We start from the raw sequence: 115,343 nt of genomic DNA on the forward strand, positions 1-115,343 counted from the left end.
GCTAAACCAAACCAAAGCTATGCCTTACCGCATAACTACAGAAATGCGGATGCTTTACAACCCCGGCCTAAAAGGCGCGCCCAATTTTGTACCGGGTGTAATGGCGCTGGTGCTGATGCTGGTTTGTGTAATGATGACCGCTATTTCTATTGTAAAGGAAAAAGAAACCGGTACTATGGAGATCCTGCTGGTATCGCCTTTCCGGCCTATCATGGTTATTTTGGCAAAAGCGTTGCCTTACCTGATGTTATCGCTGGTTAATTTATGCATCATCTTACTTGTAAGCGTATTTGTATTACAGCTGCCGGTTAACGGAAGTTTGCTGCTGCTATTTGCAGAGAGTACACTTTTCATCATTACCTGTTTATCACTGGGATTGCTTATTTCCGTAAAAACAGAATCTCAGCAGGTAGCTATGCTAATTTCGTTAATGGGGATGTTGCTGCCTACCGTAATGTTCAGCGGTTTTATGTTTCCTATTGAAAATATGCCTATGGGGCTGCAGGTACTATCAAATGTTATCCCTGCCAAATGGTATTATATCATCGTAAAATCCATTATGATAAAAGGTGTGGGCTTTTCAGCCATCTGGAAAGAAACATTCATCCTGGTGGGCATTACTGTAGTCCTTTTAATTATCAGCATCAAAAACTTTAAAATACGTCTGGCATGAGAACCATCAGATTTTTACTCGCAAAAGAGTTTCGTCAAATATTCCGCAACAAAGCCATACTGGCCATGATATTGGTAGTACCGGTAATGCAACTGGTGGTACTGCCGCTGGCCGCCAACTACGAAGTAAAAAATATTAATATCAGCGTGGTGGATAACGATCACTCTACCTACTCGGCAAAGTTGATCTTCAAAGTCACCTCGTCTGGTTATTTCAGAATGACCGAAGCCAAAAACACGTTTAACGACGCGTTTAAATTGATAGAAACAGATAAAGCCGATCTGGTACTGGAAATTCCGCATGGTTTTGAGCAACGGCTGATCAGGGAAGACGAACAAAAACTGTTCATCGCCGTAAACGCTATCAACGGCACCAAGGCCAACCTGGGCGGCGCTTATCTGAATAACATCATCCGCAATTTTAATGCTGACCTGCGTTTGCAAATGATAGTGCCCGGCAAGCTAAACCCCATGCCGGTTGTTGAGATTGCCCCGACCAACTGGTATAATCCATTGCTGGATTATCATGTATTTATGGTGCCGGGCATATTGGCCGTGCTGTTAACAATGATTGGCAGCTACCTTACCGCGTTGAATATTGTTAAGGAAAAAGAAGTAGGTACCATAGAACAGATCAACGTTACACCGATCAAAAAGCACCACTTTATATTGGGTAAACTTATTCCGTTTTTGGTGCTGAGTCTGGTTGTTTTTACGCTTGGATTGATAGTAGCCTGGGCTGTTTATGGCATTGTGCCGGCGGGCAGCATAGGGCTGATGTATGGGTTTATCCTCATCTATCTTTTAGCGGTTTTGGGTTTAGGTTTGCTCATATCCACCTATTGCGACACCCAGCAGCAAGCCATGTTCATCGCATTCTTTTTCCTGATGATATTTATTATGATGGGTGGACTGTTTACGCCGATTGAGAGCATGCCGGGCTGGGCCAAATCGCTGACAGCGTTAAACCCGGTAAGTTATATGATAGATGTGATGCGGATGATTGTCTTAAAAGGCAGCGGGTTTAATAATATTAAACACCAACTGATGAAAGTTTTTTTATTTGCAGTAGTTTTTAATAGTTGGGCAATATGGAACTACAAAAAAACGACTTAAGGCCAATTAAACCGCTGTTTGACATTAGTTATAAAAAGCATCTTAGTAGTAATTTACAGGGCTTTTTGTTGTTTAACCGGGAGGTAGGCGTTACAATAGAAAATCTGATAGCATTTTCGACATTTTCAAACTCGTTAATATAGATTAATAAATGCTTATTTTAACCCGTCACGCAATCATTGATGAGGAGCATTTATTGATTATGCGGTGTGCACAGGGGGGAATGCACGAGGTTATTTTAACAACCGCAAATAAGATCGGTAGGGCTTTTTTAAATAGTTTAGCTTGAATGGCCGTTCATGACGTTAAACAAATGCCATGAAAAAAAGGAAAGCAGAAAGAATCCTCCGTCCGGTAGACATATGCATTAAACTCGAAACTCAAAAGGAATTAGACGATAATGTGGAGATTAAGAAAAAGGCGCTTTTAGATTTTATCGTAAAGCTTTTAGTTGAAACTACTCTAAAAGAATACGACAAGACTGATGATTAGACTCTAAATTTAACTTTCTGATAATTAGTGTATTGTGATAAGTTTAAAATAGCATGTTATTAAGGGTTTGGACACTAAATACTTGATAATCAGATATTTTTAAATCTCTGAAGCGAAAAAGCCTTTTAAAGCATTGATTTTAATCGTTTGAAAATCAATGCTTTAAAAGGCTTTTAATTTGTATTTGCAAAGTTTCAAGGATTACATTCGAACACTTAACATCATTTTTGGTGTTTTTTGGATAATTTAAAATTATAATAAAATAAGGTGGGTAGCATTTCCGAACGCAGGGTATAATCTAAGCATTACTCGCCTTTAGATAATTTAGTTTGTTATTGCGAAAGCCAAAATAGGCGATAGTGAAATTTTTTGTAACCTGACTGTTCATGACCCTGGCTATCGTTAATAATGAAGCCCGACGGGGATTCGCCAGTCTTGATCTGGAAAAGCCGGCTGAAGTAGGCAGGATCGTCATAACCGAGATCATAGGCGATCTCTTTGGCCTTTAAAGCGGTAGTAAGACCATGGTTGGTGACCAGGAAGGTCTATCCGGCCATGCCGCCAAAGATGGTATATAAACTCACTGATTTTGGCAGATCGCTGATCCCTGTCATATGTGTAATCGGGCTTTGGGGCGATGAGCACAAAAGCCACCTTAAAACAGTTTTTGGATGATGTTCTAACAGCTTTGGTGAGGTATGTTACCATAAGTTGTTTTTGCCCGTTCACCGGAAACTCTTCTGAATGGCGTTCAAAAGGTAACCTTGATCTTTTTCAGTCCTGTGACAATAGCTTCGCCTCATCATACGTGGTCTTCATACTTAATTAGTAATCTCGATAGCTTTTTCCGCAGGTATTTGGGTGGTTTTTTAAAGGATGGCTGGTGGTCGCAGTTATATCAAGGCATAACTCTTCCTTTTCGGTTTAACAAGTTGATGAGGAATTAGTTGTCCGGTAAAAGATCAATTGTCCATGCCGCCTGTAAGCGGCTCCGTCGCCGGTGAATTATTGATCTGTATAAGTAACTGGAACATCTCATCGACATTGGCATACTGGTCTTTCTCCATCAAAAAGCTTTTTTGTCCCTTAAAAGGGCTATTCTTACCGGTAAGTTTAAATATTACGGCTTTTCCGCTGGAGTTGTACGCATCAAGCAGTCTGCCATCCCTGAAGCTGCCGGTAAAGTAATCGTAATGGTTGATTACGCGCTTATACTTGTTACCGGTCCTGGATGTATCGCTCTTGCCTTTTGGCATCATCATAAAACCACCACTATATACCATTAAGGCCGAGCATATTCCTTTGGCAGCATTCGCGCGCTTAATTAAAGCAGCGAACCGGATGTCGTTCGGCTGATCGGATTGTTTAACGTGGAAGCCACCGAACAGACCGATCAGTTTCTCATTCTGTAACTGATAATGATCTTTATAAGTGTTGAAATTTTCAAGCATTACGCTATCGCGCCGTGTGCCTTTTGTGTTCTTCAGGGCGATATTCAGCATTTCATACGTATTGCGCAACAGGAAACTGGCATCAAAATATTGCTGGCCAAGGGTTCTTTTATAGGTCGCGGCATTGTTTTTAAAAACGGGATAAAGCTTCACGAACTCGGCAGCAATGTCCGTTCCGACGCCGTTCTTGCTATCAATTTTCTTTAATGCCGAGCCAACAGGAGAGTTTGCCTTATTGCCACTAAATACTTCAGTCTGCAGGTATTCGATCGCCTTGCGATAACCATGCTCAATGTCGACCGGCAGTATGACGATCCTTTTACTTTCAGGCAAGGTTTTATTTAATTGATACAGGTTTTTGAGCAATTGATGCTCGCTTTTATTATAGTAAAAAGTGCCGTTATATTTTTGAAAATCGGCGACATAGGCTGAGTCGTTTCCGGTTCTCAGGTAATTGTTGAGCAGCAAGCCATCCAGGTAGCCCATTTCAACAAATAGATATCGGGCTCCCATTTTTTTATTGAGGTATTCTACTAATTTATATTGTACATCGTAGGAATAAGCAATCCCATGGCCTTCACCAATCATAAATAATTGATCCTTCAATACAGCAGGGGTAAAAACCCTTTCGATGTTTTTAAAGCCACCATCGTTCCAGGTGGCCGAGTTGCCGGCAAGGTGGGCGATCTTTGCTTTATCGGTTTGAGCAAAACTCAGGGTGATATTTAATAAAAGTATGGCTGTGAACAGAACTTTGATCTTCATTTCATATTTGAGGCAAGACGGTGAACGTTATCAAAACGTTGCATGAACATTAAATTTTCATTTGTCAATCTGAAACGACGACCGTAGATGATTGGAACGATCTGTCCAGGTTGGCGATCAGCCAGCGGGCTAGGCTTCTGCGGCTAATGGTCAGTTTGGGTGCGGGATAATTTTGATAGCTTTCCTGTATTCCCATTTTAGCCCTGCCGCTGGTCAAACCAACCGGGCGTATGATCAGGTGGTCGATCTCCGAATTTATCAGTAGTGATTCCTGCCGTGCGTGATCATCGTAAGCATACTTAATATTGCTATGATCGATCAGCCAGCTGAACCACCAGGGGATTTCCGTACGGCTGTCGCCCACGCCCCAGGCAGACAGAATAATGATCTTCTGTATGCCTGCGGTCCTTCCGGCCTCAATGAGCACTTTCATGGTTTCTGATAACAGCAATTTAGGGCTGCGCAATGAAGACCAGGGAAAGTCGTTATGCCGGGAAATATTCAACGCGCTGATCACCTGGCTGCAGCCTGCAATAGCCTGTTCCATTATTTCCTTGTTGGTGGTTAAGCCGGTAAATACCCGCAGGTTTTTATTGGTGATATCCAGCTTTTCAGGGTGACGAACCAGTACGCTGACCAGGTAACCCCGCTCCAGCGCTTCCTTAACCAGCCATTTACCGGTACGGCCGGTGGCACCTAAGATTAGTAGTTTATCCATTTGGTAACAGGTTATGCGGTAGTCCCCAAAGATTATAAGCAATGTTTGGATAAGAACCTGCCTTTTTGCCAAGATAAGAAGATAATAAGGTCATTCTTTCAATAGTACGGTTGTTGGCGATCGGCCCGGCATCAAGAAAACGGAACGGCAATATGCTGAAAGCACTGATCAGCATTTGTCGAACGTTCGGGTCATCAGCAGTTAAAAATACATCACTTTTTATTCCCTGCAAAACCGGTGCGTCAAACACGGTCCAGAATGTATTTTTAAATGCGCCGGCAACCGTTGTTTCCGGCAGCAGTTTTTGAATTTCTTCGGCCGCTGAAAAACCGTAAGGCAATACCAAATCGTCAAATGTATCATTAAAAGGATTGGCAATATCTATCAGTATCTTACCTTTTAAAGCTTCCCTGTTTCTGATCACCCAGGGGATAACATCCCTGTACCACAATGTATGAATAATCACGTTGGCTTCAAATGCTTCCCATTCGTTAATAGCATATAAGGGTATCGCTAAATGATCAATGACCATTTGGGTGTTGACGGGGTCGCGACCGGCAAAAAGTAATTCGTTTTTAAAAACGGGATACAGCGTTTTTAAAAGGCCGGCCCCCATGCGACCGGTACCTATAATGGCGATCTTCATTTCTTGTCAGTATAAACGTAATGTGTTTTTTCAGTGTAATTGTCGGCTGCGTCACCGGGGTAGCTATAGGACGTTAGCGCGGTCAGCGGGTAACCATCCTTTTGATAGGCGTAGCTGCGCGTTACGACTTGTGTTACTTTCCTGTTTTGCCCTTCAGTCCATATCTCCTTCACAATATTATGCGCGGCTGAATGTAAATACGGGCTATATACCGTTAAATACCGCGCGTGCAGTTGCATGGGGTTGTTCTGATCATCATACTCATAGCTGACTTCCGAGGTCAGCTTAAAGCCGTTATTATCGAAGCACTCCTCAACAGCCGAACGCTTGAGGTCACCGTTCGGATAATAAGTGTAAACCATCCTGCTATGACTGCCGGCCGCCGTTTCATCGGGTCCGTAGGCGGTCACCATCGTCAATGACCCGTTAGTATAACTACATTTCCAGATCACCATAGGGGTTTTATTACCGGGATCGGCACCTGTATAGATCATATTGATCTTGTCAAGCTTGTCTCCGGCATATAGCAGCTGATAACTATACATGACCCGGCCATCTGTAGTAGAGATCATATCAGCCCGTACGGGTTTGTTGTTGAGATGGGTGAAAGCCGCGGGCATCGTATTATTCAGATATGCAGACCGGCTGATCAATTGTCTCGCTGCATCATATCCAAACAATTCGGCTGGCTGCGCCATCTCTTCCAGTTCGATCCTGATAAGGTTAACACCCGGAGCGACTGGCGGCACCGGCGCCGGTGGATACCCGGACCGGTCCTTTTTACAGCTGTAGATAGCCATCAGGCTTATTAAAGCAAATATTTTAAATGTTCTCATGTTCTATTTTTTTGTAAATGTTAATTCCGGGCCGGGCTGGAAATAGATCTTACCCTGCGCATTTGTACCATAAGGCACGTTCTCCCATACGTAATCGCCGTTGGGGTATATCTTAGCAGCATCAAGATCATGCAGGAAAACACCATCTTCATAGTTTTTTCCGCGGATAAAGTGGATAATGATGGTCATCCGTTCGCTGTTCAGTTTTTGAATCTCATAAGCTACGTCCGAATCTATATGCACGCTTTTTGAACCGCCATTGCTGTACCTGATATCATAGCGGTAAATAAAAATGCCGGTCCCCTTTTTATCAAGCCGCATGTGTGCGCCCACCACAAGGTTCGAATAATAGCCGCCGTATTGGTCGCTATACCCACCGCTGGAGACCTGCGACCAAGCGAACTCACCAACGAAAGGTTCAGGCACCTCGGTATGTGGAACGTTGCCGGCGTCTACCGGTCCATTATTTGTTTTGTTGTCCTTTTTACAGCCTGCAGCATGCATGAGCATCAGGCATAGGCTTAATATTAAGCCTGTTTTTCTAAGTGCTTTCATTTATAGAAATTAATTTTAGGTGATCAATGCCTGGCTGGAACTCGTATGGCAGGCTAGGTGCACGCAACTTTAGGTTGGATGGGTTTACTTACTTAACGTGCTGTCAACTGACCATTTGCCGCCACCTGAAATCAGCAGTGATAAGGTACCTGCGACGTACAAGATAAAATACTCATAACCTTCCCCCTTTTGCCTGCCGAACCAGTTCATCCAAAAGCCGTTTTGAAGATGTGAACTGAAAACGATTCCCAGCATCAAAATGGTCAGCGCGATACTTACCGGACGCGTAACGTAACCGACCAGCAGCGCGATCGCTCCAAAAAACTCCAGCATGATGACCAGAAACCCAATGATCCAGGGAAGGCCCATGGTGTGGGTAAAAAAGCCCATTGTTCCGGTGAATCCAAAGCCGCCAAAGAGACCAAAGAGTTTCTGAGCACCATGCGGTAGCAGAACGATGGCGAATAATACACGTAGTATGAATGGTGCGTAACTGTTATTTGTGTTGTAGATCAAGTTTTTCATGGTGATTATTAGTTTGCGTAAATAAATTGTTCGTTGATGATCTGTCCGTCTTGCCATTGTTGCACGGATATCTGGGTATAATTGCGTACACCCCATTCTTTATGGGTATAATCGTATTTCCACATTACGAATGAAACGCCATCGCCTACACCAAGTGCTTTAACTTTAGCACCCCGGAACTCGGTCACGTTACTCAAAAATTCTACTTCACGCGCACGGTTCGCTGCTTTTGATACTGTCGGCGCAAGGTTGTTTTCCTGCATGGAAACATTTTCGTGATAATACGTCTCAAAAGCTTCCATTAGTTTTCCCTGAAGCACCAGTTCATTTAAACTGTTCAAGGCTTCTTCAATTGATCGTCTGTTCATTTTCTGATTGTTTTATGATGTTCTTAAAATTGACTTGTAAAATGCGGTCGGCAAAGAGTTCCAGGGTCAGCAGATCGCCCGGGTGGAATTCCCTAACCTCGGTTTGAGTATTGTCTGATTGGATCATCAACCCCTGGTAGCTGGCCAAACGGTTTTGACCATCGGTCTGCTCATCAGCACAAAAACGTGGCAGTACACCAAGGTTGATCCAGTGCATGCTGTGCTGCGCAGCAAAAACGGCTATGGTTTGGAGGGTGTTCTGTTTATCGCCACCGAGGGTTGAAGAAACTGTAAAGGCGGCGGCAAATTTGTCTTTCCAAAGCTGCCTGTACCAAAATCCGCCTGTTCTTTCCATGAATGTTTTGAAACCGGCCGATACGGTACCGAAATAGGTAGGACAGCCAAATATGATGGTATCACAAGTATGCAGGGTGCCCCACGCTTTGTCAGCCGCATCACTGTCGACCAGATGCACTTCGGCATCTGCTGCGCGAAATCGTTCTGCTATCAGTTCTGCCGCCTTTCGGGTGTGGCCGTAACCACTATGGAACACGATAGCTATTTTTATCTTTTGCATTGTTGTATTTTTATAATACAAAATTGCTCAGGATCAGAAGACTGACCGAATACATAGGTTATGAAATTTCGTTAACCTATGTTAATTTTGAAGCGTTCAAACAGCGTAAGATCAATGCAGGAAAAATATATAAAACCTCTTTTAAACCATTTTGAAAGCCGGGGGGCGGTGCTCTCGGATACACATAATGAAATCATTGGTGCGGCTTTCCAGTACCGAAAGCTCAGGAAGAACCAATATATTCTTCAGGCGGGTGACGTTGCGCGCTATGAGACTTATGTTTTGAAAGGGTTATTGCGCACTTATCTTGTAGACGAAAAGGGACAGGAACATATTATGAAATTCAGCATTGAAGATTGGTGGGCCGGGGATCTTTACAGCTATTATACCAACAAGCCGACCAGCTATAATATCGATTGCCTGGAAGAGACCGAGGTGTTGCAGATTGCCCGTGAAGATCTGGAAAAGCTGCAAACCGAGATCCCGGGATTGAATCATTATTACCAGTTGCTCTATCGCAACTCCGTAATAGCTTTTAATAAGCGGGTCGCGGCATCATTGTGCAATACGGCCACTGAGCGGTATATCGAATTCATTGAGCGATATCCGGAAATTGATCAACGCGTTCCAAATCACCAGATCGCGTCATATTTAGGCATCGCACCGGCAAGTCTCAGCCGGATCAGGGGGCAGTACTTCAGGTCAGGAAGATAATGAACCTTAGTTATAGGATTTATCGATTGTACTGAAATATTTGACATCTGGGGATCTGCCTCAATCAGGCAATCAATCTTGCCACAGTAAAGGTTAACGTTTTGTACCCATATCCAATGGCTTGGATGATGCAATTATGGCAGATCTGCCAAATGCGGTCATTGATGCAGCAATGGGACTTGAATTTTAGGCGGTAATCCGGCAGGGTGACACGGTGTCGATCCCGGCGCGACATGTTTCTAAAGTAGGGTCGCTGCGCAAATCGCAAAGCACTACTGCTCAGAAAAGGTGATTGTTACTGGCGGATACCCGTTGCAAAAATCATTTTCTTAGCAAGAAATATCTCTCCGGAAGAAACACCTATTTCGAATCCGATGTTGACCTTTGTCGCTTTAATTGAGACGCCGTTCAAAAAATTTACGGATTACAATCGAACACTTAACCTTATTTTTGACGTTTTTGGATAATTTAAAATTGAAATAAAAATGAGTATTATGTTGTTTCTGACTTTAAACTCAAGCATGAAATTTTATAAATGGAGGAAGGTGCGGTTAAGCTGAAGGGGTGTTTGCTAATCTCAGCAGGTTTTTTGTAGCTTTATCCTACCCAAAATTTTGAAGCCATAACCCCGATCATTGCAATGCAGAAAATTCCAATCAGACAACTTTCTCAATCACAAAAGGTTCATCCCATTGCAGAACAGTTTAAGATTCGTCGTATAGAAGACATCATCGGAGAAAAAGATCTTGTTCATAACCTGCATCGTCACGACTTCTTTTTTATACTTTCCTTAAAGAATGGCCAGGGCAAACACGAAGTTGATTTTGTATCTCATACGGTTCTGGATCACTCTATATTCTTTTTGCGCCCGGGACAAGTACATCAATTGTTACTTAAAGCTGGCAGCACCGGATACTTGCTTGAATTTAATCACAAATTTTATAACCCCAGAGAAACTACTGCAAATCAAAGACTAAGGAAAGCGAGTAACAAAAATTTCTGCGAATTTGAAACTGGAAGGTTTAATAAGCTACAAGCCGCATTGGAATCTATGTTACAGGAATATACTGCAAGAGAAGAAGGTTATCAGGACATGATCCGATCCAACCTTGATATTTTTTGTATTGAGTATTCCAGGCAAAGTCCCGGTCCCAACAGTGCCTCATCGGTTGCTTCCAGTTATACTCAGGAACGTCTTGAGAAGTTTCTGGAACTGCTGAACAAACACATGGCGAAATTTAAGCAAGTATCGGACTATGTAGATCTGATGAACCTTTCGCCTTATCAGTTAAATGAAATCACCAAGTCCTCCATTGGCAAAACACCTTCAGAGCTCATCAATGAAAACATTATTCTTGAAGCTAAACGATATCTTCTTGCTACTCCTAATCAGATAAAGGAGATTGCTGAGTCGCTGGGTTATGAAGATGTTTCTTACTTCATTCGCTTCTTTAAAAAGCACACCGGTTATTCACCTGATCTTTTTCGGCATAGCTTCAGACCATGATTTATTAATGACAGGGCGTATAGCCATCACACCCTTAATTCTTCTTATTTCCATTAGGAATAAACCTCCTCCGATCTGTTGCTGAACCCTTTAACGGTCAGATAAATTCCTAACGTTAATTCAAATAAGGCCACCAATACAGCAGAAAGCCCTGCCCAGGCAGAATCGCGGCTAATATGGCCAAACATGATCGCTAAATATCCTGCTAACAGGGGAAGTACGCCCATTATTCCAATTACTGGTATTGCGCGCGGTACTAAGCGGGACTGATATAAAAGATAGCCCAGGAGTGCGTCATTTACAGCAGGCATAAAACTTTGACCGAGTAAAAACACACGATCATAAAGTGTGACTAACATGCGGATAATAACCTGTGCGGCCGGTTCTGCACCTTGCTGATGCAGGCCTACGGCAGCCAAAATAAATGCCACTCCAATAAAGATGGTACCGGCTTCCAGTACACGGGATGCCACCAATGCTAAGGCGAGGCTTTCATTTTGCTTTTTAAGCAGGGGATAAAGCGTAATAGCAGAACCAATGCAACCAAGTGCTACGATAATTTCCAGCAGACCTCCTATAATAGCTGGCGTATCACTACTGGAATTCAAACCGTAATCGGGCTGATGTAAAGCCTTGTAAAGTGAAATTGTGGGGACGGATACAAAAGTAAGCAGGTAAAGCACCCCCGCCGTTGCTGCGGTTTTGCGCGGGATTCTTGAATAGTTTAAAGTTTTCATAGCGCTCATTTATTTTTTTGCCAATGGATTTTTCTTCCAGGCTTTTGAAAAATGAACGCTGATCATAATGGCCCTGTTGTAAAGTTGGTTAGTTGCAGCAATATCGGTTAGACCATACCCGTATCTGATGTCCAATTCGATCCTTCTTTGCTTTACCGGAAATTCCACTCCTCCGCCAAATTGTACACCAGCATCAAAGCGATTAAATCCGTTTGCGGAACTATTAAACACCAGGCCGGATGACTGGCCGTTCATTTCTGTTGTTCCGCTGAAATTATAGGCTATGGATGGACCGGCATTAATGTGGAATTTCCCCAAATTATAACGGGCAAGCAACGGTAACTCCAGCGCGTTCAAGCGAATGGCTGATTCGGCACCGGTCAATGGATTACCGTTTTTCAGGTTGCCGCCTTTACGGATATAGTAAAATTCAGAAACAAGCGAGAATGATGGAGTAATACCTGCCTGGAAGGAAATGCCGGCCTGAAGTCCATTGGCCGATTTCTTATAGTTTGAAACAGCGTCGTTCTGGTTACCGTAATTGAGGTTATTACTGACAATATTGATCACAATGTCGAAATAGGTTTTTACTGGTTTAACCTCTTTAATTTTTTGGACGATAGTGGTGTCGGTTGATTGGGCAAAAGCCTGGGCGTTTAGGAAAAGTAGTCCTGAAACAAGTGTTACAAATAATTTTTTCATGATTGTTTTTGATTGATTTAATTGTACCACAAAAGTATTTTCAGCCGCAAGGCCCGGATAGGACAATTGCAAAGTTGAATTGGATGTTGCTTAAATTGTAAGTTGCTTTATAATAGTCAATTAAGTGTTTTAATTTTTAAGTATTGTCCTGTAATACTATGGTGCTATCCTACCGTCAGGATGGCAGTCCAGATAGCTTTGTTGTTATTAACAAAGCATTAAAAAAATGAAAGCAAAAATGAAATTGATCGCGGCCCTAAAGATCTGGGTCGTGATCTACCCGTCGATAACACTATTCAATTTCCTTTTTGGGGAACGCCTGGCCGATTTTCAGTTATATCAGCGTACCCTGATACTAACCATGTCGTTAGTACCCTGGATGATATTTGTGGCAATCCCGTTCCTCGACCTACTGATCAAAAAATTAACTAAAAAATCTGCCGGAGGTGGTTGAGTTTTATATAAGAAAAGGGCTATTCAATTTATGAATAGCCCTTTTCTTATCAAGTGGTATATCCTTACCAGGTTTTGATGATCTGCCCGGTATGCGCACCGAATATGCTTTTACGGAATGCATACTCCAGTTCTTTCATGGTCGTGGGTATTTCGCCCGGGAAATAAGGAAAGTACTGCGGCGAGTTTTCGATAACGGTTGGGCTTACCGCATTGATGCGAATCCCGTTTTCCAACTCAATTGCGGCCCCGCGTACAAAACCCTCCACGGCACCATTCGCCGCAGAGGCATTGGCAAAGTTTCTCTGTGGTTCTTCAGTTAAAGCACCAGTGATCAATGTAAAAGATCCTTTAGAATTAATATAATGCTGGCCGATCAGCACCAGGTTGATCTGGCCCATCATTTTACCTTCTACACCGTTCCGGAAATTTTTGTCGTCCAGCTTTTTCCATGTGCCGACAAAAGTCGGTCCGGCCGTCGAGATCAAGGCATCGAATTCGCCTACCTGCTTAAACATATTTTCGATAGAAGCAGTTGAGGTAATATCGGCCTGAATATCGCCGCCACTGCTGGCGACGCGGATAATTTCATGTTCTTTTTCTAACGCACTTACCAAGTGCTGTCCCATGGTGCCTGTCGCACCTACGATGATGATTTTCATTTTGACTTATATGTATATTAATTTATTGCTGTTTTTTCCGTCCTACGTACCGCAGTACGGCTCCCGATCCCTGGTGATATTTTCCTTCATCAAGAACAATATCTTTTTCTTCCAGCAACAGGATGTCATGATCCGGAAATCCAACCGTTAGTTCCTCGGTTGAGTAGAGCATACCTAATTCCTTCGGTCCGCCCACATTTGGATTAACCTCATTGTAGCTGATATGCTCTTTTCGGAATGCTTCCAGGATCAAAATACCACCCGGTTTGAGATACCAGTTCAGTTTCTGATGTATTGCCGCTTTATTGCTGGCAGCAAAATGTGCGTAGATCAAAGCAATAGCATCAAAAGACGCCGGCTTAAATGGGATATTTTCAATATCTCCGACCAGATAGGCAAGCTTTACGTTTGCGTTTTCTGCAAGTTTTAACGCTTTTATTCTTCCTTCAGCACTCAAGTCAACTGAAGTCACCTGCCAGCCCAAGTGGGCAGCAAACACTCCGTTACGACCTTCGCCATCAGCAGGTAGTAAGATGGAGCCAGACTTAAATTGAGGAAGCTGCTCTTCCAGAAATCGATTTGGCGCTATCCCATAGGCATAGCCCGTATGACGATATCGGTCATCCCAAAATTCTTTCATGATCTGCTATTAAAATTGTTCTGTAATTAACTGACGGCTTACCGTCATTCCTGCTGTGGTTCCGGTACTAACTGCGTTTGCTACCGTGCGGGTTCTGGTTACATTGTCGCCACTTGCGAAAACGCCCGGTATATTTGTTGCCTGTGAAGCATCCACCTTGATGTAACCTTCTTCAGTTAGTGCACATCCTAAAAATTCGGGAAGCGAACTTACTTGTCTGAATGGTGCCCGTATATAGGCAGCGGTTAAGGGCGCTTTACTATTGTCTGAAAAAACGATATTTTGGATATAGCCATTGGTATGCTCCAGTTTTAAAATCGGTTTTTCAAAGATTTTGATATTGCGGGCGGTTAATTTCTCAGATTGTTCCTTCGTAAATATTGCAGGACCGTTAGTAAATATATAGAGAGCATTTGTCCAGTTTGAGATGAGGGAAACCAGTTCATACGCTTGTTCGCCATTACCAATTATTCCGGTTTTTTCATTTCTAACTTCATAACCATGACAGAACGGACAATGCAGTACCGATATGCCCCAGCATTCTGAAAGGCCCTCAATGTCGGGTAACATGTCGCGGATACCCGTTGCAAAAATCAATTTTTTAGCAAGAAATACCTCTCCGGTAGAAACATCTATTTCGAACCCGATGTCGACCTTTGTCGCTTTAATTGCGGCGCCGTTCCAGAAGTTTACGCTGCTGTATTTTTCGACCTGCTCCCTGCCCAATTTTGCAATATCTGCCGGAGTCTCACCATCGCGGGTAAGGAAGTTATGTGAGTGCGGTGTCTGGGCGTTACACGGTTTGCCGCTATCAATGATAAGCACTTTACATAAAGCTCTCCCCAGGGCCATTCCTGCTGCCAGCCCTGAATAACTACCTCCGATAATTATTGCGTCAAATTGTTTTTGAGTTTTCATCCTTTTTGTTTTGTTGTAACAAAATTAGTCTCGCCGGGAAGGGCCGAATAGGACGGAAAAAAGGTTGAATAGGACTTCTGCTGAATCTTTATGATGACTTGCCGGATTCGCGGCGTCGCCAATTGGCTTTAAACCCCCTAAGTAATTCAACGATATGCTTGTGAAGTTGCTGATATAAATATCACAGGAACAATAAAACGTTCGGTTGCGTACAGTTAATCCGCTGGTATCTCTATAGTTCTGCTTTCGACTTGTTTTTTAATACCAAACTAAGCACAGCGAACCTTATTAAGGGTATTGCTATCTTGAAAATGGAATGATATAAAGGATTCGAACACTAATAAAATGATTATCAGTGCTTTATGATAGGTGTGGAATTAAAAAGCCTCATAAGAGAATGATTTTAACTATTTGAAAATCAATCTTATATGAGGCTTTTAATTTTAATCTGCGGAGAGCTAGGGATTCGAACCCCAGGACCTGTTACAGTCAACAGTTTTCAAGACTGCCGCAATCGACCACTCTGCCAGCTCTCCGGGGACAAAAGTACAAATCCGGGCTGAATTGCCAAACTCGATATTCACTTTTTTTAAACTAATTATAATGGGTTGATTGTCATTGCCTTAATGGGCAGTATCGTCTGTTTTTTTGGTCCTGAAGGTGTTGAAGCGGGGTTTTGCTATGCGTATGGTGCGCTTGGAAAGGTCTACACTGGCGTTTAATTCAAACCCAATGAGCAGTATCATCGAGTTTAGATACATATACACCATTACTACGATGAGTGTACCAATGGTGCCGTAAACCGTGTTATATGATGAAAAATTGTTGGTATAGTAGGTGAACCCTACAGATGTTAATATGGCTAATGATGTAGCCAGGATAGAACCGGGGTTAATAAACTTCCATTTGCGCTTGTTTGAGGGCCCGTAGCGGTACAGTATGCATATGCTGGAAAAGAATATCACCAATATTACCAGCCAGCGTGAGAAGGCTATTAACCATGCCCAGAATTGTGCGTTGCTGTCGAATTTTGTTTGGATAAAATTTATCACATACTGCCCGGCTATCATAATGGTTATGGCCACCAGTAAGGCCACACTTATCACCACTGTAAGAATAAGGGCTATCAGCCGCCTTTTTAGCCAGGTGCGCGTTTCCAGTATCAGCGACGATTTATTGAAGGCCTGCATTAAATTACTTACGCCGTTTGTAGCAAAATATAGCGCTGTTAAAAACCCTATCGACAGCAATTGCCCGTTTTGCCTGGAAATAATATCTTCTATGGTGCTTTTAAAAACATTATAGGCATTAGTTGGCATTATCATAGCAAAAAGGTCCAGCAGGTCTTTCTGAAAACCATTGATAGGGATGTAAGCAATCAGCGTAAATAAAAATATAATAGCCGGGAAAAGCGCCAGCATAAAGTTATATGCCAAAGCAGCAGCCCGGTTAGCCAGCGAAGTTTTATAGATCTCCTCGATAAAAAATACAACAACCGTATACAGGGGCAGGGGCCTAAACCCGGGGATGTAAACAGTTTTAGCCCAGTCGGTAAGGTATTGGTAAAATTTAAAGTGCAGTAAAAATCTGTGCGCCCATCTCATTACGGCTAAAATTACTCAAAAAAAGGCTTTAATTTTTCTATAAAATCAGATGGCGGCAAACAAGGGCGGTTAGTTTTCATGTTAATGAAAGCCAGCAGGGTTTCGCCAATGTGTATCAGTTCGCCCTTTTCGTTGAACAGGTCGTACCTGAAATGGATCTTTACACCGGGCATTTTATCCATTATTACATTAATGGTTATTTCCTCGTCGTAGCGGGCGGGTTTAAGGTACTTGCATTTTAGTTCCAGCACGGGCATCATAATACCCGATGCTTCCATTCCGCTGTAAGTTAAGCCCAGGCTGCGCAGCATTTCTACACGGCCCACCTCAAAAAACCCGGCGTAGTTGCCGTAATACATATAACCCATCTGGTCGGTTTCGCCGTAGCGCACCCTCAGTTTTGTAGCGTGCTGAAACATTAGCGTTTGATATTCCTGTCGTTAAGCGCTTGTTGAAACGCTTTGGCGTTAATTCTATGCTCAGCCTCGTTAGTAGCAAAGGCGTGGTTGCCGCTAAAATCTGCCTTGGCACACATGTACAGGTAATCGGTTTTTTTATAATCCAGTACCGCTTTAATGGCGTTTACCGATGGCATCATGATTGGGCCGGGGGGCAAACCTTTATACATGTAAGTATTATACGGCGAAGTACTAAGTAAATCGCGATTTAGCACACGCTTAATGGTAAAATCATTCACCGCGAAAATGACAGTAGGGTCGGACTGCAGCTTCATACCTTTATTAATGCGGTTAAGGTAAAGGCCGGCAATGGTTGGCATTTCATCATCGTGCAAAGCCTCGGCGTCAACAATCGATGCCAAAACAGATACTTCCTGCTGTGTCAACTTCAAGTCGGCTGCCTTTTGCCTGCGCTCCGGTGTCCAAAATTTTTCGTAATTGGCATACATCTTTTTAAAGAAGTTTTCGGCCGATGTATTCCAGTACACCTGGTAGGAGTTAGGGATAAAAACCGTGTAAATATTATCGGTAGTAAAGCCATGCTGCTCTGCAAACTTCGCCGAATCCAACAGCCTTAAAATAGTAACAGAATCAGGTTCGATCTTTTTAGATACAAAGCCCGCGAATTGATCTTTTAGCCTGATGTTATGAAAAGCAAGGGTCACGGGCTCCTGGTTGCCGGCCTTAAGCATATTTATAAAACTGCGATTGCTCATGCCCGGCTTTAAACGGTATTTGCCTGGCTTAACCTTCAAAAATTTCATGCTGTGTGCCGATTGCAAAAAGGACGTAGTATCCTTTACAATACCTTGTTCGCGTATGGTTTTAAAAACGTCGTCGAGGTTCGATCCGGTTTTAATATACAGGTATTCCTGCTTATCGGTAACGTTAGGGCCAAAAAAGCGGAGATAGTAAAATACGCCGGTACCGGCCAGTGATAATACGATGATGACCACCAGCGCTATCCAAAATTTTTTCATGCTATGTTTAGGTAGATGTGTTGTTAATATTTAGTTTTTGCAGTGCTTTAAGTCCTCCTTTTAAATTCAGCACGTTTTCAAAGCCGCTTTCAATTAAAATAGCGTGTGCTGTTTCGCTCCTGATACCTGCACTGCAAATAACGATTATCTCGTTGGTTTTGTTGTAAATGACGTTGTTAATGTTTTGTTTTAGTTTACCTACCGGGATGTTTTGCCCGCCCATATTAAAGGTACGGTATTCAATAACTTCCCTAACATCAAGCAGGTTTAGCGTTTCGCCGTTTTGTATGCGCTGCAGTAATTTAGCCGCATCAATTTGTTGGGACATCATTTGCTTTACCTTGCCCTACGGTTAAATTTATACGCGTGCCTATACTGGTTTTACTTGCCGAATCGGCCCGCATAGGCGACTGCGATACCACCACCACGTTGGCAGAGTCGCTTATCGAACCTTGGTAGGTAATTGTACCAATGGTTAGGCCTGCGCCCTTTATGGCAAATTTAGCGGCATCAAGGTCAAGGTTCACCAATTCGGGGATATCTACCTCGCTTGCGCCGGCGCCGTTACCCAGCACAAGGTCAAGCTTTGATCCTTTTGGTATTTTGGTGCCAGGTTTTATAACCAGTCCGCCAAAACGCACTTCCAGAACGCGGTCGCGCGCAATGTCCGACCGGTAGCTGGTGTCACCAACCTTAAGGCCGTAGTTTGATAGTGTAGCCACGGCCTCGCGGTAAATACTTTGCTCGGTTATCAGGTCGGGCAGCGATACGTTGGGCGCCAGTTGGGTAACCATGGTAAGGTAAATGGTACGGTTCTCTTTTACGTTGGTGCCGGCATCGGGGTCTTGCTCTACAATGGTGCCGGGGGCCTGGTCTGGCACGTAAACCGAATCTATCTTATAGTTAAAGCCCTGCTCTTTAAGCCGTTCCATAGCTTTATCAACATTAAGGCCTTTAAGCGCCGGTACCGGGATGCCCTGCCCGTGGCGGGTGTACGAGCTAAGGCTGAAAAAGGCTATCAAAACTATGGTGATAACCGTGGCTATAACCAATAAAACAGTGTTACGGAATTGCCTGGTTTTTAAATAAGCCCAAAAATTACTCATGCGTTTCTGTAGGGAATTTAACTTCAAACATAGGGATTTGATTTCGGATTTCGAATTTTCAATTTCTGATTTGGGGGATATTAGTGCGGCTACAATCAATTCATCGACCTGTACTCCATCGGCGAATGCCCCACTTTTTGTTTAAATAACCGCGCAAAGTGCTGCGGGTATTTAAAGCCCAGTTCGTAGGCTATCTGGCTTACATTTTTATCCATGTCAAAGATCCGTTCCTTGGCAACATCTATCAATTTAAATTGGATGTATTCGGATGCTGTTTTGCCGGTTTCTTTTTTTACCAGGTCGCCAAAATAGTTAGCCGATAGGTTTAGTTCATTGGCACAGTAAGCTACCGAAGGCAGGCCGAGTGTTTGGGGCCTGTCTGATACCAGGTAGTCATTTAATAGTTTCTCAAACCGCTCGATAACACCCTGGTAAACGTGGTCGCGGGTGATGAACTGCCTGTCGTAAAAACGTACGCAGTAATCAAGGAACAGCCCTATGTTTGATACGATTAGCCTTTTGCTATGTTTATCAACAGATTGTTCCAGTTCATAATTTATTTTAGCGAAGCAATCTAAAATGATGCTTTTCTCTTTTTCCGACAAATGCAGCGCTTCGTTAGATTGATAGCCAAAAAAGTTATAGTCGTTCATGTGCTTACCCAGCGGGGTGCCGTGTATCAGGTCCGGGTGAAATGCAAGCGCATAGCCTTTAGGCTGGTAATATTCGCCATTGCTGTTAACTCCGGCTACCTGGCCCGGTGCCATAAATACCAATGTGCCTTCCTGGTAATCGTAAGTATTACGGCCGTAAACAAGGTCGCCGCATACCACGTCCTTCAAAAAAACGACATAAAAACCAAAATACATTTGCGAGCCCTGCCTCGGGTCGGCCTTTGATAGGTCGACCACCGTTACCAATGGGTGCTTGGTTGGGTTGTTGTTAAACGCATTGTATTCGCTGATGGTAGTAAAACGGCGCATGGTATCCATAACAGTTCTTTTTTATTCGAATTTACGCTAATAATCTATGGATAGGTGCCAATCAACCTCAAATCAGTAATAATGGTATAAACATCAGTAATTGGTATCCTGTTTAACCCAATAAAAGGACTGACTTTTGTACTGTTGATATAAGTTTTAATTAACGGGGTAAAAATAAACAAATGGAAAAGAGACAATTAGGAAAAAGCGGGTTAGAAGTATCGGCACTTGGCCTGGGTTGCATGGGCCTTAGTTATGGCTATGGGCCGGCAACCGATAAAGCCAACGCGATAAAATTACTGCATGCTGCGGTAGATAACGGCGTTACCTTTTTTGATAGTGCCGAAGCATACGGCCCGTTTGATAACGAAGAATTATTAGGCGAAGCCTTAGCCCCATACCGCAATAAAATAGTTATTGCTACCAAATTCGGTTTTAAGGAAGGGAAGCCTGCATTAGGTGTTGATAGCTGCCCGGAAACGATCAGGGCGGTAACCGAGGCATCGTTAAAGCGTTTAAAAACAGATGTGATAGACTTGCTTTACCAGCACCGTGTTGACCCTAAAGTGCCGATGGAGGATGTTGCCGGTACAGTTAAGGATTTGATACAGGAAGGAAAAGTTAAATATTTCGGCCTTTCGGAAGCCGGCGCAGCATCTATTCGCAAAGCGCATGCGGTGCAGCCCGTGGCGGCACTGCAAAGCGAATACTCGTTATGGTGGCGCGAACCTGAGCAGGATATATTACCAACACTGGAAGAATTGGGTATTGGCTTTGTGCCGTTCAGCCCGCTTGGTAAAGGCTTTTTAACAGGGGCTATCAACGAGAACACCACATTTGATAAAACCGATTTCCGTAATACCGTTCCTCGTTTTTCGGAAGAGAACCGTAAGGCCAACCAGGCGTTGGTTGACTTATTGGGAAATATCGCTAAAGATAAAAACGCGAGCCCCGCGCAAATTGCATTGGCATGGCTGCTTGCACAAAAACCATGGATAGTGCCTATCCCGGGCACAACAAAACTGTACCGCCTGGAAGAGAATTTGGGCGCTGCGCACATTACCCTGTCGGCTGATGATTTGCAAGAGATCAGCGATGCGCTATCTAATATACAAGTGCAGGGTAACAGGTATTCTGAACAAGCACAAAAAATGGTAAACCGTTAATTAATATATCATGAAAAAATTACTGTATGTATTCATCTTAGCAGGAGCCTTAGCATCAACTCGGGCTGCAGCCCAAACCACATCAATTTCCCTAAAGGCGAGTTGTCAAAAACCGATAACCATACCGGCGATGTTTGGCTTACCGAATTGAACAAAGCTGATACCGTTATCGACGTTGCATTAGCTACTGCCACCTTTGCGCCCGGCGCAAAGCTCGACTGGCACATCCATCCGGCAGGGCAGATACTAATTATAACTGATGGTACCGGCTATTCCCAGGAGAAGGGTAAAGCCATCCGGGTAGTACATAAAGGTGATGTAATAAAATGTGTGCCGGGGGTAGCGCACTGGCATGGCGCATCTCCAAAATCTGCTTTACCTACATTGCCGCAAGCACAAAGGGCGCGGTAAACAAAACCCAATGGCTGCAGCGCGTAACCGATGCCGAATATAACAGCGCGAATAAATAAACTAACTAAAATAAATTATGAAAAAAGCACTTATCGCATTGTTGCTATGCATAGGCATAGTACAACTATCAAACGCCCAGGCTAAATTACCGGGCACGGCCACCGCAGGCACAACGAAAGAAGAACAGGAGATCCTTGATCTTTCTAAAACTAAATGGCAATGGATGGCCGATAAAAATGTGGATGCCTTAAAAGGACTGTTTGATGATAAGTGTGTATTTGTACACATGGGCGGCAGTTGGGGCAAAACCCAGGAACTGAATACCATTAAAGGAGGCTTTATCTGGTATAAAAAAGCAGAGGTGTACGGCGCTTCGGTAAATATTTTTGGCAATACCGCTATCCTGTTGAATGATATCGACCTGCTGGCTGTTGTTGGCGGCAACGAAGTTGTGCATGCTTTTATGGTGACAGAAGTTTACCTTAAAGAAAACGGCAAATGGAAAATGGGCTCGCTCACTTTTTCTACCTTGCTAAGGCCGGTTAAAATGAATGGTGGCAGCCAGCCACAAGCACCTCAACACTAACATCAAAAGCAGCAGATATGAATCGTCGTGATCTACTAAAAACAGGACTGGCATTAGCCGGTGGCTCGTTACTTGCATCGAATGCCAGTGCCGAAAACCTGACTTCAGCAACGCCTGTGCCATTATCGGGGCGTCGCAAGCTTGGGGGTAAACTGGAGGTTTCCAATATCGGCCTTGGTGTGCAGAATATGTGGCGTACCTATCAAACAACAATCCCATACCGGCCCGAGATGATCAATATCATCCGCAAAGCTTATGATAACGGTATAACACTGTTTGACACCGCAGAGGCATACGGCCCTTTTGAAAGCGAGCGCATTTTGGGCGAAGCTGTCGCATCGTTCCGTAATAAAATTGTTATTGAAACTAAGTACGGCTGGGCGATAGACCAAAAAACCGGCAAGCGCCTGCCGGGCCTTAACAGCCGCCCCGAGCACATTAAAGAGGTAGTTGAAGGTATGCTGAAGCGTTTACATACCGACCGTATAGACCTGCTATATCAGCATCGCGTAGACCCCGCAGTGCCCATTGAAGATGTTGTAGGCGCAATTAAAGATCTGATAGGGCAGGGTAAAGTATTACATTACGGCCTATCTGAGCCGGGGCCACAAACTGTAAGGCGGGCACACGCAATACACCCGGTTACGGCTATCCAAAACGAATATTCGTTGCTATGGCGCGGGCCCGAGGAAAAGATCCTGCCACTTTGCGAGGAACTTGGGATAGGTTTTGTTTGCTGGAGCCCGCTCGGTGTAGGCTTTTTAACAGGGGCCATAGACGAAAATACCCGTTTTGCGCCCGGCGACATTCGCGGTATTGAAGAGCGCTTTACTCCTGAAAATCTCCCTCATAACATGGCGTTGGTAAAATTAATAACAAAATGGGCGGCACAAAAAAATGCAACGCCCGCACAAATTTCGCTGGCTTGGCTTACCGCGCAAAAACCGTGGATAGTACCTATCCCCGGAACAACGCAGATGGCACACATGCTGGAAAACGCAGCGGCAGATAATATAAAATTTACGGGTGATGAATTGAAACAATTTAACCAGCAATTAGCGGGCATAACCATCAATGGGTTGCGGCTGCCGCAAATGGTTTTAAATTATTCTAATGTAGAAGCTCCAACTAAATAATAAAATTAACCTAAATTAATATGAAAAAGGTATTGTTATTAGCCATCGCTGCGTTTATGTATGCGCCTTTATTTGCACAGCATAGCCTGGAAAAATTATGGGAATCAGATTCGGTCACCATCAAAGGGCCGGAGTCTGCACTTTTTGAAGCGATATCAAAATCGCTCTATGTATCCAGTATGGGTTCAGGTTCGGTAGTCCGGTTAGATTTACAGGGCAAAGTTATCAAAGCCGATTATGTAACCGGCCTTAATTCTAACAAAGGCTCGGCCATTTATAAGGGTATGTTTTACACTGCCGAAACTGCCGCGGTAGCTGTGATAGACATTGCTACAGGAAAGGTTGTTAAACGCATCCCAATTGAAGGTGCCGGAATGCTGAACGACCTGGCTGTAAATGCAAAAGGTGTAATTTACGTAAGCGATACACGTACCGGGAAGTTTTACAGCATTGAGAACGATAAACCAACCTTGTACCTTGAGGGTGTGCCGGGGGCTAACGGCATATTATGCGTTGGTACCGATGTGTATGTGGTAGGATCGGCTGTGTTCCAAAAAGTAGATGTAAATAAACACGTAACAACAATTGCAGATGGGTTTGAGAATGGCCTTGATGGTATAGTAATGATATCTAAAGACGAGTTCATCCTAAGTAATTACACCGGCATACTGTATTACGTAAAAGCCGATGGGACAAAACAGGTACTATTAGATACCCGTGCCGGCAAAATCATGGCAAACGATATCAGTTACGATAGCAAAACCAAAACGCTGTACGTGCCATCGTTTCGTACTAATCGCATTATCGCGTATAAAGTTAAATAGGGCACTTGTTATTTAGCAACGGAGTGAAAAATACGTTTTTATTATTTTTAATAATTGCTTTTTGCGGCATAACAGCCTGCTCAATCGCGCAAACGCCACCTGAAGGTAAAGTGTTGATCGTGTACCTGTCGCGCACTAATAATACCAAAGCGATAGCCCAAATCATACACAATGAGGTAGGAGGCAGGCTTGTTTCGTTAGAACTGTTTAAACCATACCCCGAAAATTACAGGGCTATTGTTGACCAGGTGGTGCATGAAAACGAAACTGGTTTTTTACCGCCGCTGAAAACCAAAATAGACAGCATAGATAAGTACGACATGGTGTTTGTCGGTTTCCCTACCTGGGGTATGAAACTGCCACCACCCATAAAAAGCTTCTTAAAACAATATAACCTTAGCGGCAAAACCATTATACCCTTCAACACCAATGCAGGTTATGGCATAGGCAGCACTTTTAATACTGTAAAAGAATTGTGTCCTAAAAGCAATGTATTAGAGGGCTTTACCACCAAAGGCGGCGTTGAACGGGATGGTGTACTATTTGTAATGAAAGACGAAAAGGAAACGCAGGCACGGGCAGAGGTGAAGGAGTGGTTGCAAAGGATAAAGGTGGTGAAATAGCGGATATAATGTAGGGACGAGATACTTCGCGTCTCTGAAAAATATTCCTTTATATCCCCTAAATTCTCCATCCAACATCCCCATATTCAAAATCAAAAACTATCTTTGGCTATCATGAAAACCATAAACGTAGCCCTTTTGGCCGGTGGCTTTACCGGCGAGTACGAAGTATCTATCAACAGCGCTAAAAATATTGCCGCCAGTTTGGATGCAAGCAAATACAAGGTTTATACCATACTGATAAACCGACACAACTGGGTTTACGAAACCGATGGCCGGGCTATCGATATTGATAAAAACGACTTTAGCCTTACCCTAAATGGTGAAAAGATAAAATTCGGTTTCGCGTTCATCACCGTTCATGGCACCCCCGGCGAGGATGGTAAGCTGCAAAGCTATTTCGACCTGGTAGGTATCCCTTACAATACCTGCGATGCTACCACATCGGCCATAACCATGAACAAGGCCTACACCAAGGCTATTGTAAATGGCATCCATGGGCTGCATGCCGCAAAATCTATCCAACTGCACCAGCGCGATGGGCACGATACCGCCAACATCGCCTCAGCATTAAAGTTCCCGCTGTTCATCAAGCCAAATAACGGCGGCAGCAGCGTGGGCATGAGCAAGGTTTACAACGTTGCTGGCCTGCACGATGCCATTGAGAAAGCTTTTAAGGAAGATAACCAGATCCTGATTGAAGAGTTTATAAAGGGCCGCGAGTTTAGTATCGGCATTGCCAGGCTGCATGGCAAAATTGTAGTGCTGCCCGCAACAGAGATCATCAGCTCTAAAGACTTTTTTGATTATGAAGCTAAGTACACCCCCGGCGTTTCGGAAGAAATTACCCCCGCCGACCTGCCCGAAGCCAAAAACCACGAGATAGCCGATATTGTAACCCAAATTTACCTGCGCTTAAATTGCCGCGGTATGGTGCGGATAGATTTTATCCTGTTGGAGGGTACGCAGGAGTTCTACTTCATTGAGGTGAATACCACGCCGGGCCAAAGCGCCAACAGCCTGATACCGCAACAGGTGAGGGCAATGGGTATGAACGTGACCGACTTTTACGGGCAACTTATCGATGGAACGATCCACGCTTAGCGAGGTGTCCCACTAAATATTTATAGCAATATTAAATTTACATAAAACATTGTAAATAAGGTAATTGTAATTTTAAAAAATCCTTTTTTAATTAATGTCCAACTTTAAATAAACGCCGTAATTTTTTGTTTATAAATAACTTGTGCTTTTTTGCGTGGGTGTCCCACTCGTTTCTGAATGGGACAGAATGGGACACCCCGATAAAACTTTGCATTTAGTTTGAATTTTGTAACTTTGCCTTATGGCAACTACAGAAACGATAGAAGATTTTTACAGGCAGAAATTTAATTACCTGCCGGATAACCTTGGGCAGGAGATAGGGCACTTTAACGTTTTCTGTTTGGAGGATTGTTACGCGCCCGGAGCCAAACCAATTGTTTATACCCGCAGGGATTTCTATAAGATCAGCCTTATTCGTGGTAAGCATGTGGTACATTACGCCGATAAAAGTATTGAGGTTGACGGCGCAACGCTTATCTTTTTTAACCCTAACGTTCCCTACACCTTCGAGCATAAAAGTGAAAACCCAACGGGTTCGTTCTGTATCTTTAAAGAGGCTTTTTTTACCGATGCCATACGGTCTAATGTGCATGAACTGCCCATGTTCGCCTTATCCGGCAGGCCAACCTATACCCTTAACCAGCAACAGGACGAGTATGCCAGCCAGATCTTCAAAAAGATGCTGGACGAGATCAATTCCGATTATCGCTTTAAATACGACCTGCTGCGCAACTACGTTACCGAGTTAATGCACTATGCGTTAAAGCTGCAGCCACAGGAAACCATCTACCAGCACCCCGACGCAAATTCGCGCATCACATCGGTATTTACCGAACTGCTGGAACGCCAGTTCCCGATAGAGACGCCGTCGCAACGCTTTAACCTGCGATCGGCCAAGGACTTCGCCGATAGGCTGTCGGTTCATGTGAATCACCTGAACAGGGCCATACGCCAAACCACCGGCAAAACCACTACCGACCATATTTTTGAGCGCCTGACCAGTGAAGCCAAGGCTTTACTAAGGCACACTAACTGGAACGTATCGGAAATTAGCTATAGCCTGGGCTTTGAGGAGCCCTCTCATTTCAATAATTTTTTCAAAAAACAAACCAGTTCAACGCCGTCATCTTTCAGATCTGTTTGAATTATGTAATTATTTGTTTGAATGGCGCAAACGCTTAGGGTGCGTGTGTTTTAATTTTGTAATATGCAAAACATCAATATTACGAACAATACAAAAACATGGTTTATTACAGGCGCATCTAAAGGGTTGGGGCTAAGCCTGGTAAAGCAATTGCTTGCTGCCGGGCAAAATGTTGCAGCCACATCGCGCCACCTTGCCAATCTGGTTATTGCCGTGGGCTCAACCGCCGATAATTTCTTACCTATTGAGGTAGACCTTACTAACGAAGATAGCGTGGGCTGCGCACTTCATCAAACAAAAAAAACCTTCGGCCGCATAGATGTAGTGATAAACAATGCCGGTTATGGCATTGGCGGCAGTATCGAGGAACTTACCGATAAAGAAACCCGCGATAGTTTCGATGTAAATGTGTTTGGTACCATAAATGTTATCCGGATGGTAATGCCATATATGCGCTACCAGCAAAGCGGCCATATCATTAATATAGCATCTATTGCAGGTATTGCAGGCAACACCGGTTGGGCGGTTTACTCGGCTACCAAATTTTCGGTAGTTGGCCTGTCAGAGGTATTGGCGCAGGATGTTAAATCATTCGGCATAAAGGTTACAATTGTTGCACCCGGTGCATTCCGCACCAGTTTTTTAACGCCCGAATCGCTGACTTTAGCAAAACACCCTATTGATGATTACCGGGAGGTAAGGGAAATGCACACCCGCTATCAACAGATGGACGGCAGCCAGGCCGGCGACCCTGAAAAAGCCGTTGAAGCAATTATAAACGTAGCAAACCAGGATAACCCGCCATTGTACCTGTTGCTGGGCGACGATGCTTACGACCGCGCCATGACCAAACTAATCAGTTTGGAAAAGGAAATTCGCCTTAACGAGGAGTTGAGCAGATCGATGGCCTACAGCGCATAAATTTACTTAACAGATAGAATGAACATCACTTCTATCTGAACAACGCGGCACATTCTCTGTTGCAGCTATATGGATTTCACAATTGAACTGGAAGATATCATTAGTATGGTGATGTCTGTAATATGCGGGGGCATTATAGGCTTCGAACGGGAGTACAAAAACAAGTCGACAGGGTTTAGGACAATTGTGCTGATAACACTTGGCTCAACCATATTTACCATTGTATCAAGGCATGGAGTAGGTACCGACGACAGGATCTCGGCAAATATTATTACCGGGATAGGCTTTATAGGCGCCGGTGTTATTTTTAAGGACAGGATGTCGGTAATGGGATTAACCACCGCTGCGGTGATATGGACGGCAGCAGCCATAGGCATGACAACCGGTATCGGCTATCACTCGCTGGCATTTGTGTTTACAATTATCACACTGGCCATATTGGTATTAGTAGATAAGGTGGAGTTCCTGATAGGGAACATGAACAAAAGTAAGATGCTTAACATTAGCTTTAGCAGCGCCGATATAACCCAGTTGCAAACACTTGAAGAAATGATGAAAAAGCACCGGCTTAAAAGTAAGCGTATCGAAGTATTTAAAAACGAGGAAGTACTTTGCGTTGTGTTGCAGATAACGGGTATAAAAAAGAACGTTGACCTGTTAAGCGAAGAAATGGTGAACATGCCCGAAATAAAAAACTTCCATTAAGCATGAGATGATTATTACAACAATATTACACGATTAGATATATAATCTGCTGATATTAGTATAACGAAAAACTAAACAACAAAAACCAAAAACATGATACCAGTAAAAGGATATGCGGCGCAAGACCCGCAAACCGACCTTGCCCCGTGGAGCTTTGAGCGCCGCGAAGTTGGCCCGCACGATGTGCAGTTTGATATATTATTTTGCGGTGTATGCCACTCGGACCTGCACCAGATCAAGAACGACTGGTTTCCGGGGATCTTCCCGATGGTACCGGGGCACGAAATTGTTGGCCGCATTGTAAAGGTGGGCGACCATGTAAAAAACTTTAAGGTAGGCGACCTTGCGGGTACCGGCTGTATGGTAGACTCGTGCCAGGTGTGCGAAAACTGCAAGCAGGACCTGGAGCAGTATTGCCTGGAGGGAAGCACCCAAACCTACAACAGCTACGAGCGCGACGGCAAAACACCAACCTATGGCGGCTACAGCAACAGCATTGTAGTGCGCGAGGAGTTTGTATTACATATTTCAGAAAAACTTGACCTTGCCGCTACAGCGCCGCTTTTATGCGCCGGTATTACCACCTATTCGCCGCTTAGGCACTGGAAAGTTGGTAAAGGCCATAAACTGGCAGTGCTTGGTTTAGGCGGCCTGGGCCACATGGCTGTTAAATTTGGCGTTGCCTTTGGCGCCGAGGTTACTGTATTAAGCACCTCGCCTAAAAAGGAAGAAGATGCTAAAAAACTGGGTGCACATCACTTTGTGGTTACCACCGACCCTGAACAAATAAAAGCCGCGACCGGCACTTTCGATTTTATACTGGATACCGTATCTGCCGAGCACGATTTTAATATGTACCTGAGCCTGTTACGCACAGATGGTACCATGATCTGCGTAGGCGTACCCTCCGAGCCGGCAAAAATAGCTGCGTTTAGCCTGCTTGGCGGGCGTAAAAGCCTTGCAGGTTCGGGTATTGGCGGCATTGCCGAAACCCAGGAAATGCTTGATTTCTGTGCCGAGCACGGTATTGTTTCAGACATCGAGATGATCGATATTAAAGACATCACAAAATCATACGAACGCATGGAAAAGGGCGATGTACGTTACAGGTTTGTAATAGATATGGCAACGCTGTAAAAGGCATTACATAAAACGGAAGGCGGGTGATCTGAAAGGGTTACCCGCCTTTATCGTTTGCAAAATATTTATATTTTTGTGCGAAGCACCTAAATTGCAATGACAATTAAAACCATTATCACCTTTAAAGAATACCTGAAACTAATGTATTATCTTACTTATAGAAAAGGTTGGACCATCTATGTAAGTATAATAGGTTTAGTGATGTTTATAACAGGGATCTTAAGTTTGCTAAACATATCCGATTTACAAGCAGACCCAACTTTCGCGCTGTTTTTCGGAGCGTTTGCAGTTATTTTTCTGCCCATTTCCATATATTTTTCGGCCAAAAAGAATTTTTCTTCCAATAAAAGGCTACAGGAGGAGATAGAATTCGAATTTGCGGGCGATAAAATGACTGTGAAAGGAAGTAGTTTTAGTTCTGAATTAGGGTTAAACGAAGTTTTTAAAATTGAAGAGATAAAACAATGGTTCCTGATCTACCAAAGTAAGCAAACCGCTAATTTTATATCCAAGGCCAATTTAAGCGAGCAGCAAATAAACGAACTGCGGGGGATATTTAAAGGGCTGACAGGCGTAAAAATTAAATTGAAACGCTCATAACCTATTGCAATGCAAACTGAAACCTCCAAAAGCCTTGTCCCAACCATAGTCATTACCACCCTTATAGCCGGTACATTAGATGGCCTGGCGGCAGTATTTATACTTGCGCACGGGCAGGCTGCTATGGTATTCAGGTACATTGCCAGCGCTGTGTATGGAAAAGAAGCTTTTGCAGGTGGCACAAGTATGATCTGGATAGGTGTGGCTTTCCACTATTTGATAGCGGCCGCGTTTGCTGTATTTTTTTCGATGATATATAGCGTTGTACCTGCTGTAAGGAAAAGCATGCTGTTGGTTACGGTACTCTACGGCACCTTTATTTGGGCGGTAATGAACCTGCTGGTGTTGCCGCTTACACAGGTTGCCAATACCATCACCCTAACAGGTGCCATCAAAAACATCCTGATCCTGATAATTTGCGTAGCATTGCCGATTGTTTATATGCGATACAGGCATGAGCACGCGAAGTAAGTAAGGTTATAAAACAAAAGCGGATACCCCCTAAAGGTTATACATTTTTTTATATTTTAAACTCCTCGTTACCCAACGGAGGACGGGGGGCTTCGCCTTTACGGCAGTGTTGTAAAATCGTAAAAAGGCAGTGCTTCGTAATCGTCTATAAAGGCCATGTGGTCTTTCAGTTCTTCAAAAGCATTCGGGAATTTTTTGTCGTCGATGGTTACAATTACCAAACCATCCAGCGTGGCTTTACCATATTTGGCTTTTGCTACATCAAGGTCCGGGAATTCAACCGCGGCCATCCATTGCGGGTCGAGGTACTTGATAGCGCTCAGCGTATCAATCTGGAACTCCTTATCTTTTGATACGATGATCCAGTAGGGCGATTTACCTTCGGTTGCGGGCTTGGGCAACTCAAATGTTTCTCCCTTTTCGGCGCTTACCATCGCCCAGGCAGTTTTTTGCTGCGCGAAAGTGCTGGCAGGGATGCTTAGTAAAGCAAGTATTGCGAGTATTAATATGTTCTTTTTCATGGTATTGTGATGTAATTGTATTAACTAATACAAATAACACGCCAAATGTTACCCTTGTAACAGCGGCATATTGCAAATAGTGCCTGTTAATAACGTTGCAGCCTATATATTACAATTAAATGTTGTTTGCTTTAAGATTGACGCGCATTGTATGCCAAATGATACAACACTTTGAAATGCCTTACATTTTAATGATATTGCTGTATATAGATATCACATGAAAACAGAAAAAGAAAAAATGCTTTCGGGCGAGTATTACCTGGCCAATGATGAAACCATTGCCGCCGAGCGCAAGCACTGTAAAGAGTTGCTTAAAAGGCTTAATATCGACGAATATGTAGTAGGCAGCGGTACAGCAGCTGTTTTAAAGGAACTGATACCCAATGCCCCTGCAAGCCTGTATATCGAGCCGCCCTTCCATTGCGATTATGGCTACAACATCACCTGTGGCGAAAACGTATATTTTAACGTAAACTGCGTGGTGCTTGATGTAATGGAGGTGAAACTGGGCAGCAATGTTTTTTGCGCGCCGGGCGTACAGATATATACCGCCACCCATCCTTTAGATGCCGTATTACGCCGCAGTAAAGAGAACGCCAAACCCGTTGTAATTGGCGATGATTGCTGGATAGGGGGCGGGGCGGTAATTTGCCCGGGTGTTACTATTGGTAACCGCTGCGTTATTGGCGCGGGCGCGGTGGTAACCAAAAATATCCCCGACGATTCATTAGCTGTGGGCAACCCCGCGGTGGTTATCCGTAAATTAGAGCATAGCAACGGTTAGGTAACGCATGGTCACAAATCTGTTACACTCGTTTAAAATGTTTAGCTAATAATATTAACTCATAGCTTAATTCCTTAATATTATGTTTTTCTGCAGCGGTTGAAAAATATTGCAGAAATAGTGTTTACTGACTAACTATTAACCATATGAACAAAACTTTAAAATGTGCATTGCTGGCACCGGCATTTGCGGTTGTGGCATTAACGGCCAATGCCCAAACAGCCACTCAGCCTAAACTGATCGAGAAGGTTACCCGCAAGGGTGCCGAACTTGTTATCCCTTACGAGAAATATGTGCTCCCGAACGGATTGACCGTAATTTTAGCCGAAGACCACTCTGACCCACTGGTACATGTAGACATCACGTATCATGTAGGCTCGGCCCGCGAGGAGATCGGTAAATCGGGTTTCGCCCACTTTTTCGAACACATGATGTTCCAGGGGAGCGACCATGTGGCCAACGGCGACCACTTTAAAATAATTACCGAAGCAGGTGGAACCCTAAACGGCTCGACCAATCGCGACCGTACCAATTACTACGAAACCGTCCCTGCAAACCAATTAGAAAAAATGCTTTGGCTGGAGAGCGACCGCATGGGCTTTTTGCTTGATGCCGTAACCCAGCAAAAATTTGAGGTGCAGCGCGCAACGGTAAAGAACGAGCGCGGCCAAAACTATGATAACCGCCCTTACGGTTTAGCCAGCGAGTACACTTCAAAAAACCTTTATCCATACGGCCACCCATACTCGTGGTTAACCATCGGCTACATCGAAGAATTGAACAAAGTGGGTGTAAACGACCTGAAGAACTTCTTTTTACGGTGGTATGGGCCAAATAACGCCACCATTACCATTGGCGGCGACCTAAACGCAAAACAAACCCTGGCATGGGTAAGCAAGTATTTTGGCAGCATCCCGCGCGGGCCGGTTGTTAAAAATGCATCGTTCCCCATGCCGATGCTATCGGCTGACCGGTACGTATCGTACACAGATAATTACGCCAAGCTGCCTTTAATGTCTATCACCTATCCGGGTGTTAAGATCTACGATAAGGACATGTCGGCATTAGATGCCTTGTCAGAGATCATTGGCCAGGGCCGTAACTCTATCTTTTATAAAAACTTTGTAAAAACCCGTAAGGCCGCGCAAGCTTCCATGAATTCGTCAAATACCGAACTGGCGGGCGAGATCAGCATGCGTGTGGTGCCGTTCCCGGGGCAAACCCTGGCCGATGCTAAAAAGCTGGTGGACGAGTCGTTGGCCGAGTTTGAGAAAACCGGTGTAACCGATGATGCCCTTATCCGCTTTAAAGCAAGCGCCGAAGCAAATGCTATCAACGGCTTATCAAGCGTTGCGGGTAAGGTTTCAGAACTGGCACAGGCGCAGTACTTAACCGGCAACCCCAACCAGATAGGCCGCGAACTGGCGGATATCCAGGCGCTTACTAAAGAAGATGTAATGCGTGTTTACAACCAATATATTAAAGGTAAACATGCTGTTATTTTAAGCGTATTGCCAAAAGGTGGTACCATAGCCCCGGTTGCAGCCGATAACTACACCGTTAATACTGCAAATTATAAAGCGCCCGATTATGGCTACAATGGCTTAACCTACAAAAAGGCCACGGATAATTTCGACCGTGCTGCTAAACCTGGGGTCGGCGCAAATCCGGCTATTAAAGTTCCGGTTATCTGGTCGGCAGTTGCACCTAATGGCATCAAGCTTATCGGCACAAAAAACAGCGAGATCCCAACCGTGTCTGTCTACATGTCGATAAAAGGCGGTGGCTTATACGCTGTAAACAACCCTGCAAAGGCTGGTTTGGCCGGTATTGTTGGCCGTATGATGAACGAGGAAACTCAAAAATACACCGCGGAAGAATTTAACTCCGAACTGGATAAGCTGGGCAGCAACATCAACATTAGTGCAAGTGCAGAGGAAATTACTGTAAGCTTATCTTCGTTAACTAAAAACCTGCCTCAAACCATGGTGATGCTGCAGGAGAAATTACTGCACCCCAAATTTACACAGGATCCTTTAGACCGTATTAAAAAACAAACCATCGAAGGCCTTAAACAGGCTAAAACGCAGCCAGCCGGTGTGGCATCAAGCGTTTATAATAAAATACTTTACGGTACCGATAACGTACGCACCTATTCGGTAAGTGGTAACGAAGAAACAGTTGCAGGCATAACCTTAGAGGATGTGCAGGATTACTACGATAAATACTTTACGCCATCGCAAACAGAGATTGTTGTTGTTGGAGATGTAAACGAAGGTACCGCAAGGGGAAACCTGGCCTTCCTGAATGCATGGGCAGATAAAAAGGTTACCATCCCAACCCCGGCAGACGGTAAAACCTTTGATAAAACAACCTTATACCTGGTTGATATCCCGGGTGCTGCACAGTCAGAGATCCGCATTGGCTACCTGGATAAACTGAACTACGATGCAACCGGTGATTATTATAGATTAGGTATTGCCAACTACATTTTGGGCGGCGCTTTCAATAGCCACATCAACCTTAACCTGCGCGAGAAAAAGGGCTGGACCTATGGCGCACGTTCGGGCTTTAACTCAGGTAAATACGGTGGCGATTTCACGGCTTCGGCAGGTGTGCTGGCAACGGCTACAGATAGCTCGGTATACGAATTTATCAAGGAGATAAAGGATTACCAAAAAGCAGGTATTACCCCTGACGAACTGAAATTCACCCAAACATCAATAGGCCAGAGCGATGCCCGAAAGTACGAAACCAATGGGCAAAAAGCGTCGTTCCTGTCGCGCATCCAGGAGTATGATCTGAAGCCAACCTATGTTGACGAGCAAAATAAGATCCTGTCGACCATTACCCCGGCTGAGCTTAATGCGCTATCGGCCAAATACCTGAACACCGATAACATGGTGATACTGGTTGTGGGCGATAAAGCCAGGATACTGCCCGGCCTGCAAAAATTGGGTTACCCCATTGTTGAATTAGACAGCGACGGTAAACCGAAGATGTAATCAGAAACGATTAAATAAAAAGCCCTCTTAACAATGTTGAGAGGGCTTTTTCGTGATTTGATATCTTAACGATATCGCCTAATAATTCTTAATAAATGGTAAATGCGCGTTCTTGTACTGAGCCTTTTTAAGCTGAAGCTTTAGCGCTTTAAAACTTTGCGTGGGCCCTTCAGATGCGAACATGTTCACCAGCCACGCGGGTATATTGCCTCCGGGTTCGGCTGCTATGGTGTATTCTACTTTCACTTCGTTTTTATTCAGGGGGACGATAACCCACTGGCTTAACGAACTTTTTACCCTCACTATACCATCCTTCTCGGGTACCAGGCCAGATGCTACCGGGCCATCCATGGTCACTACCTTGGTTTCTTCGTTTTGCTTGGTTACCAGGTGCGCCACAAAATCGCGGTTCTGGGCGGGCCAGGGCAGGCTTATTTCCGAATAGTAATACAGGTCTGTTGGTGATACCTCCTTAACCAGGTGAATGGATTTGGTATGATAGATCCACTCGGTACGGGTTTTTAAGTCCAGCAAAGCGGCTACCATCTGCGTTAATGTAGATTGGAAATTGCATTCTATCCTTAACGCCTTAAATTTTGAGTTTTCAACCGGGCTGGTGTAAATCTTGATGCCGTCCTTGTCGCTTTTAAGCGTCCATTTGTTTTGGGCGGATGCCGTTGCAAACGTTATGCAAAGCAGCAGTACAGCAAAAAATAACTTTTTAAGCATAGATCTTAAGGGCATTTACCATCAAATTTAATTATCGGGTATTTACCGCGTGTCATACATTCAACACAATTAAAAAATAATTACGCGGTAGCTACCAGTTTGCTGATGCTGCGATAAACATATTCGTTATAAATATGCCTGCGGGCAAACCTGCCCGGCGAATCAGCATTTACCAGCTTAACGTAAACGGCTTTTGGCACGTCAAAGTATTCGTATGTGTTGCCATCGGCAAATTCTACCTTCAACACCTGCGATTTGTACTCAAAATCGGTGATGGCCGATGTAGTGGTTGTCAGCGTATATTCCGCGAACGATTGATTACGCGTTTCGGGGGCAATGCTTACCAAAAAGTGATAAGCTTCGATAATGGTCTTGCTTTTTTCTTCAGCTTCTAGCTTGCTTTCTTCGCTCTCCTGGAATTTATCAGGGTGCCACGCTTTCATTAAACCGCGGTAAGTGCTTTTTAATTCCTGTAGTTCGGCAGCTTCGGTTACGCCTAAAAGTTTCCTGTAATCGACAATTTTTTTCATTGTATTTATGCTAATGTTATTGTCCGAGAAAGCCTTATTCTAAGAAAATAATTTTGCAAAGGTACGCTTTATGCGCCACGTGGCATATACCCGGCTTAATAATTAAAAATAAATGACTTGCAGATGTGCTAAAAACCGTTTAATTTGTATGAGATTTTTATCGTAATAATAAACTTGGCAAATATAGAGGCAGACATTGAGGCGGTTGGGCGAATAGACGCCGTAACTTCGATCCTGGAAGTGGTTTGCCGCACCACCGGGATGGGTTTTGCCGCCGTAGCCCGTGTTACCGATGAAAAATGGATAGCTTGCGCTGTGCGCGACGAGATCAAATTTGGCCTGAAACCCGGCAGCGAGCTGGTTTTAGAAACCACCATTTGTAACGAGATAAGGCAGCATCATAAACCTGTTGTGATAGACCATGTTGCACAGGACGAGAACTTTGCCAACCACCATACCCCGGCCATGTATGGCTTTCAAAGCTATATTTCTATCCCCATTACCTTAAAAAACGGTGAGTTTTTTGGTACGCTTTGCGCCATTGACCCCAGCCCGGCATTACTGAACAACACCAAAACCATCGGCATGTTCAACCTTTTTGCCGATCTGATCTCCTTTCACCTGGATGCGCTTGATAAGTTGGCCCTTACTGAATCGCAGTTATTGGAAGAGCAGGAAACAGCCCAGCTGCGCGACCAGTTCATTGCCATTTTAGGGCACGACCTGCGCAACCCCGTTGGGGCGGTACTTAACGTGGCGCAAATGATGTTACGAATGCCGTTGGACGACAGGATGAAGCGCCTGGCCAATATCCTGCAGGATTCATCGTACCGGATGAAGGCGTTGATCGAAAATATCCTTGATTTTGCCCGTGGCAGGCTTGGCGGCGGTATAGTACTGGAAACTAACGCCGATGAGCCGGTTGACGAAATACTGAACCAGGTTATAACCGAATTGGGGTTGATATGGCCTGATAAAGTGCTTGAAACCCGGTTTGAGCTGAATTGTGCTGTAAACTGCGATGGAAAGCGTATTGCCCAATTGCTGTCGAACCTGCTGGGCAACGCCCTAACACACGGCAAAAAAGATGAGCCCGTTTTAGTAACAGTACGAAGCAACGATGATGAATTTAGCATAGCCGTTACCAACGCCGGCAAGCAAATACCGGATGCCATTCTAAATAAATTATTTCAGCCGTTCTCTCGCGGCGAGGTAACACCAAACCAGCAGGGCCTTGGGCTTGGCCTGTACATAGCGTCAGAAATAGCCCGTGCGCACGGTGGTGCGCTTGGTGTAGAATCGGGTAAACAGGAAACTACGTTTACATTTACCATGCCTGTTAAAGCCTAATCACTTTGCGCTCGTCTGCAACCTGCCTTTCCGACTGAGGTATCTCCCATGACCCGTAGGGGCTACCGCTTTGTAGCCAAAGAAAAAGAAATAATTTTGCTCCGTAGGAGTTACCCTTTATCGATTTTGGTGTAAAGCAATCCACTGTAGCCAACTGTCTGGTAAATGGGTAGCCGCTATGCGGCACAAACCACATTTATCATTATTCTCTACAAAGCGGTAGACCCTATGGGTAATTACTTTATGAATGTGGGTACACGGTAGTCTGCTACGAGTGCTTAATATTGGGCAGGCGCATGCAACGCCACTTATAACTCTCCCCGTAGAAACTGCATCCAGGCATCGGCAAATTGCGTATCGGGCAGCCAGGAAGCGCTTGCATCCGTGCCGGCTTGTGTGGCGGGGTAATAGCTTTCTGTTTTGCTGCTGCCCAGATAGCCGCCCGTTGGCGGTATGGTTTGCATTTTTATTTTGCCGTTTTTTGCGCTGTCGCCAGCAAGGCGTATGGCAATCATCTTGTTAAAAAACATGGCAGCAAGTTGCTGTGTTTTGCCCAACTCGTGTTTCATGCCGGGCTCGCTGGCGTAGCACCATACCGCGCCAAAACGTCGGTTCATTTCATAAATACCTTTTATGGCGTTTGTACGGCTCTCCATATCCTTTTCGCCGGTTAGCAGCAAGCCGGGCACTTCGCGAGCGGCGGCAGGGGCAAGGGCTGAGTAATATATACCGCCCTTGTTCACCACAAAGGCCAGCACCCGCTCGGGTTTCCAGCAAACAAACTCGTAATTAAATTCACCGCCGGCGCTAAAGCCCCATAATAGCAGGGGTGCGTTCTCTAACTCCGGGTGTTTGCTTTGGGTAGCCAAAAAGTTAATGGCATTTATCAGCGCCTGGCCGCTGCCAGCCTTTACATCAATATATTTTTCAATGTCCATATGCTCGTGCTGTTTATCCGTAAAGCGACAGCCTAACAAGGCAAGGTTATTTTTTCGGGCAAGGTTCTGCCAAAAGGCATCCTGAACCATATCGCGGCCATCGCCGTTTGAGCCGGGCATCAGCACCAAAATACCTTTAAGGGTAATGCTATCGGCATACCATAAGCGAAACTCGGCCTTGTCAAAATTCTTACCGGGAGGTATGGATGTTTCCAGCACTTTTTTCTGTGCAAAAAGTGCTGTTACAATAACGTTGAGCAGTATCAGCAGGATGTATTTTTTCATCAGCATAAACTTATCGTGTTTAAATCAAATGTATAAAACATTTTTTACTACTATAAGTTGTACAATGGCGGTAGCCTTTACTATAAATGTATGCCATATTTCGTAAAATGAAATATTCTTAAAAGTGATATTAATAAGGTAGTTTAGTACGTAAATACTGTGGCTGGCCAAAACCAAATGGAAGAAACTTTAGATCCTTATATTAAAATTGCCCAATACGAACAGCGAGAAAAGGAGATGCAAAGCCGGTTGGACGAACTTGCCGATTTTGTAGAGAACGCCTCGATGCCATTGCACCGTGTAAATGGCAAGGGTATTATCATATGGGCCAACCAGGCCGAGCTTGATTACCTGGGTTATGATAAAGAAGAATACGTAGGGTATCCTATAAGTAATTTTCACGCCGACGAGCATGTTATAAACGATATTTTAAACCGCTTAACCCTAAACGAAACCTTACAGGATTACCCGGCACGGCTAAAATGTAAAGATGGCAGCTTTAAGCACGCTGTTATCAGTTCCAGCGTTTTGCGCAAGGATGGCGAGTTTATACACACACGTTGCTTCACCAGGGATATTACCGAAATTAGAAAAGAGCAGGAAGATAAAGAAGCCCTGATATTTGAACTGGAACAAAACGAGGCCAGGCTGCGCATGGTTGTTGCATCTACAAAATTGGGTACCTGGGATTATCACCCAAAAACCGGCAAGCTATTCTGGAGCGATGAATGTAAAAATATATATGGCCGGCCCCTGAACCGGGAGGTTGATTTTGAGATCTACGAAAAACAGCTGCACCCGGAGGATAAGGACTGGGTACTGGAAAAGATCCAGCAAGCCATGGACCCCGCCGGCGATGGCCAATACGATATTACGCTGCGTATCATCCGATTTGATGACAGCAGGATACGTTGGATAAGGGCGCAGGGAAAAGTGTATTTTTCCGCCGATTTGCAGGCCGAGCGATTTATTGGGACCGTAGTTGATATTACGGATAACAGGCTGGCAGCAGAGCGGGCCGCTAAACTGGCCGCAATTATCGATTCGTCTGACGATGCTATAATCAGTAAAACCCTCGACGGTATAATTACCAGTTGGAACAATTCGGCAGAACGTACCTTTGGTTACACAGCCGATGAAATTATCGGGCGATCTGTTTTAACGCTGATACCGGATGATCGTTTGGAGGAAGAACCGATGATACTTTCACGATTAAGAAGAGGAGAGCGGGTAGAACATTTTGAGACTGTACGCATCACCAAGGATAGAAGGTTACTAAATGTTTCTTTAACCATTTCGCCGCTTAAAGATCCGCAAGGGAATATTATCGGCCTGTCAAAAATTGCCCGAGATATTACCGATAAAAAGCAGGAAGATCTGCGGAAAAATGATTTTATAGCGATGGTGAGCCACGAGTTGAAAACACCGCTTACAGCTATACAATCGTACATACAGATATTGCTGGCTAAGGAGAAGAAGGAAAGCGACAGCTTTAAAATAAACGCTTTGACCAGGGCCGAGGTGCAAGCCAAAAAAATGACTTCGATGATCCAGGATTTCCTGAGCCTGGCCAGGCTGGAGGACGGGAAAATCCAGCTGAATAAAGAGCGCTTTGAACTACATCCACTAATGGAGGAAATTGCCGGCGACGCCTTGTTTTTAACCACTAACCATACCGTTAAGCTGCATGACTGCGAAGATATTTTAATTGATGCCGACAGGGATAAAATAGGGCAGGTGCTGTTAAACCTGCTGAGTAATGCCATAAAATACTCGCCAAAGGGCGGAACCATTATTATGGGATGCGAAAAAGCCGATAGCAAAGTAACAATTTTTGTAAAGGATGAAGGTGTAGGTATAGGATTGGACGACCAGAAAAAACTGTTCGATAAATTTTATCGTGTACGGAACGAAACGGTAAAAACCATTTCGGGCTTTGGGATAGGGCTTTACCTGGTTTCAGAAATTTTGCGCTACCATAAAAGTAAAATAGAGGTAGAAAGCAAGGAAGGTGTGGGCGCTAAATTTTTCTTCGGACTTGATATGCAAAACCCGCGCTAATCCTGCACAGGGATAGTGAACCAAAAGGTGCTGCCTTTGCCAGCCTCGCTGTTAACACCTATTTTACCGCCATGGCGTTCAACTATTTCGGCCGATATATACAGGCCCAAACCAAGCCCTGAATACTGCAGGCCGGTAGAATCTACCCGGTAATAGCGCTCGAACAGGTGCGGTATTTTATCGTACGATATTCCCTCTCCAAAATCCTGAACGGATATTTTAACAGATCTGCTTCGCTTGATAATATCTATCATAATGGTTTTAGATAACGGGGCATACTTCACCGCGTTATTTACCAGGTTAACCACCACCTGCTCTATTTTACCGCGGTCGGCATGTATTTTAACATCAACATCGCCGGTTAATACCAGGTGATGATCGCCCGCCAGCCGGATATGGTCGCAGCTCTCGTTGATCATTTCACTAACCTTAAACTCGCTTTTATTAAGCGCCAACTGGCCCGCGGTTATTTTAGATACGTTTAGCAAGCTTTCTATCAGGTGCTGCATTTTAATTAAGCTGGTATTAGCCTTCTCAATAAATACGGTTACCTTTTCGGGGTTACTATTGGTTTTTATCAATTTATCCAATATCTGAATAGATGCCTTTAAGGATGTCATGGGTGTTTTAAGCTCGTGGCTGGCTACACTTATAAAATCATCTTTTTGTTGCTGCAGGCGCTTAAATTCGGTAATATCCAGTACAGTGCCCAGCATACGTATAGGTTTGCCCGCGTTATCATGGTAAATTTTTGCCTGCGTGCGTATCCAGTGTACAGATTCATCGGGATGTATGATGCGGGCCTCATAAAACAACTTACCGGTTTTAAGGGCTTCTTCATGCGCCTGCATACGTTGCGGGCGGTCGTCGGTATAAAACATATTTGCCAGTTTTTTCCGGGATACTGCGGTATTAAATCCAAATATAGCATTGAACCTTTCAGAGGTTACCATTTTTTCGTTGGTCATATCCAGGTCAAAGGTGCCTATTTCGGCAGCCTCAATAGCCAGCCTGCCACGTTCCTCAATATCTTCAATGCTGCGGCGGGCCATTACCTTATCGGTAACTTCAATAGCAATAACCATAATGGTATTTATGGTGCCGTCGAAATGTAAAACAGGTTCATAAACAAAATCAACAAACACCATTTCGGGCTTGCCGTTGCGTACCAGCATAAGTTCGTGCTCCCTTGCAGAAAACGCCACACCCGAAGTGATAACGTTATTCATAATAGGCGCGTACAGGTCAGCAGCTTCGGGTACAGCCTCCCAAATGGTACGGCTTTCCATATGTTTACGCTTCTTGCCAACCAGTTCCAGGTACGAGTCGTTCACTACCTCTATCGTCAGGTCTCCGGCACGAATGATACAGATCCCTACAGGCGCCTGCCTCACCAGGTTATACAACGTCATCTCACTTTCTTCAACCGATTGCCGGGCACGTTCCAGCTCGGTAACATCGGTATTAAAAGCGGCCACGCCATATACCTTGCCATTGGCATCGCGCATTGGCTGGTAGGTAAATTTGTAGTAAAAGGTTTGCAGCTTACCGGCTATCAGCAGGTCTACCCGTTCGGCATCACTGTGAAAAGGCTTCCCGGTGCGGTACACGCCTTGCAGGTAACCCAGAAAAGGCTGGTCTTCCAACTCGGGCAGGGCCTCAAAAAAAGGTTTGCCTATTACCGATGTATCCCTGTCCCAGGCCTTTAGGGTAGCGTTATTGGCTACCGAGATGATCATGTCATCGCCGGTGCATACATAAACAGGAAAAGGTGATATTTCAACAATATCGCGGAATGTGCTTTCTGTAGGCTCCAAAAGAATAACGTGTTGTACTAATTAAATAAATTACCCTGTTCAAAAATAAAAAACTTTCCCATTCGTGGAAGATGCACCGCTGTAAATTATTTTATAAATGATAATAAGCCGGTATTGTTTTAAGCGCCCAAAAAATACATTTATTTATCGCGTTTAAAAACTATTTGATGCCAGAATGTATTATACGTTAATTACGTATATACAGGTAACACCCTGTAATTAATAGCTTAACCTTAATAGCCGATATATTGAAATTTTTACCTTACCAGTTGCTTATAGTGGTTTTTGCAATAGCGTTGTGTTTCCCTACCGCTACCATTGCACAAACCGCCCAGGATGCCGATAAGTTAATTATCGACACCGTACCCAAACCCAAGCCGCGCCGCGCACGGACGCCATTTTTTGGCACCGTACCACCCGAAACCAAACGCTTTGGCCGCGCAGCAGCCGAGTGGGGCCTTGCACAGGCCATACCCTTTAGTTACGGCAAATTTATAGCCCATGCACCTTACTCTAATGTAACCGGAGCTACCATTTGGCGTAACCTGAACCCCGGCAGTTGGCAATGGGATAAAGATATTTTCCGTACCAACCAGTTTGGGCACCCATACCAGGGCAGTTTATATTTTAGCTCGTTCCGTAGTAATGGTTATAGTTTCTGGCAATCTGCGCCGGCGGCTGTTGCCGGCAGCTACTTTTGGGAAACCTTCGGCGAGAACGAACACCCATCGCCCAATGATTTTATAAACACCAGCTTTGGTGGGATAGTATTGGGCGAGATGAGTTATCGCCTGTCAAACAAAATAGTAAATAACCGGCACCGTGGGTTTGGCCGGCAAATGGAAGAAATAGCCGCCTTTTTAGCAAACCCCATGAATGGCCTTAACCGCCTGCTTGACGGCAAATGGGGCAGGGTTTACGGCAACCCAAAAGACAGGGACTCCACCCAAGTATCGGCAGAGTTTGACCTGGGGGCGCGCACATTTAACAGCATTACCGGTACTATTGGCGGCAATGGCAAAACCGTACCCTTTGTCCGCGCCAAACTGATATATGGTAACCGCTATAAGGATTACCGTACACCTTTCAGTAATATTTATATCAACATTGAGGCAGGCAAGGATGACAGCTCTATTGTTAACCTTGTAAGCGTGTATGGTTCATTGGCCGGGTGGGAGCTGCGTTCTAATAAAGACCTAAAACATCTGGCCATACTAAGCGCCAATTACGACTACATAAGCAACGAAGCCTTTTTTTATGGTGCGCAAAGCGTAAAGCTAAACCTGTTTTCGCAGTACGATGTAAGCAAAAAAGTAAAGTTTAACACCAATATAGGTACAGGCCCGGTGCTGTTGGCCGCTGTGCCGAACACCTACAACTCCAACGGGCGCAATTATGATTATACGTCGGGATTTAGCATTAATGGCGGTGCCGGAATAAATGTAAAAGACAAATTTTTTGCCGGGTTTGATTACCGGGGCGGGGCGCTTTACACCATTAACGGTAATAAATCGCATTACTTTTTACATACCGCCACTACCGAGGTACGCTACGCCTGGTCAAAAAAACTGTCTGTAGCGGCCGAGTCGGGTTATTTCTTTTTGCGCGGTAAATATGACGAGCACCCCGATGTAAACAAGCGGTACCCGTATGTGAGGCTATCCACCCGCTATAGTGTTGATTTTTAATAGTATTACAGTATAGTGCAGTACACAGCGTAGCTCATTATCAGTTAGTTTTAGTCTGTTAAAATTACAATAGTGAGAAAAATTTACCTGTTGTGCACTTTACTTCTGCTTGTATCGGGCTGGGCATGCAAAAAAGAAACCGCCCCCAAAACTCCGTATGAAATAAGCCTGCAGGTGTGGACTGATTTTAAAAGCAGCGCCCACAATAATTACACTTACAATACCTATAAACTGATAACCAGGGATAACCATTTTGGCAGCGAGAAAACAAAAATAACGGTTGAAAACGGAATCGTAACCAAACGCGATTTCGGTTTTTATAAGGCAGATGCAACAACCAGTTCGGGTATCAGTGATGTGGTAACGCGCGAATGGCATGAAGATGCCACCACCCTTGGCTCGCATACCATTGAAGGCGCCGAACTGATCACCATGGATGACATTTACGCAAAAGCCAAAATATGGCTGGCCATGGATGCAAATCAAAACATCATTTACTTTGAAACGAAGAACGGCGGCATTATTTCTAATGCGGGCTACCAGCCTAAAGATTGCACCGGCGATTGTATGGTAGCCATCAGCATAAGCTCGGTTGCAAAGTTGTAAGTTTATATCCCGTAATGCTCAATTACATCATCGGGTACTTTTACACCACGGCCGCTGGCCATATCAATCATCACGTAATCAAAATAACCATCGCAGCAAACTTTGTTGGTGGCTTTGTTGGTTAGAGTGAAGGCCACGCGGCAACCTTTATCGTTAATGGTTTCGATGCCTGTTTTTACAATGAAGTAGTCGCCCATGGTAAGGGCGCGTTTGTAGTCGACATGCGCGGTGCGTACCACCCAGCCAAAACCACGTTCCATAAACTTTTCCATTGCCATGCCATAGCAGCGCTCCATCTGGTCGTAGCGGGCAGCCAGCACATAGTCAAAATACTTGCTGTTATGCACATGCTGAAACATGTCTATATCATCGGGGCGTACCCGCAGTTCGGTTTCAAAGGTGGAGTAGGTGCTCATTGGTTGTAATAAGTTGTAAAGGTTGGAAAAGTTTTAATGGATTAAAAGTATTCAAAACGTAAGTATCGAGTCTTTACGTTTCCACCATTGTTCACCATGTCATTGCGCGGAGCTTAGCGACAAATCAATCGTTTAAGCTGATTATTTATACAAATTATACAATTGCCTTAAAACATTGCTTCGTCCCTGCAATTACGAGCGCAACTATTACACCAACGTCTTCTTCCACTTACCTTTCTTAAACAAAATGTAGGCGGCTATGGTTAAGCCAATTTCGGCAACGGGGATGGCAATGAACACGCCGGTTGGCCCCATTTCAAAATATTTAGCCAATAAATAAGCAAAGGGGATCTGGAAGAGCCAGAAAGTGAACAGGTTTATTTTGGTTGGCGTCCAGGTATCGCCCGCGCCGTTAAAGGCACTGGTGAAAACCATCCCCATTCCAAAAATGATAAAGCCCCCGCTTAAAATTTGCAACGACCGGGTGGCTACTTTTTTTACGCCATCATCCTCGGTGAAAAACGCCGCGAACCAGTGCCCGCAGGTTAAAAACAATACACTCACTACACCCAAAAACACAACGGTATATTTGATGGTCTGGAAAACCGATTGCTCCGCCCTGTCTACCCGGCCCGCACCAAGGTTTTGCCCAACCAGTGTGGCAGCGGCGTTACTAAGGCCCCATGCAGGCAGCAAAAAGAACATCATTAACCGCAGCGAGGTTTGGTAACCTGCCGAGCCTTCATCGCCGCCTGTAGTGGCTACCAGCTGCGCCAAAAAGATCCAGCTGCAGCTGGCAATTACAAACTGCAGGATGCCCGGTGCCGCTACTTTAATGATGGCTTTTATCTGCGTCCACTCGGGGATAAAGTAGCTTAAACGTACTTTTAATGCGTTTTTATTGTTGAACAGGTTATAAACCTGGTACGATACCCCTAAACCACGGCCGATGGTGGTAGCAATAGCCGCACCCGTTAACCCGAACGCTGGGATAGGCCCAAGTCCCCTGATGAAGATGGGGCATAAAATAATGTTGGCGATATTGGCTATCCACAGGCTGCGCATAGCAATGGCTGCATTACCCGCCCCTCTGAAGATACCGTTTATTAAAAACAGCAGCACGATAATAAGGCTGCCACCCATCATGATGCGCACGAACGGTGTACCATGGTCTGCCGTTTCTGTTGATGCACCCATGATCAAAAGCAGGTCGCGGGCATGCAGCAATCCAAAAACGCTGATAATCACATTTATAATTACGGCTATTACAATAGTTTGCATCCCGGCTTTTGAAGCTGCTTCGGGATTTTTTTCGCCAATGCGGCGGGCAACAACTGCTGTTGCGGCCATGCTTAAGCCAATGGCTAACGAATATATTACGGTTAGTACAGACTCGGTTAAACCTACGGTTTGGATAGCGTGGCTACTGTTCTCTAAATGGCCTACAAAATACAGGTCGACCAATGCGAAAACAGATTCCATGGCCATCTCCAGCATCATGGGGATAGCTAATAAAACAATAGCCCTTTTTATGCTGATGGCGGTCAGGTCAACCTGCTCACCTTTTAACGATTGCTTTAAAACGCTGAAGAATGAATATGCTTTGCCCCTGGGCTTGATAACTTGCGACATATGGGTTTATTATGGTGTTGCTAATATACATTGCCTTACGGCGTATTTTATTAAAATGTTACTGATACAAAGTTATGTTATAGGTTTATGCCCGACGCAGTGTAATAATGACTAATGCAGGGGCTAATTGCGACATGATTGAATATAATCGGCTAAAACGCAAGACTAACACACCCCTAAGCCCTCTCGAGAGGGGAACCGAAAACCACTCGCCATTTACCTCAATCAACCGCTTGCCAATCACTTAAAAATCATTTTTACTTTTCAATTAAAACCGTATCTTTGCGCCACAATTAATTAAATATTCACGCTTTAATATTATTCACGTAATGTATTTAGGTAAAGAAGCAAAGGCAGAGATCTTTGCAAAACATGGTAAAGCAGTTACTGATACAGGTTCAACCGAAGGTCAGGTAGCGTTATTCACTTACCGCATCGCGCATTTAACCGGTCACCTGAAAAAGAACAAACATGATTTTTCAACCCAGTTATCGCTACAAAAATTAGTAGGTAAACGCCGCGGTTTGTTGGCATACCTGTTCAAAAAAGACATTGAAAGATATCGTGCTATCATCAAAGCTTTACAGCTTAGGGATATTATCAAATAACTTTTCTTATTTTTTAAAAAAAAGCCGTCCGCATATGCAGGATGGCTTTTTTACTTTTGCAACAAATATACACACACATAAAAAAACCGGTGCGCTCCGAAAGATGAAAAGCGTACCACAAAACAAACAAGATGAGTTTAAACGTAATTAAAAAGGTTATTGATTTAGGTGACGGCCGCACCATTGAGATCGAAACCGGTAAACTGGCCAAACAAGCCGATGGCTCAGTAGTAATTAAGATGGGCGACACCATGTTACTGGCTACTGTAGTATCGTCACTGGAAGCGAAAGAGGGAGTTGATTTTTTACCCCTTTCTGTTGATTATCAGGAAAAATACGCATCCACCGGTCGTATACCGGGTGGTTTTTTACGTCGCGAGGCACGTTTATCAGACTACGAGGTTTTGATCTCGCGTTTGGTTGACCGCGCATTGCGCCCAATGTTCCCCGAAGATTATCACGCTGATACCCAGGTAATGATATCGTTGATATCTGCCGATAAAGATATTATGCCTGATTGCCTTGCAGGTTTAGCTGCATCTGCAGCGTTAGCTTGTTCTGATATCCCTTTTAACGGGCCGATATCTGAAGTACGTGTAGCTAAAGTTGATGGCCAGCTGATCATTAACCCAACTTTAAGCCAGCTTAAAACAGCAACTTTAGAGTTTATAGTTGCAGGTAGCGAGCATGATATTAACATGGTTGAAGGTGAAAGCGCCGAAATACAGGAAGCTGAGCTTGTTGAAGCCATTAAATTTGCACACACTGCTATTAAAGTACAATGTTTAGCTCAGAAGGAATTAACTGCCGAGCTTAACAAAACCGTTAAGCGCGTTTACAGCCACGAGCACAGCAACGAGGAGCTTAAGAAAGCTATCTACGCTGCTACTTACGACCAGGTTTACGCTATTGCCGGCGCTGCTTCTGCTAAAGACGAGCGTTCTGCAAGCTTTAAAGCGGTACGTGACGCCTACATCGCTACTTTAGGCGAGATAGACGACATCACAAAATCGTTAGCTAAAAAATACTACCACGATGTAGAGTACGATGCTATCCGTAACCTTGTGTTAGACGAGGGCAAACGTTTAGATGGCCGTAGCACTACCCAGATCCGCCCGATATGGAGCGAAGTTGGTTACCTGCCATCTGCTCACGGTTCTGCCGTGTTTACCCGTGGCGAAACACAATCATTAACCACCGTTACCTTAGGCGCTAAGGATGATGAGCAAATGATTGATGGCGCGTTCATCAATGGTTACCAAAAATTCCTGTTACACTACAATTTCCCTGGTTTCTCAACCGGTGAGGTTCGCCCTAACAGGGGTGCAGGCCGTCGCGAGATAGGTCACGGTAACCTGGCTATGCGTTCGTTGAAACGTGTTTTACCCGCCGAAGACCAAAATCCTTACACTATCCGTATCGTTTCTGACATCCTTGAATCAAACGGTTCATCATCAATGGCTACGGTTTGTGCCGGTACATTGGCTTTGATGGATGCCGGTATCAAGATCAGTAACCCGGTATCTGGTATCGCGATGGGGTTGATCACCAACGAAATGGGTACTAAATATGCTATTCTTTCGGATATCCTTGGTGATGAAGATCACTTAGGTGATATGGACTTTAAGGTGACAGGTACTAAAAACGGTATTGTTGCTGTACAAATGGACTTAAAGATAAACGGTTTATCGTACGAAGTTTTAACAAACGCGTTAAACCAGGCGAAAGAAGGCCGTTTACACATCCTGGGCGAAATGGCCAAAACTATGACCGAACCACGTGAGGACTACAAACCACACGCTCCGCGTATTGTAATGATCAAGATAGATAAAGAATTTATTGGCGCGGTTATAGGGCCCGGGGGTAAAATTATCCAGGAAATGCAGCGCGAAACAGGTGCTACCATCTCTATCGAGGAAAAAGACAACCAGGGCTTTGTACAGGTATTTGCCGATAACAAAGCGGCCATTGATGCAGCCTTGGGCCGTATCCGCGCTATTGCTTCTAAACCGGAAGTTGGCGAGATCTACGAAGGTAAAGTAAAATCAATTATGCCGTTTGGTGCATTTGTTGAAATTATGCCGGGTAAAGATGGCTTGTTACACATATCTGAAATTGATCACCGCAGAATTGAGACCATGGATGGTATCTTTAATGTAGGCGACGAAGTACGTGTAAAACTGCTTGATGTTGATAAACAAGGTAAATTAAAACTTTCGCGCAAGGCTTTATTGCCACGCCCGGAAAGTAACAGGCCTGCTGATAATAATTAACCAGGCCGAATTTATAGCGCAAAACCCTCTTTTGGAGGGTTTTGCTTTTTTAATAAAAAAAGTTTTTAAAATAAAAACAAAACTTAAACCTTAGTTGTTAGTTTTAGTTAAGTATAGTTATATCAAAAAACATAAAGCCGATCCCTTTATTGCAAAATGACATCTACTACTAATGATCCTTTAGATTTTCTCAATAATTCAGCTGGGGTGCAGGGTGGTGCACAAACCGACCTGATCCAGAAATTATTGTACGAAATTATTAGGGTAAAAGAACTTATTACTTACTACGAATCTATCCCGAATGGGGCAGGGCAGCTTGGCTCATCTATTTTAACAGAGCTTGTTACCGAGGCTTACAATTCCCTGGTAAATTACGATACGGTATTAATGAAAAAGTACTACGACCTGTTGCTAAACTGCGACTAAGCAATTAGTGTCCTGATAGCTATCGGGATATTGAATAAGTTATCTTGTGATTTTCACCTTTCACCTAAAACTTTCTCGCGCAACTCCCTCGAAATTTCTTCTGTCACTTTTATAATATCATCAGCAACCTGGGTGTTGTTCTGGATTATTTTATCGGCTTGATCGCGGTAGGGTAGTAAATGCTCTTTATAAGCCGGCACAACGTGGTTTACCCATTTGTAGTATGCATCTTCGTTAGAGTAGCCGCGTTCTTCCAGGTCGCGCTTTAGGCGGCGCTGCAGGGCTATGTGCTCGTCGGCTTCAATAAATATGGTCATATCAAGTACGTCCTTAATTTTGCCAAAGTGCATAATAAAAAGGCCTTCAACAATAATAATGGGGGCGGGCTTTATCTCCAGCATTTTGGGGATAGCGTCCGGGTTGTTAAAAGTGTACTCCTGCTTCATGAACGATTCGTTGTTCAGCAGCTTAAAAATATCGCTCTCAAAATGGTCGTGGTCTATTGTCGATGGCAGGTCGAAGTTATACTCCTTGTTTTCCTCTTTTGTCATGGTATGGCCTACGGGGAAGTAGTAATCATCCTGCGATACCAAACATACCTCGTCGGCGCTAAAGTGCTCCAGGAAGCATTTTAAGAAGAAAGTTTTGCCAGATCCGCTTCCGCCGGCAACACCAATTACATAAGGTTTATTCATTAGGTGTACCGTAGCTGATATTTACCTGAAAACGTTTATCTAATGCGCCTAATGCTTCAGCAACATTTTTGGTCATTACAATTATAGCATCGCGGGTAGACTGACTATCTGTAAAGCGGCCAACCACTTTGGCAAATGTAGTACGGTTGTTCATAGGGTTTGTGATACGCATAACCGTACCTATAGGGGCTGTGCGGTGTAATATTAATTTTTTGTTCGGGTCAAGGCTGGTATCGTCTATCCAGGTAGCCACGCCTTTCTCGTTCTTTTCGAACAGGCCGTAACGGTTTGCAGGTAAATGGCGGTCAAGGCTGTCAGGCGCAACATAGGTCGAATCCCGTTTAACGGTATCAGGCGTCGAATTTATAGTTGGCGGCGGTGGGGTTACAGGCTCGCCGTTTGGTACCAACAGAACCTGCCCGGCAGATAGATTGCTTGATTTGAGGTTGTTTAACAACGTTAAAGCCTCAACAGTAGTGTTAAACCGTTTAGCAATGGCATAAAGCGTTTCGTGTGCCGATACTTTGTACTGCTGCGAGGTTGATGTGGCGGCGGGTGTAGTTGGCGCAGGTTTTTGTTCGGTGGTTTGCACCGGCTGCTTTTGTGTTACTACTGCGGGGGGCTGGGTTTTAACGGGCGCCCCGGCTGCAGGTTTTGTTTGTGGCTGTGTTACCGGCGGCTCAACAGCAGGAGTAGATTTTACCGTTTCAACGATCGACCGTTCGGTAGGTACTTTAATAATATGGCCAATTTGCAAAGCGGCATTGTTATTAAACTGCTGGATAACCTTAGGGCTTACACCGTACTTACGGCCCAACGAGTAGTAATTATCTTTAGGGTCGAGTTTATGTAGGATCACTTTTTTGCCATTAAGGTTTTCAACACCAACAGAATCGGGCGGTGCCGATGCAAATAGGGTGGTAGTTAAGCCAAGCAAAATAGCGGATAGTAATAGTATTTTAAATTTCATAATAAATTCTTATTCAGTAATTTATAGTTTTAAAACCTTTATTTCGGTCCTGTTTTTTATATAAATCAAAGCGTTTTTATGTAATACAAACGCCTCGGGTTGTAATTTTTGTATATCCTGGTTCAATAAATCGTGGTAAACCACATTACTGCCATCCATTATATACAGGTGCTGTTGTAAAGCCCCGTTTTTAAAAGTGTGCAAAGATACAATTCTGTAACTATTATGGTTTAGGTAATGCACCATATTTCCGTACGGCTCTTCAGGCAAAGTGCCGGGGATAAGCTGTGCGGCGGGTATCATCTCAGGTATGACTATGTAATTATCTAAAGGTTTATCCAACGTGGTGTTATAAGGCCTTATGGTTTGGCCGCTAAGCACATCAATCAACAATAATTTTTTTGGCTGGATGCCGGGATTGTACGCCACCGGGCCATTGGTTGACAGATGGTTGAACGCCAAACTATAATTACTCCAAAGTTCTGTCGAGGTGGTTGCATCAACGGCGATAATGCTTTTATGCTCAGGACTTGTTTCGTGCTTGTAGTAATGCAAGAGTAGTACGCCGTTGTATATGTTCTCTATGCCGGTAAGCCAGCGTTCGGGCAGGGTAAGGGAGGTGAAATAAACCTGGCCGCTTGCAAGGTTAACGGCTGCGAAGCTGGTTTGCCGGTCTTTCTCGTTGCGGATCTCGATGCACATTATATCGGTTTCCCCGTCAATTTGCAGCCGCCAAACGGCGCCGTTAAGGGTTTGGGATACGAATGGTTGTAGCATTGTCATTTAGTGTGCAAATATGGCTATTTATATCAAAACCCTTTAACTTTGATAAACAATGCCAACATACAGGCTGTTATCACAACAAAACAATAAATATTATGGATGCCGAAAAAATAAGCTTAGAAGAAAAAAAAGTTAAACCCGTAGTAGACCATCTGAACGACCTGCTTGCAAACTATCATATCCATTATCAAAAACTGCGCGGGTGCCACTGGAATGTTAAAGGCAAAAGTTTTTTTACCCTGCATGTAAAATTCGAGGAGCTATACACCGCGGCCCTTACTACCATAGACGAGTTAGCCGAACGGATATTGACACTTGGCAAACCGCCATACAGTACCTTTAACGATTACATCACCACATCAACCTTAAAAGAAGTTAACACCATTGGTATGAAAGATACCGATATGGTAAAGGCCCTGATAAAGGATATGGCCGCCCTTATTGAAATGGAGCGCCAGATACTTGACATTACCGCCGATGCGGGCGACGACGGCACCAACGATATGGTGAACCGCTTTATGCAGTTTAAAGAAAAGAACACCTGGATGCTGCGCTCGTTTGTAAATGAGGATTGAGGCAACCGAAGCCCCCCCAACCCCCTGAAGGGGAAGTTTTTGAAAAGCATAAAGCCCGCCTATAATTCTATAGACGGGCTTTATCTTGTATCCAATTTCTACTCCCCCTTTAGGGGGTTGGGGGGCTCTTAAAAGCGGTATCCCAAAGTTAAGTAACCATTGTTATTGCTGTTTCGTAACGCTGCCGAAGGGCTTGTGCTGCCAATATCATATGGGAATATATTTTGCCTGCCGGTAGAGTGGGCGTAAGTAGCATCTATATAATAGCTGCCAAAACGCAGGCCGATACCGCCGCTGGTTGTTTTAATATCGCTGCCGTTTTCTTTACGGGCATCACCTTGTATGCCGTACCCGCCGCGCAGCAGGAAGAAACTGGTTAATCGTGCTTCGGCGCCAATATGCGCGTTGATTGCCGATTTGTACAGACTTTTTATCTCGCCGTTATCCCTGTAATCAGCATCATAATCAGGGTTGCTGCCCAGGTGGGCGCTGCTGTAATCAACATACTCCACATCGCCGGTAATAAAACCAAAATGCTTGATAAATACGGCCGCGCCGCCGGCTATTTTTAATGGCGTGCGTAAATTATAATTCAGCCTGTAATCGTCCGATTCGTTATCGTTTTGGGCATTGCTGCCTACTTTTGAAGAAAGGCCCTCGTAGTAAATATCATCGATGTTATAAAAAGTAGGAGAGGTAAACACCGCGCCTAAACGTACGGCTTCGGTTGGTTTGTAAATAACCCCCAGCCTGGCGCTAAAGCCGGTGCCTTTAGTTATCTGGTTTTGCGAATATGCCGAACTAAAGTTGCGATCGGTAGGTGTACCAGGTGCCGGGCCTTCTAATACCGACAGCGTACCATCTTCATAAAAAGTACCGTACGAGTTGTAGTTGATATCGGTAAAGCTTAATCCTAAACCTAAATAAAGTTTGTTGCTGTAATTGCCACCTATAGAAAAATCGATACCCGATTGGCCGCCGGTACGGTTTATAATGGCTTCTTGCGTGGTTGGGCCAACGTTGTTCGCGCCGTACCCGGATGTATATGTATCTATTAATTGTTGATCATACGCCCAGCCAGCCAGCGATCCTTCGTCGATACCGAAATCGTTTGCCTGCGATGCGAAATAACTATTGATAGAATTGGTGCTATTAGAACCTTTGTAGCGGATGTTTTGATTGAAATCGCTTACACGGCTAAAGGCTACACCATAGTTAACGCTTAACCAGCCTTTATTTTTATCGGCACCGGCAGGTTTGGTTAACTGGTTGTAAATAACAAGGCCAGCATGGTTTAAATTACCGCTGTTGCGCGATGCAGTGCCCGCCTGCCCAAAATAAGTAGACTTTGATCTGGAAGCATCATACTCGGGCGTGATGCTAAACTCCGACCGGGTAAAAAATCCTAAACCGGCAGGGTTACCGCTTATATTGCTCAGATCGCCGCCAACTGCGGTACCCGCGTTACCAACCGCTTTTATACGCGAGGTAGACCCTGTTGTAGTTTGCGAGAACCTGATGGCATCCTGCGAATACTGGGCAAAACTATTTTGGGTAAATGCTACTATAGCAATTACACTTAGTATATATTTTATCTTCATAAATTTTAGGATTTTTAAATTAGTTCCTTACCGGCCTGCCGCCACCACCGCCACCGCCTGAACTGGAACCGCCGCCGCTGCTGCTTCTGCCGCCGCCGCTGTTGTTATTGCTTGATGGTGCCGAACGCTCAACACTTGGCTGATAGGTTGGCCTGTCGGTACGTACTCCACGTGTAGCACGGGTATCGCCATAAACAGGCCTGCCGCCGGTTTGCCCATTGCTAACACCGCGCGAACCCCTGTTTGGAATATAACCTATACCACTGTTGCGGCCGCCATAAGCGGTACGCCCTGTATTGCCGAATGAACTGCCAGGGCTTCCGTTGCCTCTGTAAGGGCGCGCGTTGCCGCGGTTGTAAGCAGAATATACACCCCAGTATGGCGAGCCGCCATAGCCAATGCCCCAGTAGGAGTATGGAGAATAACCATAGCCGTAACCGTATCCATAACCACCCCATGGGTAACCATATCCATAACCGCCATAGCCAAAACCACCACCGTAGCCAAAGCCACCGCCGTAACCAAAACCACCATAGCCGTAGCCACCGTAACCAAAGCCCAGGCCAATGCTAAAAGCGCTGCCATAGCCGTAACCGTAAGGCGAGTAGCCGTAGTATAAATTATCGTAATATCCAAAAGGCGAGTAATAGCTGAAACGGTTTATGCGCGATGAGTAATCATCGTAGTAAAAATAATCGTCTTCGTCGCTGTCCTGGTCGTCGGCCTCCTGGTTGTATTCGTCATTTCTGGTAATATATACAGGTTCTTCGGCCGCGGTCGCGTGCGAGAAGTAAACGTCATCGTCGTTTTTAGAGGTAGATGCGGTTTTGTTAACGGAGCAGGAACTCAGCGCTACAGCGCCGATCAAAATCATTCCCTTAATAAGGTCCCTTTTCATTTGTTTTGTAAGGATGTAAAGTTCAAGGTCAAATAAACGTATAAATTTATAAATTTGGGCGTTATTAATTTTAATAACAAAGTCAATTTCTATTCCAAAAATCAATATATGAGCAAAGGTGTTATTAGTAAAGACGAAGATTATTCGCAATGGTTTAACGACTTAATAATTAAATCTGACATGGCCGAATATTCGCCTGTCAGGGGGTGTATGATCATTAAACCTTATGGGTACTCTATCTGGGAAAAAATACAGGCGGTGCTCGATAAAATGTTTAAAGAAACAGGCCACCAAAACGCTTACTTTCCGTTGCTTATACCAAAATCCTTCTTCTCTAAAGAAGCCAGCCATGTGGAGGGCTTCGCCAAAGAATGCGCTGTGGTTACCCACTACAGGCTAAAGAACGACGGGAACGGTAATATTGTTGTGGACGAGGATGCAAAATTAGAGGAAGAATTAATTATCCGCCCCACATCCGAAACCATCATCTGGAACACCTACCGCGGCTGGATCCAAAGCTACCGCGACCTGCCTATCCTGGTTAACCAGTGGGCCAACGTAATGCGCTGGGAAATGCGCACCCGTTTGTTTTTGCGTACCAGCGAATTTTTATGGCAGGAAGGCCACACCGCCCACTCCACATCTGATGAAGCGATAGCAGAAACCGAACAGATGCTGGATGTTTACGCCGATTTTGCCGAAAACTGGATGGCATTACCGGTTGTAAAAGGCCGCAAAACACCGAACGAAAGATTTGCGGGCGCGTTAGATACCTATTGCATCGAAGCTTTAATGCAGGATGGTAAAGCGCTGCAGGCAGGTACATCGCACTTTTTGGGGCAAAACTTTGCCAAGGCCTTTGATGTAAAATTTACTACGAAAGATAACGTGCAGGATTTTGTATGGGCAACATCATGGGGTGTATCAACCCGTTTAATAGGGGCACTTATTATGGCGCACTCTGACGATGCCGGTTTGGTGTTACCGCCAAAGCTGGCACCGATACAGGTAGTTGTTGTGCCGATATACAAACACGAAGAGGAACTGGAGAACATCACCACGTTTGTAAACACTTTAACAAAAGAGTTGCGTGCAAAAGATATCAGCGTAAAATTTGATAAGCGCGATACCCACCGCCCGGGCGCTAAATTTGCCGAGTACGAATTGAAAGGTGTGCCACTGCGCGTTGCCATTGGCAGTCGCGATATGCAGAATGGTACCGTTGAATTGGCCCGCCGCGATACCAAAACCAAAGAAACCGTAAACCAGGAAGGCCTTGCCGCGCATATCGAAGCGTTGCTGGAAGAGATCCAGGCAAACATTTACAAAAAAGCAGCTGATTTCCGCACGGAGAACACAACTGAGGTAGATACCTACGAAGAGTTTAAAAGTATGCTGGATGAGCAGCCGGGTTTCCTGTCTGCCCATTGGGATGGCACCGCCGAGACCGAGCAAAAGATAAAAGATGAAACTAAGGCAACAATCCGTTGCATACCTTTGAACAATAAACAGGAAGAAGGCAAATGTATTTTAACAGGTAAACCTTCGAGCCAGCGAGTATTATTTGCTCGTGCATATTAAATGGATGTGGAGTGCGAGGAGTGAAGAGCGGATTAATTCGCTTCATACTCGCACTCCGCACCACTAACCCCGCACCAATTATGAAATTCGGAACAAAAGCAATACACGCAGGGCAGGAGCCCGACCCAACTACCGGCGCTATCATGACGCCGATATACCAGACATCAACCTACTGGCAAAAATCGCCGGGGGATAATAAGGGGTATGAGTACTCGCGCGGCACAAACCCAACCCGCAAGGCATTGGAAGATTGTTTGGCGGCGTTAGAGAACGCTAAGTACGGACTGGCCTTTTCCAGCGGTATGGGTGCTACCGATGCGGTAATGAAACTGCTTGCCCCCGGCGACGAGGTAATAACCGGTAATGACCTTTACGGAGGATCGTACCGTATTTTTACCAAGATCTACGCTAATTATGGTATTAAATTTCATTTCCTTGATTTATCGAACCCCGACATCATCAACGAATATGTGAACGATAAAACCAAACTCATCTGGATTGAAACGCCAACCAACCCAACCATGCAGGTAGTGGATATTGAAGCTGTTGGTAAGATCAGCAAGGCAAATAATTTACTTTTTGTGGTAGATAATACTTTTGCCTCGCCGTACCTGCAAAACCCTATCGACATGGGTGCCGATGTGGTGATGCATTCTGTTACTAAGTACATTGGCGGCCACAGCGATGTGGTTATGGGTGCCCTGATGCTGAACGATGAGGAGCTTTACAAACGGCTATGGTTCATTTACAACGCATGCGGCGCAACACCGGGCCCGATGGATAGCTTTTTGGTGCTGCGTGGCATAAAAACCCTGCACCTGCGCATGAAGGCCCATTGCGAGAATGGCCGCCAGGTTGCCGAATTTTTGAAAGACCACCCGAGGGTAGAGAAGATCTACTGGCCGGGTTTCCCCGATTCTAAAAACCACGACATCGCCAAAAAACAAATGCGCGATTTTGGCGGGATGATCTCTATTGTTTTAAAAGACGCTACCTTGGAGGATACCTACCGCATTGCCGGCTCCTTTAAAGTATTTGCTTTGGCAGAGTCATTGGGCGGTGTAGAATCATTAATAAACCACCCCGTAAGCATGACCCATGGCAGCATCCCCAAAACCGAGCGCGATAAAGCCGGCGTGGTAGATAACCTGCTGCGTTTAAGCGTAGGGGTAGAGGATATTGAGGATCTGCTGGAAGATTTGAAACAGGCGCTGGCATAAGAAGAACCAAGATATAAGAGTCAAGAGCCAAGACGACAAGTTTCTTTCTTGTTTCTTAACTCTAAAATCATGAACGATAACCTCAAATCCTTCCTCGACCAAAAAGTAGCCCAATACAACCGACCCGAATTTATCGCGAACGACCCGGTGAGCATCCCGCATATGTTCAGCAAAAAGCAGGATATCGAGATCATGGGATTTTGGGCTGCTACCCTGGCATGGGGGCAAAGGGTTACCATCATCAATAAATGTAAAGAGCTTATCACGCTGATGGATGGCGCTCCTTACGATTTCATCATCAACCACGAGGAACCCGACCTGAAGAAACTGCTGCATTTTAAGCACCGCACTTTTAATGATATCGATACGCTGTATTTTATCGCGTTCTTTAGGTGGCATTACGAGAATTACGAATCACTTGAACAGGCGTTTATGCCCCCCAACCCCCTGAAGGGGGAGCAGAATAGCCTGCCTGCTAATGAAAGATCCCCCCTTCAGGGGGTGGAGGGGGCCCTTAACCACTTCCGTTCATATTTCTTTTCCCTGCCCGATTTCCCGCATCGTACCAAAAAGCATGTATCGTCGCCTGCGCAAAAATCGACCTGCAAAAGGTTAAATATGTTTCTGCGCTGGATGGTGCGCAAGGACGATAACGGCGTTGATTTCGGTATCTGGAACAAGATAACCCCTGCCGACCTGATCTGTCCCTGCGACCTGCACGTTGACCGTGTGGCACGGCACCTCAAACTCATTACCCGCAAACAAACCGACTGGCAAACAGCCGTAGAACTTACCGAACGCCTAAAAGAATTTGACCCGCTGGACCCCGTTAAATACGATTTCGCCCTGTTTGGATTGGGAATAGAAGAGCGCTGGGGGATAGCAGGGATACTGCCGGAGTTTGATTGAAAATAGTCCCACACGTGATTACGAGGTACGGAGCAAACTCTTTAGGGCAATTTGACTATATTTATCAAAATCTACATCCTTTGGACTCAGAAGAATACTACCTATCCGATTTCCTAATTGGTAAAAGTGACCATACGCTTGTCCTGTTCAATCATTTTATTAACCGGTTTAATACTATTGGTAATGTTGAGGTAGTGCCGCTGAAAAGTATGATAGGGCTGGATAACGGCCATAAACGCATTGCCTATATAACCCAGTTGGGTAAAAACTTTATCCATGTAGTGTTCCCGTTTAAGCAGGAGTACCCCGATAACTTATGTTTCCAGAAAATAGCGCAGGTACCCGGGCAGCAGCAGTTTAACCATCATTTCAGGATGCTGAATGTAGAGGATGTGAACGAAGAGGTGATAAGCTTTATGAAACTGGCCTACCTGGGCGAAGTTTAAGTCTTCTCTATCGCGAATGTTGTTAAGCATCTGTACCCCGCAATTACTATCGCAATGCAATTTATAAACCACAGTTGGATCAGCAACGGCGTACCCATCAAATAAACGTGGTTTAAGAAGCCGGTAGCCAGTAATCCGTTTAGAAGCATCAGCAGGATAATGGTATCCAGCATTAACGGGATTATTAGCAAGGCTATAAATACCAATATCTTCCGCTTGTTACCTATGGCCTTGTAGGCAACTACCAGTGGCGGCAGGCAGATGGCAGCCACTACCACAAAATTAATTATTCGCAATAGCAGCAGGTTAGAATGACCGGCATTTAAGAACAGCGACCGCAGGCCCCACATTTCATCTCCCGAGCCCATCGCCGCCATATACAACCGCCCAAAGGGCATGTTGCCGAATATCATCACCAAACCAAACGACCGGATACTTGTAGCTGCGCCATGCTTTAACCAATACCGGCCCAGCCAAAGCATGATAAAAGTTAACACCGGCCCGGCGAAGGTAGCTATTTCGGGGTAGGGCACGTTGCAGGTTTCGCAAAGCCGCCATACGTTAAAATCGCGCGTGCCCCATGCGCCGCACATCAGCCTGCCGGTTACAATATGCGCAAGCTCGTGCAGCTCGTGCATCGCAAAAAAGAAGAACTGGAATACAAGCAGGGTTTTAAAAGTAAACCGAATGTGTAAAGGTTTGGTGAGGCTCATGATGGCATGAGACAATGCTGTTGCCCAGAAGGTTACACCCAATAAATTAAACAGGTATTAGTGGTGCGAACCGATATTATTCATAGCTATACCGCTCTCATAAAAATCGGTAGATCTGTTTATATTCTTCCTCGCCTCGTACGAAGCCATCTCTTTTTTAAGGATAAAATAAATAAGCACCGACCAAATAAACGGAAGCAATAAAATAAGGAAAATGTTAAGCCGCTTTTGTGTAGTAGTTAAAACAGGCGCTTTAATAGCTTTAAAAATGGCCAATACCGCTACCAGTAAATGAGCAGCAAGAAACACGATAATCAAAACTTGTCCGCCTGTCATATATCAAATTTACGCTTCTTCCTTAAAATAAACCTTATAATAATTCATGGCTTTGTTATCGTCAAAACCTTTTTCAATCAGTTTATTATCGCCATGAATATAAATATGAAAGTTTTTATCCAGCTTTAATACGCTTTTATAAATGCGGGCCTGCTTTTTTACAGCGTTGCCCGAGATCTCAAAGCTGTCGGCTATGGGGGTGTCAAACTCTTCTTCGTACTGGCTTTTAAAAGTTTTGAAAGATGCGATAGCTTCGGGGTTGCTGATAACTTCTTCGCTAAACTCATCCAGGTCGAAGGTTTCCTTTTCCTTAAAATACTTCATCGATCGGTTTAGCAGGTCTATCTTATCAGCCTTGCTCATGTCAAAACTGTCGTCCAGTTTTTGGGTGACAAAGTTTTTGTAGATGCCAAGCGTATTGCTGGTTTGGTTAAAACTATCGTTACGGATCTTTAACTGCAAAAACTCATCCTTCCAGTAAACCGCCGCATCCTGCCCGCCGCTAACCTTATCCACCACAACCACTTTATAGCCATTCTCTTTTTCGATATCGAAAATAAGTACACCTTTATCCAATTTATTGATATTAATGGCATCCTGCTCGTAATCAACCGCGAAACCGCATTGGTCGGGGTACACCTTCAGGTAAGTTTCCTTATTTTCTGATTTAAAGATCCCTATGGCATCCAGCGGGTTGCCTTCTATTTGTACATTGTTAAAATAAACCACGTACAGTTCGCCGCCTTTGATATTGGGGTGGGTGCTTACCTTGTACAGGTGTTTGGCAATCTGCTCAGACATTTCCTGGAACTTCTCTTTATCCTCAAAAACTTTTGTGGCGTAGTTATGCAGCTCGTTAAGGGCAAGGTCGCCGCTGCTGTGCATCAGGTGGTAAACTTCGTTGGTCTTTTCAAAGGGTTTCAAAAAATACTGCATCAGCAGGTTGGGGATAATTTCGTCCTTTAACTCAAGGGGTTTCTCGGATAAGGAGTACATTTCACCTGCCGATTGGTTGCCAACATGATGTACCGAAATAGTATCGAGCGAAGCTTCAAAAAAAGTTACCATAGTACCGCGAAGGTAAAACTTTTTGGTTCATGGTTAATAGTTCATGGATCATAGCAGGAATTGTTTATGGCATAAGTTCAACATAACATTGACTGAAAATAACGAAGTTTGTAATTAATAAAAGGTTTACAGTGTTGACTATGAACCATGAACTATTATCTATGAACCATACTGAAGATACCATTGTAGCGCTTGCTACCCCAAACGGCGCCGGGGCAATAGGGGTGATCCGCCTTTCAGGGCCGGATGCCATTACTATTGCACAAAAAGTTTGGAAAGGTAAAGACCTAACCAAACAGGCATCGCATACGCTGCACTTTGGGCGAATTACAGATGGCGATTTGGAATTGGATGAGGTAGTGGCTTCCTTATTTGTAACCCCGCGGTCTTACACGCGCGAGAACGTGGTAGAAATTTCCTGTCATGGGTCAAATTATATCATAGAGTCTATTATCAAACTGCTGATTAAGAACGGCGCACGAGCGGCAAAAGCGGGTGAATTTACGCTGAGGGCATTCCTGAACGGTCAACTCGACCTGTCGCAAGCCGAAGCTGTTGCCGACCTTATCGCATCAAACTCAAAAGCGTCGCAGCAGGTAGCATTGCAGCAATTACGCGGGGGCTTTAGTAACCAGTTACAGCAGCTTCGCGACCAATTAGTACAGTTTGCATCACTGATAGAGCTTGAACTTGACTTTGCCGAAGAAGATGTAGAGTTTGCCAATCGAGATCAACTGAAAAAACTTACCCATGATATTACCCGTATCATCGGCAGCCTTATACAGTCGTTCGAGTTGGGTAACGCGATAAAGAACGGCGTTAATACGGTTATTGCGGGCAGGCCAAATGCCGGTAAATCAACCCTGTTAAATGCTTTGCTGAATGAAGAACGCGCTATTGTAAGCCATATCCCCGGCACTACGCGCGATACCATTGAAGAAGTGCTGAATATCCAGGGGATCAATTTCCGGCTGATAGATACGGCCGGCATCCGCGAAGCTACCGATACCATTGAACAGATAGGGGTGCAGCGTACCATGGAAAAAATTAGCCAGTCGGCCTTGCTGCTCTACGTTTATGATGCCGGCGAAATCACCCTTGCTGACCTGAACGCCGATATTGAAAGCCTGCAAAAGCCCGGCGTAACTATGCTTATCGTGGCCAACAAAACTGATCTGCTGAATGCTGAGCAACTATCGGCATTGCCGCATACCGATAAAGCCATCATCATCTCGGCTAAACAAAAGCAGCATATCGATGAACTGAAACAAAAAATATATAGCTCAGCCATAAAAGACCAGCTTACCGGCCACGAAACTCTGGTGACCAACATACGCCACCTGGAAGCCCTGCAAAAAACCGAGGAAGCCCTGATAAGGGTATTGGCCGGCATAGACACCGTAACATCCGATTTCCTGTCGATGGATATCAAACAAGCCCTGCACTACCTTGGCGAAATAACCGGCGCCGTTACCACCGATGATCTGTTGGAAAATATATTTAGTAAGTTCTGTATCGGCAAATAATTGATATCAATAACTGCAGTTCAAGATAATTACTTGTTTTTTGTATCCACAGCGCTATAAATAGCCCTTATTTCCGAACAAAGTAGTTTAAATGGATCAAAATTGCTTGCCAAATGCCAAATGAAAATACACAATTTGGCCTTAGGGTAAAAACTTCACTCGTTTTAGCTATGAGGTTTTTTGCATGCCGGTAAAATATTAAGGCCTATTTTAAATTGCTCTAAACTCTATTACGTTCTGTAAATCAGTAACATAAATTCTTCGTTTAGTTTTACATTACGTAAATATTGCAGGGGCGGTTTGCTATTTTAGGTTATAATATATTCTTTTTAGTTGTTAGAAATTAACTAAAGATTAATCGCCTTGGCACAGTTGATGTACCTTATCCAGCACAAGGGAACGCTGAAAACCTTTAACAGAGTAGGCGAAATTTAATATACAGAAACCATGAAAATGCAAGAATTAAACAACGCCGAATTACAGGAAGTAAACGGTGGATCTATTTTTGGAGGTAATGATTCTTCTTCATCAAGCAACAGCGGATTAATTGGAAACCTGGGTATCGGTAATTTATTATCGTTCAGCAGTACCAGCAAAGACGGTGACGAAAGCCGCTCAACTTCCTTCTCTTTAGGAAACGATATTACATCGAACCTGGGTGGTATTTTTAACCAGCTATCAAGCCAGTCGTAAGGCAGGCAGAAGGGGATAGAATGGCGAAAGTTGTTCTGTAAATTAAAAGGGCACGCTGAAAACCTTTAACAGAGTAGGCAAACATTTTTAAATACAAGAAACCATGAAAATGCAAGAATTAAATAACGCTGAGTTACTGGAAGTAAACGGCGGATCAATTTTTGGAGGTAATGATTCTTCATCATCAAGTGAAAGCGGTTTATTAGGCAATTTAGGTATCGGTAATTTGTTATCGTTCCAAAGCGCAAGCCAGGACGGCGACGAAAGTAGCGCCTCTGCCTTCTCATTAGGCAACGGCATTACGTCGAGCCTTGGCGGCTTATTCGGCCAAAAATCACAAAGTGCGTAATTTAAAAATTAAACACCAGGGCGCGGGTACTAATACTACCCGCGCTTTATTATTTAAACAAAATAATAACGACATGAAAACTGATGTAAAAAGCCCAGGACTTTGTGTGTTAAACGCAGATGAACTGAAAGATATAAATGGCGGCACCGCTGATGGTGCAAGCATGACACTAAGCAGCGGTACGGATTCCCTGCTTTCAATAGAATTTAAATGGCAGCAGGGCGGGCACTCCCGTGATTATAAACTTTCTGTAGGGAACGATATTGATTTTAACTTGAAGGCCTACGGCAAAGGCACTAATGCCTAAGCATTTTACTTTATTATGCAAAGGGGTGGCTTAGGCTATCCCTTTTTTGTTTAAGAGATTTTGAGCGGTTTAAAACACTTTGCAGATTTTTTAATTTACTATTTACCGAATACTTAAAATAGGATGGATAACAACGACAAAGTTTTCCCGGCTGAGTTTTTATCACTTACGGCAGAATACCATTTTCGTAAGTATGACCCGCAAACCAATATCATTTATAAAATGGTTATAGGTTTTGTGCTGATGGCACTTGTCGCCATTTTTTTTGTTAAGGTTAATATCAATGTAAAAAGCCTTGGAACGATCAAATCAACCACCGAGCATAATGAAATTAAAGCGCTGGTGGCTGGCCGGATAGATACCATGTTGCTTACCGAGAATATGCATGTGAAAAAAGGGCAGATATTGGTAACACTCACTGCCGCGGCCATTAACCAGCAGGACCTGGCCGCCCGTACCCAGCAGATAGAATTTGATGCACAAATGGCGGATTTGCAAGTGCTTTCGGATATTGCTAAAAATCGTAACTGGAATTCTAATCCGCAGCTAAAATCAGCCCTGTATGGGCAGCAATGGGTTTTATTGAAACAACAGGCGCGTGATGCTTCGGCAAAACTGGCGGCAGCTACCCGTAATGAGGAAAGATATAATTACCTGTATCGTAATCATGTACTTTCCGCCGCCGAATACGAAGAACAGCACCTCGTATACCAGAATGCACGAAATGGGTTGCAACTCATATATGACGGACAGGGCAGTAAATGGCAGGCCGAATTAAATACACTTAAATCGCAAATGCGCAGCCTGCAATCGGAAGGTAAATATATAGAAGAACAAAAGGATTATTATACCTTGCGTGCACCGGTAAGCGGCACCGTGCAGAATGTAAAGGGGGTGCAGCCGGGTAGCGTAATTGCTGCAAACGAAGTGATCGCAGAGATATCACCAGAAACAGGTATGATCGCCGAAGTTTATGTATTGCCAAAAGATATCGGTTTGATACGGCCGGATATCAAAGTAAATTTTCAGGTTGATGCCTTTAATTATAACCAGTGGGGGCTGCTTACAGGCAAAGTACTTAGCGTAAGCAACGATATATTCACCGATAAGGGGCAGCAACCCTATTTTAAGGTACGTTGCCTGCTTGACCAAAGCTATTTAAAATTAGAAAACGGTTATGTAGGTCGTATCAAAAAAGGGATGACCTTACAGGCCAATTTCTATGTCACAAGGCGTACATTATTCCAATTATTGTACGATAAAACCAGCGACTGGCTAAACCCCGGGCGCCTTTCATCAAAAACAACAGCACAATTATAGGCCATGGCAAAATTCGACCGATTTATAGAAAATATCGAAGCCTGGTACAACTCTTTCGCTCACCGCATCAGAAGGTCAGTTCTTTACAAAAAATGGGATGCTGCTACTGCAGATAAGCGTACCAGGAGGCGGATCCAGATCCAACAGCATGATATTATGGACTGTGGGGCCGCCTGTCTTGCATCTATAGCTGCTTATTATAATTTGAACATGCCAATCGCCCGGATCAGGCAAATGGCCTCTACCGATAAAAAGGGAACCAACCTGCTTGGGCTGATCGAAGCATCTGCGCAGTTAGGCTTTTCAGCCAAGGGGGTTAAAGGCGATTTTGATAACCTGTTCGAGATCCCGGTGCCTACCATCGCGCATGTATTACTGCCAAACCATTTGCAGCATTATGTGGTCATCTATAAAGTAACCGATACGTTTGTAGAGGTGATGGATCCCGGCGACGGCCTGTTACATGAACTCCCGCACGAAACGTTTAAAAAGATATGGACAGGCGTTTTAGTGTTGCTTGCCCCAACTGAAACCTTTATAGCCGGAGACCGGAAGGTATCCGTTGAAAAGCGTTTCTGGCAATTGTTAAAACCACATAAGGGTATGCTGCTGCAGGTGCTGCTCGGCGCCATTGTGTATACGATCTTAGGCCTTTCTACGGCGATATTCCTGCAGAAGATAGTGGATAATGTACTGCCCGAAGATAACCGAAACCTGCTAAACCTGATGGGTGTAGTGATGGTGGTGATTATATTCCTGCAGGTTTTTATCAATCATGCCCGAACGCTTATTACGCTTAAAACGGGCCAACAGATTGATGCGCGTTTGATACTGGGTTATTACAAACACCTTTTAAGGTTACCCCAGCAATTTTTTGACAGTATGCGGGTAGGTGAAATTATCTCGCGGATAAACGATGCGGTCAAGATCCGTTCGTTTATCAACGAGGTGCTGGTCATGTTCGCTGTGAACATTTTCATTCTTATCTTTTCCTTTGCGCTGATGTTTACCTATTACTGGAAACTGGCGCTCATTATGCTCGTGATCGTCCCTATCTTCGCGTTCATCTATAAACTATCCGACAGGCTGAACAGGAGCACCCAGCGTAAGCTGATGGAGAACGCCGCAGACCTGCAAACGCAACTGGTGGAATCGGTGAACGCGATCTCGACCATCAAGCGTTTCGGGCTGGAAGAATTTGCCAACTTTAAAACCGAGACCCGTTTTATCAACATGCTGAAAACGGTGTTCCGCTCGGCAACCAACTCTTTATGGGTAGGCAACCTCAGCAGTTTTACATCGACCACATTTACAGTTATCCTATTATGGTCAGGCTCGGCATTTGTGCTGGATAAGATCATTACGCCGGGTGAATTGCTTTCATTTTACTCGATCATCGGTTATTTTATGGGGCCGGTAGCCAGCCTGATCGGTATGAACAAAACCCTGCAGGATGCCCGCATCGCCGCCGACAGGCTGTTCGAGATCATGGACATGGAACAGGAACCAGTTGAGAACCGTGCCGAACTGACACCGGACATGGTAGGGGATATTAAATTCAAAGATGTTCACTTTCGTTATGGTACCCGTAATAACGTATTCGAGGGGCTCGATCTTCAGATCTCAAAGGGAAAGATCACGGCCATCGTCGGCGAAAGCGGGTCGGGTAAAACCACGTTGCTTTCCCTCATGCAGAATATTTATGAGCTGCAGTCGGGTTCGGTATTCATTGGGGACTATGATATTAAGTATATCACCAACGAAAGTTTACGCCGGATCGTGAGCGTTGTACCACAGGACGTACACCTGTTTGCCGGCAACGTAACGGAAAATATTGCTATTGGCGATTTGGAGCCTGATATGAAACGCGTGGTCAGGATCTGCGCGGACCTGGAGATCACCGATTTTATTGAGCGCCTGCCAAATGGTTTTAATACCTTTTTGGGCGAGAATGGTACGAACTTGTCGGGCGGGCAGCGGCAACGCCTGGCTATCGCGCGTGCGCTTTACCGCGACCCGGAGATATTAATATTGGATGAGGCGACATCATCACTTGATTCGGAATCCGAATCACATGTACAAAACGCGGTGGCTTTGCTGCGCGAACAGCAAAAAACGATCATTATCATTGCCCACCGGCTAAGTACCGTTATGAATGCAGATAAGATCATCGTATTGCAAACCGGCAAGCTGATGGAAGAGGGCACTCATCACGAACTGATGAAAACCCGGGGACAGTATTATAAAATGTGGCAAAAACAATTCCCGTCTGAGGAAATGGTTATGGAGAATAGCAATAAGATCAACCTGAAGTAATATAAACCATTTTGACAAATGGTAACGCGATGATAAAGTCGTTTTTCGGTTGTAGGGTTGGTAACCGGTAGGGAAATAAGAAACATCCACGCTATTTAAAAGGCAGCCGGAAAGTTAAATTCATTTTTGCTTTATGGGGCGGAGGGTTTGGCGATGCGCTGATTTAGTATTTATGCAAACCGCTCTTCATCAGCAGTTTTTTAATTCAATGTTGATGATCCGCAGTTATTGCTATTTTAAATGCCCTGTCGTATATTTATATACCTGAAATTAAATTAACTGAGTATATAAGTGCAGAAAATACCCATCAGGCAGCTTGGCCGATCGCAAGAAATTCACCCTTCCGCAGAACGGTTCAAGATCCGCCGGATAGAGGATATCGTTGGTGACCGCGACCTGGTTCACGGTCTTCACCGGCATAATTTCTTTTTTATTCTTGCTGTGAGGAATGGTGAAGGCACCCATGAAATAGATTTTACTTCGCATACCGTTCGGGACAACTCGTTATTCTTTTTAAGGCCCGGCCAGGTGCATCAGTTATATCTTAAAGCAGGATCATCCGGCTACCTTGCTGAGTTTAATACTGAATTTTATAATCCGAAGGAACCTTTGTCAAACCAGCGGCTGAAAAGGGCCAGCAGCAAAAATTTTTGCGGGTTAGATGAAACCCGCTTTGCTAAGCTTGATACGATCCTCGCTTCCATTTTTAATGAATATACCTTAAGAGAGGATGCTTATGAAGAGATGATCAGGTCATCCCTCAAAATATTCTGTATAGCGTACACCCGCCAGGGCAGTAATTATACAGAAAACCGGGTTGCAACCGGCACTTATGCACAGGATCGCTTTGAAGATTTTTTAGGATTACGTGAAAAACATATCGCCACCCATAAACAGGTTTCGGAATATGTAGACCTGATGAACCTTGTCGCCCTATCAGCTTGGCCGGATGCAGTGTCCCATTCCATGGTTGGCCCATGGCGGTAATAAATTTGCGCCAGCCCTTCTGCGATCAAGCAAAATTTCAGGGAACTGCCTACTGAAACCATTTGCCCAACAGGGTATTTTTTTAGCACAGCCGTTTCCTCGTCAGCAGCATGCGAACGGCTGCCAACCACGGTCCAGTTATCAGCTTTATTGTCAATTTTAAGCTGGTTTTTTTGCCCGTCTGCATCTACTTTCCAACTCCCCGTATCTTTTCCGCCATAGAATAACGCGCCAGTTACAGGCACGTAAATAATACCAAATACCGGCTTATTTTTACAGATAAGGGCAATGTTCACGGTAAATTCTCCATTGCGTTTTATGTACTTTTTAGTGCCGTCTAAAGGATCGACGCACCAGTAATATTTATAACCTTTACGAATTTCATACGGTGTGTCCTTTTCTTCTTCAGATATAACAGGGATGGCCGGTGTCAGTTCTTTTAGGCCTTTAACTATAAGCTCATTCGACGCCTGGTCTGCAGCGGTTAGCGGGGAGTTGTCGCTTTTAATGATTACTTCACCGGCTCCTTCGGCATATATTTTTAGTATTGCCGCCCCGGCCTGTTTAGCAATCTCCAACAACTTGCTTAAGGCAATTGCTGGCATACCCGGTAAGGCAAATTCATCTGTTAAGGCTGTTTCCATTCATCAAATATAATATTTACGCTTCATCATATGTTAAAATGTAAGTTTGCACAACTTGCATATTAAATAATGATGCGTTACCCATGCGTAGATTCGATACTTCAGGACGTGTCGTTGTTATTACTGATCGCCCTGTTTACCAATGCTAATTATAGGGCCGTCACACATCAGTTACAGGTGCTTTAAACAACCTTTATACTACCAATTGATGCCTTGGTTAACAATGATTTATGTATCTTGACAACAATATGCAACACATATACAAGCATGAAAGATCAGCAAAAGGATGTACGTTTAGTTAAGTCGGCAGGCAGTATGCCCCGCTATGCCATTTACTGCATTTTAATTGGATTAACAGGGGTTATTATAACTTTTATTGCCTTATCTCATGAACTTGGCAAGCCTTTGGTAAAACGGAAAGGAATTGAGTTGAAAAGCAACCTTATCCCAGCCTCCAGGCCGGTTCCGGCTAACGCCTGGAAAGCACCCGCAGAAAATACCATCCCAGCGGGCAAAGCCGGTGATGCTATCCGCTACGGTCGCGAACTGCTGGCACATACTGCAAAATACTTTGGCCCAAAAGGGACTATCGCGGTGATAAGCAATGGGATGAATTGCCAAAACTGCCACCTTGATGCAGGTAAAAAAATATTTGGCAATAATTACGCGAGCTTTATTTCGAGCTATCCAAAACGAAGCAATAGAAGCGGTAGGATTACGCTGCCGGCAGAACGTATAACCGAATGCTTTGAGCGCAGCCTGGCTGCAATTAAAACGCCTGATACATCTGGTAAAGAGATAAAAGCGATGCTTGCTTATATGAGCTGGTTAGGCCAAAATGTAAAAAAAGGCCAAAACTTATTCGGCAACGCTACCGAAAAACTTGCCTTTATGAACCACGCGGCCGATCCGGTTAAAGGGAAGTCAGTTTTTTTAGCTAAATGTCAAAAATGCCACGGGGTAAGCGGAGAAGGGCTTTTGGCTGCAGATAAGGTTACCTATATTTATCCGCCTTTATGGGGAAAGCATAGCTATAACGACGGCGCTGGTATGTACCGCTTAATTAATTTTGCAGGTTTTGTTAAAAATAACATGCCTTATGGTTCCACCTATCAAAACCCGCAGCTAACGGATGAGGAGGCCTGGAATGTTTCGGCTTTTGTAAACTCACAGCCGCGCCCGCATAAGGATCAGCGTATGGACTGGAACGATCTAAAGAAGAAACCGATAGACTTTCCATTCGGGCCATATTTAGATACATTCAGCGAGAAACAGCATAAGTATGGGCCTTACAAACCTATAAAGGAGGCTCAGAAAGCGCTAATTGATAAAAAATCATAGTCCAATAAATAATTGTATGAAAAAATATACCCTCATTATTGCATTTGCCTTGCTTGGTTTTGTAAAGCAAGTAAGCGCGCAACAAACAGACGCAGATACTTTTACCGGCGCAACGGCCAGGCTTAAACATTACGATGCATTATATATCCTTAACTCCAACGATGATAAAAGGATAAGAGGAACATTACGAAACATCAATAATGCGTTAAACGACGAACGCCTTAAAGGAAAGTTAAATATTGAACTGGTAGTTTTTGGTGACGGCGTAGCTGCATTTATGAAAAGCAGCCCCTACGAGCAAACCTTAAAAGACCTAAAGTTAAGAGGTGTACTGTTGGCGCAATGTAGTAATACTATGCGCGAACGCAATATCAATAAGGCCGACCTGATCGATTTTATCTCTTTTGTTCCCAGTGGTAACGGAGAGATAATTATAAGGCAATACGAAGGTTGGGCAACGGTACATCCGTAGTATTGCCCAATTTTTGTTGCCCCAAAGCGCGTCTTTTTTTTGTTATAGTGTTTATTTAATATCCTGTGTATTGTTAAACCCTGCGAATGCGGGGCGTTTATAAGGAGCCGGCGCAATACCTTACCCCGAGATAGCCAGCAAGTAATCCATATGTTGAGAGGCCGATAATGAAAGGGAGTTGCTGTAAGGTTTACCGGCTAAGCGTACCCGCTGCCCATGAGATATTCCCTGCAAATTAATAGTCTGGTGGTCAAATGCTGCACCATTGGGTTCTAATAACAGGTAGGCATCTTCCGAAATAAGCATATCATTATTAAGCTCCTTGGTTTTGGCTTGAAGCCGTGCCGCGATGTTAACAGGCAGGCCCATTACAGATAATGCGGCAGGGCCTTCCAACCCAAATTCGCCCACAAATACTTTCCCGGTGTGCATGCCAACGCCTATCTCAAGCGGGCCGCCATCAAATGCCTCGTCATGTGCTTCATTAAACAGGTTAACAGTTTGGAACATCACCTTTGCCGCCTGGTATGCATTGTTGGCGGCATCGCGCAGGTTGCTTTGTAAACCAAAAACCGCGTATAGGTTATCGCCCGCTACCTCTACTACCTTACCCTGAAAGTTTTTAATGATCTGGTTAAACGCGGTAAACAAGCGACGCACCACCTGTATCACCGAGCGACCCGGCTGTGACTCCATAAGGCCGGTAAAATTGCGAATATCCAGGAATAAAATAGCCAGTTCCTTTTCGGTATCCGGTAAGGTAGCATTAAGCGCCGGGCAGTCGCCATTCAGTATCAGGTAGTCGTCTTTCATATGCGTATTGTTGAGTGTATACCTATGTAGACGCGAAGCTCACTAAAACATTTTAAATAAAATTCAAATAACCGAATCCTGAAGAAAGGGTGACATTCTTTAGAGTTTTCTATGACAATACCGGGCACATTTAACCCGGCGTAGCTTTATGTACGCTTATTACATTATCAGTAAACCCTTTAATTTTTACTTAGCAGGTGTGATGATAATATTACGGTAATCGATAGGGCCGTGGTCGCCTTGTATCAGCAGCGGGCCCGGCTCACCTTCCTTGCTGTCAATAGCGCCACCGGTAAGCCCCGGGATCTCCTGCCTGCAAATTACCATGGTGCCGTTGGCTACAATGGTAATTAAGCGGCCTACCAGCGTAATATCATACGATTGCCATTCGCCCGCATTTTTGGCCATCATTTTATTTGGAGGAAGAAAGCCATACACCGAGCTAAACTGGTTATTTATAGGCTCAGGCTCGCCGCTTTTGGTATCAATTACCTGTATTTCGTAACGGCCGCGCAGGTAAACCCCGCTGTTACTGCCTTGTTTGTACCTAAACTCGATGTGGAGTTTAAAATCGTTGAATTTTTTATCGGTGATAAGGTTAGCACCTGATTTTTTGCTTCTTAATATACCGCCTTCAACAACCCATTGGTTTTTTCCATCAGTATGCCAGCCTTTGGTATCTTTTCCGTTAAATAACCTGATGGGCTGCCCCCAAACCGGTGCTTTTGTCCGTACCAGTGAAGGTGCGCGTACGCCGGTGAAATTATAAGATTTGCCGTCGGTATAAACCATAGTGCCTTTAATAGCGTTGCCGTCTACCTCAAATTCAAAATCCATATTACGGGTTCCTTCTTCCCATTGCGGCGGGATAGAGAAACTGTATTTACCACTATTTGTCATTACCTGCGAAATTGGCCTTGCGCTGCCAAATGCATAGGTGTAACGACCGATCAGCGTATGCGTGCCCGATTTTTGCACCTCTAACCACGAAGGGAGGCTTTTACCGTCTTTTTCTATGGTGATATCCCATCTGCCAATAACGTCAGGATCTTTGGCCATGGCATGGCTTTGTGCCGATGCTTTACCTGCGGAAAAAATAAACAGTGCCAGTATAATTTGTACACCTAAAAAGCGTAAAGTGCTTTTGCTTTTTAAAACGGATAAATTTTTCATATGCTGATATTGAGATTCTAAATCTACAAACTAAATCAACAATACAAAAAAGAGAATTAAATACACCCGGAAACAGGTGTTTTCTGCTATGGCATTAGTCAATTATATTGCTATAATTGTCTTTTTTTGGCTGATAATGATTTGCGGGCTTTTGCGCATTATTGGTTTTGTATGATAAATAACACATTATAAGATACTTAAAAGTATAAAACAGCATAACATAGCATTTTTAATGCGGTTGATTGCTTAGTTTTGCAGTGTACAGATGGAAAAAATGGTTAAATTATTTGTAGGCGGCTTCCCGCTGGAAATGACAGAATTAGAACTGGTTCAGATGGTTGCGCTATATGGCGAGGTATCTACCATTAAAATTGTACGCGATAAAAAGACAAAAATATGTAAAGGGTACGCTTTTATTGAAGTAACCGATTACCAGGGGGCTAAACAAATAATAGAAGCCTTAAACGGCACTACCTTAGCGGGCCGGCAGTTAACCATCAGCATTAAAGAAGATGAACCTGAAGGAGTTAAACCGCCCGTTTATATGAAAATAAGGCGACCTGATGAACCGGTTAGGGCCAAACGGCCAAGGCGCGTGTAGTAAGCCGGTTTGTTAAATTGCTTTTTATTTTGCCATTAATTTTACAGGAGTTGAAAAGAAGCCTATTCATACTTTATTTATGTTTTGCCGTTTTCTCTTTGCAGGCGCAAACCACTTTAACCGTTAATAAAAGTGTTAAGCAACATAAATTTATACTGAACGAGGTTGGCTACCTGGAAGACAGCAGCAACCGGTTAACCTTTGCGGATATTAGAAAAGCCACCCCCGGCGCATTTAAAATAAACCACACCCATTATCCTAATAATGTAAATACGGGTTCAACCTACTGGTTCCGCGTTAAAATTAAATTCGACGAAACGCTTGATAACAACAGCATCATTGAGTTTTTTGACCAGACCACTGATGAAGTAACCGCTTACATGCCCGATATGGAAGGGAACTATATCGCGACAGCTTCGGGTGCAAAGCTTAAATTTGATAACAGGCTTTATCATCACAAAAACTTCGAATTTTTAATAAAAGACACCCGCAAGGGCGAGTATACCTACTACTTTAAAGTAAAGTCGCGGAATTTGGTTACCGTGATTATCGTTTACCGTACGCTTGATTACTTTGTACGTTACGCGCTGAACGAGTACTTGTGGTACGGTCTGTTCTATGGCATGATACTGATATTTTGCTTCCACAACCTATTGATGTTCCTGGCCGTAAGGCGAAAGCAATACCTGTATTATGTCTTTTATGTATTAAGTGTTGGCTTTTACGAAATGAGCGCCGATGGTATAGCCTTCCAGTACTTATGGCCAGGCATGCCGTTGTTAAATACCTATGGTAACGGCATAGCGCTGTATCTTACAAGCTTTTTCGCACTTATATTCAGCAAGCAGCTTTTACAGGTAAAACAAAAATCGCCAGGGTTTAATAAGCTTATAAATACAGTACTTGCTGCAAGAACAGTTTACTTCTTGTATTGCCTGCTCTTAAGCCCGTCATTGTTTGTTTACAAGTTTGTTGAGGTTATCCCACTCTCGATCGTATTTATTACAGGATTGCACATTTACCGTAAAGGGTTTAAGCCCGCCAGGTTTTTTGTATTGGCATATTCTTTTCTGTTTGTTGGTTTTATGATCAGGGCGCTTCGTGCGCTTGGCTATACTTATTTTTTGCCGGCGTCTGTAAGCTATTACAGCTTAAGCCTTTGTTTTATTATCGAGATGGTTTTATTGTCGTTTGCCATTGGCGACCAGGTGCGGATATTGCGGCGGGAAAAGGATGCCGCCAACGCAGAAACCATCCGCCAGATGAAGCTGAACAGCCAGTTGAAGGATTCTATAAACCTTGAGCTTGAGCAACAGGTACAGGTAAGGACAAGGGAGGTAGTTGAAAAATCAAACGAGATACTCGGGCAAAACAGTATCATCGAGAATCAGAACAAACTGTTAGTAACTGTTAACAAGCAATTAGAAGCGCAGGCCGGCGAAATACTAAGGATGAATGTATTGCTTGAAAAGGATAATGTGCAGTTAAAAACCAACATAGGGAAGGTAAGCGAATCGAGGGCTTTATCCGCCGAAATGGATTTTAAAGAATTTAGTGCCGAGTATCCCGACCAGGAAACCTGTTTTAAATTTTTAGCTGCTTTAAAATGGAAGGATGGATATATATGTACCCGTTGCCAAAACACTACGTACTGCGCAGGCAGGTTGCCGCATAGCCGCCGTTGCACTAAATGCAGCTACGAAGAATCGGCCCTGCACAATACCATTTTTCAAAATAACCGCATCCCTATAAATAAGGCGTTTTATTTAACTTATTTAATTTACTGCACAAACGGTAGTATCTCATCACATCAACTTGCCGAGCGGCTCAGTATAAGGCAAAGTACCTGCTGGACCTACGCCATCCGTATTAAAAAAGTTATGCAGGAAAAGAAACGTTCAAAAAAGAAAACCGACCAACAGCAAGGCTGGAGCACACTGGTCGTTTAAACCACAGAATTATAAAAAAATTTATTTAAACGAATATGTGAATGCCAAACGGCATTGATTTCATTTTTTAAAACGATGGAAATTTTGATGAAGAAATTCACCAAAGGCAGGGTATTTGAACACCTTGGTATATAACTGGTTCAAATAATTTTATAAGCAAGTCTACAACAAAACTTACTGTTTTTTTATTTTAAAGCCTCTTTTCTACGAAAACGTTATCGTAAAAAATAAGCCGGCAGCAATCTGGTTTACTCAAACGTTTTCGTAGAAATATATCTGCGGTTTAGCTAAACTTAACTCATTTACATCGTATAATTGATATGAAATGTACCTGATTAACCAATTACAGGCAGCAATTAGCAAATTTAACTAAGCCAATTATGAGAATAATGCCTTTAAACAGGTTGCTAATATATGTGTTGATGCTTTTTAAGCTGCGGGAGTTGCTATACAATAAAACTTACTTAAAGAGTGTGCTGTATACCTTGCTTTTGACCAGTACATTATGCGGGAAAGCTTATTCACAATCGCGCCTGGTTACAGGGTTCAATAAGGGTTGGCTATTCACTAAAGATAATTTTGAACCCGGGGCCAAAAATCCGGAAATAGGGTGGCAGCAGGTTAGCATACCACATACCTGGAACGCTAATGATGTGATGGACGACAAACCCGGCTATTATCGCGGAGCCTGCTGGTACGTTAAAAACCTAACTGTACAAAGCGCGTCGCTTCAAAAAAAACTGTATCTGTATATTAATGGGGCAAACCAGGTTACAGATGTTTATGTAAACGGGCATAAGGCAACAACCCATATTGGCGGATATACCCGTTTTTGTGTTGAGCTTAACAGTTATTTACGCCCCGGCACAAATAACCAGATAGCTTTAAGAGTAGACAACAGTTTTAACGAAGACATACCCCCGCTTACGGCTGATTTCACCTTTTTTGGTGGTCTGTACCGTGATGTTGAACTGACTGCCGTTAATAACACCCACTTTAGCTTAAATAAGGCTGCTAACGGCGTATTTATAACTACGCCAAGGGTATCTGCAACAAAAGCTTTAGTAAGCGTACAAGGCAGGATAAATAACGAACAAGGGATTTCAAAAAAGTTGCGCGTAGTAGCAGAGATTACAGGTAGTAATGGAAAACAGGTTGCGCATAGGGCAACTGTTATTAACATGATTAACAAAGGCAGCGATTTTAAAATATCCCTGCCCGAAATAGCCAATCCGCACTTGTGGGCACCGGAAGATCCTTACCTGTATAAAGTAACATGCAGCATAATCGATGTACTGTCGGGGAAGGTGTTAGACCGGGTTACAAATAACCTTGGGCTGCGTTGGTATAAGTTTGATGCTGAAAAAGGTTTTTTTCTGAACGATAAGCCATACAAGCTAATAGGGGCAAGCCGCCATCAGGATTTTGAGGGGCTTGGTAATGCTTTGCCGGATAGCTACCACAAACGCGATGTGTTACTGCTAAAGAAAATGGGCGGTAATTTTTTGCGTGTGGCCCACTATCCGCAGGATAAAAGTGTTTTGGATGCCTGCGATAGCCTGGGCATTTTAGCCTCGGTAGAGATCCCGGTTGTAAATGCCATTACCGAAACCGACGCTTTTACCCGCAACAGCAAGAATATGCTGGTAGAAATGATAAGGCAAAATTTTAACCACCCCAGTATTATTATATGGGCCTACATGAACGAGGTATTACTAAAACCCGAATTTGGTAACGATAAACCACGCCAGGCGGTATATTTTAAAAACGTGAGGGACCTTGCAGCGCAACTGGACAGCCTTGCAAGGATAGAAGACCCATCGAGATATACCATGATAGCCTGCCATGGCGATTACAACAGGTATAAGCAGGTTGGGCTGATAGATATACCTATGCTAATAGGCTGGAACTTATACCAGGGATGGTATGGCGGCAAAACAGAAGATTTTGCAAAGTTTTTAGATAAATTTCATGCCGGGTACCCCAAACTGCCCATGCTGGTGACCGAATATGGCGCCGATGCTGATGCCAGGATCCGGTCGCTTAGCCCTGAACGGTTCGATAAAAGCATTGATTATGCTGTTGATTTCCACAGGGTTTATTTAAAGGCGATGCAAAGCCGGCCATTTGTTACCGCCGGCATAATATGGAACCTGGCTGATTTCAGTTCGGAAGAAAGGGCCGAAACAACACCGCATATAAATGCAAAGGGTTTACTTACCCAAAACAGGCAGCCAAAAGATGTTTATTTTTTTTACCAGGCCAACCTGCTCAAAACCCCATTTTTAAAAATATCCAACTGGGCTTACCCAACGGGCCTGGCCGATAGCCTTGATCACAACATATGCACGCAGCCATTAACCGTTTTTTCCAATTTATCGCAAGTTTCGATTAAAGTGAATGGCAAAAACCTGGGCACTAAATCAACCGCGGATGGGATGGCTGTTTGGAACGTACCATTTTTAAATGGCAGAAACATTATAGAAGCATCAGGCAACGCCGATGGTAGTACGATCAGGGACCGGTCTGTCGTCGGTTTTAGTTTAATACCCACCAATTTGCCCGCGGCAAAAGTTACAGATATAAAGATAAATGCCCTTTTAGGTTCAAAACGGCAATTTATTTCGAAGGATGGTACGGTATGGTTGCCGGCCCAGCCTTATGTAAAGGGAAGTTTTGGGTTTACGGGCGGCGAGCCTTACAAACTCAAAGGGAATAACCGGCTAAGCTACGGTACCGACCGCAACATAAATTTAACCGACGACGACCCTGTTTACCAAACCCAGCAGGTGGGGATACAGTCATTTCACTTTGATGTACCCGATGGGGAGTACCAGCTTACCCTGCACTTTGCCGAACTTACCACAAATAACCCTGCAGGCGCGCTTGCCTATAACCTGGATAATAATGCTAATAAGCAGGCCCTGGATGATAGGGTATTTACTGTTGAAGTGAACCAAGAACCTGTTTTAAGTAATTTTAGCATCGCACCAAAATATGGAGTTTTAACCGCGGGCAGCCATAAGTCCACCATTTTGGCAACCGGCCATAGGGGTATAAACATTCTATTTACTCCCATAACAGGCCAGGCCGTTTTAAATGCGATACAACTTACGGGCCTTAAAAATTAAGCCTCCATTTAAATTTAATGATGCCATTTTGCAGCAAAGCGAGTTTTTATTGGTGTTTATAAAAAAGTGCCCGTTTAAGTCCATTTAGCAGGCCATTACACCCGTTAATTTATCGGGTGTGTTCCATAGAATTGCTTGCAGGTTCTATTCAGTTTTATTGTAAGGATTTTTTCCGGTGACACAAATTCGATTGCCGCTGCTGCCAATCAGAAATAATCGTCAGCACTTAAGGTATGGATGTAGCTATTATGCAGATCTGAATCGGGGCATACAGCGACAAATATTAATTTCAACACGCCAAGTAATACCCAATTTTCATCCGGAAACATTCAGATTTTACCGGAAAAAAACTCAATTTTTTTCAAAAAATCAACTCCAAAAATCGCTTATTTATGCCGAAACCGGGCAGAATAAATTCAGGTATTTGCCGGCAATTTCATAAACGCGCGTTTCTAAACCCTTTGTTGGGTTTAGTAGTAATTTATGAGTTGTCAACCCGCCAAAATATTGATAAAAATCTCCCATTTGAGGTGTTTTTTTGGCCGAAAACAGCCCATTTCTATCTCTTTTTTCCTGTTGTTTTCGGGGTGATTTTTTTTCAAATTTTTTTCAAATTTTTTCATTGTTCAGTAAGCGTATCACCTGCAAATGGGCTTATCAGTTATGTATGCCTAATTGCTGCATAAACAACGTTTTATGTGTATCACCTATTGCGATTTTATCGTATCAGAAAATATTTAAATGTCTAATTATCAATTAATTATAACGTTTAATCTATTGCAAAAACCACATGTACAAACTATGTTTACCAGGCCAATAATTACTATTTAACCAATTTAATTCCGGAGGATTTCACGATGAGGTAATCGCTTTTATTGCAGACATAATCTGCATAAGCATTTGGGCAAACCAGGTTTGCATTTTGCGCGGATTCCGGCAGCTGTGCTGCTTAATCAATTAAACACATTAATTACAAATTATGAAAAAAAGAATTACTCTAATTTTTGCTTTCCTTATAACAACGCTAACGATGTCCTTTGCTCAGGATATTACAATTAAAGGAGTTGTTAAGGACAAACAGGGGTTGCCCATGCCGGGTGTAACTGTAAAAAATAAAACGGCTGCAAACGGTACAATAACTGATGTTAACGGCGGCTACTCAATTACCGCTGCGGGCAATGCAATACTGTTATATAGCTTTATGGGCTATATAACCCAGGAGCAGCAGGTTGATGGCCGTACAACTATAAATGTTACTTTGGAAGATGACAGTAAGCAGCTTGCCGAAGTTGTGGTTATAGGTTATGGTACCCGTGCGGTTAAAGACGTTACCGGCGCTATTACCAGTGTTAAAGCCGAAAAATTTGAAAATGACAACCCAACCAGTGTTGCAGATGTATTGCGTGGTTCGGTACCGGGGATATCAGTGGCGCTTAACACCTCTGCTAAAGGTGCTAAAACAGACGATTTTCAGGTTAGGGGGAAAGCGAGCCTTTCGGGCAATGTAAACCCACTGATAGTTTTAGACGGGGTAATTTACTTTGGCGATATTGCAGATATTAACCCCAATGATATTGACAGGGTTGATGTGCTGCGCGACCCAAGCGCATTGGCAGTGTACGGTGCACAGGCTGCCGGTGGTGTTGTAGCCATAACTACTAAAAAAGGTAAAAAAGGTGGGTCGGTTGTCACCTTGAATGCGAATGTAGGTGTTGCCCAATTACTCCAAAATCAAAAATTTTACCAGGGAGAGGACTTTCTTCACTGGCGCTCGGATGTGCAGCGAAGCGCTAACACAACCAAACCATACTATTTTTACAGCGACCCGCGTAACCTGCCGGATGGTGTTACTGTCGATCAGTTCTTATCAGGCGCTACAGGCGACCCTGTTGATGTTTATTTACAACGCCTAGGCCTTTTCCCTAACGAAATTACCAACTACAAAGCCGGTAAAGTTACCGATTGGTCCAAGCTTATCTTTAGGGACGGCGTTCGGCAGGATTACACAGCAAGTTTATCAGGCAGGAGCGAAACTGTGAGCTATTATTTTTCGGGCAACTTTACCAATAACCAGAACCTGATACAAGGCGGCGATTATAATAACACCCGTTTCCGCGTAAACCTGGAAGGAAAGGCAGCCAAATTTTTAACAATAGGCGTAAATGCACAATTCTCGATGCGTGATGAAAGCAATTCAAGCAATCCATTCGGCGTTTCGGGATACGACCTTCACCAGGCCGACTGGGGGCAGATCATCAATTCGTCACCATATGGCGACGTTTACAAACCCGACGGCAGTTTAACCCGTATTGATACTGATGATAGCGGCTTAAACCAGCGTAACCCATTCCTGGGTAACCGGTATAACGATAATGTTAGCAGGCAAAATGTTTTGTTTTCAACATTATTTGCAAAGGTTGATCTTCCTTTTGGCTTTAAATACACACTGAATTTCTCACCTCAGATCGAAGCATACCGTAACTTCTTTTTCAGGCCGGGCGAAAACCCCAACGAGATAGCTGTGAACGGCCTTACAGGTACGGCCTACCGTTCGATGGAAGAGCGTTACCGGTATAACATCGATAATATTTTAAGCTGGAACAAAACATTTGGTATCCACACTTTTGATGCAACCTTTTTGTTAAATAAAGAAAAATACCAAACCTGGTATACCCGTACAAATAACTCGCAGTTTAGCCCAAGCGATGTTTTAGGCTATCATAATATTGGTGCAGGTACTTTGCCTGTTGAAAGCAGCGACGACCGCGTTTACAACGCCGATGCTATAATGGGCCGTGTAAACTATACCCTTTTAGGTAAGTATAACTTTACCTTTACGGCACGAAGGGACGGTTTCTCGCCATTTGGCTTAACAAGGCCGCGCCAAAGCTACGCCGATGGTGCAGTAGCATGGACCTTCAGCGATGAGAAACTCTTTAAAAAGGATTTTTTTAAGTGGTTAAACTATGGTAAACTACGCTTTGGTTACGGATCGAACGGTAACCGGTTATCAAGCGGTACTGCCGATCCAAGCCTTGCCCTGGCTATTATAAATGCATCAAAATATCCTACAGTTTCTAACGGGACCGCAACAAACAATAATACTATCCTGGTAGCATCGATGCAAAATAACCTGCTAACCTGGGAGCGTACAACAGGCCCCAACTTAGGGTTGGATTTTGCCATACTCAACAACCGCCTTAGCGGTTCGGTAGATGTGTACAATCGTAAAACAACCGGCCTGATAGTTAAACGCACCCTGCCACGAATTATGGGTTACACAATCCCCGATGTTTATACAAACATTGGTGAAGTAAATAATAAAGGTATCGAAGTATTGCTGGAAGGTAAGATCATCCAAAGCAAAAACTTTAACTGGAATGCGAGCGGCACATTTTACTTAAACCGCAACAAGCTTGTGCATTTGTATGGTTCATCAACCGCTACCGATGCCGGGGGTAACACAGTTACTGTTCCGGAAAAAGATGACATTGGTAACGGGTGGTTTATCGGGCGTGATATTGATGCCGTTTGGGATTACAATGTAAAAGGTGTTTGGCAAACTGCCGAGCTTGACGAAGCCAAGAAATACGGAGCATTACCTGGTGATTTTAAACTGGAGGACCGTACAGGCGACTTTAAATTTACCAACGATGATAAAGTTTTCAAAGGCTCAACCGCCCCAAAATTCAGCTGGTCGTTACGTAACGAGTTCAATTTCCTGAAGAATTTCGATTTTTCGTTTATGCTGGTATCAAGCATTGGGCAGTTAAGGCAATTTAACAATGCGGTTAACAACCCTGGCAGTGTAGGTAATGGCCGTATGAATTCGTACGCGTTACCTTACTGGACACCTGATAACCCCATTAACGACTACGCGCGACTGAACTCAGGCTCGTCTGGCACAACTATCAACATATGGCGCAAAGCATCGTTTGTAAGGCTGCAAACAGTATCGTTAGGTTACACCTTTAGCCCCAATTTGATAAAACGCCTTGGTATGTCGAGCGCTAAGCTGTTTGTAAATGCTACAAACGCCGCCGTTATGTCCGACTGGCCTCTTTGGGATCCGCAAAATAACGGCCCAACCCCAAGGTTTTTGGCAGCAGGATTTAACGTCACTTTTTAAAGTATAAAGAAACAGAATATGAAAAAGATAAATAAAAATATAATAGCCGCGCTGGCAATTGGAGCGGTGTTTGCAGCCGGCGGATGTACAAAACGGAGTGATCTTTTCCCCGAAGCACCATCTAAATATACACCGGGTAACACATTAACTACACCGGGCGCTTTCCGTGCGTTGCTGCTTAACTTAAACTTAAGCGTTAGGTTTGAGTTTTTTGGCGACTCCGCGCCCATGTTAACCGAATCTATTTTTACCGATGCAGCTGTTGAAGGTACTACTGATAAAACAACCCCTGCACAGGACCTGAACATACGGATAACCCCTACAGCAAATCTAAACAGTAACGATTATAATAAAATTGGTAATTACTGGGAGGTATGGTGGCAGGGTGTGCATGATGCAAACGTTATCATATCCAGGATCAATGATATTCAGTGGCCATCTGACGATGATAAAAACAAGGTGTTAAGTGCCGCGTATTTTCACAGGGCTTACAGGTATTACCGTTTAGTACACGAGTTTGGTGATGTTCCGCTTCTTTTAAAAGAAGAAACGATCGTAAATACATCATATGTAAGTACACAACGTATGGTTATCCTTAAAAAAATGAAGGAAGACCTTGATTTTGCCGTAACAAAACTTACTGACGATGGCAATAAGGGCGAGCCTTCAAAAGGCGCTGCTGCCCATTTATTAACCAAAATAAACCTTGCATTAGGTTTATTTGACGATGCCATAACATCAGCTAACATTGCCATAAACGGCCCTTATGCTTTAATGACCAACCGCTTTGGTATTGTTGCAGGCGATGCCACCAAAAATGTTGTTTGGGACTTACACAGGCCCGAAAATAAATCTATCGCGGCAAACACCGAAGCGCTATACGTAGTAATAGATCGGGAGAATTTAGATGGAGCTACCAGCTTTGGTTCGCAGTTAATGCGTAATTGCGTACCCATGTGGCACAACGGCACCATACTTACACCGGGTGCGTTAAAACCGGGTATATCTGATAAGGTGACAGAGGAGTTTCCGCTTACACTTTGGTATGGCCGTGGTATTGGCCGTTTGCGAGGTACACCCTATGCTACCAAATACATCTGGACCGATAACACCGACCTGCGCCATGCAAAAGGCATGTGGGTGGACATGACAGATCTGGTTTATAATCAACCCGGGCTTAAAACATCAGACCCGGCCTGGTATGGCAAACACCTGGAGCAATATACCGCGGATAATGTAAACCAACGTTTCCTGAACGGCGCTAAGGATACCATACGCGCATGGTTTGGCTGGCCACATTACAAAGTGTTTATTGGATCGGGTACTACCGCATCTGATAAGTGGTGGAGCCCGCCACGTGGTACCAATACAGACTGGTACGTGTTTCGTTTAGCCGAAACTTACCTTTTACGCGCCGAAGCTTACTGGTGGAAAGGGCAAAATGCCCTGGCTATGGCCGATATTAACAAGGTACGCGCACGCGCCAATGCCGCACCACTAACAGATGCAAGTAAAGTAAATATCGGTACCATACTTGATGAGCGCCAAAGAGAGCTTTTTTGGGAAGAGCCGCGTAAAGACGAGCTTACCCGCATGGCTTTTATATTTGCCCAAACAGGTAAAGCTGCTTATAATGGTAAAACTTATAACGTAGCGAATTTCTCTACCGACAACTTCTTTTACGACAGGATAATGGAGAAAAACGATTTTTATAAAAATCCTAATGTTATTACTAACTCGGGTAACCACTTTACAATTTCGCCCTACCACGTATTGTGGCCTATACCGCAAAACGATATAGATTTAAATATTAATGGGCATATAAACCAAAACAAGGGGTATTCCGGCTCAGAGAGTAATGTGCCTCCGCTTGATAAAGTGGTAGAATAATATATCCTCCTAAACCTTAAGGCCGGGCTTACAAATAGTAATGCCCGGCTTTTTGTTATTAGGAAAATGAGCAGCTATCAGTATATTACGTAATATTTACAGGCCTAAAAAAAATTACACAAGGGGCGGGTTAGTTTGTTTAGCTAATGTTACCCGCAAGGTAACCAAAAAGCCCCTCGCCCCAGAACGGGGCGCTATTTTAAACAGGAAGTAAAATATAAACACCTTTGCCTGTGTTGCCAGTGCAAAGGATTTAATAAATACTGTATGTATAAAATTTATCCTTGCTTTTTTTTGTGCGTGCTTTTAGCCGTGTTTGGCAAACCTGTATATGCACAAATTGTAGTGCCTGTAACCGATACGGCCAAACAACATGTATTCAAGCTTGGCGAGATCGAGTACTACCGCGAACCGGGTAGTACATTAACTATCAAAGAGGTAAGCAGCCCCACGTTTAGCGGTAAATTTGTAGCTAACCAGGATGCTACCCCGCAAATAAAAGATTTTAGCAGCACTTATTGGTACCGTATTAAGCTAAACCAAAGCATCGCTACAAAAAACAATTGGATACTTGAGTTTTTTGATCAAACTATTGATAGCATAACGGTTTATTCGCCCACCAAAGGCAACACTTACACCGCAACGCAGCTGGGCAGTAACAAACCGTTCAGCGACCGTTTGGTTAGCCACAAAAACTTCAGCCTTACTATTAATAACGACCTTAAACAGCAAAATACATATTATTTCCGCCTGCGGTCAAACCAATCGGCTAATGTTGTTATCGTACTGCGATCGGTAAACTGGTTTATCAGCTACGCGCTTGACGAGTACTTTTTCTTTGGGATATTTTATGGGATGATACTGGTTTTTGGCCTGTATAACTTTATGATGTTTATTGCCATGCGGCAAAGGCAATACCTGTATTACATAGTTTATAACCTTAGCATTGGCCTGTACGAAATGTGTACCGATGGCGTTGCCTACCAGTACCTTTGGCAAATGGCCCCCGGCTGGAACCACTATGCATATGGCGTCGCGTTGTTCCTGGCCAGCGTATTTGCTATGCTTTTTGCACAAAGCCTGCTCAATTTAAAGGCGAACGCCCCGCGGTTTAACCGGTTATTAAATTACGTTATAATTGCCCGTGTAGTATTCTTTTTGGCCTGCCTTTTTATAAACCGGCACTGGTTTAGTTATAAGATAGTAGAGTTTATACCCCTGTGTATATCTTTTGTGGCAGGTTGTTATGTTTTACATAAAGGATACAGGGCGGCACGTTTCTTTGTTATTGGTTATAGTTTCCTGTTTATTGGGTTTATTATAAAATCACTTATTGCTTTAAATATCTGGTGGCTGCCGGTTACGGCGCTCAATTTTTATAGCCTGAGCTTTTGTTTTATTATGGAGATGCTGTTTATAACCTTTGCCATTGGCGACAGGCTGCGGCTGCTTAAGCGCGAAAAGGACCAGGCGAACCAGAAAATGATAAAGCAGTTGCAAAAGAACGAGGAATTGATGGACCTGCTGAATAAAAACCTGGAAGACCAGGTGGCCAACCGCACCCGCGAGCTGATGGCACAATCATCCGTAATAGCCCTGCAGAATGAAGAACTGATGGCTGTGAACGATCTGTTGCAGCAGCAGGCCGAAGAAATTTCGAGGATGAACGTACTGCTGGAAAAAGACAATATGCTGCTGCATAACGATATTGAAAAAGTTACATACGATAGGGTGATGCTGGCCGATGTTGATTTTGAAGAATTTAGCAGGATTTATCCCGACCGCGAAACCTGCTTTAAGTTTTTAGCAGATCTAAAATGGAAAAACGGATATGCCTGCAAAAAATGCGGCAACATGCATTATGGCAACGGGCACTCGGCGTATAGCCGCAGGTGCTCAAAATGCGGATACGAGGAGTCGGTTATAGCCTATACTATTTTGCAGAATACACGTATCCCCATAAATAAAGCTTTCTACATGATCTTCCTGATGTATTCGACAAGGGGCAAGATCTCGTCTCATAAACTCTCCGAAATACTTTCAATAAGGCAAAGTACCTGCTGGGTATATAGCACCCGGATAAAAAAGGCGATGGAACACGCTAAAAAGGCACTAAAAAACGCCGGGAACAAAGGTTGGAGCGCGCTGGTTATTGATACCACTTCCGAATAATCACTGTTTCGCGCATATTTAAAACCACTCGCAGGTTACACATTTGGCAAGGTTATCAAACATCTTTACACCCTGTAGCTATTTTGCTTAAAAATTAATGTGTGAAGTAAGCGTATCAAAACTTTTATGCCTGTTTTTTAAATAGGGCTTCAAGTAGTGCATGGCTATATTTCAGTTGGTTTACATTGTGAAGCAAGCGTATCAAATTTTGTTTAATTAGTTAATTATCAATTATTTATGTAATTTTTTACTTGATTGTAACGTAAAAATTACTGTAAATTTGTTTTAACCAATTACATCTGCATCTGCCTTATTCTTTAAACTCAAACAAGTGTATACTGCCTTAATAAGCAAATGTACGCCCGGCTTGTTAAATAAAAGTTAATGGCTTTTGTGATAGTATACATGCAAACCAATTACTCAAACCAAATAAACACTTATGAAAATCAACTACAAATTCAAGTTGCTGATGGCAGGGGCAATGGCTTTTGCCTTGCTGGCCTATGCGTGTAAAAAAGATGTGCGGCCCGATGCTGCCGACACTGCAAAATCTGCCGGTACGGTTGTACGCGCCGCCAACGAGGTGGTAAACGCGTGGCTTACCACATCAAACAAATCGAGCCTGCTGGCGCAAAGCAGTTTAAATTTTGCCGCGGATGCCGGCACAAACCCCAACACCATAACGGTTGATGAAAATACCACCTACCAGGGTATAGATGGTTTCGGCTTTACACTTACCGGCGGCAGCGCCAGTTTGCTTAACGGTTTGGGCGGTAATAAATCGGCTGTGTTGAACGAACTGTTTGGCACCGGCAACGGGCAAATAGGGATCAGTTACCTGCGTATCAGCATCGGCGCGTCTGACCTTAGCTCCTCAGATTTTACCTACAATCAAACCTCGGGCGATGTTAACATGAATAATTTTAGTTTGGCGCCCGAGAATACCGATTTCCTGCCTATCCTTAAAAGTATTATCGCTATCAATCCCAATATAAAAATACTGGCAACCCCCTGGACGGCCCCAACCTGGATGAAGGTGAATACTACAGGCAACAACGGGTACACCGGCGGCAGTTTAAACACAGCTTATTATGATGCTTACGCCCGTTATTTTGTAAAATACATACAGGCCATGAAGGCGCAGGGCATCACTATTGATGCTATTACCCCGCAAAACGAACCGCTAAACCCGTACAATAACCCCAGTATGGTTATGCAGGCTAACGAGCAGGTAAACTTCATTAACAATAACCTTGGCCCGCAATTACGTAACGCGGGTTTAAACACCAAAATAATAGCCTACGACCACAACGCCGATGTACCAAGTTATGCTACAACGGTTGTTGGCGGTGCAAGCCAGTATGTTGATGGCTCGGCGTTTCACTTATATGCCGGCGATATAAGCGCTTTAACAGGTGTACACAATGCCTATCCAAATAAAAACGTGTACTTCACCGAGCAATGGGTGGGTGCACCAAGCAACTTTGGCGGCGACCTGGGCTGGCACATCAATACCCTTATTATTGGCGCTACCCGTAACTGGAGCCGTAATGTTTTAGAGTGGAACCTTGCCGCCGACCCTAACAACAACCCACACACCAACGGCGGCTGCAGTACATGCTTAGGCGGTATTACAGTTAGCGGCACATCTATTACCCGTAACGTTGGCTATTATATCATTGCCCATGCTTCAAAGTTTGTAAGGCCGGGCGCGGTACGTATCAGTTCGAACGTGGCAGGCAGCATACAAAACGTGGCTTTTAAAAACAGCGATGGCTCAAAAGTGGTTATCGCATCAAACAGCGGCGGCAGCACGGTAAGCTTCAAATTAAAGTGGGGCGACGAATCCTTTATCTACAGCCTGGCAGCAGGTGCGGTAGTTACCTTTAAATGGTCGGGTACACAGTCAAGCGGTGGCGGCGGCGGCACAGGTGCGCCAATTGGCTCAACCATCACCCTTAAAGGGTTCAATAACCAATACGTAAGCAGCGAAAACGGTACCCAGGCCATGAATTGCAACAGGCCATCCCCACAGGGATGGGAGCAATTTACCGTTGTTGATGCAGGTGGCGGCAAAATAGCTTTGCGCAGCCAGAATAAATATGTAAGCAGCGAGAACGGTACGCAGGCTATAACCTGTAATCGCGCAACCATAGGCGATTGGGAAAAATTCGACTGGGTGCCAACCACAGATGGTAAAGTTACCTTCAGAGGGAATAACGGCAAATTCGTATCCAGCGAAAACGGCGCACAAGTCATGACCTGTACCCGGGCAACAGCATCGGGCTGGGAAGCATTTGGCGTAAATCAATAAACCAAAAAACCATTATAACTTTATGAAAAAGCAAGTATTAAAATTTTTGAAAGGGGCCGGATTGATGCTGGCCATGGGTTTAGCCATTACATCCTGCAAAAAGGATATCAACAAAACAACGCCGGATAACATCGATGTAAAATCAACCGGCACTACTCCAAGGGCGCTCACACTGGTATGGTCTGACGAGTTTAACGGCAGTGGCATAGATGGCGGCAAATGGAACATTGATAATGGCAACCCCAACGTAAATAACGAGAAAGAATATTACTCATCGGGCAACGTTGCGGTAACAGGTGGCAATTTGGTGATCACCGCCAAAAACCAAAGCATGGGCGGGCAGCCGTACACATCGGGTAAAATTACTACCGCCGGTAAGTTCACGGTAAAATATGGGCGGATCGAGGCCCGTATCAAGCTTCCCGCTTTCCAGGGGAGCTGGCCTGCGTTTTGGATGCTGGGCAGTAACATCGGGCAGGTAAACTGGCCGCAATGCGGCGAAATTGATATTATGGAGCAAACCAATACCAGCAACACAACCTTAGGCACTATGCACTGGAATAATAATGGCCACGTGTATTATGGCGGCAATACCCAGGTGAACAATGTTACCGATTATCATGTGTACGCGGTTGAATGGGATGCCAACAGTATTAAATGGTATGTAGATGGCACACTGTTCCACACCGGTAATATCCAGAATAATATCAACAGCACCGAGGAGTTTCAGCTACCTTTCTTCCTTATACTGAACCTGGCGGTAGGCGGCGATTTGCCGGGTAATACCATTAATAATGGCGCGTTACCGGCTAATATGTATGTAGATTATGTGCGGGTTTATAACATTACCGGTGGCTCGGGCACTACAGCCCCTATTGGGCAAACGGTAACGCTTAAAGGATTTAACAACCAATACGTAAGCGGCGAAAACGGCACACAGGCTATGCTCTGCAACCGCCCAAGCCCACAGGCCTGGGAGCAATTTACCGTAGTTGATGCAGGCGGGGGCAAGGTAGCGCTGCGCAGCCAGAACAAATACGTATCCAGCGAGAACGGCACGCAGGCCATTACCTGTAACCGCGCAACCATAGGCGATTGGGAGAAATTTGACTGGGTGCCTACCGGCGATGGTAAAGTTACCTTCAGGGGCAACAATGGTAAGTTCATATCCAGCGAGAACGGTGCCCAGGCCATGACGTGCACGCGCACCACGGCATCGGGATGGGAAGCCTTTGGTATTAACCAATAATAAATTCATAAATTTAAGCCTGCCTTAACACAAGGCAGGCTTTTTTATTTACCTGATGAGAAGATCACTGCTAACCTGCCTCGCTATTATAACAGCCGCGGGCCTATACGCGCAAACAACCCCTGAAAAATTGTCGCTAAGCCTTGTTACGGGTTACGAGCGGCAGGACCTTAAGTGGTCGATAGCCGGGAACCTTGCCGGCGAAAACCCTAACGTTTATTCGGAACTGCAATGGAAAAAGGTAGGCGGCTTGTCGGTAGCTGCGGCTTTGGAGTGGAATGTTTGGAACCGAGTTTTGCTAACTGCCGATTATGCAAACGTATTTATCAAATCGGGGACAGTTAGCGATAATGATTACAATGGCGATAACCGCACTAACATGGTTTACGATGAGCTTTTTAATGCTGATAAAGGCTACCTGCGCGATTGGGGCGCAGGAGGTGGATATATCATCATCAACAAAAAAAATTCAGCTTAAAAGCATACGCGGGCTATGATGTAAGCACGCAATCGCTTTATATTTTGGACCGTACAGGCAATTTCCCCGACCTGAACAGTACTTACAAAGCAACCTGGAAAGGGCCGTTTGTAAAAGCAAGCGTAGGTTTGGGCGTTACCGATAGGTTAAAGATAACAGGTAATTTAAAGTATAACCAGGCAAATTACAGTTCAATTGCCGACTGGAACCTTATTCAAACCTTTCAGCACCCCGTTAGTTACCGGCACACGGCAAAAGGCTTTGGTATAGATGGCGATCTGAAACTGGTTTACGCCATTTGTAAAAACATTGCCATACAGGCAGGCGGTGGGTATTACAGTTGGCAAACCGGCAACGGGATAGACGAGTTGTACCTGAGCGCCGGCGGCAGCGATAAAACCCAGTTGAACAAAGTGGAACGGAATGGCTACCGGATATCGGCAGGGGTGGTGTTGTATGTTAAATAATTTTTGATCGGCAGTTTCAGCTTTAAATATCTGCTGATATTTAACTCACTAAAATTACTTATTTTGCAATACCCAATTATTGTAAATTAGTAGTGAATGAGAACCCGTGGCCGATATAAATTTATATTAAGTTGTTGTATAGCTTTGTTTGCGTTACTATTGCAGGCCAGTGTGGCCAGGGCAGGCGATAAAATTGACAGTTTACAAAGGGTGCTGAACAAGATCCTGGATAACAAAGCCCAGAATAACCAGGCAAGGTTTACCCAAATTGAAAAGATAAAGCACGAATTACATTCAAATTATTCTTTTTTACCTGCCAGGTATAACAATTACCAAAGGCTTATTAATGCCTATAAATCATTTGTGCACGACTCCGCCTACGTGTACAGCAAGAAGCTTAACGAGTGTGCCTACCAGCTAAAGGATGCCAATAAAATAAATTACGCGAAGGTAAATATGGGCTTTGTGCTGATATCTGCCGGCATGTTCAAAGAGGGGCTGGATACTTTAAGCAAAGTTAATACCCGTTACCTTAATGAAAAGCAAAGGTTTGAGTATTTGTTTCTGCAGGCGCGCAGTCATTTTGACCTGGGTGATTTTGACAGGATAAACGATTACTACCAGCATTACAGTAAGATAGGGTTGGGATATTGCGATTCGATATTGAGATCGCACCAGCCGGATACTTACGAATATTTATCGGCACAAGGGTTAAAAGCTTTGCGCAGCGGCGATTATAAAACGGCTTTAACGCCGTACCTTAAAATAATGAAGCTTCCGCAAACCTACCAGGATAGCGCCATAAACCTAAGCTGCTTAAGCTATATTTATTTTGTAAACAAGAACAACGATCTGGGTATGCAGCGTTTGATACAGGCAGCTATTATTGATAATGCCCACTCTACAAAAGAATCGGTAGCGTTAACCAACCTGGCTACCCGGTTATACGAGCAGGGCGATACCAAAAATGCCTTCCTGTATATCCACAATGCTATAAACGATGCCACCTTTTACGGCGCCCGCCATCGCGAAGCACAGATAAGCAGCATATTGCCTATTATCGAGAACGAAAAGATAAACGGCATCGAGAAGCAAAAGCGCTCGCTGATGGTGTACGCCTCTATTATAACCTCGCTGATTATTGTGGTTATTATATTCTCGGTGATCACATCAAGGCAGTTAAAAAAGCTGCGTGTTGCCGATGAGATCATCGTAAAAAAGAACGACGACCTGAACATAGCCAACGAATCGTTGATAAAGGTTAACCAAACGCTTGATAAAGCAAACCGGTCGTTAACCCATACCAACATCAAACTGGATGAAGCGAACATGATCAAGGACGAGTACATTGGTAACTTCTTTAACATCCACTCAGATTATATCGAGAAGATAGACCGGCTGAAACGATCGATAGAAAAAATTGTAAAAGAAAAACGTTACGAAGAGGTGCAGCTGGTACTAAACCGCCTGAACACCAACTTTGAACGCGAAAACCTTTCGCACAGTTTTGATAAGGTGTTCCTGAATATCTTCCCAAATTTTGTGGAAGACTTTAACACACTATTCGATGCTGACCACCAAACCCACCTAACCGGAGACCAATTGCTTAATAACGAGCTGCGTATTTTCGCACTGATCCGTTTAGGTATAGATGAGAACGAAACCATCGCCAAGATCCTTAACTATTCTGTTAACACCATATACACTTACAAAACAAAGGTGAAGAACCGGTCCTTTATACCAAACGATGAGTTTGAAGAAAATATCATGTGTATTAAAGCTGTAAAAGAACAGCCGGTGATAATTTAACCTTTAACACTGTTTACAAGCCTTCCTTCCGGTATTTTTTGCGCCTCATAGTGTACAAAACTTACTAAACTATCAATATTCCTTTCGTGATTATCTATATAAAGTTAATCCTTTTAATTATGTAAGTAATTGTTTATCAATTATTTAAATCAATTAACCCATCTCTTTTTTTAATATCGGCTTCCATACATATTGTATGTGCGTTTAAAGCTCTTTTACTTTGATATCGTTGTACGGCCCAAACCGGCAGCCTGATTATTAAACCAATTAAACCCTTTTAAATGAAACACATTTCCTTATTCAAGTACGGCTTGACTGTGCTTTTTCTTCTTTGTGCTACGCTTACATTTGCGCAAACAACAGCATTTACCGGTAAGGTGGTTGACGAGAACAACCAGCCTTTACCCGGTGCTGTAGTGCGTGTAAAGGGCACCGACCAAGCAACGGCTACCGATGTCGGCGGGGCTTTTAAGGTAAATAGCAATCAGCAGGCAATTGTTATTACCGTGAGCTTTATTGGCTACGATTTAGTAGAAAAAAGCATGGTTGCCAACCAGCCCTTATCCATCCAGATGCAGCCAAATTCCAAATCGTTATCCGAGGTGGTGGTTGTAGGCTATGGTACCAGCAAAAAATCTGACCTTACCGGCGCGGTTACTAACCTGGGCGCTAAGGACCTTAACCCCGGGCCAATTACCAACCCTTTGCAGCAACTATCGGGCAGGGCGGCAGGTGTTACCATTACCCAAACAGGCAGCGAGCCAGGTGCATCGCCAAGCGTGCGCATCCGTGGTATAACATCGCTTATCGGCGGTAACGACCCATTAGTGGTAGTTGATGGTGTGCAGGGCAATATGGACCTGCTTAAACAAGTACCGCCAAGCGAGATCGAGTCGGTTGATATCTTGAAAGACGCATCTGCTACGGCTATTTACGGTTCGCGCGGTGCGCCGGGTGTGCTTATTGTTACAACCAAAAAGAACAAAGCGGGCAAAACCACTGTAGAGTACACCGCGAACGCGTCTGTTGATGTACTAACCCGTCAGTTGAAAGAGCTAAACGCTGACCAATGGTGGGAGCAGGCGCAACTTTATAACGTGCCGGCATCAGCCAACCACGGCTCAAGCACCGATTGGGCTGGTTTATTAACGCAAACGGGATCAACGCAAAACCATACGGTTGCTTTTGGCGGCGGTGCCGATAAGTTCAGCTACCGCGCATCTGTTACCGGTATTTTGCAGACCGGTACGGTTATCAACTCTAACTATAAAAATTACATCGGCCGCATCCAGGCAACACAAAAAGCGCTCGACGACAGGCTAACGCTTACCATGAACCTTAACAGCGGTATAAACGATGCCAACTACAGCCCTAACAGCGTAGGCCGCGCAGCGTTTACATCAAACCTGTATAACAACGTTTATGTAGCCCGCCCAACAGACCCGGTTTTGAACCCTGATGGCAGTTATTATACCGATGCAAACGTGTTCCAGTACATTAACCCTTACGCGGTTGCAAAAACGGTGATCAATAAAGGCCATGAAGATAACCTGTTTGGTACCCTGCGTGCCGACCTGCAGCTTACCAAAAACCTTACCGCCGGCTGGTTTGGTAGCTGGAGAAGGATAAACGGTAACTCGGGTTATTATTTGCCTGCCATGTCGACGGTATCAACCGCTATTGATAACAAGGGGATAGCCAATATCAACAACTACCATACAGATGAAAAACTAAACGACATCAGCCTGAATTACAAAACTGATTTCGGTAAGCACCATTTAGATGCCGTTGCTGTATATGAGTACCAGATCCAGAGCTATAACGGCAATTTTGCCCAGGCAAAAGGCTTTATCAATGATATTGCTACTTACAATGCCCTGCAGTTAGGCGATATCACCAAAGTTACCCCCGGCGATTTCTCCTCATACAAAAACGACAGAAAGCTGGTATCGTACATTGGCCGTGTAAATTACTCTTATAACAACCGGTACCTGTTAACCGCAAGTTACAGGCGCGATGGTTCGTCGGTATTTGGTGTTAACCACAAATGGGGCGATTTCCCGTCGGCTTCGTTGGCATGGCGTATCGACCAGGAATCGTTCATGAAAAACCAGCGCATCTTCAGTCAGCTTAAGCTGCGCGGCGGTTACGGTATCACAGGTAATCAGCAGGGTTTATTCCCGCAAGGCTCAATCCCGTTAGTAGGCAGCGCGCCACCTGTATTTTTTGGCGGTGAACTGATCTCCAACTTTATCGCCAGCCAGAACGCCAACTCCGACTTGCGTTGGGAAACCCGCAAGCAAACCAACCTTGGTATCGATTTCGGCCTGTTTAACGATCGCTTATTGGGCTCGGTTGATGTTTACAACGCAACTACCAGCAACCTGTTGTTTGGTTATGCGGTACCGCAGCCGCCGTTCCCTTATGGCAGTATCCAGGCAAACGTGGGTAGTATGGTTAACAAGGGCTTAGAGGTAAGTCTTAGCTACCAGGTTATTAAAAATACCACTACCATGTTAACACTGGCAGGTAATGCAACCCTGTTAAAAAACAAAGTAACCAACTTAAGTGGATCTATCAACGGTGTGCCGCTTAATACCAATTATGTACCGAGAGGCGGCAACAGTTACCTGATAGAAGGTTACCCGGCAGGCGTGTTCAATATTGTTAAACACCTGGGCAAGGATGCCACCAACTCCGAAACAGTGGTTGACCAGGATGGTAACAACATTATAGACCAGGGCGACAGGAGCCCCGACAGGGTTATTGCAGGTCAGGCTACACCGAAATATACTTTCGGGTTTACGCCAAGCTTTAGCTACAAAAACTTTGATGCGTCAATGGTATGGCGCGGATCGGGCGGTAATAAAATTTACAATGCCATACGTGCAAACCTTAGCTACTTCGAAAACTTAGGTAAGGCAAATGTGCTGCAAAGCGCTGTGCCGCTGGGCTTGTTCCATTCGCAATATGGCAGCGACCTGTGGCTGGAAGATGGCTCCTTCATCCGTTGGGAAAACCTGAACCTGGGTTACCGCATCCCTATTGCTAATTCAAAATACATCAGTTCGGTAAGGCTATCGGTAACAGGCAGCAACCTGCTTCTGATCACCAAATACACCGGCGCCGATCCTGAATTATCTACCGATGGTAATAACTTAACCGGGATAGATAATGGTATTTATCCGCGTACCCGCACAGTGGCCCTGGGCTTAAATGTAGTATTCAAATAAAATATTGATTAGAGATGAAAAAGATATTCACAAGCATTTTAATTATTGGCCTGGCCGCGCAAAGCTGTACCAAGGTTAACGAAAATGTATATGATAAGTACGCCTCGAAGGAGTTTTACGCGTCGCCCAAAGGGGCGGATGTGGCCCTGGCGAACGTGTACTCGCAGGTGGGAGGTAACTGGAACGGCGTTGGCTATGCAGGCGCTGATAATGGCTGGTACGATCTGAACAGCTTTTCGAGCGACGAGCAGGTGATCCCTCACCGCCGCACCGGCGACTGGCAGCTTGATTTTGCACAGCTTTACCAACGCCAGTGGCTGCCAAGTTTCGGCATCATCAGCAACACCTGGAACTGGCTTTATAAATCTGTTTACACAGCCAACCTGGCGGTAGACCTGCTGGAGACCTCAAAAGCAGATCCGGCTAAAATTGCCGAGGCAAGGGTACTGCGCGCTTTCTTCTATTATTTACTGATAGATGATTTTGGCAACGTACCTTTTTATACCGATAACAACATTACTGTTGATAAGCTGCCGCAGGTAGACCGTAAAACGGTATACGACTTTATTGTAAAGGAACTTACCGAGAATGTAGACAAGCTATCAGAAACCAAAGGGGGCGTTTATTACGGCCGTTTTAACAAATGGGCTGGTTACGCTTTACTGTCTAAGGTTTATCTTAACGCCGAAGTGTACACAGGTACACCAAAATGGACAGAGTGCCTTGCCGCTTGTAATAAGATAGCGGAGGGTGGTTTCTCGCTGCATCCGGGTGGGGCAAACGCTGCAAGCCCGTTGGGTTACCAGTATTACGAGCTTTTTGGCGATAAAAACCCTACCGACGAAACTATTCTTTCCATATATACAACGGTAGATATCGTATCGCGTAATATCCTTTCCATCCGCAGCTTTAACGGGCCGAATTTTAACGCGGTTTATGGCTTTAGTGGCTGGAATGGCAGCATCATACCGCAGGAGTATTACGAAAGGTACGACAATAACGATATCCGTAAAAAGCAATTTCTGATCGGCGCGCAGCCGGGCGGTGTAAACTATACTGCCGAGGTAAGCTCGCTTGACGACCCCGGAGCATTCCCTGACGAGGGCGTACGCGATACCAAATTTGTACCCGCATTACCTATGAACGGTGGCGGCGCATCAAACGATTTCCCTATTTATCGCTACGCGGATATCATGCTGATGCAGGCCGAATGTAATGTGCGTTTAGGCAATGCAGGCGCAGCAAAACCATTTGTTGATGCCGTTAGGCAGCGTGCAGGTTTAGGCGCATTGGGTGCCAACCCAACGCTTACCGATATTTATAACGAGCGTGGTTTTGAGCTGAACTGGGAAGGCCACCGCCGGCAGGATATGATCAGGTTTAACACCTTTACCCTGGCTCATGGCTTTGTACCTGCCGTTGGCGATTTCAGGAAACTCTTCCCGATACCCACCAGCGCGCTTAATACCAATACCAACTTAAAACAAAATCCTGGTTACAATTAATCCGAATCAAGATCATGAAAAAAATACTTACCCTCGCTATACTTTTGGTCGCCTGTATAGCCTATGGATGTAAAAAGGAGGCCAGTTTAACTGTACTTAAAACCGCATCGTTTGCTGACGGCTCTTCACTTAGCGCGTCGGCCACATCGGTAGTGCTGGCAAAAAACAACGATACCACATCTGTGGTGACGTTTTCCTGGCCGGCGGTAAAGTATACCATTAAGGCATCGGTAACCTATACCCTGCAAATTGACGTGCCTGCCGATACGGTAGGGGCTAATGCATGGGCTAATGCTAAAAAGATCACCGTAGGTAACGATGTGTTGAGCAAGTCGTACCTGGGCAGGGACCTGAACACGCTTGCTGCGGATATGGGCATAGCGCCCGGTACCGAAGGTACGCTGGTAGTACGTGTGCAATCTTACCAAGATCAGTATGCTTACAGTGCGCCAATTGTTATCAAAGTAACGCCTTACCAGCCTAAAGCCACTTACCCGTTGTTATACATTCCCGGTAATTATCAGGGATGGAGCCCCGGTACGGCGCCAACCGCGGCGGCTTTAAAGCCAAAAATTTACGAGGGGTATGTTTATATGCCTGCGGCAGATAACTACTACTTTAAGTTTACCAGCGCGCAGGATTGGGACCATATTAACTATGGCGATGCCGGTAACGGAACCATCACGACAGATGGATTGGCAGGCGGACTTGTTTCGCCGGGGCCGGGCTACGTGCAGGTATCTATCAACCTCAATAACAACACATGGTCGGCAGTGCCTACAACGTGGTCGATATTGGGTGATGCCTCGCCCGGCGGCTGGAGCACCGATACGCAGCTTGCCTATGACCCTGCCAAACAGGTATGGAGCGTAACCTGCGATATGAAGAAGGATGGCTCGTTCAAATTCAGGGCTAATAATAACTGGGTGATAGACTTTGGTGTAAATGCCGATGGCAACCTTGCTTATGCGGATAACCCTGTGTTTGGCTACGATGGCAGTGTACAAAACATCACCGTGCCGTCTGATGGTAATTATACCATCACGCTGGATCTGCACGACCCGTCAAATTACAACTATAAATTAAAGAAAAATTAATTCACAGGGCGGTTCGCGCCGCCCTGTTTAATTAGAGATCATGAAATTCAAACCAACACTAATGAAACTGCTGCTTATATCGCTCGTAACCATTTTCAGTTTTTGTAAAAAGGACACCAATACCACTGTAAACCCCGATCCTGTTTACACGCAGTACGGTACGCCATCTGCAGATGTACCAAAGGTTAGCGACGCGGTTATTTACCAGGTAAACCTGCGCGCGTTTAGCGCCAACCACGATTTTAAAAGCGTAACAGCCAAGCTGGATGCCATAAAAGACCTGGGTGTAAACGTAGTTTACCTGATGCCTGTTTACCCGGTAGGGGTAAAAAACTCGGCAGGGGGGCTGGGCTCGCCATATTCAGTTAAGGATTATAAAGCCATTAACCCCGAATTTGGTACAATGGACGACCTAAAAGAACTGGTTAACACCGCCCACGCAAAAGGTATGGCGGTAATGCTCGACTGGGTTGCCAATCATACTTCGTGGGATAACGCCTGGACAGCCAACAAAAGCTGGTACAAACTGGATGCGCAGGGCAATTTTACGCCGCCGGCAGGAACCAACTGGTCGGATGTGATCGCGCTCGACTTTAACAACAAGGACATGCGCGCCGCCATGATAGATGCCATGAAGTACTGGGTCTACAACGCCAATATTGACGGTTACCGCTGCGATGCCGCCGATTTTGTACCGCTTGATTTTTGGAAACAGGCAAATGATGCCATGAAAGCTATTACTACCCACAAACTGTTAATGCTTGCCGAGGGCACCCGTAACGATCATTTCCAGGCGGGTTTCCAGATGGTATATGGCATGGGCTATTATTCCGACCTAAAGAGCAAGGTGTTTGATAATTCCGGCTCGCTTACCATTTTGCAAAACCTAAACGTTAGCGAATATGCTACTGCCAAACCGGGTTCGCAAGTGGTTAGGTACACCACTAACCACGATGTTTACCTGAGCGATGGTAGCCCGGTTAATATCTATGGTGGCAAAACTGGCTCTATGGCGGCCTTCCTGGTTACAGCCTATATGAAAGGCGTGCCGATGCTTTACAACGGGCAGGAGGTAGGCACCACCCAAAAGATAGATTTCTTCTACAATACGCCTATCGATTGGAGCACCAACCCTGAAATGACAGCGGAGTATAAGAATATCCTGAATTTCCGTGCGGGCAGCGACGCCGTTAAAACCGGCGATTTGAGCATTTACAGCAGCGATAATGTTGCAGCGTTCACAAAATCTAACGACAAGCAAAAGGTTTTGGTTATAGCTAACATGCGCAATAGCAACGCTACCTACACCATACCACCGGCCCTTGCCGGCGCCGGATGGAAAAACGCCTTCGCTAATGCATCGGTAAGCTTAAACGGGCAGTTGTTTTTACAGCCTTACCAACATATGGTGCTTACGCAATAAGTTCTTTGGTTAATTATATATTTTGGTTTAGTCCCGTAAACATTGTTTGCGGGACTTTTTTTGAAGAATTACCCGCAGATGATAGCTAATTTGCAGCTAACTTTTAAGTTTGCCTGTATAGATCAACACCATGCATCACATTCTTGATAACCCCATATACAATGCCCTTAAAACAGGAAGTAAACATTTATCTGCAGACGAAACCGTTGGGCCGGTAAATGTTTTTCGGCGTGATGTGGCACCTTTTGTGGGGATGGAAAATAATACCGGAAATGATTTTAAGGCCCTTAGTGCCCTTGGCCCGGCAATAAACCCGGTTGTTGTTTTTAGTACGGTAAAATTGGATATCCCATCCAGATTTGAGGTAGCAAGGGAATTTGAGATGCTACAAATGGTACACGATGGTTCGGCACCCTCAGCCTTTTCATCTCCACAAATAACAGAACTGGATGAAAGCCATATCCCCCAAATGATAGAACTGACCCAACTTACTAAGCCGGGACCGTTTTTGCAGCGCACAATAGAATTTGGGAACTATACAGGCATTTTTGAAGATGGCCGCCTGGTATCTATGGTAGGGCAGCGCATGCAGCCATCGCCCTATGTAGAGTTAACGCCGTGTGCACACACCCCGATTACCTGGGCCGTGGCTACGCCGGCATATTGCTAACAGAACAGATCAAGCGCGTAATAAACACAAACGGCATCCCGTTTTTACATGTACTTGCAGATAACCACGCGGCTATAAGGGTTTATGAGCGTGTAGGCTTAAAAGCCCGCGGCCCAATGCTTGGCTATGTGTTAAATATTAAGAAATAACCCCGGTTATATCCCTGAGTAATCGGTAGGCTTTAGCATGGTAGACGTTATTTTGGATACCAGCAGCGCATCAGCATATTCCGGTACGGCGCTTATCTTTTTCCATTGCGGGTCGTCAACAAAGCTTTTCCAGTGGGCGGCTTTATCGTCCATGTCTTTAAAGGTAACCATGTAGGTTAGGTTGGGCCTGTCGTTGCCAAAAATAGTTTCGCCAAAAAATACCGGCTTAAACCCAAGGCGTTTAAAAATGTCTATTTCGCCTTTATCGTTAAACATTTCAATTTTTTTCTTCCCGGCGGCTTCGGTAGCGCTTTTGTATTGGCGCAGCTCAAAAATGCGCTGGTTACGCGGGGGGAGTTCCTTCATACGCATATGTGCAAAAGCCTTCATCAGGGACGTATCCATGCGTTCAAATGCAGGGTCGCAGGCTGGCGCGTTCAGGAAAGCCGAACCTTTTGTCCAGTAATCTTTATCAGTTTCAAGCCTGTAATTTAAACCCTCCCAATGCACATAAGTATTGTATGGTACAAGTACATATAATTTGGTTTGTCCGGTGGGGTTAAGCTCGGTAAATACGCCCACGGGTTCGTAGATCTGCTTTTTTATCATCGGCACAAAAACATCTCTGAAAAAATCTTCGGTGGTTTTTTGCTGCTTTTCGTTCTTAAAGGTATAAACCCTTAGTTCGTAATGCTCAACATAAGGCGGTTTGTCAAATTCGGGTTTTGCCATAGCGGTTACAGGTGCAATGGCTGCTGCCGCGCCACTTATTAATGATCCTTTTACGAACGAGCGTCTTTTCATTTAAATTACAATTAGTTTAGGGCTAAGATATACATATTATCTATTCAAAATCCTCATCATCCTCGTCATCTTCTTCCGGTACGTAATTGATTATCGCCTGGCCAATGGCGTCAACCTCTGCATCATTATCAAACATGGGGGTTTCGGTTTCGGGATGTAGTTTTAGCCAAACGTTACCCGTATCCTTTTCAATTTTGCCAAACTCGGCGCCGGCCTTAAATATGGTGTAAACGTTATCCTCTTCGGGGAAAACAGCGTAAACCACGCCATTCACCAATACATCAAACGGCTCTTGTAATTCTTGCATAATATATTGTTAAAGGCGCAATTTACCATTTTTACAATTATGGGCTTGGTTACCGGCTAAAAGTTTACCAATCAATTGCTTTTTTAAACTGATACTTGTTTACATTTGCGCCCACAATTGCAGCGGCCTTTGTATTAAAACTTTGGCCGGTTTTTAGCAGTATATTAAGCATGAAAAGAGTTGTTATTACAGGCATGGGCGTAGTATCGCCTGCCGGGAATGATCTTAAAAGTTTTTGGACCAATATTGTAAACGGGCGAAGCAACGCGGCCAATATTACCCGGTTTAATGCCGAACACTTTAAAACCCATTTTGCCGCCGAGGTAAAGGAACTTATCATTATCGACCACCTCGACCGTAACGAAATAAAACGCAGCGACCTTTACACTCAATATGCACTGATAGCTGCTAAAGAGGCCATTGAAGATTCGGGTTTTGAACTGGATAAAATGTCGCCGTTTGATGTGGGGGTTATTTTAGGCTCGGCACAGGGCGGTTTCGAAACTTTTGAGCAACAGGTACGCGAGTATGCTGCCAACGGCTTTATGCCGCACTTTAATCCCTTCTTTATACCTAAAACGCTGGTGAATATGGCGGCCGGTATTATCTCCATCAAATATGGTTTTATGGGGGTTAACTTTTCGGCCGTATCAGCGTGCGCCTCTGCCAATACGGCTATTATGGATGCGCTGAACTACATCCGCTGGGGCAAAGCCAAAATTATCATAACCGGCGGTGCCGATGCGCCCATCAGCGAGGCCTCCATAGGGGGGTACAATGCCTTGAAGGCGCTTTCAACCCGTAACGAATCGCCGGAAACAGCTTCGCGCCCGTTTGATGTGGACCGCGATGGCTTTTTGATGGGCGAAGGTGCAGGTGTTTTGGTTTTGGAAGAATACGAACATGCGGTTGCCCGCGGCGCGCATATCTACGCCGAGGTTGCAGGCGCAGCCATGACATCTGATGCCTACCACATCACCGCCACCCATCCCGAAGGAAAAGGCGCTATACAGGGGATGAAGTTTGCCCTGCACGACGGCGGCCTGAATGCCGAAGATGTGAATTATGTAAACGCCCATGCCACATCAACATCGGTAGGTGACTTGAGCGAGGCCAGGGCCATAAACGCCGTTTTTGGTAACAATACCGATTTTTCGGTAAGCGCCACCAAATCCATGACGGGCCACTTATTGGGGGCTGCCGGTGCTATTGAGTCTATAGTAGCGGTAAAGGCTATCACCGATGGCATTATACCGCCTACCATCAACACCCATACCATTGACCCCGAGGTACCTGCCGGTTTACATATTGTAATAAAAGAAGCCATTAATAAAAAAGTTAATGTAGCTTTAAGCAATACCTTCGGCTTTGGCGGGCACAACGGCATTGCAGTATTTAAAAAGGTATAAGGATACTTGTAAACGGATATGATAAGAAAACTGATCGATCACTTGCTGGCACTTTGGGCATCGCGCCAGTTCAAAAAAGTAAAGAAATGAACTATCCGGATATCGAACTGATCAATAACGAAGCCATCCACAATTTTGAGCTTTTTGTAGACGGGCACCGCTCATTTATCGACTATAAAATAAAGGATAACAAGATCTACCTGATACACACCGAAGTGCCGGTGGAATAAGAGGGGCGTGGTGTTGCCGCGGCACTTGTAGAAAAAGCCTTAACCTATATCGAGCAAAAGGGATTAAAACTTGTGCCCTTGTGCGCCTACGTACAATTTTTTTTAAAGCGCCACCCCGAGTGGAACCGCCTGCTGGCTTAATTACAGTAATAACACATCTATCCGATGGGCATGTACCATGCTCAGTTCTACCGACCACGCGAATACCGTAAACTGCCCGTCCTGAGAGGCTACCAGTGCAACTGCATCGTGCTGATCGCTTACAAACTGGGCTGCCGCTAAATGCCGGCTGCCACCGCTTTGAGCCGGGTGCTGCCTGATGGCCTTACCATCGGCAATAGGTTCGGTAAAGATGATTTGCCCTACGGGGATACTGCTTTCTGACCGGGCGGCTTTGGCACCAAAGGCAAGCAGGTCGTACTTATCGGTAATAATGGTTGCACCATCCACCGCGGTAAAGCCGCCTATCAGGTCAATAGCTTCCAGTAACGATTCCTGCCACTCCAGTTTTTTTCGCTCCTGGTCGGTTAATGCCAGCAATTCGGCAATGGCACTATAGGCAGGCTGTACAGGATATTTAACCGGCTGTACTATCGATTCCTTCCATTTTGTAGTACCGGCAGGTACAATAAGCACCAACCCGCCACGCTTATGAAGGCGCATAGAGGCGGCTAATTGTACCAGAACGTTAAAGGATTCGCCCATGAAGGATGGCAGGGGCATGTTGGCAAGCGATTTAAGCAGGGATGGGCAATCGGCCACACCCATGGTGGCCTCGTCCAAAACCTTTATCTGGTCGCCCTGTAAAACGGCTACATTCACAAATTTGCCAAAGCCATCAACCCGGCGGTGCTTTATTACCAGCAAGCCCGGCTCTACCACCTCTAAAACAAAACATATGGCAGGTACGCTATGGGTGGTGCCCCAGATGAACAGATCGTCGCCATCGGGCCAAACGCCTAAGTGGATACCGGGCTGCTCAACCGCTGGCGCAAGCTTTATCAGGTTTTGGGTGGTAAGCCTGAGTTTTTGCCCAAATATCAATGGTTTTTCGGATTGCGAAGGCTGCAATAAAGCCAGCGAAATAATGGGCGAACGGCCTTCTTCGCGGCGCATGCTGGCCCAAAAAGCGATATCGATAACCGCCTCGATGATGTGGGCATGGGGCGCTGTAGCGATGTTATTATCCTGCACGCTTTGCGCCGCTAACTGGTGCTTTTTAAAGTGCGCCTCAATTTCGGGCGCAACCATACGGGCCGGCAGGTAGGTGGGTTCGGATAGCATCGGTATATATGTTTTTCAATACAATAATAGTTAATATCCCTAAGTGTTTGTGTTAATGTTGTGTAAGTTAAATTGTTTGCGGCTACGTTATTGATCAAATGTGTCAGTCTGAGCATGTCGAAGACCTTTGGGCTTTACAATGGTTCGACAGGCTCACCATGACAAGATGAGCCTGTTGAAAATTAACTTCGCTAAAACTTTTAGTACTTGCCTAAAATGGCTTACTTTGCAATGTATGCCGGTGTTTATAGCGTCATTAAATTCGGGGAGTAACGGCAACTGCTATTACGTTGGTAACGAGCGTGAAGCAGTACTGGTTGATGCCGGCATATCCTGCCGCGAAACCGAGAAGCGCATGGCCCGCCTGGGGCTTTCTATGCAAAAAGTTAAAGCCATATTTATTTCGCACGAACACAGCGACCATATTAAAGGCCTGGGCGTACTCGCCAGGAAATACCGCCTGCCTGTTTATGTAACCGATGGCACCGTGCATCACTGCGGCGACGTGCCTAAGGATCTTTGTATCAGCCTGCGGTCGTACGAAGCGGTGAGGATAGGTAGCCTGGAGATAATGCCCTTCCCCAAACACCACGATGCCGTAGAGCCGCATAGCTTTATGATCAGCAGCGGCGATACCCGCATTGGGGTATTTACCGATATCGGCGCACCCTGCGAGCATTTGAGCCGCCATTTTGCACAATGCCATGCCGCTTTCCTGGAAGCTAATTACGACGAGGAAATGATGGAGCAGGGCAGGTACCCATATTTCCTCAAACGCCGCATCCGCGGGGGTAAGGGCCACTTATCAAATAAGCAGGCGCTGGATATGTTTATCGCACACAAACCTGCCTACATGAGCCATGTTTTATTAGCGCATTTATCCAAGGATAATAACTGCCCTATACTGGCGCAGCAAATGTTTGCCGTACATGCCGGCGATGTGCATGTAAGCGTTGCTTCGCGATATGAGGAGAGTCCCGTTTTTGTGATAGACCCGCTGCCCCTTGCGCCCGGCGAAAGCCATGTGCTTAACCAAATTACCGGGCAATTCCAGTTTGCTATCGGCTAAAACAGGGGGTGTCCCACTAAATATTACACAAAACGGGGCAATTGTGTAAAACATTAATAATCAAATACTTATAAGTATACAATTTTCGATTTTATTTAAAGTGATACTTAAACATAAATTGTTTAACTAACTTTAAATAAGTTATTTATGTATTTTTTAGAGGGTGTCCCACTTGTTTCTGAATGAGACGGAATGGGACACCCTCTGATTTCGGATTTACGATGTACGATTTCGGATTTGCTTTGTTGGTGGGTGTGCCGATTAAGATTGACGATTAGGGATTTACCCGGCTAATCAAATCTTGTGATCCGTCCTGGAATAGGTTTATACTTAGTCTTGTCCAGATTTTGGTTTACACTTTAAACCGGCTTAAAAACGCCTATCTTCGCCCCTAATATATGCTTGAGATACTTTACCAGGACGATAACTTAATTGCCATTAACAAACCGCACGGCCTGCTGGTGCACCGCTCATCAATAGCTGCCGATGCGGTAGAATTTGCCCTGCAATTATTACGCGACCAAACGGGTAAAAAGGTGAACCCGGTGCATAGGATAGACAGGAAGACGGGGGGAGTATTGCTGTTCGCGTTTGATAAGCCTACAGAAATAGCCATGCAGCAAGCTTTTATGGAGAACAGGGTGAAGAAGAAATACCTGGCCATACTGCGCGGTTATACGCGCGATGCCGAAGAGATAGATTACCCGCTGCGTAAGGAGAACGGGACTTTACAGGATGCGCTGACGCGGTATGTTACCCTGAACAGGGCAGAGCTTGATGTAGCTTTCGGCTCGCACCCAACATCGCGCTACTCGTTAGTAGAGGCCACGCCGCAAACCGGGCGCATGCACCAGCTGCGCAAACACTTTGCCCACATATTTCACCCTATTATTGGCGACCGCACACATGGTTGTAACAAGCAGAATAAATTTTTTAAAGAGACCTGGGAGATGGAGACCATGCTGCTGCATGCTTCGCAGCTATCTTTTAAGCACCCGGTTACAGAAGAAGAAATAACAATAAATGCGCCCCTACAGCCCGAATTTAAAAGGGTAATGGAGTTAATGGGTTGGGGTGATAGCTATTAAATTTACTTATCTATTTCACCAGGCGTTCCGATGGAACGCTTCTGTGTTGTTTTTGGATGTGTCTACCAACCAATCGTTCCGCCGGAACGGCCGCTCGCTTAAACTCGTCCCTTCGGGACGACGGGTCGGTAGAATTATAATAGAAAACCGTTTCGTTCCGTAGGAACGTTTGGTGGCGAAGCAAATTTGAATTTTTTGATGGATATATTATCTAAAGCATCCTGAGCTTAAAAGCGTAATGGGTTGGGATGAGTAATTTTCCTACCCTTCAAGAATTTTCCAATTTCATTTGGCTAAAGCCGCTTGGCTGCCGGTAATCCGTTGGCTGAAGCCAACGGCAATAATAAACACAGAAATGTTTAGTAGTCTGCTAACCAACACCACAGGGTTTAAACGCGGAATTATTTTTTATTAATCGCCGTTCCATTATGGGGCGGATAGAAAAACCATAACATGGGCATTAGCCCGAATAGCGAACAAAAACTTATATTTGCAGCATGAGCAATAACGATATCATGAAAAAACTTCGTGTGGCCTTGCAGCTGCGCGATGACCAGATCATCGAGATATTAAAGCTGGCCAACTTCCGTACCACCAAAACCGAATTGAGCGCTATCTTCCGCAGCGAAGACCACCCAAATTTTCAGCCCTGTAAAGATCAGCTATTACGCAATTTTTTGAACGGGTTAGTGCTACACCTGCGCGGCCCTAAAGTAGAGAAGGATAGTCCTAAGTCGTAAGTCTCAAGTCCGAAGTCGGGAGTCTTAAGTCGAAATTTAATTGGAAACCAACTTCAGACTTAGAACTGAAGACTATAGACTTGAAAATCAATCTTTCTGTATCAAACGGTATTTACCGCTTTTAATCAGTTCCTGCTGCTCTTTGCTAAAGGCTTCGCGGCCGCCAAAATCCTGTACCCAATACTTATTATATTCGGCAACGCCCACTTCTTTAAAGCCGGGGTTCATCAGGTTTTTACAGTGGCCCTCGCTTTTAAACCAGCCGGCCATTACTTCGGGGATGGTAGTCTGTCCCTGGGCAATGTTTTCGCCTATCATAAAGCTTTTCCAGCCTTTAAAAATATAGCCGGCGGTTACAATGCGGGTATTCATACTGCGGCCGTCTTTGCTATCGTGGCTAAAGTAATTTTGTTTGGCCATATCCTTTGCGTGGCCACGGGCAGCTTCCTCCAGGTCGCTGTTCCAAACCATGGGCGGGGCGGGGGGCATATACGTATTGCCGCATTTGCACCCTTTGGCGCGGGTTTCATTGATCAGGTCTAAAAAATCCTGCTTAAAAGAGGCGTCGTCATTTACCCTGTTTATAAAAATAAACGAACTAAAAGCCAGTACAAATAGGCTCAATATAATGCCTGGGATATATTTCTTCATGTCGTTAAATATGACACCATTAACTTGTTATGGTTTAAATATATATAAACCGTTTAACAAAATTTAACGAAGATGCGGGAAGATGAGATTATAAAGATGCCAGCTTTTTAGCAGAGATAAGTTTTGCAGATTTTTTGGCGATAACAATGGACTTTTTCTTTTTAATTGCAGCAGGCTTTTTATTTTTTATCGGGGTGTTATCAAAAGTAATAGTTATGGCCTTCAGCTCATCGTCCTGTACCTGCGCTGCTAATTCGGTGGCCCGTTTTTCGGCAGCATCACCCTTTTCGTAATCCTTTAGCCGGTTATACAGGTAGGCATAATTTTGTTGTACAACGGCTTCTAACGCAGGCATTTTATTTGCCGTAGACCATCTTAAGGCCTCGTTCAAATCGCGCATAGCCATTTTATACTCCTTCAGCTCCATTTTTATAGCCGAAAGTTTTATCAATGAACTGATAATGTTGGGGATGTCTTTTACCTGGCGCGAGATCTTGTTTGATTGTAACGTAAACCACTTGGCTTCGCTGTATTTTTTTTGGGCTACATACACCCTTGCAAGGTCATCAAAGCTCGACCGGATACCTGTGGTATCTTCGTAATAGCTATAATTATGCAGGGCAAGCAAGGTGTAATGGATGGCCTCTGTTTGGTAGTAGGCTTTTAAATTGCGGTTAGGCTGTTTATCAAACTTTAAATATTCGGTTGCAATTTGCTTGTAAATGGCGCCTTTTAGCGTATCGTTTGTAGTAAGCTGTAATTTTTGTTTAAGGCTGTCTATATATGCCCGGTTATCATCGGCATATGCACGCGCGGCAAATGTTGTAGCGGCTAATATTAGTGTGAAAAGTATAAAAAGTTTTTTCATCTGCTTACAGATCTTAAATAAGTATGATATACCGTATTCAAATCTTATGCCCCTTATTACAAAAACTTTTCGCGGGGGCATGCAAGGTACAACAAACTACTCAAATATTACAATAACTTTGATTTATAGCCACTTAAGGTGCCCAAAATAGATATAAACAGCCAGGATATTTATCAACAGTTAACGGGATAAGGGCCTGCAGATAGTACATAAAAAAGTACACAATAAAAAAAATGCTACAATTACCGGATAACGGCTTCGTACCGGTTTAAAAAGCGATTAAAGTTTGCCGATGCTGATTGCACCCAGTTAAAAAGCAAAATTCCCATTGTAGCGCAAACAATGCCTGCCAATACATCAAGCACATAGTGGTGGCTGGCGTATACCGCCGTAAACCATATGCCAAGCATCACCACACCAAAAAACCAATTGATTAGCCCCAGGCGGTTCTTAATGCCGTAATATAGCACGATAACCGGGTACGATGAATGCAACGATGGCATTGCGGCAAATACGTTAGAGCCTTTTGAATAGATAGACTTAAACAGGCTGATATTAAAAAATTTATCGAAACGTGCCAGCCCGGCGGTATTGCCTTGCGTTAGCGGGTGAAAAGTAAAGCCATGGAACTGGATATACCAGGGTGGTGCCGCAGGGTAGGCGTAGTACACCACAAAGCCCAGCATGTTAACTATTACAAATGTGATAGAAAAATACAGGAACTGGCGCTTGTTTTTAAAGAACAGGAACGCCGCGAATGCTAGCGGTACCGGGATCCAGCATAAATAGAACAGCCCGGCCATCACATCTAAAGCGTTGGTGCTTTTAAGGCGCAGGTACTCGTTTGGCGTAAGGATAGTGCCGTGCAGGTTTATCCCGAACAGGCTTTTTTCGGCGTGGTACAGGCTGCCTATGGCTACGTCATTATAATTATAATTAGGGAACGCCTTCATATAATCAAAAATGACCCAGTAAACGATGAAGATAGTAAAGCCTAATATAAATTTGCGCGTAACTACCGAGGCATAAAACAACACGTTGAATATGCCCATTAAAACTAATTGATCGGTTTTAAAGCCAACCAAAAAATATGATAGAATTAAGTATGCGATTGATATGCCGGTAACAATACTTATGCTTTTTGCATTGATCCGTATATCATCGCCAACAGCATTAGCCATTCTGCTTTTTAATGAAATCTGAATTGAATATCTTATCCCACAGGGGTGAGCTTACACCGTAACCTTTTGTAGGGTCCTGGTAGTGGTGCAGCATGTGGTGTTGTTTAATGCGTTTCCAAAAGTTGCCTTTAAAGTTAAAGTGATGTATGGCGTAGTGCGATATATCATAAAAAAGATAACCTAAAATAAAGCCCGGGAAAAAGCCAAATATGTAATTTGCAGGCAACAAAGCGTTAAACAAAAAGTAAAAGCCCGTAGCCAGGGGTATACTTGCCGATGGCGGCATTACCAGCCGCTTGGCATCGCTGGGGTAATCGTGGTGCACACCGTGGAATATAAAGTGCAGGCGCAGGGCCCATTGTTGTTTTGGTACAAAATGGAATACAAAGCGGTGCATAATGTACTCGGTAAGCGTCCATACAAACAGGCCGCCTAAAAATAGCCAGATGTAGTTAGCCACCCCAATTTGCCTGTCGTAAGCAAAGTAGCTTGTAACTAAAATAACGGGTAAAAAAATTATAATAGGCACAAAGTAGTGCACTTTTGATAAGCTCTCTAAAAAACTGCTCTTAAACATCCTCACAGATTCCTGTGAATTTGAAACAAAATTTTTCGCCATAACACTTAAGGTTTAAAACGTTCGGTAACCTCTTTTCCTGTAACTGGGTCTGTGCCCTTTAATTCTACAAAAATAACATTTGGTAACCAAAAAGTACCTCCATCAATTTGAATAAATACTTTTTGAAGCAACATTTGCTTTTTGGCCACTGTTGCGAAGATATGATATTTTCCGTCGGCACCCTTCATTAAAGTAAACGGAATTTTTTTGTATGACACTAATCTGATATCATAATTATCGTTACCCAGCGCTTTTGAGATTACGCCATAGGCAAATTTGCGCTGCATGTAAGTAAATTCTGACGGCTCGCCGTGGCCCTCGGCATACCTTAGCCAGTAACCGTGTAAAGGTGAGTCTTCATCGGGCTTACCGGTTTTTTTATCGATGTTGATATCGTATACCAGCGCGTTGATGTTTGGCGACCGCTGAAGGTAAAACATTCGCAGCGGGTTGGGCGGCGGGGTAGGGTAAACCCTGCCGGTAACATCGGTACGCGGTTTAAGGGTATCGGGCTGAAGTATTAAACCGGTTTTAATAGGTGCAAAAGCCGCTGCTGGTGCAATATTGCCGGCGAATAAAAAAACTAAAAGCAGAAGCTTTAACAGGGTTTTGATCATTCTCCTCGCTCAGACAATGCTTTCCGCGCATTAACCAGCCTTTTTGCAGCCGTTAAGTTTGTTAATACGGCAAGAATGGTGATAGGGAAGGTGAAGATAGACATGGTTTCGAAAACATGCCACTTAATACCCGGAACGTACAATTTATAATCGCCGCCAAGATATGATGAACCTATACCACAGGCAATGGCGCACACGCCAATGGTGATAACACGCTCGGGGCGCTGCATCAGGCCGCCTTTAGAGTCTACACCCAGGCCTTCGGCACGGGCGCGAACATAACTTACCATCATGGAGCCAATAAGCGCTATAAAGGCAAATATCGAGCTAAGGAAGTAGTGATGTGCAACAAGGTAGTAACAGATCCCCAGGAACATTATCAGTTCGCTGTAACGGTCCAACACAGAATCGTACAGGGCGCCAAAAACCGATTTCATGTTACCCAGGCGGGCCACCTGCCCGTCGAGCATATCAAACAAGCCCGCAAACAGTATTAAACCGCCGGCCCAGCCTACGTAGCTAAAATCGCCCCGGTTACCGTCTTCGGCACCAATGATGAATATGGCTGCAACGCCAACATTTAAAATAAAACCTATAGAGGTTACCGCGTTTGGCGTTAACCCTACTTTTATCAGGAGTTTAACAAATGGGTCGATAATTTTATATATCCCCAGCTGCAAACTTGTGCGTACTGATGTTTGTGGTTCCATTAGCTATAAAAATAAATAAAATTAAACATATTAAAAATCAAACTTGATCTTTACACGTATCCCCCACGGGGCAATGCCCGGGTGATCCAGATACGTGAACCTTTTTACTGCATCAACCCTTATAAACTTGAAAATGTTTTCGACACCTGCACTTGCCTCGATGTAAGGTGTGCGGCCAAGGCCGTAGGTTATAGGCACGCCGTTCTCATCAAGCGGGAACTGGTACAGGTTGGGATGTAGCGATGGTGTGTTATTATCACTTAGCCCGCCATAAAGCGCTTTAAAAGACAATGTTTCGCGCCATTTCAATTTTTTAAACAGGGGGATCTTGTTGAAAAAGAAACCGCCGAAATGCTGGTCGATATTTACACTTACCGAGTGATCGCTTACAAACTCCAAAAAGTTCATCAGGTTGTATGAATCTATCACGTACGAAAACGTTTGGTTAGCACGGTGAATGTTCAGCAGCAGGTAAGGTACCTGCCCAAATGTTTTTGAACCCTCAAGAACAACATCGGCAAAACCGAAGGGGGCTATGTAAAAGCGTTTATCGCCACGGAAATCTAATTTCTTGTAACCGTACTCGCCGCCCAGTGCATCTTTTACACCCATTGTAAAATCTAACGACAGGATAGGGTACTGGTTGATGATAGGGGCACGGAAAAGCTTACCCTGGTAATATTGCTCGTTAGGCGCATAGCGGATCCCGGCGCTAACCTCTGAAGTAGTTAAATGCCTGAATGTGTTTGTACCAATAGTATTTGTAAAAGGGAATAAACTGCCCGCAGGTGTTTGTGTCAGTTTTTTTAACCCCATTTTGTACGACAGGTGGTTCTCAAACTCGCTTACATAATCTATCCGGTAATTATCGTTATAGATATATTTATCGTTTTTACCACGCTTAAAGGATAGCAGGAAATTATCTTCCTGCGCATACTGCAGTTCCTGGCCGGGTATTTTGGTATCGCGCTGAAAGCTGGCGCGGATGTAATGCTGCGGAAACCTGTAAATGCTTTTATTGTTTATAGAATACGATGCCGCGAACTGGTACTTCCAGCGTTTATCTGTAAAACCATAAG

At 44.4% G+C, this 115,343-nt stretch carries 113 protein-coding genes, 1 tRNA gene and 2 pseudogenes (2 of these 116 cut by a window edge); 66 read left to right on the top strand and 50 right to left on the bottom strand.

Annotated elements, in window-relative coordinates; all coding sequences use genetic code 11:
- The 3 genes from EWM62_RS00260 to EWM62_RS19185 form a co-directional block, all read left to right on the top strand.
- On the top strand, positions 1–673 hold the 3' portion of the coding sequence (locus tag EWM62_RS00260) for an ABC transporter permease (protein ID WP_129874641.1). Its footprint begins 434 nt before the window's first position; only the last 673 of its 1,107 coding nucleotides appear in the window; its start codon lies off the left edge, out of view; its stop codon occupies positions 671–673.
- On the top strand, positions 670–1,788 hold the full coding sequence (locus EWM62_RS00265; protein ID WP_129874642.1) for an ABC transporter permease: 1,119 nt from the start codon (positions 670–672) through the stop codon (positions 1,786–1,788). Before EWM62_RS00260 ends, EWM62_RS00265 begins: the two co-directional genes overlap by 4 nt.
- A gap of 318 nt (positions 1,789–2,106) precedes the next feature.
- On the top strand, positions 2,107–2,280 hold the full coding sequence (locus tag EWM62_RS19185) for a hypothetical protein (protein ID WP_162499752.1): 174 nt from the start codon (positions 2,107–2,109) through the stop codon (positions 2,278–2,280).
- A 332-nt stretch (positions 2,281–2,612) separates the two neighbouring features.
- Here EWM62_RS19185 and EWM62_RS00270 read toward each other — a convergent pair whose 3' ends face one another.
- Positions 2,613–2,819: a helix-turn-helix domain-containing protein gene (locus EWM62_RS00270; RefSeq protein WP_262708460.1), complete on the bottom strand. Its 207-nt coding sequence runs from the start codon at positions 2,817–2,819 to the stop codon at positions 2,613–2,615.
- Between the two features lie 28 nt (positions 2,820–2,847).
- Here EWM62_RS00270 and EWM62_RS19525 point away from each other — a divergent pair, with 28 nt between their 5' ends.
- Positions 2,848–2,955, top strand: a complete 108-nt coding sequence (locus EWM62_RS19525; RefSeq protein WP_238989243.1) for a winged helix-turn-helix transcriptional regulator — start codon at positions 2,848–2,850, stop codon at positions 2,953–2,955.
- A gap of 287 nt (positions 2,956–3,242) precedes the next feature.
- Here the strand turns inward: EWM62_RS19525 and EWM62_RS00280 are convergent, their stop codons facing one another.
- The 8 genes from EWM62_RS00280 to EWM62_RS00315 all read right to left on the bottom strand — a co-directional run bounded on the left by EWM62_RS00280 (position 3,243) and on the right by EWM62_RS00315 (position 8,721).
- Positions 3,243–4,496 (bottom strand): TraB/GumN family protein, encoded by a 1,254-nt coding sequence (locus EWM62_RS00280; RefSeq protein ID WP_129874643.1) that lies wholly within the window; start codon positions 4,494–4,496, stop codon positions 3,243–3,245.
- A gap of 64 nt (positions 4,497–4,560) precedes the next feature.
- Positions 4,561–5,214, bottom strand: coding sequence for an NAD(P)H-binding protein (locus EWM62_RS00285; protein WP_129874644.1), 654 nt, complete (start codon positions 5,212–5,214; stop codon positions 4,561–4,563).
- Positions 5,207–5,860 (bottom strand): NADPH-dependent F420 reductase, encoded by a 654-nt coding sequence (locus tag EWM62_RS00290; RefSeq protein WP_129874645.1) that lies wholly within the window; start codon positions 5,858–5,860, stop codon positions 5,207–5,209. Before EWM62_RS00290 ends, EWM62_RS00285 begins: the two co-directional genes overlap by 8 nt.
- A complete protein-coding gene (locus EWM62_RS00295; RefSeq protein ID WP_129874646.1) occupies positions 5,857–6,696 on the bottom strand; it encodes a hypothetical protein in 840 nt (279 codons plus the stop codon). The genes EWM62_RS00290 and EWM62_RS00295 overlap by 4 nt, the downstream gene beginning before the upstream one ends.
- A gap of 3 nt (positions 6,697–6,699) precedes the next feature.
- A complete protein-coding gene (locus EWM62_RS00300) occupies positions 6,700–7,251 on the bottom strand; it encodes a hypothetical protein (protein WP_129874647.1) in 552 nt (183 codons plus the stop codon).
- A gap of 84 nt (positions 7,252–7,335) precedes the next feature.
- Positions 7,336–7,776: a DoxX family protein gene (locus tag EWM62_RS00305; RefSeq protein ID WP_129874648.1), complete on the bottom strand. Its 441-nt coding sequence runs from the start codon at positions 7,774–7,776 to the stop codon at positions 7,336–7,338.
- Positions 7,777–7,784: 8 nt separating this feature from the next.
- Positions 7,785–8,144, bottom strand: a complete 360-nt coding sequence (locus EWM62_RS00310) for a SnoaL-like domain-containing protein (protein ID WP_129874649.1) — start codon at positions 8,142–8,144, stop codon at positions 7,785–7,787.
- Positions 8,125–8,721 carry a flavodoxin family protein gene (locus tag EWM62_RS00315; RefSeq protein ID WP_129874650.1) on the bottom strand — a complete coding sequence of 199 codons (597 nt, stop codon included), beginning with the start codon at positions 8,719–8,721 and terminating at the stop codon, positions 8,125–8,127. Before EWM62_RS00315 ends, EWM62_RS00310 begins: the two co-directional genes overlap by 20 nt.
- A gap of 114 nt (positions 8,722–8,835) precedes the next feature.
- Between EWM62_RS00315 and EWM62_RS00320 the strand changes: the two genes are divergently transcribed.
- Both EWM62_RS00320 and EWM62_RS00325 read left to right on the top strand, forming a co-directional pair.
- Positions 8,836–9,435 carry a Crp/Fnr family transcriptional regulator gene (locus EWM62_RS00320; protein WP_162499754.1) on the top strand — a complete coding sequence of 200 codons (600 nt, stop codon included), beginning with the start codon at positions 8,836–8,838 and terminating at the stop codon, positions 9,433–9,435.
- A gap of 640 nt (positions 9,436–10,075) precedes the next feature.
- The gene (locus EWM62_RS00325) at positions 10,076–10,942 is read left to right on the top strand and encodes a helix-turn-helix domain-containing protein (RefSeq protein WP_129874652.1); all 867 of its coding nucleotides are present in this window, start codon (positions 10,076–10,078) and stop codon (positions 10,940–10,942) included.
- A 53-nt stretch (positions 10,943–10,995) separates the two neighbouring features.
- Here EWM62_RS00325 and EWM62_RS00330 read toward each other — a convergent pair whose 3' ends face one another.
- Entirely contained in the window at positions 10,996–11,679 is a 684-nt protein-coding gene (locus tag EWM62_RS00330; protein ID WP_203234949.1) for a DUF4386 domain-containing protein, read from the bottom strand.
- Between the two features lie 9 nt (positions 11,680–11,688).
- Entirely contained in the window at positions 11,689–12,381 is a 693-nt protein-coding gene (locus tag EWM62_RS00335; RefSeq protein WP_129874654.1) for a porin family protein, read from the bottom strand.
- A gap of 238 nt (positions 12,382–12,619) precedes the next feature.
- Between EWM62_RS00335 and EWM62_RS00340 the strand changes: the two genes are divergently transcribed.
- Positions 12,620–12,835 carry a hypothetical protein gene (locus EWM62_RS00340; RefSeq protein WP_203234950.1) on the top strand — a complete coding sequence of 72 codons (216 nt, stop codon included), beginning with the start codon at positions 12,620–12,622 and terminating at the stop codon, positions 12,833–12,835.
- Positions 12,836–12,899: 64 nt separating this feature from the next.
- Here EWM62_RS00340 and EWM62_RS00345 read toward each other — a convergent pair whose 3' ends face one another.
- The 10 genes from EWM62_RS00345 to EWM62_RS00385 form a co-directional block, all read right to left on the bottom strand.
- Positions 12,900–13,496: a short chain dehydrogenase gene (locus tag EWM62_RS00345; protein WP_129874656.1), complete on the bottom strand. Its 597-nt coding sequence runs from the start codon at positions 13,494–13,496 to the stop codon at positions 12,900–12,902.
- Positions 13,497–13,518: 22 nt separating this feature from the next.
- Complete coding sequence (locus EWM62_RS00350; protein WP_129874657.1) at positions 13,519–14,136, bottom strand: class I SAM-dependent methyltransferase; 618 nt, start codon at positions 14,134–14,136, stop codon at positions 13,519–13,521.
- Positions 14,137–14,145: 9 nt separating this feature from the next.
- Positions 14,146–15,054: an NAD(P)/FAD-dependent oxidoreductase gene (locus tag EWM62_RS00355; RefSeq protein ID WP_129874658.1), complete on the bottom strand. Its 909-nt coding sequence runs from the start codon at positions 15,052–15,054 to the stop codon at positions 14,146–14,148.
- 451 nt (positions 15,055–15,505) lie between these two features.
- Positions 15,506–15,590: transfer RNA gene (locus EWM62_RS19190), tRNA-Ser, on the bottom strand.
- Positions 15,591–15,677: 87 nt separating this feature from the next.
- On the bottom strand, positions 15,678–16,658 hold the full coding sequence (locus EWM62_RS00360) for a YihY/virulence factor BrkB family protein (protein WP_129874659.1): 981 nt from the start codon (positions 16,656–16,658) through the stop codon (positions 15,678–15,680).
- A gap of 11 nt (positions 16,659–16,669) precedes the next feature.
- The gene (locus EWM62_RS00365; RefSeq protein ID WP_129874660.1) at positions 16,670–17,077 is read right to left on the bottom strand and encodes an acyl-CoA thioesterase; all 408 of its coding nucleotides are present in this window, start codon (positions 17,075–17,077) and stop codon (positions 16,670–16,672) included.
- Positions 17,077–18,096, bottom strand: coding sequence for an endolytic transglycosylase MltG (gene mltG / locus EWM62_RS00370; protein ID WP_129874661.1), 1,020 nt, complete (start codon positions 18,094–18,096; stop codon positions 17,077–17,079). Before mltG ends, EWM62_RS00365 begins: the two co-directional genes overlap by 1 nt.
- A 7-nt stretch (positions 18,097–18,103) precedes the next feature.
- On the bottom strand, positions 18,104–18,427 hold the full coding sequence (locus EWM62_RS00375; protein ID WP_238989244.1) for a rhodanese-like domain-containing protein: 324 nt from the start codon (positions 18,425–18,427) through the stop codon (positions 18,104–18,106).
- Positions 18,408–19,202, bottom strand: a complete 795-nt coding sequence (locus EWM62_RS00380) for a PASTA domain-containing protein (protein ID WP_129874662.1) — start codon at positions 19,200–19,202, stop codon at positions 18,408–18,410. The genes EWM62_RS00375 and EWM62_RS00380 overlap by 20 nt, the downstream gene beginning before the upstream one ends.
- Before the next feature lie 95 nt (positions 19,203–19,297).
- Positions 19,298–20,194, bottom strand: coding sequence for a helix-turn-helix domain-containing protein (locus tag EWM62_RS00385; protein WP_129874663.1), 897 nt, complete (start codon positions 20,192–20,194; stop codon positions 19,298–19,300).
- A 173-nt stretch (positions 20,195–20,367) separates the two neighbouring features.
- Here EWM62_RS00385 and EWM62_RS00390 point away from each other — a divergent pair, with 173 nt between their 5' ends.
- From EWM62_RS00390 to EWM62_RS00450, 13 genes are all read left to right on the top strand, one after another.
- Entirely contained in the window at positions 20,368–21,351 is a 984-nt protein-coding gene (locus tag EWM62_RS00390; RefSeq protein WP_129874664.1) for an aldo/keto reductase, read from the top strand.
- A gap of 102 nt (positions 21,352–21,453) precedes the next feature.
- Positions 21,454–21,762 (top strand): cupin domain-containing protein, encoded by a 309-nt coding sequence (locus EWM62_RS00395; RefSeq protein WP_238989245.1) that lies wholly within the window; start codon positions 21,454–21,456, stop codon positions 21,760–21,762.
- 76 nt (positions 21,763–21,838) lie between these two features.
- A complete protein-coding gene (locus EWM62_RS00400; protein ID WP_129874665.1) occupies positions 21,839–22,348 on the top strand; it encodes a nuclear transport factor 2 family protein in 510 nt (169 codons plus the stop codon).
- A gap of 17 nt (positions 22,349–22,365) precedes the next feature.
- Positions 22,366–23,484 (top strand): aldo/keto reductase, encoded by a 1,119-nt coding sequence (locus EWM62_RS00405; protein ID WP_129874666.1) that lies wholly within the window; start codon positions 22,366–22,368, stop codon positions 23,482–23,484.
- Positions 23,485–23,504: 20 nt separating this feature from the next.
- Positions 23,505–24,308, top strand: coding sequence for an SMP-30/gluconolactonase/LRE family protein (locus tag EWM62_RS00410; protein WP_129874667.1), 804 nt, complete (start codon positions 23,505–23,507; stop codon positions 24,306–24,308).
- A gap of 23 nt (positions 24,309–24,331) precedes the next feature.
- On the top strand, positions 24,332–24,931 hold the full coding sequence (locus EWM62_RS00415) for a flavodoxin (protein ID WP_129874668.1): 600 nt from the start codon (positions 24,332–24,334) through the stop codon (positions 24,929–24,931).
- A gap of 114 nt (positions 24,932–25,045) precedes the next feature.
- The gene (locus tag EWM62_RS00420) at positions 25,046–26,035 is read left to right on the top strand and encodes a D-alanine--D-alanine ligase (RefSeq protein ID WP_129874669.1); all 990 of its coding nucleotides are present in this window, start codon (positions 25,046–25,048) and stop codon (positions 26,033–26,035) included.
- Positions 26,036–26,276: 241 nt separating this feature from the next.
- Positions 26,277–27,179: a helix-turn-helix domain-containing protein gene (locus EWM62_RS00425; protein WP_129874670.1), complete on the top strand. Its 903-nt coding sequence runs from the start codon at positions 26,277–26,279 to the stop codon at positions 27,177–27,179.
- A 63-nt stretch (positions 27,180–27,242) separates the two neighbouring features.
- Positions 27,243–28,100 carry an SDR family NAD(P)-dependent oxidoreductase gene (locus EWM62_RS00430; protein ID WP_129874671.1) on the top strand — a complete coding sequence of 286 codons (858 nt, stop codon included), beginning with the start codon at positions 27,243–27,245 and terminating at the stop codon, positions 28,098–28,100.
- Between the two features lie 69 nt (positions 28,101–28,169).
- Positions 28,170–28,805, top strand: coding sequence for an MgtC/SapB family protein (locus tag EWM62_RS00435; protein ID WP_129874672.1), 636 nt, complete (start codon positions 28,170–28,172; stop codon positions 28,803–28,805).
- 93 nt (positions 28,806–28,898) lie between these two features.
- Positions 28,899–29,942: an NAD(P)-dependent alcohol dehydrogenase gene (locus EWM62_RS00440; RefSeq protein WP_129874673.1), complete on the top strand. Its 1,044-nt coding sequence runs from the start codon at positions 28,899–28,901 to the stop codon at positions 29,940–29,942.
- Positions 29,943–30,041: 99 nt separating this feature from the next.
- Positions 30,042–30,545 (top strand): YcxB family protein, encoded by a 504-nt coding sequence (locus EWM62_RS00445; RefSeq protein WP_129874674.1) that lies wholly within the window; start codon positions 30,042–30,044, stop codon positions 30,543–30,545.
- A 9-nt stretch (positions 30,546–30,554) separates the two neighbouring features.
- Positions 30,555–31,016: a DUF1440 domain-containing protein gene (locus EWM62_RS00450; RefSeq protein WP_129874675.1), complete on the top strand. Its 462-nt coding sequence runs from the start codon at positions 30,555–30,557 to the stop codon at positions 31,014–31,016.
- Between the two features lie 98 nt (positions 31,017–31,114).
- Here the strand turns inward: EWM62_RS00450 and EWM62_RS00455 are convergent, their stop codons facing one another.
- The gene (locus EWM62_RS00455) at positions 31,115–31,537 is read right to left on the bottom strand and encodes a hypothetical protein (protein WP_129874676.1); all 423 of its coding nucleotides are present in this window, start codon (positions 31,535–31,537) and stop codon (positions 31,115–31,117) included.
- Positions 31,538–31,754: 217 nt separating this feature from the next.
- Here EWM62_RS00455 and EWM62_RS00460 point away from each other — a divergent pair, with 217 nt between their 5' ends.
- Both EWM62_RS00460 and EWM62_RS00465 read left to right on the top strand, forming a co-directional pair.
- Positions 31,755–32,321, top strand: a complete 567-nt coding sequence (locus tag EWM62_RS00460) for a sugar O-acetyltransferase (RefSeq protein WP_129874677.1) — start codon at positions 31,755–31,757, stop codon at positions 32,319–32,321.
- A gap of 146 nt (positions 32,322–32,467) precedes the next feature.
- Positions 32,468–35,326, top strand: coding sequence for a M16 family metallopeptidase (locus EWM62_RS00465; protein ID WP_129874678.1), 2,859 nt, complete (start codon positions 32,468–32,470; stop codon positions 35,324–35,326).
- Between the two features lie 78 nt (positions 35,327–35,404).
- Here EWM62_RS00465 and EWM62_RS00470 read toward each other — a convergent pair whose 3' ends face one another.
- Both EWM62_RS00470 and EWM62_RS00475 read right to left on the bottom strand, forming a co-directional pair.
- Positions 35,405–36,055 (bottom strand): START domain-containing protein, encoded by a 651-nt coding sequence (locus EWM62_RS00470; RefSeq protein WP_129875284.1) that lies wholly within the window; start codon positions 36,053–36,055, stop codon positions 35,405–35,407.
- An 80-nt stretch (positions 36,056–36,135) separates the two neighbouring features.
- A complete protein-coding gene (locus tag EWM62_RS00475) occupies positions 36,136–36,585 on the bottom strand; it encodes a KTSC domain-containing protein (protein WP_129874679.1) in 450 nt (149 codons plus the stop codon).
- Positions 36,586–36,759: 174 nt separating this feature from the next.
- Between EWM62_RS00475 and EWM62_RS00480 the strand changes: the two genes are divergently transcribed.
- Positions 36,760–37,935, top strand: coding sequence for a GAF domain-containing sensor histidine kinase (locus tag EWM62_RS00480; protein ID WP_129874680.1), 1,176 nt, complete (start codon positions 36,760–36,762; stop codon positions 37,933–37,935).
- 308 nt (positions 37,936–38,243) lie between these two features.
- Here EWM62_RS00480 and EWM62_RS00485 read toward each other — a convergent pair whose 3' ends face one another.
- On the bottom strand, positions 38,244–39,158 hold the full coding sequence (locus EWM62_RS00485) for a hypothetical protein (protein ID WP_129874681.1): 915 nt from the start codon (positions 39,156–39,158) through the stop codon (positions 38,244–38,246).
- A gap of 177 nt (positions 39,159–39,335) precedes the next feature.
- Here EWM62_RS00485 and EWM62_RS00490 point away from each other — a divergent pair, with 177 nt between their 5' ends.
- Positions 39,336–41,219, top strand: coding sequence for a PAS domain-containing sensor histidine kinase (locus tag EWM62_RS00490; RefSeq protein WP_162499755.1), 1,884 nt, complete (start codon positions 39,336–39,338; stop codon positions 41,217–41,219).
- Here the strand turns inward: EWM62_RS00490 and EWM62_RS00495 are convergent.
- Positions 41,216–43,036 carry a PAS domain-containing sensor histidine kinase gene (locus EWM62_RS00495; protein WP_129874683.1) on the bottom strand — a complete coding sequence of 607 codons (1,821 nt, stop codon included), beginning with the start codon at positions 43,034–43,036 and terminating at the stop codon, positions 41,216–41,218. The genes EWM62_RS00490 and EWM62_RS00495 overlap by 4 nt on opposite strands.
- Before the next feature lie 248 nt (positions 43,037–43,284).
- Here EWM62_RS00495 and EWM62_RS00500 point away from each other — a divergent pair, with 248 nt between their 5' ends.
- Both EWM62_RS00500 and EWM62_RS00505 read left to right on the top strand, forming a co-directional pair.
- The gene (locus EWM62_RS00500) at positions 43,285–44,724 is read left to right on the top strand and encodes a DUF3943 domain-containing protein (protein WP_162499756.1); all 1,440 of its coding nucleotides are present in this window, start codon (positions 43,285–43,287) and stop codon (positions 44,722–44,724) included.
- A 90-nt stretch (positions 44,725–44,814) separates the two neighbouring features.
- Positions 44,815–45,330: a hypothetical protein gene (locus tag EWM62_RS00505; RefSeq protein ID WP_129874685.1), complete on the top strand. Its 516-nt coding sequence runs from the start codon at positions 44,815–44,817 to the stop codon at positions 45,328–45,330.
- Between the two features lie 2 nt (positions 45,331–45,332).
- Here EWM62_RS00505 and EWM62_RS00510 read toward each other — a convergent pair whose 3' ends face one another.
- Together EWM62_RS00510 and EWM62_RS00515 are read right to left on the bottom strand one after the other, a co-directional pair.
- Positions 45,333–45,746: an acyl-CoA thioesterase gene (locus EWM62_RS00510; RefSeq protein WP_129874686.1), complete on the bottom strand. Its 414-nt coding sequence runs from the start codon at positions 45,744–45,746 to the stop codon at positions 45,333–45,335.
- Positions 45,747–45,953: 207 nt separating this feature from the next.
- Positions 45,954–47,378, bottom strand: coding sequence for an MATE family efflux transporter (locus EWM62_RS00515; protein WP_129874687.1), 1,425 nt, complete (start codon positions 47,376–47,378; stop codon positions 45,954–45,956).
- A gap of 329 nt (positions 47,379–47,707) precedes the next feature.
- Here EWM62_RS00515 and rpsO point away from each other — a divergent pair, with 329 nt between their 5' ends.
- The 3 genes from rpsO (at position 47,708) to EWM62_RS00530 (ending at position 50,685) form a co-directional block, all read left to right on the top strand.
- On the top strand, positions 47,708–47,986 hold the full coding sequence (gene rpsO, locus EWM62_RS00520) for a 30S ribosomal protein S15 (RefSeq protein ID WP_129874688.1): 279 nt from the start codon (positions 47,708–47,710) through the stop codon (positions 47,984–47,986).
- A gap of 131 nt (positions 47,987–48,117) precedes the next feature.
- Positions 48,118–50,259, top strand: coding sequence for a polyribonucleotide nucleotidyltransferase (gene pnp, locus EWM62_RS00525; protein WP_129874689.1), 2,142 nt, complete (start codon positions 48,118–48,120; stop codon positions 50,257–50,259).
- A 156-nt stretch (positions 50,260–50,415) separates the two neighbouring features.
- A complete protein-coding gene (locus EWM62_RS00530; protein ID WP_129874690.1) occupies positions 50,416–50,685 on the top strand; it encodes a hypothetical protein in 270 nt (89 codons plus the stop codon).
- Positions 50,686–50,738: 53 nt separating this feature from the next.
- Here the strand turns inward: EWM62_RS00530 and EWM62_RS00535 are convergent, their stop codons facing one another.
- The 3 genes from EWM62_RS00535 to EWM62_RS00545 are packed head-to-tail and all read right to left on the bottom strand — an operon-like array spanning position 50,739 to position 53,127.
- On the bottom strand, positions 50,739–51,380 hold the full coding sequence (locus EWM62_RS00535) for a uridine kinase family protein (protein ID WP_129874691.1): 642 nt from the start codon (positions 51,378–51,380) through the stop codon (positions 50,739–50,741).
- Positions 51,373–52,350, bottom strand: a complete 978-nt coding sequence (locus tag EWM62_RS00540; protein ID WP_129874692.1) for a LysM peptidoglycan-binding domain-containing protein — start codon at positions 52,348–52,350, stop codon at positions 51,373–51,375. Before EWM62_RS00540 ends, EWM62_RS00535 begins: the two co-directional genes overlap by 8 nt.
- Before the next feature lie 21 nt (positions 52,351–52,371).
- On the bottom strand, positions 52,372–53,127 hold the full coding sequence (locus tag EWM62_RS00545) for a DUF4905 domain-containing protein (RefSeq protein ID WP_162499757.1): 756 nt from the start codon (positions 53,125–53,127) through the stop codon (positions 52,372–52,374).
- 101 nt (positions 53,128–53,228) lie between these two features.
- Between EWM62_RS00545 and EWM62_RS00550 the strand changes: the two genes are divergently transcribed.
- A complete protein-coding gene (locus tag EWM62_RS00550) occupies positions 53,229–53,708 on the top strand; it encodes a Dps family protein (RefSeq protein ID WP_129874694.1) in 480 nt (159 codons plus the stop codon).
- A 128-nt stretch (positions 53,709–53,836) separates the two neighbouring features.
- On the opposite strand, the gene EWM62_RS00555 is transcribed toward EWM62_RS00550, so the two are convergent.
- Both EWM62_RS00555 and EWM62_RS00560 read right to left on the bottom strand, forming a co-directional pair.
- On the bottom strand, positions 53,837–55,309 hold the full coding sequence (locus EWM62_RS00555) for a hypothetical protein (protein WP_129874695.1): 1,473 nt from the start codon (positions 55,307–55,309) through the stop codon (positions 53,837–53,839).
- A 19-nt stretch (positions 55,310–55,328) separates the two neighbouring features.
- Positions 55,329–56,207 (bottom strand): hypothetical protein, encoded by an 879-nt coding sequence (locus EWM62_RS00560; protein ID WP_129874696.1) that lies wholly within the window; start codon positions 56,205–56,207, stop codon positions 55,329–55,331.
- Positions 56,208–56,315: 108 nt separating this feature from the next.
- On the opposite strand from EWM62_RS00560, the gene proS reads away from it, so the two are divergent.
- From proS to EWM62_RS00580, 4 genes are all read left to right on the top strand, one after another.
- Complete coding sequence (gene proS, locus EWM62_RS00565; protein ID WP_129874697.1) at positions 56,316–57,788, top strand: proline--tRNA ligase; 1,473 nt, start codon at positions 56,316–56,318, stop codon at positions 57,786–57,788.
- Between the two features lie 80 nt (positions 57,789–57,868).
- The gene (locus EWM62_RS00570) at positions 57,869–59,008 is read left to right on the top strand and encodes a cystathionine gamma-synthase (RefSeq protein WP_129874698.1); all 1,140 of its coding nucleotides are present in this window, start codon (positions 57,869–57,871) and stop codon (positions 59,006–59,008) included.
- Between the two features lie 69 nt (positions 59,009–59,077).
- Positions 59,078–59,917, top strand: a complete 840-nt coding sequence (locus EWM62_RS00575; RefSeq protein ID WP_129874699.1) for a TIGR02757 family protein — start codon at positions 59,078–59,080, stop codon at positions 59,915–59,917.
- An 80-nt stretch (positions 59,918–59,997) separates the two neighbouring features.
- Positions 59,998–60,363, top strand: coding sequence for a DUF5655 domain-containing protein (locus EWM62_RS00580; protein WP_129874700.1), 366 nt, complete (start codon positions 59,998–60,000; stop codon positions 60,361–60,363).
- Here the strand turns inward: EWM62_RS00580 and EWM62_RS00585 are convergent.
- The 3 genes from EWM62_RS00585 to EWM62_RS00595 are packed head-to-tail and all read right to left on the bottom strand — an operon-like array spanning position 60,360 to position 62,480.
- Positions 60,360–61,076 (bottom strand): hypothetical protein, encoded by a 717-nt coding sequence (locus EWM62_RS00585; RefSeq protein WP_129874701.1) that lies wholly within the window; start codon positions 61,074–61,076, stop codon positions 60,360–60,362. The genes EWM62_RS00580 and EWM62_RS00585 overlap by 4 nt on opposite strands.
- Positions 61,077–61,133: 57 nt before the next feature.
- Positions 61,134–61,412: a hypothetical protein gene (locus tag EWM62_RS00590; protein ID WP_129874702.1), complete on the bottom strand. Its 279-nt coding sequence runs from the start codon at positions 61,410–61,412 to the stop codon at positions 61,134–61,136.
- Positions 61,413–61,421: 9 nt separating this feature from the next.
- Positions 61,422–62,480 (bottom strand): nucleoid-associated protein, encoded by a 1,059-nt coding sequence (locus tag EWM62_RS00595; protein WP_129874703.1) that lies wholly within the window; start codon positions 62,478–62,480, stop codon positions 61,422–61,424.
- 161 nt (positions 62,481–62,641) lie between these two features.
- Between EWM62_RS00595 and mnmE the strand changes: the two genes are divergently transcribed.
- The 6 genes from mnmE (at position 62,642) to EWM62_RS00625 (ending at position 68,991) form a co-directional block, all read left to right on the top strand.
- Positions 62,642–64,006 (top strand): tRNA uridine-5-carboxymethylaminomethyl(34) synthesis GTPase MnmE, encoded by a 1,365-nt coding sequence (gene mnmE / locus EWM62_RS00600; RefSeq protein WP_129874704.1) that lies wholly within the window; start codon positions 62,642–62,644, stop codon positions 64,004–64,006.
- 447 nt (positions 64,007–64,453) lie between these two features.
- Positions 64,454–64,699, top strand: a complete 246-nt coding sequence (locus EWM62_RS00605; RefSeq protein ID WP_129874705.1) for a hypothetical protein — start codon at positions 64,454–64,456, stop codon at positions 64,697–64,699.
- A 103-nt stretch (positions 64,700–64,802) separates the two neighbouring features.
- Positions 64,803–65,048 (top strand): hypothetical protein, encoded by a 246-nt coding sequence (locus EWM62_RS00610; RefSeq protein WP_129874706.1) that lies wholly within the window; start codon positions 64,803–64,805, stop codon positions 65,046–65,048.
- Entirely contained in the window at positions 65,041–65,355 is a 315-nt protein-coding gene (locus EWM62_RS00615; protein ID WP_129874707.1) for a hypothetical protein, read from the top strand. The genes EWM62_RS00610 and EWM62_RS00615 overlap by 8 nt, the downstream gene beginning before the upstream one ends.
- 123 nt (positions 65,356–65,478) lie before the next feature.
- Positions 65,479–66,675, top strand: a complete 1,197-nt coding sequence (locus EWM62_RS00620; protein WP_129874708.1) for an HlyD family secretion protein — start codon at positions 65,479–65,481, stop codon at positions 66,673–66,675.
- Between the two features lie 3 nt (positions 66,676–66,678).
- Positions 66,679–68,991 (top strand): peptidase domain-containing ABC transporter, encoded by a 2,313-nt coding sequence (locus EWM62_RS00625; protein ID WP_129874709.1) that lies wholly within the window; start codon positions 66,679–66,681, stop codon positions 68,989–68,991.
- Positions 68,992–69,261: 270 nt separating this feature from the next.
- Here the strand turns inward: EWM62_RS00625 and EWM62_RS19420 are convergent, their stop codons facing one another.
- Complete coding sequence (locus EWM62_RS19420; protein WP_203234984.1) at positions 69,262–69,456, bottom strand: hypothetical protein; 195 nt, start codon at positions 69,454–69,456, stop codon at positions 69,262–69,264.
- Between EWM62_RS19420 and EWM62_RS19765 the strand changes: the two are divergent.
- A pseudogene (locus tag EWM62_RS19765) lies at positions 69,433–69,483 on the top strand (hypothetical protein); the annotation flags it as partial. The gene EWM62_RS19420 and the pseudogene EWM62_RS19765 overlap by 24 nt on opposite strands.
- Positions 69,484–69,821: 338 nt before the next feature.
- Here EWM62_RS19765 and cysQ read toward each other — a convergent pair.
- On the bottom strand, positions 69,822–70,622 hold the full coding sequence (gene cysQ / locus EWM62_RS00635; protein WP_129874711.1) for a 3'(2'),5'-bisphosphate nucleotidase CysQ: 801 nt from the start codon (positions 70,620–70,622) through the stop codon (positions 69,822–69,824).
- Positions 70,623–70,889: 267 nt separating this feature from the next.
- Here cysQ and EWM62_RS00640 point away from each other — a divergent pair, with 267 nt between their 5' ends.
- Together EWM62_RS00640 and EWM62_RS00645 are read left to right on the top strand one after the other, a co-directional pair.
- Entirely contained in the window at positions 70,890–71,963 is a 1,074-nt protein-coding gene (locus tag EWM62_RS00640; protein ID WP_129874712.1) for a c-type cytochrome, read from the top strand.
- Positions 71,964–71,979: 16 nt separating this feature from the next.
- Positions 71,980–72,435, top strand: coding sequence for a DsrE family protein (locus EWM62_RS00645; RefSeq protein ID WP_129874713.1), 456 nt, complete (start codon positions 71,980–71,982; stop codon positions 72,433–72,435).
- A gap of 120 nt (positions 72,436–72,555) precedes the next feature.
- Here the strand turns inward: EWM62_RS00645 and EWM62_RS00650 are convergent, their stop codons facing one another.
- Both EWM62_RS00650 and EWM62_RS00655 read right to left on the bottom strand, forming a co-directional pair.
- A complete protein-coding gene (locus tag EWM62_RS00650) occupies positions 72,556–73,248 on the bottom strand; it encodes an adenylate/guanylate cyclase domain-containing protein (RefSeq protein ID WP_129874714.1) in 693 nt (230 codons plus the stop codon).
- Between the two features lie 186 nt (positions 73,249–73,434).
- Positions 73,435–74,421, bottom strand: coding sequence for a 3-keto-disaccharide hydrolase (locus tag EWM62_RS00655; RefSeq protein ID WP_129874715.1), 987 nt, complete (start codon positions 74,419–74,421; stop codon positions 73,435–73,437).
- Positions 74,422–74,686: 265 nt separating this feature from the next.
- On the opposite strand from EWM62_RS00655, the gene EWM62_RS00660 reads away from it, so the two are divergent.
- From EWM62_RS00660 to EWM62_RS00740, 17 genes are all read left to right on the top strand, one after another.
- Positions 74,687–75,022 carry an RNA recognition motif domain-containing protein gene (locus EWM62_RS00660; protein WP_129874716.1) on the top strand — a complete coding sequence of 112 codons (336 nt, stop codon included), beginning with the start codon at positions 74,687–74,689 and terminating at the stop codon, positions 75,020–75,022.
- Positions 75,023–75,072: 50 nt separating this feature from the next.
- The gene (locus tag EWM62_RS00665) at positions 75,073–76,971 is read left to right on the top strand and encodes a 7TM diverse intracellular signaling domain-containing protein (RefSeq protein WP_238989246.1); all 1,899 of its coding nucleotides are present in this window, start codon (positions 75,073–75,075) and stop codon (positions 76,969–76,971) included.
- Between the two features lie 491 nt (positions 76,972–77,462).
- Entirely contained in the window at positions 77,463–80,102 is a 2,640-nt protein-coding gene (locus EWM62_RS00670; protein ID WP_238989247.1) for a glycoside hydrolase family 2 TIM barrel-domain containing protein, read from the top strand.
- A 979-nt stretch (positions 80,103–81,081) separates the two neighbouring features.
- Complete coding sequence (locus EWM62_RS00675) at positions 81,082–84,231, top strand: SusC/RagA family TonB-linked outer membrane protein (protein ID WP_129874718.1); 3,150 nt, start codon at positions 81,082–81,084, stop codon at positions 84,229–84,231.
- An 18-nt stretch (positions 84,232–84,249) separates the two neighbouring features.
- Positions 84,250–86,121, top strand: coding sequence for a RagB/SusD family nutrient uptake outer membrane protein (locus tag EWM62_RS00680; protein ID WP_129874719.1), 1,872 nt, complete (start codon positions 84,250–84,252; stop codon positions 86,119–86,121).
- A gap of 267 nt (positions 86,122–86,388) precedes the next feature.
- Positions 86,389–88,293: a 7TM diverse intracellular signaling domain-containing protein gene (locus EWM62_RS00685; RefSeq protein ID WP_129874720.1), complete on the top strand. Its 1,905-nt coding sequence runs from the start codon at positions 86,389–86,391 to the stop codon at positions 88,291–88,293.
- A gap of 439 nt (positions 88,294–88,732) precedes the next feature.
- A complete protein-coding gene (locus EWM62_RS00690; RefSeq protein WP_238989248.1) occupies positions 88,733–90,607 on the top strand; it encodes a glycoside hydrolase family 30 beta sandwich domain-containing protein in 1,875 nt (624 codons plus the stop codon).
- Between the two features lie 22 nt (positions 90,608–90,629).
- Complete coding sequence (locus tag EWM62_RS00695; protein WP_129874721.1) at positions 90,630–91,856, top strand: family 16 glycosylhydrolase; 1,227 nt, start codon at positions 90,630–90,632, stop codon at positions 91,854–91,856.
- Positions 91,857–91,911: 55 nt separating this feature from the next.
- Complete coding sequence (locus tag EWM62_RS19635; protein WP_129874722.1) at positions 91,912–92,334, top strand: hypothetical protein; 423 nt, start codon at positions 91,912–91,914, stop codon at positions 92,332–92,334.
- 44 nt (positions 92,335–92,378) lie between these two features.
- Positions 92,379–92,801 (top strand): hypothetical protein, encoded by a 423-nt coding sequence (locus tag EWM62_RS19640; protein WP_129874723.1) that lies wholly within the window; start codon positions 92,379–92,381, stop codon positions 92,799–92,801.
- Between the two features lie 144 nt (positions 92,802–92,945).
- A complete protein-coding gene (locus tag EWM62_RS00710) occupies positions 92,946–94,610 on the top strand; it encodes a DUF6377 domain-containing protein (RefSeq protein ID WP_129874724.1) in 1,665 nt (554 codons plus the stop codon).
- Positions 94,611–94,891: 281 nt separating this feature from the next.
- Complete coding sequence (locus tag EWM62_RS00715) at positions 94,892–97,843, top strand: SusC/RagA family TonB-linked outer membrane protein (RefSeq protein ID WP_129874725.1); 2,952 nt, start codon at positions 94,892–94,894, stop codon at positions 97,841–97,843.
- A 14-nt stretch (positions 97,844–97,857) separates the two neighbouring features.
- Positions 97,858–99,348: a RagB/SusD family nutrient uptake outer membrane protein gene (locus tag EWM62_RS00720; RefSeq protein ID WP_129874726.1), complete on the top strand. Its 1,491-nt coding sequence runs from the start codon at positions 97,858–97,860 to the stop codon at positions 99,346–99,348.
- A 14-nt stretch (positions 99,349–99,362) separates the two neighbouring features.
- A complete protein-coding gene (locus EWM62_RS00725; protein WP_129874727.1) occupies positions 99,363–100,445 on the top strand; it encodes a SusE domain-containing protein in 1,083 nt (360 codons plus the stop codon).
- A 40-nt stretch (positions 100,446–100,485) separates the two neighbouring features.
- Positions 100,486–101,868 (top strand): alpha-amylase family glycosyl hydrolase, encoded by a 1,383-nt coding sequence (locus EWM62_RS00730; protein WP_129874728.1) that lies wholly within the window; start codon positions 100,486–100,488, stop codon positions 101,866–101,868.
- A 130-nt stretch (positions 101,869–101,998) separates the two neighbouring features.
- Complete coding sequence (locus EWM62_RS00735) at positions 101,999–102,538, top strand: hypothetical protein (protein ID WP_129874729.1); 540 nt, start codon at positions 101,999–102,001, stop codon at positions 102,536–102,538.
- Positions 102,487–102,687, top strand: a complete 201-nt coding sequence (locus EWM62_RS00740; protein ID WP_162499759.1) for a GNAT family N-acetyltransferase — start codon at positions 102,487–102,489, stop codon at positions 102,685–102,687. Before EWM62_RS00735 ends, EWM62_RS00740 begins: the two co-directional genes overlap by 52 nt.
- A 6-nt stretch (positions 102,688–102,693) precedes the next feature.
- Here the strand turns inward: EWM62_RS00740 and EWM62_RS00745 are convergent, their stop codons facing one another.
- A complete protein-coding gene (locus tag EWM62_RS00745; RefSeq protein ID WP_129874731.1) occupies positions 102,694–103,491 on the bottom strand; it encodes an NIPSNAP family protein in 798 nt (265 codons plus the stop codon).
- Between the two features lie 40 nt (positions 103,492–103,531).
- Entirely contained in the window at positions 103,532–103,798 is a 267-nt protein-coding gene (locus EWM62_RS00750) for a hypothetical protein (protein WP_129874732.1), read from the bottom strand.
- A gap of 170 nt (positions 103,799–103,968) precedes the next feature.
- On the opposite strand from EWM62_RS00750, the gene fabF reads away from it, so the two are divergent.
- From fabF to EWM62_RS19540, 3 genes and pseudogenes are all read left to right on the top strand, one after another.
- Positions 103,969–105,207 (top strand): beta-ketoacyl-ACP synthase II, encoded by a 1,239-nt coding sequence (fabF, locus tag EWM62_RS00755; RefSeq protein WP_129874733.1) that lies wholly within the window; start codon positions 103,969–103,971, stop codon positions 105,205–105,207.
- A gap of 86 nt (positions 105,208–105,293) precedes the next feature.
- Entirely contained in the window at positions 105,294–105,437 is a 144-nt protein-coding gene (locus EWM62_RS19535) for an N-acetyltransferase (protein WP_238989249.1), read from the top strand.
- 12 nt (positions 105,438–105,449) lie between these two features.
- Positions 105,450–105,578, top strand: a pseudogene (locus tag EWM62_RS19540) (GNAT family N-acetyltransferase); the annotation flags it as partial.
- On the opposite strand, the gene EWM62_RS00765 reads toward EWM62_RS19540, so the two are convergent.
- Positions 105,579–106,721, bottom strand: a complete 1,143-nt coding sequence (locus EWM62_RS00765) for a putative sensor domain DACNV-containing protein (RefSeq protein WP_129874734.1) — start codon at positions 106,719–106,721, stop codon at positions 105,579–105,581.
- Between the two features lie 139 nt (positions 106,722–106,860).
- On the opposite strand from EWM62_RS00765, the gene EWM62_RS00770 reads away from it, so the two are divergent.
- From EWM62_RS00770 to EWM62_RS00780, 3 genes are all read left to right on the top strand, one after another.
- Entirely contained in the window at positions 106,861–107,790 is a 930-nt protein-coding gene (locus EWM62_RS00770; RefSeq protein ID WP_238989250.1) for an MBL fold metallo-hydrolase, read from the top strand.
- Between the two features lie 398 nt (positions 107,791–108,188).
- The gene (locus tag EWM62_RS00775; protein ID WP_129874735.1) at positions 108,189–108,878 is read left to right on the top strand and encodes a pseudouridine synthase; all 690 of its coding nucleotides are present in this window, start codon (positions 108,189–108,191) and stop codon (positions 108,876–108,878) included.
- 497 nt (positions 108,879–109,375) lie between these two features.
- Entirely contained in the window at positions 109,376–109,618 is a 243-nt protein-coding gene (locus EWM62_RS00780; RefSeq protein ID WP_129874736.1) for a DUF1456 family protein, read from the top strand.
- 87 nt (positions 109,619–109,705) lie between these two features.
- Here the strand turns inward: EWM62_RS00780 and EWM62_RS00785 are convergent, their stop codons facing one another.
- The 7 genes from EWM62_RS00785 to EWM62_RS00815 all read right to left on the bottom strand — a co-directional run.
- On the bottom strand, positions 109,706–110,269 hold the full coding sequence (locus EWM62_RS00785) for a CAP domain-containing protein (RefSeq protein ID WP_129874737.1): 564 nt from the start codon (positions 110,267–110,269) through the stop codon (positions 109,706–109,708).
- A gap of 88 nt (positions 110,270–110,357) precedes the next feature.
- The gene (locus EWM62_RS00790; protein ID WP_129874738.1) at positions 110,358–111,137 is read right to left on the bottom strand and encodes a hypothetical protein; all 780 of its coding nucleotides are present in this window, start codon (positions 111,135–111,137) and stop codon (positions 110,358–110,360) included.
- A 242-nt stretch (positions 111,138–111,379) separates the two neighbouring features.
- A complete protein-coding gene (locus tag EWM62_RS00795) occupies positions 111,380–112,318 on the bottom strand; it encodes a phosphatase PAP2 family protein (RefSeq protein WP_129874739.1) in 939 nt (312 codons plus the stop codon).
- A complete protein-coding gene (locus EWM62_RS00800; protein WP_129874740.1) occupies positions 112,311–112,937 on the bottom strand; it encodes a sterol desaturase family protein in 627 nt (208 codons plus the stop codon). Before EWM62_RS00800 ends, EWM62_RS00795 begins: the two co-directional genes overlap by 8 nt.
- Positions 112,938–112,942: 5 nt before the next feature.
- Positions 112,943–113,554 (bottom strand): DUF4833 domain-containing protein, encoded by a 612-nt coding sequence (locus EWM62_RS00805; RefSeq protein ID WP_129874741.1) that lies wholly within the window; start codon positions 113,552–113,554, stop codon positions 112,943–112,945.
- The gene (locus EWM62_RS00810; protein ID WP_129874742.1) at positions 113,551–114,264 is read right to left on the bottom strand and encodes a CDP-alcohol phosphatidyltransferase family protein; all 714 of its coding nucleotides are present in this window, start codon (positions 114,262–114,264) and stop codon (positions 113,551–113,553) included. Before EWM62_RS00810 ends, EWM62_RS00805 begins: the two co-directional genes overlap by 4 nt.
- Positions 114,265–114,294: 30 nt before the next feature.
- Positions 114,295–115,343 carry the final stretch of a DUF5686 and carboxypeptidase-like regulatory domain-containing protein gene (locus tag EWM62_RS00815; RefSeq protein WP_129874743.1) on the bottom strand. The gene runs 1,501 nt beyond the window's last position, so 1,049 of the gene's 2,550 nt are visible here — the last part of the coding sequence; the start codon falls outside the window, past its right edge — the gene reads right to left on this strand; the stop codon is at positions 114,295–114,297.

It is taken from the genome of Mucilaginibacter terrigena, assembly GCF_004168255.1.
GTDB classification, from domain to species: Bacteria; Bacteroidota; Bacteroidia; order Sphingobacteriales; family Sphingobacteriaceae; genus Mucilaginibacter; species Mucilaginibacter terrigena.

Coding starts and splice junctions, on each gene's coding strand:
- EWM62_RS00265 (WP_129874642.1), top strand. CDS start 670: ATGAGAACCATCAGATTTTTACTCGCAAAAGAGTTTCGTCAAATATTC.
- EWM62_RS19185 (WP_162499752.1), top strand. CDS start 2,107: ATGAAAAAAAGGAAAGCAGAAAGAATCCTCCGTCCGGTAGACATATGC.
- EWM62_RS19525 (WP_238989243.1), top strand. CDS start 2,848: ATGGTATATAAACTCACTGATTTTGGCAGATCGCTGATCCCTGTCATA.
- EWM62_RS00280 (WP_129874643.1), bottom strand. CDS start 4,496: ATGAAGATCAAAGTTCTGTTCACAGCCATACTTTTATTAAATATCACC.
- EWM62_RS00285 (WP_129874644.1), bottom strand. CDS start 5,214: ATGGATAAACTACTAATCTTAGGTGCCACCGGCCGTACCGGTAAATGG.
- EWM62_RS00290 (WP_129874645.1), bottom strand. CDS start 5,860: ATGAAGATCGCCATTATAGGTACCGGTCGCATGGGGGCCGGCCTTTTA.
- EWM62_RS00295 (WP_129874646.1), bottom strand. CDS start 6,696: ATGAGAACATTTAAAATATTTGCTTTAATAAGCCTGATGGCTATCTAC.
- EWM62_RS00300 (WP_129874647.1), bottom strand. CDS start 7,251: ATGAAAGCACTTAGAAAAACAGGCTTAATATTAAGCCTATGCCTGATG.
- EWM62_RS00305 (WP_129874648.1), bottom strand. CDS start 7,776: ATGAAAAACTTGATCTACAACACAAATAACAGTTACGCACCATTCATA.
- EWM62_RS00310 (WP_129874649.1), bottom strand. CDS start 8,144: ATGAACAGACGATCAATTGAAGAAGCCTTGAACAGTTTAAATGAACTG.
- EWM62_RS00315 (WP_129874650.1), bottom strand. CDS start 8,721: ATGCAAAAGATAAAAATAGCTATCGTGTTCCATAGTGGTTACGGCCAC.
- EWM62_RS00320 (WP_162499754.1), top strand. CDS start 8,836: ATGCAGGAAAAATATATAAAACCTCTTTTAAACCATTTTGAAAGCCGG.
- EWM62_RS00325 (WP_129874652.1), top strand. CDS start 10,076: ATGCAGAAAATTCCAATCAGACAACTTTCTCAATCACAAAAGGTTCAT.
- EWM62_RS00330 (WP_203234949.1), bottom strand. CDS start 11,679: ATGAAAACTTTAAACTATTCAAGAATCCCGCGCAAAACCGCAGCAACG.
- EWM62_RS00335 (WP_129874654.1), bottom strand. CDS start 12,381: ATGAAAAAATTATTTGTAACACTTGTTTCAGGACTACTTTTCCTAAAC.
- EWM62_RS00340 (WP_203234950.1), top strand. CDS start 12,620: ATGAAATTGATCGCGGCCCTAAAGATCTGGGTCGTGATCTACCCGTCG.
- EWM62_RS00345 (WP_129874656.1), bottom strand. CDS start 13,496: ATGAAAATCATCATCGTAGGTGCGACAGGCACCATGGGACAGCACTTG.
- EWM62_RS00350 (WP_129874657.1), bottom strand. CDS start 14,136: ATGAAAGAATTTTGGGATGACCGATATCGTCATACGGGCTATGCCTAT.
- EWM62_RS00355 (WP_129874658.1), bottom strand. CDS start 15,054: ATGAAAACTCAAAAACAATTTGACGCAATAATTATCGGAGGTAGTTAT.
- EWM62_RS00360 (WP_129874659.1), bottom strand. CDS start 16,658: ATGAGATGGGCGCACAGATTTTTACTGCACTTTAAATTTTACCAATAC.
- EWM62_RS00365 (WP_129874660.1), bottom strand. CDS start 17,077: ATGTTTCAGCACGCTACAAAACTGAGGGTGCGCTACGGCGAAACCGAC.
- mltG (WP_129874661.1), bottom strand. CDS start 18,096: ATGAAAAAATTTTGGATAGCGCTGGTGGTCATCATCGTATTATCACTG.
- EWM62_RS00375 (WP_238989244.1), bottom strand. CDS start 18,427: ATGATGTCCCAACAAATTGATGCGGCTAAATTACTGCAGCGCATACAA.
- EWM62_RS00380 (WP_129874662.1), bottom strand. CDS start 19,202: ATGAGTAATTTTTGGGCTTATTTAAAAACCAGGCAATTCCGTAACACT.
- EWM62_RS00385 (WP_129874663.1), bottom strand. CDS start 20,194: ATGGATACCATGCGCCGTTTTACTACCATCAGCGAATACAATGCGTTT.
- EWM62_RS00390 (WP_129874664.1), top strand. CDS start 20,368: ATGGAAAAGAGACAATTAGGAAAAAGCGGGTTAGAAGTATCGGCACTT.
- EWM62_RS00400 (WP_129874665.1), top strand. CDS start 21,839: ATGAAAAAAGCACTTATCGCATTGTTGCTATGCATAGGCATAGTACAA.
- EWM62_RS00405 (WP_129874666.1), top strand. CDS start 22,366: ATGAATCGTCGTGATCTACTAAAAACAGGACTGGCATTAGCCGGTGGC.
- EWM62_RS00410 (WP_129874667.1), top strand. CDS start 23,505: ATGAAAAAGGTATTGTTATTAGCCATCGCTGCGTTTATGTATGCGCCT.
- EWM62_RS00420 (WP_129874669.1), top strand. CDS start 25,046: ATGAAAACCATAAACGTAGCCCTTTTGGCCGGTGGCTTTACCGGCGAG.
- EWM62_RS00425 (WP_129874670.1), top strand. CDS start 26,277: ATGGCAACTACAGAAACGATAGAAGATTTTTACAGGCAGAAATTTAAT.
- EWM62_RS00430 (WP_129874671.1), top strand. CDS start 27,243: ATGCAAAACATCAATATTACGAACAATACAAAAACATGGTTTATTACA.
- EWM62_RS00435 (WP_129874672.1), top strand. CDS start 28,170: ATGGATTTCACAATTGAACTGGAAGATATCATTAGTATGGTGATGTCT.
- EWM62_RS00440 (WP_129874673.1), top strand. CDS start 28,899: ATGATACCAGTAAAAGGATATGCGGCGCAAGACCCGCAAACCGACCTT.
- EWM62_RS00445 (WP_129874674.1), top strand. CDS start 30,042: ATGACAATTAAAACCATTATCACCTTTAAAGAATACCTGAAACTAATG.
- EWM62_RS00450 (WP_129874675.1), top strand. CDS start 30,555: ATGCAAACTGAAACCTCCAAAAGCCTTGTCCCAACCATAGTCATTACC.
- EWM62_RS00455 (WP_129874676.1), bottom strand. CDS start 31,537: ATGAAAAAGAACATATTAATACTCGCAATACTTGCTTTACTAAGCATC.
- EWM62_RS00460 (WP_129874677.1), top strand. CDS start 31,755: ATGAAAACAGAAAAAGAAAAAATGCTTTCGGGCGAGTATTACCTGGCC.
- EWM62_RS00465 (WP_129874678.1), top strand. CDS start 32,468: ATGAACAAAACTTTAAAATGTGCATTGCTGGCACCGGCATTTGCGGTT.
- EWM62_RS00470 (WP_129875284.1), bottom strand. CDS start 36,055: ATGCTTAAAAAGTTATTTTTTGCTGTACTGCTGCTTTGCATAACGTTT.
- EWM62_RS00475 (WP_129874679.1), bottom strand. CDS start 36,585: ATGAAAAAAATTGTCGATTACAGGAAACTTTTAGGCGTAACCGAAGCT.
- EWM62_RS00485 (WP_129874681.1), bottom strand. CDS start 39,158: ATGAAAAAATACATCCTGCTGATACTGCTCAACGTTATTGTAACAGCA.
- EWM62_RS00490 (WP_162499755.1), top strand. CDS start 39,336: ATGGAAGAAACTTTAGATCCTTATATTAAAATTGCCCAATACGAACAG.
- EWM62_RS00510 (WP_129874686.1), bottom strand. CDS start 45,746: ATGAGCACCTACTCCACCTTTGAAACCGAACTGCGGGTACGCCCCGAT.
- EWM62_RS00515 (WP_129874687.1), bottom strand. CDS start 47,378: ATGTCGCAAGTTATCAAGCCCAGGGGCAAAGCATATTCATTCTTCAGC.
- rpsO (WP_129874688.1), top strand. CDS start 47,708: ATGTATTTAGGTAAAGAAGCAAAGGCAGAGATCTTTGCAAAACATGGT.
- pnp (WP_129874689.1), top strand. CDS start 48,118: ATGAGTTTAAACGTAATTAAAAAGGTTATTGATTTAGGTGACGGCCGC.
- EWM62_RS00530 (WP_129874690.1), top strand. CDS start 50,416: ATGACATCTACTACTAATGATCCTTTAGATTTTCTCAATAATTCAGCT.
- EWM62_RS00535 (WP_129874691.1), bottom strand. CDS start 51,380: ATGAATAAACCTTATGTAATTGGTGTTGCCGGCGGAAGCGGATCTGGC.
- EWM62_RS00540 (WP_129874692.1), bottom strand. CDS start 52,350: ATGAAATTTAAAATACTATTACTATCCGCTATTTTGCTTGGCTTAACT.
- EWM62_RS00545 (WP_162499757.1), bottom strand. CDS start 53,127: ATGCTACAACCATTCGTATCCCAAACCCTTAACGGCGCCGTTTGGCGG.
- EWM62_RS00550 (WP_129874694.1), top strand. CDS start 53,229: ATGGATGCCGAAAAAATAAGCTTAGAAGAAAAAAAAGTTAAACCCGTA.
- EWM62_RS00555 (WP_129874695.1), bottom strand. CDS start 55,309: ATGAAGATAAAATATATACTAAGTGTAATTGCTATAGTAGCATTTACC.
- EWM62_RS00560 (WP_129874696.1), bottom strand. CDS start 56,207: ATGAAAAGGGACCTTATTAAGGGAATGATTTTGATCGGCGCTGTAGCG.
- proS (WP_129874697.1), top strand. CDS start 56,316: ATGAGCAAAGGTGTTATTAGTAAAGACGAAGATTATTCGCAATGGTTT.
- EWM62_RS00570 (WP_129874698.1), top strand. CDS start 57,869: ATGAAATTCGGAACAAAAGCAATACACGCAGGGCAGGAGCCCGACCCA.
- EWM62_RS00575 (WP_129874699.1), top strand. CDS start 59,078: ATGAACGATAACCTCAAATCCTTCCTCGACCAAAAAGTAGCCCAATAC.
- EWM62_RS00585 (WP_129874701.1), bottom strand. CDS start 61,076: ATGAGCCTCACCAAACCTTTACACATTCGGTTTACTTTTAAAACCCTG.
- EWM62_RS00590 (WP_129874702.1), bottom strand. CDS start 61,412: ATGACAGGCGGACAAGTTTTGATTATCGTGTTTCTTGCTGCTCATTTA.
- EWM62_RS00595 (WP_129874703.1), bottom strand. CDS start 62,480: ATGGTAACTTTTTTTGAAGCTTCGCTCGATACTATTTCGGTACATCAT.
- mnmE (WP_129874704.1), top strand. CDS start 62,642: ATGAACCATACTGAAGATACCATTGTAGCGCTTGCTACCCCAAACGGC.
- EWM62_RS00605 (WP_129874705.1), top strand. CDS start 64,454: ATGAAAATGCAAGAATTAAACAACGCCGAATTACAGGAAGTAAACGGT.
- EWM62_RS00610 (WP_129874706.1), top strand. CDS start 64,803: ATGAAAATGCAAGAATTAAATAACGCTGAGTTACTGGAAGTAAACGGC.
- EWM62_RS00620 (WP_129874708.1), top strand. CDS start 65,479: ATGGATAACAACGACAAAGTTTTCCCGGCTGAGTTTTTATCACTTACG.
- EWM62_RS00625 (WP_129874709.1), top strand. CDS start 66,679: ATGGCAAAATTCGACCGATTTATAGAAAATATCGAAGCCTGGTACAAC.
- EWM62_RS19420 (WP_203234984.1), bottom strand. CDS start 69,456: ATGGGTGCCTTCACCATTCCTCACAGCAAGAATAAAAAAGAAATTATG.
- cysQ (WP_129874711.1), bottom strand. CDS start 70,622: ATGGAAACAGCCTTAACAGATGAATTTGCCTTACCGGGTATGCCAGCA.
- EWM62_RS00640 (WP_129874712.1), top strand. CDS start 70,890: ATGAAAGATCAGCAAAAGGATGTACGTTTAGTTAAGTCGGCAGGCAGT.
- EWM62_RS00645 (WP_129874713.1), top strand. CDS start 71,980: ATGAAAAAATATACCCTCATTATTGCATTTGCCTTGCTTGGTTTTGTA.
- EWM62_RS00650 (WP_129874714.1), bottom strand. CDS start 73,248: ATGAAAGACGACTACCTGATACTGAATGGCGACTGCCCGGCGCTTAAT.
- EWM62_RS00655 (WP_129874715.1), bottom strand. CDS start 74,421: ATGAAAAATTTATCCGTTTTAAAAAGCAAAAGCACTTTACGCTTTTTA.
- EWM62_RS00660 (WP_129874716.1), top strand. CDS start 74,687: ATGGAAAAAATGGTTAAATTATTTGTAGGCGGCTTCCCGCTGGAAATG.
- EWM62_RS00675 (WP_129874718.1), top strand. CDS start 81,082: ATGAAAAAAAGAATTACTCTAATTTTTGCTTTCCTTATAACAACGCTA.
- EWM62_RS00680 (WP_129874719.1), top strand. CDS start 84,250: ATGAAAAAGATAAATAAAAATATAATAGCCGCGCTGGCAATTGGAGCG.
- EWM62_RS00685 (WP_129874720.1), top strand. CDS start 86,389: ATGTATAAAATTTATCCTTGCTTTTTTTTGTGCGTGCTTTTAGCCGTG.
- EWM62_RS00690 (WP_238989248.1), top strand. CDS start 88,733: ATGAAAATCAACTACAAATTCAAGTTGCTGATGGCAGGGGCAATGGCT.
- EWM62_RS00695 (WP_129874721.1), top strand. CDS start 90,630: ATGAAAAAGCAAGTATTAAAATTTTTGAAAGGGGCCGGATTGATGCTG.
- EWM62_RS19635 (WP_129874722.1), top strand. CDS start 91,912: ATGAGAAGATCACTGCTAACCTGCCTCGCTATTATAACAGCCGCGGGC.
- EWM62_RS00715 (WP_129874725.1), top strand. CDS start 94,892: ATGAAACACATTTCCTTATTCAAGTACGGCTTGACTGTGCTTTTTCTT.
- EWM62_RS00720 (WP_129874726.1), top strand. CDS start 97,858: ATGAAAAAGATATTCACAAGCATTTTAATTATTGGCCTGGCCGCGCAA.
- EWM62_RS00725 (WP_129874727.1), top strand. CDS start 99,363: ATGAAAAAAATACTTACCCTCGCTATACTTTTGGTCGCCTGTATAGCC.
- EWM62_RS00730 (WP_129874728.1), top strand. CDS start 100,486: ATGAAATTCAAACCAACACTAATGAAACTGCTGCTTATATCGCTCGTA.
- EWM62_RS00735 (WP_129874729.1), top strand. CDS start 101,999: ATGCATCACATTCTTGATAACCCCATATACAATGCCCTTAAAACAGGA.
- EWM62_RS00745 (WP_129874731.1), bottom strand. CDS start 103,491: ATGAAAAGACGCTCGTTCGTAAAAGGATCATTAATAAGTGGCGCGGCA.
- EWM62_RS00750 (WP_129874732.1), bottom strand. CDS start 103,798: ATGCAAGAATTACAAGAGCCGTTTGATGTATTGGTGAATGGCGTGGTT.
- fabF (WP_129874733.1), top strand. CDS start 103,969: ATGAAAAGAGTTGTTATTACAGGCATGGGCGTAGTATCGCCTGCCGGG.
- EWM62_RS19535 (WP_238989249.1), top strand. CDS start 105,294: ATGAACTATCCGGATATCGAACTGATCAATAACGAAGCCATCCACAAT.
- EWM62_RS00765 (WP_129874734.1), bottom strand. CDS start 106,721: ATGCTATCCGAACCCACCTACCTGCCGGCCCGTATGGTTGCGCCCGAA.
- EWM62_RS00770 (WP_238989250.1), top strand. CDS start 106,861: ATGGTTCGACAGGCTCACCATGACAAGATGAGCCTGTTGAAAATTAAC.
- EWM62_RS00775 (WP_129874735.1), top strand. CDS start 108,189: ATGCTTGAGATACTTTACCAGGACGATAACTTAATTGCCATTAACAAA.
- EWM62_RS00780 (WP_129874736.1), top strand. CDS start 109,376: ATGAGCAATAACGATATCATGAAAAAACTTCGTGTGGCCTTGCAGCTG.
- EWM62_RS00785 (WP_129874737.1), bottom strand. CDS start 110,269: ATGAAGAAATATATCCCAGGCATTATATTGAGCCTATTTGTACTGGCT.
- EWM62_RS00790 (WP_129874738.1), bottom strand. CDS start 111,137: ATGAAAAAACTTTTTATACTTTTCACACTAATATTAGCCGCTACAACA.
- EWM62_RS00795 (WP_129874739.1), bottom strand. CDS start 112,318: ATGGCTAATGCTGTTGGCGATGATATACGGATCAATGCAAAAAGCATA.
- EWM62_RS00800 (WP_129874740.1), bottom strand. CDS start 112,937: ATGGCGAAAAATTTTGTTTCAAATTCACAGGAATCTGTGAGGATGTTT.
- EWM62_RS00805 (WP_129874741.1), bottom strand. CDS start 113,554: ATGATCAAAACCCTGTTAAAGCTTCTGCTTTTAGTTTTTTTATTCGCC.
- EWM62_RS00810 (WP_129874742.1), bottom strand. CDS start 114,264: ATGGAACCACAAACATCAGTACGCACAAGTTTGCAGCTGGGGATATAT.